Consider the following 115343-nt stretch of genomic DNA (forward strand, 5'->3'; position numbering starts at 1 on the left):
AGATAAGTAAAGGAAAATAGTCCAACGTGCAGATTCGCGTAATCAAGCGCAATGCCGCAAGCGGCAACCAGAATCACGCGTTCAAGGGCAACGGGTCGCCGCAACGCAGTCAACGCCAAGGTCGCAGTGACCACGCCCACCGTCACCCACTCCAATCGCTCCTGCCCCAACACTGCCAGGAGCCAGATGAACTCAAACCACAGTGAAATCAGCAGGAAACGACGCATCATTGGCCTCGCTGCAACGTCATATGAATGGTGCTGATGGTACGCGCGTTGAAGCCACCTTCGCAGTAGCACAAATAGTAGCGCCACATGCGGACAAAGCGCTGATCGTACCCCAACGCTTCAACTCTGTTGATGGCCGCTTCAAAACGCAAGCGCCAATCAGCGAGCGTTTTAGCGTAATCCATCCCGAGATCAAACACATCGCGCACAATAAAATCGGTGTGTCGCGTCGCCATCTGCGTCAGCACAGTAATCGAGGGCAAGAACCCGCCGGGGAAAATATATTTCTGAATGAAATCGACGTTGTTGCTGTAGTAGTCATAACGCTGATCAGCGATGGTGATCGCTTGAATCGCCATCAGGCCACCCGGTTTCAATAAGGATTGGCACTTGGCAATGTAGGATGGCAAATACGCCTTCCCCACCGCTTCAATCATTTCGATCGACACCAATTTATCAAACTGGCCATCCAGCAGGCGATAATCCTGTTTGAGTAACGTAATACGCGCTTCAAGCCCTAAACGGGCCACCTCGGCTTGTGCATACGCATACTGCTCCTCAGAGATGGTGGTCGTGGTCACATGGCAGCCATAGTGCTGCGCCATATAGATCGCCATTGCGCCCCACCCGGTGCCTATTTCAATCACACGGTCGTGTTCGGTGAGCTGCAATTGCTGACACAAACGGTCCATCTTTTGAATCTGCGCCTGCTCCAACGAATCACTGGTATTGAGATATAAAGCACTTGAATAGAGCATGCGTTCATCCAGAAACGTCTGGTACAGATCGTTGCCTAAGTCGTAATGCGCTTCGATGTTTTGCTTGGCACGGACGATGGAGTTGCGTTTGAGCCAATGCCCGACTTTGTTCATGGCTCGGGTCATCCAGCTGCTTTGCGCTTCCAACTGATCCAGCGCGCTCAAGTTACGCGCCATCAGTTCCGTCACAGCAGTCAAATTCGGGCTATCCCACCAGCCATCCATGTACGCTTCAGCAGCGGCAATACTGCCGCCTTTCAGCACTCGGCCATAAAATCCCGGATGCGTGATGCGAATGTGCGCCTGAGGCTGCCCTTCATGGGCGAAACCAAACTGTTCGATGACGCTATCTTGGTCGTCGTAAGCTTCTTCGATGGTTAAGTGCCCGATGTGCAGAAGCTGCAATGATTTGAAGGCCATGGCACGCGCACCCTTCTGCAATGCCGTGAGTGATTTGGGCATCTCTAATGAAGACGAATTTAGCATTGAGAGTTCTCCTTGTTATTGTTCTCTGCCTCATGCTGGCGAGACTTGGGATGCGCATAGGACTTGGGATGCGAATAGAATGGTGCGCCTTTCACCCACAACTTCAGCGCATGCCAATAGATCCCAGTCAACACTTTTACCGTCATGATCGGGGTTCGGATCAACAATCGGATCAGACCTCGTGACGTAAATGGCTGCGCTTTTAACGCCAGCGTGGCATCAAATTCCTTTTGATTGCGATGGCACTCCAGATGCACCATCAACGCATCCGTCAGCGGTTTGAGCTTCCATTGATACACCTGCTCAACCGGGTTAAATGGTGACACATGAAAGGCTTTGTCGTGTGTCCAGTTCAATCCCTGATCACCGCGTTCTGCCGGAATGGCGTAATAATGTCGCTCATTCCAGGGCGTGTTGCTGACCTCCGCAAGCAGGTAGCGCCAAACGCCTTGCTGATCATAAAGATAGTAGAAATTGACCGGACTGAAATAGAGGCCGAGATAACGCAGATGCACCACCGCTTGAACGCGGCCGCGAATGGACTCACCGGTCAGCTCAAAGACTTTGTCTTGCACGGCGGTTTTCAAATCACCTGTGCCGAGATAATCCCCTCGGCGAAAGCGCGCCCAATGCCACCAGCGCTCACCCAAGCCCCACACCCGTGTTTGCAACGCAGGCCAGTCGTCCAAATCAATACACGGCATAAACAAAGGATAGTCGAGCGCATGTGCCACCGGCGTAAAACGGCGATGGCGAACCCGCCCAACCATCAGCGCACTGCCTTCTAACCTTGCGCGCGCGCCCATCATGCCACGCCCTTGTCGACCCGAGCGGCTTTCGACTGCAACTGAGTCACCACATCGAGCGCGCTTTTCACACCGTCTTCATGGAAACCGTTGTGCCAATAAGCGCCACAAAACCAAGTGTGATTCACTCCGCTGATTTCCGCTTTGCGCTGCTGAGCGCGAATCGATTGTTCAGTAAAGACCGGATGGTGATAGACAAAGCGACGGAGAATCTTGTCAGGGTCGATGCTTTCCGTACTGTTGAGCGTCACACAAAACGTTTCCTCACTGTCGATGTGCTGCAAAATATTCATGTTGTAAGTCAACGACGGCAACTTCAGCTCTTCACCGCTTTGGCCGCTCAACCAATAGTTCCACGACGCCCACGCCGCTTTACGTTTAGGCAACACGCGCGTGTCGGTATGTAGCACGACTTCGTTGGCTTGATAAGCCATCGACGACAGCACCGCCGTTTCGCTCTGACTTGGGTCGTCGAGCATGGCCAGCGCTTGGTCGCTATGACAGGCGAAAATGACTTCATCAAATGTTTCAATGCCATGTGGCGTTTCCACATCGACCCCAAACAGCGAACGTGTAACGCGTTTCACTGGCGAGTTGAGACGAATTCGATCGGCATACCCTTGCGTCAATGGTTCGATGTACGACCGCGAACCACCTTCAATCACGTACCATTGCGGCCTGTCCGTGACATCTAGCAAACCGTGGTTGACGAAAAAGCGTAGGAAAAACATCAGCGGAAACGCGCGCATGTCTGCCAAAGACGACGACCAAATCGCCGCGCCCATCGGCAAAATGTAGTTATGGCAAAAATAATCGGAAAACTGATGGTGAGCGAGAAACTGCCCCAAGGTTTGTACGCTGGCTTGCGTGTTGTCGGCTTCCGCCTTGGCGAGTGCATTGAAACGCAGGATCTCGCGAATAAAGCGGTAGAAACTCGGTTTCAATAAATTCCTTTTTTGCGCAAACAACGTGGCCACCGTGTGCCCGTTATATTCCAAACCATTGGCGTCGTTGCGAACGCTAAAACTCATTTGAGACGGAATGCCTTTCACGCCGATCTCGTTCATCATGCGAATGAAGTTGGGATAGGTTCGGTCGTTGTACACGATAAATCCCGTATCGACTGAATACGATTTACCGCCGACCATCACGTCCACCGTCGCGGTGTGTCCACCAATATAATCGTTGGCCTCAAACAACGTGATGTCATGCTGTTGATGTAAATAATGGCCACACGTCAGGCCCGAAATCCCCGTTCCGATAATCGCAATTTTCATGAGTGTTCCTTCTCGTTCTTTGTGCGAAAAAGCCGGCTGACAATGTGGTGTTGCCAAGCGTAGGGCAACATGCCCAACACCCGAATCAACCCAGTAAAACGAGCCGGAAAGTAGAGATTCGCCTTGCCCTGCGCTAGCCCTTGGCGAATCGAACGAGATGCCCGTTCAACGGAAATAATCATCGGCATCTCAAAGGTATTTTTTTGCGTCAGTGGCGTCGCAACAAAACCAGGAAATACGCAACTCACCGCAATGCCCCGGCTGGCCCAATCTAATCGCAACGCACGCGCCAAATACGCCACGGCAGCTTTCGAAGCGCCGTATGCTTCAGCGCGCGGCAACGCCAATTCGCTGGCAATCGAACCGACCAACGCGACCCGATGGCCGTGAGCGAGGTGCGGTTGAATCGCCTCAATGGCGTTGGCCATGCCCACCACGTTAATTGTCATCACCCGCGCCATGAGTGTCGCATCCATCTTGCCGTCATCGATGTACTCACAATCACCAGCATTCAAAATCCACAATGTCGGCGTAAAAGGCAGTGATTCGAGTGACGCCACTGTGGCCTGCAAGTCCGTCAAATCAAATTGCCGTGGCGTAATCGACGCATACAGCGAACTCAATTCACGCAACACGGTTTCATTGCGGCCACAGGCAATCACCTGCCAACCGAGCCGAGCGTAATCTTGCGCCAACTGGCGGCCAATGCCGGAGGTTGCGCCGGTGATAAGCACGCCGTTCATTGCCCGAGCCTCCGCTTAATTGAACGAATCACGCAGCCCAGGAGCGGTAATTGTTCGTACAACATTTCGCCCAAATCAAAATAGTCGCGATGATAAATCACTTTGCCATCGTGAAAGCGTAGATGACTGACACCTTGCACGTTGACCAATTTGCCATTGCCGAGCTTGGGATGCTGCAGATGCATCGTCCAGGTCAGAAAGGCATTGCTCTGATTTTGATGCTGTTCATGAATGGTGAAATCGCATCGGTCGACATTTTGATAGAGGTTGGCAAAGTAGTCAGCCAGAGACGCAAACCCTTCGATACGATGGGCTGCGTCTTCAAACACGATATTCGGATGATAGATCTCCTGCAGCGTTTCAAGATTGTGCTTGTTGAGCTGGGAATAGAACTGCGCAACCGTGTGTACATCCATGTGTTGACCTCATTGTTATTGTACAAAAAATATTTTCGTACAACTTTAATCATAAGATAGTGCACTTTGAAAAGTTGTACAAAATTATTTTTGTACAACTTTGGTAAAAATGGTTTACGCGCGTGACGGGAAAATCGATCAACATCGAAGGAGAGGAAGCAAGAGAGATCGGCACAAAAAAAGCCAGCTCGAAGGCTGGCTTTTCATTTATCGACGAAACTGATGACTGATCAGTTCGGCAACATCATACGTTGGATTAGGCGTTACGCAGGGCTGCGATGCGTTTGTCCAGCGGTGGGTGGCTCATCAGCAGCTCGGTCATGGTACGTTTACCATTGATGCCGAATGCCATCATCGAACCTTCTAGTTGTGGCTCGTAGCTCATTTTCAATCGCTCTAACGCTGCAATCATCTTGTGCTTACCAACCAGTTGCGCTGCACCGGCATCGGCATGGAATTCACGATGACGGCTGTACCACATGGTGATAAAGCTGGCGAGGAAACCAAACACCAGTTCCAGCGCCATCGACACGCCAAAGTAAACCATCATGTTGCTGCCTTCGCCCTCTTCAGAATCACGAGACGCCACCAAGTTGGCGATAAAACGCGACAGGAAGATAACAAACGTGTTCACCACGCCTTGCATCAACGTCATGGTGACCATGTCACCGTTAGCAATGTGGCTCACTTCGTGCGCCAGCACAGCTTCCGCTTCATCACGCGTCATGTTGTGTAGCAGACCCGTCGACACCGCAACCAATGAATCATCGCGCTTCGCACCTGTCGCAAACGCGTTCATGTCCGGTGAGTCATAAATCGCCACTGTGGGCATGCCAATGCCTGCTTGCTGCGCTTGACGGCTCAACGTTTGCAGCAACCAATGTTCCATTTCATTGCGCGGATTTTCAATCACCACACCACCCACAGAGCGCAGTGCCATGCCTTTCGACATCAGAAGCGAAATGAATGAACCGCCGAAACCGAACACCGCCGCCATCACCAGCAGACCAGACAAACTGCCCGGCTGCATCCCTGTCACGGCATACACAATATTCAAAACAACACTCAACACCAGCACAACGGCTAAGTTGGTTGCCAGGAATAAAAATACTCGCTTCATTACCTTTCTCCGATCGGAATCTTTTTTTGTTATCTCGAAGCCTTTAAACGCGACCGTCTATGGCTTCGAAGGTTTTCTAATACATAGTGTCTTAGATTTAATATTCAAGGTTAAGCGGTAAATTGAAACATTTAATGTCTGTTTTGATGTCCTGAAATTCGACAGATCCGATGAGTCTCGTTTTAGACTTTGGTCTTATTGAGGCGACGCGTTAAAGCATCTACATTCCATGGGTCGAAGGAATTCAACGTGCAATGAAAGGAAACCATCATGGCTGAAGCGCATAGCTACCAAATGGCGATTGATTTACTTTGCTGTCACTTAGGTTTGACCGAAGAAGAAGCTAAGAAGCAACTGGGTATCAGTTCGGAACAAGTGATTCAAAAACAGATCGCAGATACTCAGCAATCGCTGATGGGTATTGGCCGAGAGAACTAATCGCAAGAATGAAAAAAGGGCTGCAGAAATGCAGCCCTTTTGCTTGGTTCGAAATAAACAGATCAATTAAGCCGGAACGACTTCCCCAATCAAAGGGGTCACGTCAATGTATTTACCCAGTTCGCGACGTTTCGCGCTTGGCATATACGGAATTTCACCCAACTTCGGCGCGCCAATACGCGCTTCCAACATTTCAATAATATCGGCGTAATGTTCGGTTCCCGGGTTAATGCGGTTCGCCACCCAGCCCACAACATTCAGCCCATCGGCACGAATGCTTTCAACGGTCAGTTGCGCATGGCTGAGGCACCCAAGTTTAATCCCCACCACTAACACCACAGGCAGTTGCTCTTGTTTCACCCATGTTGACAGACAATCATCGTCTGACACAGGGACTCGCCAACCGCCCGCACCTTCAACCAGCACCACGTCTGCATTGGCTTTGAGTTTCGCCAATTTTTCACTCAGGACACTGTATTCAATGGTGACATGTTCATGTTTCGCCGCAATGTGCGGCGACGCTGGCATCTCCAGCGCGTATGGATTGATGTCTTCATAATCCATTTTTTGGGTTGCAGCTTGCAATAAGTGCAGCGCATCCGAGTTACGAAAACCGTGTTCGGTTTTGTCACATCCCGCGGCAACTGGTTTGTAACCAATTGTCGACACATCCTTGGCAGCTAAAGCTTGCAGGATCGCTTTTGAAGCGACCGTTTTGCCCACATCGGTATCCGTACCCGCAATAAAAAAAGCATCTATCATCGATGTATAACCCCTAAACAAACCTGATACGTTGCAGGCAGAAGACCTTGATGGTTGCGAAATAGCTGATACTCCCGCTCAACCTGTGCGAGTATTCGACGGCTGGTAAGCCCTTGCGAGCGACCATTCACATGATTCGCACCAATCCCTTTGAGATCGCGCATTAAAGAGAACGCCGTGTCATACCAGACTGTTATCGTGGGTAAGTCTATGTGATGTTTCCCACAATGAGCTTGCGCTAACGCAATTTTTACCTGTTTGAGTGTGATGAATCGGTTGACGTGTTGATGTGCATCAATTTTCATCCATGCACGCTGCAATTCAAACAAAGAACCATCAAGAAGTGTTGAAAAATAAGCACTTGCACTGGGTTTTAAAACACGACGCATCTCTTTTAGTGGTAACGAGAGGTCATCACACCACTGCAATGCCAAGCTGGAAAACACGCAATCAAACGTTGCATCCGCAAACGGCAGCGCCTCGGCATCCGCTTCGACATAGCGCATGTTGTCGCTTCCGCAGCGCTGTTTGGCTTGCGCTAACATCGCCGGAGACAGGTCAGCGCACGTCACTCGCGCGCCTCGGTGTTGCAGCTCCTGCGAGCAATATCCAGTACCGCAACCCAAATCGAGAATGTGCCAGCCGCTTAAATCGTCCGGCAGTTTCGCCAGCAGACGCTGGGCAACATCGCGTTGAAATGCCGCGTGACGATCATAACTCTGCGCCGCTTTGCCAAAGGCTTGGGCGATCGCGGCTTTGTCACTGACGACTGCGCTCAAGGCTTGCGCCATTTCACTCATGAGATGCCTCCACACATTGCTTTAATGTGTCGGCCATCTGCTGAACTTGTTGCGGTGTGTGATGAGCCGTCAGTGTAATTCGCAGCCGCGCGCTGCCACTTGGCACCGTGGGCGGACGAATCGCCGTCATCCATAACCCCGCTTCACGCATCGCGCTGGCGACATGCAATGCACGCTGCGCCGAACCGAGCACAAACGGTTTGATTGGCGTTTGCGTCGCGACAAATCCCGGCACATCGCACAGCAATTCGTGATAAAGCGCAGACAACTCGGCCAGTTTGTCTCGCCGCCATGCCTCGCTTTGAATCATACCTGCAGCGTGCGTCAACGCATGCGCCTGCGCCGGGGGCATCGCCGTAGAATAGACATGATGACGAGCAAACTGAGTGAGGTAATCCCCCAGTGCGGCATCGCACAAAATGGCTGCACCTGACAAACCAAACGCTTTGCCAAACGTCACCACCAGCACCTGCGGCTTGATTCCGGCCGCCTGACAACTGCCCGCACCGCGCTCACCCAATACGCCCACACCGTGCGCATCATCAACGGCAAGCCAAGCATTGCTGCCCAATGCGGCTTGAATCTCCGCCAGCGGCGCTTGATCGCCATCCATGCTGAACACGCCCTCGGTCACCACCAATGTGGTGACCTGCTCATCGAGCAAACGGGTTAAATGATCGACGTCATTATGCTGAAAGCGCTTCATCTGCGCCGAAGACAACAGGCCCGCTTCCATCAGCGAGGCGTGATTGAGCTTATCTTGTAGCAGCAAATCGCCTTTTTGCAGCAGGGTAAACAGCAGCGCTTGGTTGGCACTGAATCCAGAGCCAAACAGCACCGCGCGTTCAAAACCCAGCCATTCACACAAGGTGCGCTCTAAAGTTTGGTGCGCCTCGCTAAAGCCGGTCACCAAGGGGGACGCGCCGCTGCCGCAACCATACAGGCTGAGCCCTTGCTGCCAAGCGTGAGCCAAGGCCGTATCACTCGCCAGCCCCAAGTAGTCGTTACTGGAAAAATTGATATATCGTTGCCCGCGCTGCGCCAACAGCGTTTGATTGCTGCGCTCCAGCACTTGTAGCGAGCGACGCAGCCCCTGCTGCTCGCGGTCAGCAAGGGCTTGATGAATGCGCGAATTAAAGGCTGGCATCGTAGAACATATCATCCGCTGTTGGACGCGCGGCCACACGTTCTACCACGCGGTCCAGCAGTTCGTTTTCCGTAATCTCGTCAGGCTTTTGCGCCACTTGTTGGCTGTTGATGCCCAGCTTTTTGAACAGCAGCATGTCGCTGTCTTCCGCCGGGTTTGGCGTCGTCAGCAGTTTGCAACCGTAGAAAATAGAGTTCGCACCCGCCATAAAACACAGCGCTTGCATCTGTTCATTCATCTTTTCACGACCCGCAGACAGGCGCACCGCCGACTGCGGCATCATGATGCGTGCAACGGCAATCAGGCGCACAAAATCAAACGGTTCGACATCGTCCACTTGTTCCAGCGGCGTGCCTTTGACTTTCACCAGCATGTTGATCGGCACGCTTTCCGGATGCACAGACAGGTTCGCCAGCTCGACCAACAAGCCAGCGCGGTCATTGGTGCTTTCGCCCATACCGATGATGCCGCCCGAACAGATTTTCATGCCCGCATCACGCACATGGGACAGCGTATCGAGACGATCCTGATACGTCCGCGTGGTGATGATGTTGCCGTAAAACTCCGGCGAGGTATCCAGGTTATGGTTGTAGTAATCGAGGCCAGCATCCGCCAGCTCTTGCGCCTGATCAGAAGTCAACATGCCCAGCGTCATACAAGTTTCCAGCCCCATGCCTTTTACGCCGGAAATCATCTCTTTGAGCAGCGGCATGTCGCGCGCTTTCGGGTTTTTCCACGCCGCGCCCATGCAGAAACGGGTTGAGCCTGAACTTTTGGCTTTTTGCGCAGCATCCAGCACGCGTTCCACTTCCATCAGACGCTCTTTATCGACGTTGGTACGATAGTGCGCGCTCTGCGGGCAGTATTTGCAATCTTCCGGACACGCGCCGGTTTTGATGGAGAGTAATGTGCTCACCTGAACATGGTTGTGCGGATGATGCTGACGGTGGACGAGTTGAGCGTCGAACAGCAGATCCATAAACGGTTTTTCAAGCAGTGCTTTGACTTCAGCCACTGTCCAGTTATGACGAATTTCCACGTGTAATCCTTGTTGGCGTTATTAGTTTTATGCCCAAGTGACCGAGCGTTTCAGGCCAGCGAACCAAGGTCGCCGATGCCTCGCAACGCCCTGTGACATGGGGATTATGCTTGGCTAGTCTACTGACACACGGTAGACTGTCAACAACAAGAACGATCACAAGTTTACACTTGGTTATTTTTTAATCTTATTTTTATCGCGGAATTGTCATGGATTTAGCCTTCGATCGCCAGCACATCTGGCATCCCTACACTTCAACCCTTACACCTCTGACCTGCTATCCGGTCACGCATGCTGATGGTGTTTTCATCTATCTCGAAGATGGAAAAGCACTGGTCGATGGCATGTCCTCTTGGTGGTCCGCCATTCACGGATACAATCATCCCCGTCTGAATGCCGCAGCACATCAGCAGATCGATAAGATGTCTCACGTCATGTTTGGCGGCATCACCCACCAGCCAGCCATTGAGGTGTGCCAGCGCTTACTCTCTCTGGTGCCGAATAATCTTGAACATGTGTTTCTCGCCGACTCCGGTTCCGTGGCGGTGGAAGTGAGTTTGAAAATGGCGCTGCAATACTGGCACGCCAAAGGCGAACAGCGCCCGAAATTCCTCACCCTGCGCCACGGCTATCATGGGGATACCTTTGCTGCGATGTCGGTCACTGATCCGGATAACTCAATGCACACGCTGTACAAAGGATTTCTCCCTGAGCATCTGTTTGCCGAATCGCCCAATACCGGCTTCTGGGAAGCGTGGGATGAGCGCGATATCGAAGATTTTCGCCATCAAATCACCGAGAATCATCGCCAGATCGCCGCCGTCATTCTAGAGCCGATTGTGCAGGGTGCGGGGGGCATGCGCATTTATCACCCGGAGTTTTTGCGTCAGGTACGCGCGCTGTGTGATGAGTTTGGCGTGCTGCTGATCCTCGATGAGATCGCCACGGGTTTTGGTCGCACCGGCAAATTGTTTGCGTGTGAACATGCGAACATTCAGCCGGACATTTTGTGTGTCGGGAAAGCGCTCACCAGCGGCTACATGACCTTATCGGCCGCACTGACCACCAAGGAAGTTGCCGATACGGTCTGCGGCGGCGAAGCGGGTTGTTTTATGCATGGCCCAACCTTTATGGGCAACCCACTGGCGTGTGCGGTCGCCTCGGCCAGCCTAAGCTTGATTGAAGAAGGCCATTGGCAACAACAGGTGAAGCAGATTGAGTTGGGCTTTGCTGAGCGCTTGCCGCTGCTCAATCGCTACCCGCAAGTCAAAGCCACGCGCTGGCTCGGGGCGATTGGGGTGGTTGAGACGCATCAACCGGTCAATATGGAAGTGATTCAGGCGCTGTTTGTGCAGCATGGCGTGTGGATTCGTCCATTTGGTCGCCTGATTTACATGATGCCGCCATTTATCAGTGAGACACAGCATCTGGATCAACTGATTCAAGCGGTGGAAGCGGCGCTCCAATCTCCGGAATGCTTTTTGAGTGATGCCAACTGATTGAGTCAGATTCAATGACGCGTTTGCGCCGTGTTATTGAAAAAAGGTCCCGTCATTCGTAGAGACAACAAAAACCTGGCGGTTGAGGCCAGGTTTTTGAGTGATGTCATTGACGGAGTTAAGCGAGCGCCGTTTCGCTTAGCAGCACGTACACTTGCTCGGCTTCCACCAGCACGCGCCAGGTCTTGAGCGTTACATCTGGCTGTTCAATACATTGCCCCGTTCGTAAGCTGAAATGCTGTTTGTAGAGCGGCGAGGCAACGCACGGTTCTCCTTTTACATCGCCGACGATACCGCGAGCCATCACATACGCCTTGCCAATGGGATCCCAGTGTTGCAGCGCATACACGTGCGGCTCATCACCGGGCAGATAGAATAGCGCCGCTTGTTGATCGCCAACCAACGCGCCACACCCTTGAAATGGCGTCAGCTCACTCAGATGACACAGTCGTTGTTTCATGATGAGACCTCCTCGCTAACCGGAATACGCTGCCCACGCAGGCGCTGATATGGCAAGCTCACGCTGCCCTGTTCGTGATTAATGAACGGACGGAACTTCCGCAGTTTGTCCTCATTTTCAAGCGTGCTTTTCCACTCGCATTGATAGGTATCGACCACACGCTGCATCTGGTTTTCCAGTTGCTCGCCCAGTCCGAGCGAATCGTCCAGTACCACCTGTTTGAGATAATCCAGACCGCCTTCCAGATTGTCGAGCCATACCGATGTGCGTTGCAGCTTATCAGCAGTGCGGACATAGAACATCAACACGCGATCAATCAAGTTGATGAGCTGCGATTTGGTTAAGTCAGCAGCCAGCAGGTCTGCATGACGGGGGCGCATGCCACCATTACCGCACACATACAGGTTCCAACCTTTTTCGGTCGCAATGACACCGATATCTTTGCTCTGCGCTTCAGCACATTCGCGTGTACAACCCGAGACGGCAAACTTGAGTTTGTGCGGCGCGCGCAAGCCTTTGTAGCGATTCTCCAGCTCAATCGCCAGCCCAACCGAGTCATCCACGCCATAGCGGCACCAGGTTGAGCCGACACACGATTTCACCGTTCGCACCGACTTACCGTACGCATGGCCGGTCTCAAAGCCGGCGTTAATCAAGGTGCGCCAGATCTCAGGAAGTTGCTCCATTTGCGCGCCGAACAGGTCGACCCGCTGACCACCGGTGATCTTGGTGTACAGATCGTACTGCTTTGCCACTTCCCCCAGCACGATCAGTTTATCTGGCGTAATTTCGCCGCCCGGCACGCGTGGCACCACTGAATAGGAACCGTCCTTTTGCAGATTCGCCATAAAGGCATCGTTGGAGTCCTGCAGCGCGCTCAGCTTCGGTTCCATAATGTGCTCGTTCCATAAAGAGGCAAAGACCGAAGCCGCGGTCGGTTTACACAAATCACAACCCAAGCCGTGGCCGTGTTTCTCCAGCAAGGTGTCGAAGTCTTTGATTTCTTCTACCTGGCAAATGTGGAACAGCGCCTGACGAGAGTACTCAAAGTGTTCACAAATATGATTGGTCACTTCCACGCCCATGGCCACCAGTTCAGCGTCCAACACCGATTTCACCATGCTGGAACAGCCGCCACAGCCCGTGCCCGCTTTGGTGACGGATTTGAGCTCATTGAGCTCAGTGGCGCCAGCATGAATCGCAGCCACCAGCGCGCCTTTGGTGACGTTGTGGCACGAACAGATCATGGTGTCGTCCGACACTTCGCCGCTCAGCATCGACGTATCAAACAACAGGTGCGCCGGATGATCAGGCAGCACGGTTTGGTTGAGATACGTCTGCAGTAACGCATCGTAGTCGCTGTTGTCACCCACCAAGATGGCGCCGAGTAATTGGGTGCCACTCGCATCGACGATCAGTTTTTTGTAGGTTCCCTGTACCGTATCCTGCAACACCAGTTCCTGCGCACCCGCGGTTTGCATCTGCGCGTCACCAATCGATGCCACATCCACCCCTAACAGTTTGAGTTTGGTACTCATGTCCGCACCCGTGAAACTGCCGCTGTGTCCCATCAACTGGTCAGCCACGGCGCGCGCCATCGCGTAGCCCGGCGCTACCAGGCCAAAAATCCGTTGTTGCCACAGCGCACATTCGCCAATGGCGTAGATGTTCTCGTCGCTGGTTTGGCAACTGTCGGAGATGACAATGCCGCCACGTTCGCCCACAGCTAAACCGGACTGACGCGCCAACGCATCCTGCGGGCGAATGCCGGCAGAAAACACAATCACATCCACTTCCAGCGGCTCTGCATCTTTGAATACCATGCGATGCTTGGCGCTTTCGCCATCAATGATGCGCTCGGTGCCCGTTGAGGTATGCACCGTCAGGCCAAGCTGTTCAATTTTCTGTTTCAGCACACCACCCGCACCATCATCGAGCTGAACCGGCATGAGTCGCGGCGCGAATTCGATCACATGAGTTTCTAATCCCAGCAGGCGCAGCGCGTTGGCCGCTTCTAATCCCAGCAGACCACCACCGATCACTGCCCCCGTGCGAGCATGTTCACACGCATTGCGAATCGCAGACAGGTCGTCCAAAGTACGATAGACAAAGACGTTGTCCCGCTCTGAACCCGGCACGGGTGGCACAAACGGATAAGAACCGGTTGCCAGCACGAGGGAGTCGTAACCCAGCACATCTTCGTCATCCAGAATGATGCTTTTCTGCACTCGGTTAATGGCCGTGACCTGGCTACCCAGGATCAGATTGATCCCGTGTTTTTGATACCACTCTTCGCTGCTCAGCATCAGATCATCATGCGATTTACCGGAGAACAGCGACGACAGTTGTACGCGGTCGTAAGCGATAAAACGCTCTTCGCCAATCACGGTAATGCGTTTTTTGAGGTGGGCTTGTTTTTCCACCAGCTTAGCAACCAGATGGTGACCGACCATTCCGTTGCCGATAATGACAATATGTTCCATCATTTTGCGTTTCCTTATGCAGTTTTGGCGACCGTTGCAGCGGCAGGTTGACGACCTTCAGATTTCGATTGTTTCTCATACAAAAAGCGCAGTACCGACTGACGATATTTCTGATACGTCGGGTCATCCGCCAGTTGAACGCGATTGCGTGGGCGCGGCAGTTCAATATTAAGCACTTCGCCGACCGTCGCAGCCGGACCGTTGGTCATCATGACGATTTTGTCCGACAGCAGCACCGCTTCGTCCACATCATGGGTGATCATGATGACGGTGTTATTCAGCTCGGCCTGAATCTCCATCAGCGCATCCTGCAAGCGAGCACGGGTTAAGGCGTCGAGCGCACCGAACGGTTCATCCATCAGCAGCACTTTCGGTTTCAGTGCCAGCGCGCGGGCAATACCGACGCGCTGCTTCATCCCACCCGAGATCTCATCCGGTTTCTTATCCGAGGCGTGCGCCATTTGGATCAGGTCGAGATAATGTTCAACCTGTTGTTTAATTTGGGCTTTGCTTTGTCCTTTGGCGACCTGTTTCACCGCCAGTTCAACGTTTTGGTACACCGTCAGCCACGGCAGCAGTGAATGGTTCTGAAACACCACCGCGCGCTCTGGCCCAGGGCCATCGACTTCGCGTCCATCCACAATCACCCCGCCGTCGGTGGGCATGTAAAGGCCCGCGACCAGGTTAAGCACGGTTGACTTGCCGCAACCTGAGTGGCCAATCAGTGAGATGAACTCGCCTTTTTGGATCTGCAGGTCGACGTTTTTCAGCGCGACAAACTCACCTTGTGGCGTGGGAAAGCGCATGCCGAGTTGGGTTAAATCTAAAAATGCTTTGGACATATGCCGTTCTCCTTAACGCAGCGCTTGCTGTTTGTTCCAAGACAGATGTTTTTGCAGATGCAGCATGCCGCGATCCAACAGCAACCCGATAAAGCCAATCGCAATCACCGCCACCATAATTCGCCCCAGCGACGCCGAGCTGCCATTCTGGAATTCATCCCACACGAACTTGCCAAGGCCCGGATTCTGCGCCAGCATCTCTGCGGCAATCAGCACCATCCAGGCAATCCCGAGCGACAACCGCAGCCCAGTAAAGATCATCGGAATCGCTGAGGGCAACACGATGGTGCGGATATGTTGCCACCACGACAGGCGCAGTACCTTGCTCACGTTAATCAGGTCTTTATCCACATTGGTGACGCCAACCGCGGTATTGATCAGCGTCGGCCACACGCTACACAGCGCCACAGTCAACAGCGAGTTGACGAACGATTTGGCAAACATCGGATCATCGCTGACGTAAGTCGCACTCACCACCATGGTGACAATCGGTAGCCAAGCCAGTGGCGATACTGGTTTTAGCAGTTGAATGATGGGGTTGACGGCCTGATACAGTCCATGGTTGAGCCCCAGAACAATACCGAGCGGGATTGCAATCAACGACGCCAGCGCAAACCCCGCCGCCACCGTGACCAGACTGGTGCCGATCTGATCAAAGAAGGTCGGTTTACCGGTGTACGGACGAATGCGGACTTCCGCATTGGGGTCTTTGGCCAGTTTGGCAGCGTTGCGCTTCTCTTGGCGTTCCATAAAAGCGTGCGCTTTTTCGCGCTCTTTGACATGTTCATTCACCAAGTTGCTGAACTGGGTGAACGTCTGCACCGGCCCTGGCAGCGTACCGAGTGACGTTTCGACCTGTCTGGCGGCGAGATGCCAGAACATCAGAAAAATAAGGATTCCAATCAGTGGCATCAGCATCACTTTGCTGCGGCTGACCACTTTTTCGCGACTGGGGATCAGTGAAATGACATTGCTCGACATAGCAAACTCCTTGCGCTATTGCGTCTCGTCCCTGTGAAGGCAGGTCTGGTGCAGCCGTGTGGCATTGACCCAAAGCACCAGACCCCGTGTTTTATACTTTGTCGTTACCCTTCAGACCGATAGCGAACTTGTTGAGGTAAGCGTTCGGTTGATGGCCGTCGTAGACGATGTCATCGATGAAGTGTTTCTGTGGCGCACGGAAACCGTCTTCATGGTTGAAATCCGGAAAGTCTTTTGCGCTCATCACACCCTCTTCAATCAGAGATGCCGCCGCCTGCTGATAGATATCCGGACGGTAGACCTCTTTGGCGATATTCATGTACCAGTCGTCCGATTTGGCATCCGCAATCTGCCCCCAGCGGCGCATCTGAGTCAGATACCAAATCGCATCGCTGTAGTACGGATAGGTTGCGTTATGACGGAAGAACACGTTGAAATCCGGCACCTCGCGTTTGTCACCTTTTTCGTACTCAAAGGTGCCTGTCATGGAGTTGGCAATCACCTCTTTATCGGCACCGACATACTGACTTTTCGACAGCATCGCCACGGCTTCGCTGCGGTTGGCGTTGTTGTTTTCATCCAGCCAGTGCGCCGCACGAATCAAGGCTTTCACCACGCGAATGTGCGTATTCGGATATTTCTCCGCCCACGCTTTTGACACGCCAAACACTTTTTCCGGGTTGTTCTTCCAGATCTCGTAATCCGTGACCACCGGAACACCGATGCCTTTAAACACGGCCTGCTGGTTCCACGGTTCCCCCACGCAGTAGCCTTTGATGGTACCCGCTTCCATGGTCGCTGGCATTTGGGGTGGCGGAGTGACGCTGAGCAGGACGTCAGCTTTCAACTGGCCGCTGTTGTCACCCGATTGCGGTGCGTAGTAGCCCGGATTGATGCCGCCAGCAGCCAGCCAGTAACGCAGCTCGTAGTTGTGCGTCGAGACCGGAAACACCATGCCCATGTTGAAAGGTTTGCCCTGATCGCGATATTGCTGCACCACAGGTTTCAGCGCATCCGCTTTAATGGGGTGAACGATTTTGCCGTCGCTCTCTTTGCTCAAAAACGGCTTCATCTGCTCCCAGGTATCATTGGAAACGGTGATGGCGTTGCCGTTCAGATCCATACTGAACGCCGTGATGACTTCTGCTTTGGTGCCGATACCAATCGTCGCACCCAGCGGCTGGCCCGCCAGCATATGCGCACCATCCAGTTCGCCATCAATCACGCGATCAAGCAGCACTTTCCAGTTCGCCTGTGCTTCGAGCGTGACGTACAGTCCTTCGTGTTCAAAAAAGCCTTTTTCATAAGCGACGGCAAGTGGTGCCATATCCGTCAGTTTGATAAAGCCGAACTTCAAATCTTCCAACTCTGGCTCACCCACCTGAGCATCCGCTCCGGCGCTCAGCAGTGAAGCGCTCAACAGTAAGCTGCGCATCCATGGTGTTTTCGATTGCATCGCAATACTCCCTTTCCTTGATTACAAATCCTGTTTGATTCCAAAACGTGCTTGATTCAAAAAGCCACAAAAAAGGCGCTACTGCTTCTCAGAGCAGTAGCGCCTTTGCTATTTCCGTCATCACCGCCGTTGATGATGTGAGTCAGCAGCCTTGCGGCTTATTCCAAATTCTCGGATGTACTTCATTTCCGTGACTGAAGATGACAATCCAAGTTACATGCCAGTTTTTATAGTTATTATTTATCAATAAGTTAAGTTGAAGTTCTGAGATATTTACTGTTTTCGTGCTTTGTTTATGTGCAAAGTGCACCAGTGGCAAGAATTCCGCCTAACCCCAAAGTATTATCAGACGCCCAGACCTTCCATCGTGTGGATCACGTTCTTCGCCACCTGTGCCAGTGACAGGCTCGATTGCATCGCGCTACTGCGCAGTGCGCGATACGCTTTATCTTCATCCAAACCATGCAGACGCATCAGTATCCCTTTGGCCTTTTCAACCCATTTACGCTCTTCGAGTTTTTGCGTCAACGACTCGATTTCCTGCGCCATCGCCATACTGGTTTCACGCACCTGCTTGGCATAATCAATCCAGGGCTTGAGCTCAAACGCCGAGTCAAAAGGCAATAAAACGAAATCGTGATGTTGAGGTAAGCGATTGATATCATTCACCTGAAGCTGTTTAAGAATCACCAAAAGCGGCACCTTGCGCTGGGAACAAAATTCGACAATGAGCCGCAGCTCTGCACTCGGTTGGCGCCACGACACCACCACGGTGGGTGAAAATTCTTTGTCGATCATGCGCTCCAACTGAGCCAGTTGGCAGAGCAGGATCTGGTCGTAGTGCAACGCAAGTTTGGCACTGATCCCGGCCTGATCGCTGACGCTGTCACAGCACACCACAATGGATTGAGAAGAGTGAGAAAGAGACATAGCCATTCCTTGTTGTGTTCAAACGCTATGGAATGAAATTGCAAAGAGCGCGCCATGTTGAAGAAGTGCAATTTAACTTAATAAAAACAATAAGATAAAAATTAATACCTGCGAATTGATAACGCTTTAGGGCTAGATGGGTCGGTGCACCCAAAAGTGCTCACGACCTTCCCGGCGCCCTCTTGTTACAGAGAAGCGCTCAGGAGCAGCGACGCACGTTAACTTCACGATGTGATAGTTGAATGACTTGGTTGCGTCAATCCGCCATTTGATGTGGCAGAGGAGAAAAACGCGGGGGTAAATCAGTGCGTGTCGACATAGGCTTGCCAATAGCGAAAGGCCGTCGCCATCGCGGTATCGCGATCGAGCATCTTCGCAAACAGGACAGCGGTCATGGTCGCAACGACACTGTTCGCCATCTGGACCCACTCTTCTTGCGGTGTCCCCAGTGGGCAAGCGTGAGGCAACGCGATGTCTGAGACAAACTGCTCAGGCCAATAGTAAGAGTGCACGCCATCGGTCTGGCTGAGCCACACCGTCTGGCTCACCTTCGGGTTGTACTCCGACTCACCGGACTGGCCTTTAAATGAGATCACCGCATGGGCGGTTTTGCCAATCACGTGTTCAACTTCAGCGTGCAGTTGTTGAAAACCCGGATGGAAACTGCCTCGCAGACCAATTTCACCGCCGCCAGGATTCAGCGCCCGCACGACCGTGTTGATCGGTGTGCGCAGGCCGTAGCGGTTTTTCCAGCCAATCATCACCTCGGCTTGCGGCGCAAAATGACGCAGCGGCAGATATGCAATGTTGCCTTGTTGCAGCAGTGCTTTGGCCTGCGCTGCATCCTTGGCAAGCGGCACCTCACACGCGGCCAAATAAGCCTCTGCATGCTCACGTGACGCGGGTTTGTCGTTGTAGCCGTGCATCAGTATTTTGTGTCCGTTATCAGCCATGATTTTGGCGGCCAGCAGATGCCAGGGCTGACCCGCCGCGGCACGTTTTCCGGCGTAACACGGCCAGTCAATCTCCGCGCCAATACTCGGCACACGGGACTGAAACGCTTTCACAAATCCGGCGATCTCAGCATTAGTTTCGTTTTGCACTCGGATCAGCATCAGCAGCATCGCCATCTGATCATCGCCCACGTCTCCGTTCAGGTAGTCATCCATCACCTGAAATGCCTGCTCAAAACTGAGCGGTTTGCGGCCGCGTTCACCGCGGCCGACAGTACGAATACAGTCCAGAATTGTGCTCATTGAGTCCTCTTAATCAGCCGGGGCGCATATAGGTTGCGAATGTGACTGGGTCACCGCATGCGCCGTTTGCATCAGTTGCTCCCGAAGTTTTACCACGTCTCCCATAATGATCAATGCCGGACTGAGACCTTTGAGTGCATTTGCTGTTTGCGTGAGCTGATTAAGCGAAAAGGTCACGACCGTTTGCTGCTCAGAACAGCCTTGGCCGACCACAGCCACCGGCGTTGAACCACTGAGACCCGCGGACATTAAACCCTGTTCAATCGCCTCTGCTTTTTCCAGTCCCATGTAGAACACCAGCGTCTGACCGCTGCTCACCAAACCCGCCCAGGCAGGCAATGCCCCCGTGACGACTTGACCGGTGATGAACGTCACGCTGCGCGAGACCTCTCGATGCGTCAGCGGAATCAACGCGCTTGACGCACAACCGATAGCGGCAGTAATGCCCGGCACCACTTGATAAGCAATGTTGTGTTTGACCAGCGCCAGCGCCTCTTCACCACCGCGGCCAAAGATGAACGGGTCGCCGCCTTTCAGACGCACCACCTGTTGACCTTGCTGAGCAAAATCGACCAGCAGCGCGCTGATGGCTTCCTGTTTCATACTCGGCTGTCCGCAACGCTTGCCCACATACACCATCTGCGCATCGGGATTGGCGAGTTCGAGAATATCGCGGCCGACCAAGCGATCATAGACCACCACATCAGCGTGTTGCAGGACTTTCACGGCTTTGACGGTGAGTAAATCCGGATCGCTCGGCCCCGCACCAACCAGAAACACAAAGCCCTTGTGGCTCGCAGGTTGGCTTGGCTTCGGCGCGCTTGGGCTGTGCTGATAGAAGTGGTCATGCACTGTAAAGGCGGTCGCGTCGGAGCGGATGCTGCGTGCAAATCGTGGGGTTGAATCGGTTTTCATGGCTCGACTCCTGAGATTAAGGTTTCGCCATCACCAGCACAGAACGGCTGGCCAGCAATTGGTTGACTTCCGGCAGGCAGGAACCGCAGTTCGTGCCGCACTTCAATTTGCTCTGTAACTGATTGAGCGTCACGCAGCCATCCTGCGCCATCGCGTGTTGAATCTGCTTGTCCGTGACGCGAAAGCAGCTGCACACCAACTGGCTGGTCGCAGTTTCCCCGGCAAGCGCAAGCACTGACCCCAGCTGCAGAGGCTTGCCAATCAGCGCCACCATCGCGGTGTAGTCCTGCTCGACGGGTTGGGCGGAGACCATCAGAATGCCAGTCACTTCCATCGCAGGCGTATCAGCTTTTGCGCGCCCGATGACCATCATCCAGCCTTGCGGCAGATCCCAACGCAGCACCTGCTCGCCGCTGAGCAATTCAAACTGACCTTTGTCCAGCGCCGTCAGTGAGGCAAACCGCGTCACCCCTAGGCGTTCTTCCTGCTGATAGCTGACATAATCACAGTCCGGTAGCGTGCGGGACGCGCCGACATACAGGCCGTAACTTTGCATGGTGACGGGCGCAAGATGCACGTGAGCCGACTTAAACGCAGGCTGACCGGAGATGGGATCGGCCGCGCGCAGCACGGCACGATTCACCTGAGAGTGCGCGCTGTAACGTCCAGCCCAGTGCATGGACATAAACAGCTGCTTTCCTTTCAGCCCCTCATCAAACGCCACGCGCGCGAACACGCATTGAGTTTGGCTATCACTGCGCAGCGCGGCCATTTCCCCTTGTTTGAGGCCAATTGCCTGACCCGCAAGTTTGTTGACGTAGAGCGTCGGTTCGACTTCTCCCGCTGCCAGTTTGGCAATGTGTCCGGTGCGGGTCATGGTGTGCCATTGATCGCGCTGGCGTCCGGTATTGAGCCACCACGCACCGCTTGGCACCTCATGAGGCTCAACGGGGATAAAATTGGCACGTCCGGATGGGGTTGAAAACTGGCCGTCGCGATATGGCGCACTGCGTGTCAGCGGCCATTGCACCGGCGTCCAGCGCTCATACTCATCGTCACTCATCGTGGCAAACATCGACAGATTGAGCAGATAGGGCGTGCCGTGGTTGATGCCCGTCAGCCCCGCGTATTCGCGAAACACATCCGCGACGCTGTGAAACGCAAACCCGTCAGCGATGTTCAGGCGTGAACATAACGCGCTCCCGACTTGGCTCACCGCCCACCAATCCGGTTTGGCTTCTCCGGGAGCGGCAAGAAAGGCGCGCTGACGCGACAAACGGCGCTCGGAGTTGGTGACCATGCCCTGTTTTTCACCCCAACCTGCCGCAGGCAGCAACAAATCCGCATACTCGGCGACATCGCTGCTGGCGGTAATATCCGACACAATCACAAAGTCGCACTGTTTCAAAGCATTGCGAATACGATCGCTGTCTGGCAACGAGACAACCGGGTTGGTGGCCATGATCCACAGCACCTTAATGTGCCCTGCTTCGACGGCATCAAACAGATCCAGCGCTTTCAGACCCGGTTTATCCGCGATGGTTGGCGATTGCCAGAACGTCTGCACTTGCTGGCAGGCGGTGTCATCAAAACCGCGGTGCACGGCGAGTTGATTCGCCAGCCCGCCGACTTCGCGTCCGCCCATCGCATTGGGCTGACCCGTGAGTGAGAATGGCCCGCAGCCTTCGCGCCCGATTTTGCCGCTCGCCAGATGTGCGTTGATGATAGCGTTGCCCTTATCCACCCCCGATACGGACTGGTTCACGCCCTGGCAAAACAGCGTCAATGCCGTCGGGCTGGAAGCAAACCAGCGGTAAAACGTGCGCAGCGCCTCTTCGTCAACATCCAACGCTCGGCTAACGCGACTGAGCTGGTAACGCTCATCGGAAATTGCCGTGAATAACGCCTCAAAACCGTGCGTGTGCTCGTCGATATACGTCTGGTTGAACGTACCGCTGTCTTTCATAAAACGCAGCAGGCCGTTATACAGCAAGACATCACCATCATTTGCGATCGCCAGATGCAAATCGGCCTGCTCAGCGGTGACGGTGCGCCGTGGGTCAATCACCACCAGCTTGAGTCTGGGGTTACGTTCACGGGCCTGCTGAATACGACGAAACAGCACCGGATGCGTCCAGGCCGTGTTGGCGCCTACCAGCACCAGCAGATCGGTTTGCTCGATGTCATCATAATTGACCGGAACCACATCTTCGCCAAAAGCGCGAACATGCGCGGCCACGGCCGACGACATGCACAGACGAGAGTTGGTATCAATATTGGCGCTGCCCACGTAGCCTTTCATCAGCTTGTTGGCGACATAATAATCCTCAGTCAGGATCTGGCCGGAGACATACATCGCCACCGAATCGGGTCCGTGCTGCTCAATTGCCTGATGAATGCGAGTGGCAATCTCGTCAATCGCCGCATCCCACGGGATCTCTTGGCCCCTGAGTTTGGGATACAGCAAACGGCTGGGCATATTGAGGCTTTCAGCTAATGCAGAGCCTTTGACGCACAGCGCCCCCTGGTTCGCCGGGTGTGTCTTGTCCCCAACGATCGTCTCGCGGTTGGCTGACACGCCGCACCCGACACCACAGTATGGACACGTTGTGTGAATATTGGCTTGAGTCATCATCACTTCCTTGTGCTCAAGGCAAATAAAAGGCGCCTTACTTCCGAGAAGTAAGGCGCCTTTGCCTAGGTATTAACAAATATCTTTAATCGATATAGACAGAGCAAACCTCATACCAACTTTTGTGCTTTTATCTTTCAATAAGTTAGCAACATACGTCCGTTTTCGTTGCACCAGTGAAGTGCAGACTGCCCTGAAATTCAACGCCAATTCGAGCAACCAACTAACCACAGGCTTGACAATAACGGACAAAACTTAACCAGCCATTTAGACGTCTAGACGTTGACATTCATCAGCGAGAAGATTAGTCTTCACGCCTTGATTGTTATTAGATTTGTCGTTTACATGTCCGGTTCCCAACACACTACGAAAACAGTTGCACCCTCTGCGGTCGCACTGATCCCCCTGATTATTTTTCTTGCGCTGTTCATCGGCGTGGGAACTTACTTGTCCCTGCAAGGCGTTGAGTTTGCTTTTTACCAACTGCCTGCACCGATTGCGATTCTGCCCGCTATCATCATCGCTTTCCTTTTGAGTAAAGAGAAACTCAATCGCTCCATCGAACATTTTATGCGGGGTGTGGGCCATCAAGACATCATCGCGATGTGCATGATCTATTTGCTGGCCGGTGCCTTTGCTGCTGTAGCGAAAGCATCTGGTGGTGTGGATGCGACCGTCAATCTCGGTTTGTCGGCCATTCCAACCAACATGATTCTGCCTGGCTTATTTCTGATCTCCGCGTTTATTGCGACCTCCATGGGCACATCAATGGGAACCATCGCTGCGGTGGCTCCGGTTGCGCTTGGGATTGCACAATCGGCAGGCATGAGCTTGCCAATGACTGCGGGCGTAGTTTTGAGCGGCGCGATGTTTGGTGACAACCTGTCAATCATCTCGGATACCACGATCGCCGCCACGCGCTCGCAAGGCTGCGAAATGAAAGACAAGTTCAAAGAGAACATTCGCATCGCACTACCTGCAGCGTTGGTCGCGCTGGTTGTATTTGCTTACCACAGCACCGCAACGCAAGTGCCCGACGCAGGCCCGATTGAATGGTTGAAAGTGCTACCGTACATCACGATTTTGGTGTTGGCGGTTTCCGGAATGAACGTGTTTGTGGTGCTAACCATTGGCATTGTGCTTGCCGGTGGCATTGGCTTGGCGTCCGTTGACGGTTACGCGATGACCAATTTTGCACAAGACATCTACGCTGGGTTTGGCAACATGCAGGAAATTTTCCTGCTGTCGATGCTGATTGGCGGATTGAGTGAGCTGATGCGCCGCCAAGGCGGTCTGGCTTTTCTGACGAACTTAGTGAGTCGCCTGATCAATGCCTTCGGATCTCGTCACTCTCAACATGCGAATAGCCGCGCGAGTGAATTAGGCATTGCTGGTTTGGTATCGCTGGTGAACGGCTGTACCGCCAACAACACGGTCGCGATTATTGTCTCAGGTAGCGTGGCGCGTCAGCTCGCCGAAGAGAACGATGTCTCACCTCGCCGCTCTGCCAGCTTGCTGGACATCTTCTCATGCGTGGTGCAAGGCATTCTGCCTTATGGCGCGCAAGTGCTGCTGCTGGGCTCTGTGTTTAAGCTGTCACCCTTCGCCATCGTGGCCAACTCGTACTACTGTTTTGCACTGGCGATTGCGGCCATTGTCGCGGTGTTTCTCAAGCACCAACCACGACAAGCCACTGCTAAATCAGCGCGCTAAAACGCGCGATTTGAGTGCCCGCCCCGATGAATCTTGAGAGATGATCTTGAGATATAGATAATTGAGCATCGCGGGCTTCAAAGCGCCGCGATGTTCACAGCTCAAATAACAAAGCCACGTCATCTGACGTAACGCGCATAAAAAAACGGAGTGTTTGCACACTCCGTTTTTTGTATCGGTTCACTCAGATAGGCTTAGCCGATATGAGTTACACCACCCATGTACTTTTGCAGTACCGCTGGTACTTCGATACGACCATCAGCTTGCTGGTAGTTTTCCAGAATCGCGACCATCGTACGACCCACTGCCAGGCCAGAGCCATTCAGTGTGTGCACCAGTTCAGGTTTCTTCTCGCCTTTACGACGGAAGCGAGCTTGCATACGACGGGCTTGGAAATCCCACATGTTTGAACAAGATGAGATTTCACGGTAAGTTTTTTGAGCCGGAACCCACACTTCCAAGTCGTATGTTTTGCATGAACCAAAGCCCATGTCGCCAGTACACAAAATCACTTTGCGGTATGGCAATTCAAGCAGTTGCAGAACTTTCTCTGCGTGACCCGTTAGTTCTTCCAGTGCCGCCATTGAATCTTCAGGCTTGGTGATCTGAACCAATTCCACTTTGTCAAACTGGTGCATACGAATCAAACCACGCGTATCACGACCGTATGAACCTGCTTCTGAACGGAAACATGGAGTATGCGCGGTCATTTTCAGTGGCAGATCCGCTTCTTCCGTGATGGTGTCACGAACCAAGTTCGTCACTGGCACTTCAGCAGTTGGGATCAAAGACAGACGACGCGGCTCTTCATCGCTGGCTTTTTCTGCCAGAGGCTCGGTGTGGAACAGGTCTTTACCAAATTTTGGCAGTTGGCCTGTACCAAACAGCGTGTCTGAGTTCACGAGGTAAGGCACGTACAGTTCCGTGTAACCGTGTTGCTCGGTGTGCAGATCCAACATGAACTGCGCGATAGCACGGTGTAGACGCGCGAACTGACCTTTCATGATCACAAAACGTGCGCCGGTGATTTTGGTGGCACTCGCAAAGTCCAGGCCGTCACCCATTTCACCCAGATCAACGTGATCTTTCACGTCGAAGTCATACGCTTTTGGCGTGCCCCAGCGAGACACTTCCACGTTGTCGTTTTCGTCTTTACCGTCTGGCACAGCGTCGTCAGGCAGGTTCGGCACGCTTTGAGTGATCGCGTCAAGCTGGCTCATCACTGCATCCAGTTCCACTTTCTTCGCGTCCAAATCGTCACCCAGTGTGCCGATTTGTTTCTTCACTTCTTCCGCGCCGTCTTTGTCGCCTTGCGACATCAGTTGGCCAATTTGCTTGGAGATGGAGTTACGCGTGGATTGTAAATTTTCAACTTCTACTTGAATGGACTTGCGTTGTTCTTCAAGTGTACGAATTGTGTCCACGTCGAGTTTAAAACCGCGACGCGCCAGTTTTGCAGCTGTTTCTTCCAGCTCAGTACGAAGTAATTTAGAATCCAGCATTGCTAATCCTATGCTTTATAAGTTGCGAAAAAACGCGTGTGCTTCCTTTTTAATCAAAGCCACGCGTATAGAAATTTAACCCGTCAACGATAACGAAAAGCCACTAATTTTCATAGCGCTTTTGTGGGCTTTTTGCGTCTAAATCCGCCAGATAATCTAACTTTTCGCCAATCTTGGTTTCTAAGCCCCGATTCGTCGGCTGATAATAGCGAGTTCCGGTCATTTCCGGAGGAAGATAGCGTTCACCCGCCGCATATGCACCGGGTTCATCGTGCGCGTAACGATATTCCGCGCCATAGCCGAGATCTTTCATCAAGCTGGTTGGCGCGTTGCGTAAATGCACTGGCACTTCGTACTCGGGCAAATTCTGCGCATCATCGAGCGCTTGCTTCCAAGCGGTGTATACCGCATTACTCTTTGGCGCGCAGGCAAGATAGACGATTGCTTGCGCGATGGCGCGATTGCCCTCTCCGGGCCCCACGCGGGTAAAACAATCCCACGCCGACATCGCCACTTGCATCGCACGCGGATCGGCATTGCCGACATCTTCCGAGGCAATCGCCAGCAGACGACGAGCGATATAGAGCGGATCGCAGCCTGCAGAAATCATACGCGCCGCCCAGTAGAGCGCACCATCCGGGTTCGAACCTCGAATCGATTTGTGCACCGCCGAGATCAAGTCGTACCAAATGTCGCCTTTGTTATCAAAACGCGCCACTTTTTCGCCTGCCACTTCGGCCAGCAGGCTGAGCGTGATTTGCTTTTCGCCCTGCTCGTTTTCTTCTGCCATGTCATACAGCAGTTCCAGGTAGTTGAGCGACATGCGCGCATCGCCATTGACCAGCTCAGACAAACGATCCAGAACGTTATCGTGAAAATGTGCCGCGTGTTTTCCGAGCCCACGATCTTGGTCAGCAATGGCTTGATCCAACGCCTGACGGATTTCCGTCTGGCTGAGTGACGTCAGTTTGTACACGCGTGCTCGAGACAGCAATGCGTTGTTGAGCTCAAAGGATGGGTTTTCGGTGGTCGCGCCGATGAAGGTCACCGTGCCATCTTCAATGTGCGGCAGAAACGCATCCTGCTGCGACTTGTTGAAGCGATGGACCTCGTCGACAAACAGTATCGTGCGGCGGCCCGCAAGTTTATTCTCACGCGCTTTCTCAATCGCAGCACGAATCTCCTTCACGCCAGAGGTGACCGCCGACACGCGTTCCACTTCTGCATTGGCGTAATTTGCCGCCACTTCGGCCAGTGTGGTTTTGCCGGTGCCCGGTGGCCCCCACAAAATCATTGAATGAATGTGGCCCGCCTCCAGTGCTCGGCGCAGCGGTTTTCCCGGGCCAAGCACATGTTGCTGACCAATGTATTGTTCAACGGTTTGTGGGCGCATTCGCGCAGCGAGGGGACGAAAATCTTCATCCCCGGCAAAATCAAAACTGTAGTTGCTCACGGGACTCACTTACCGGGTGTGTTGAACCCGATTTAATTACGTTGATCGTCGACTTCCACACCGTCAGGAACGTCGAACTTAAAGCGGCTTGCTTGCGGCTTTTGCTGTTTCACATCCGCAAATGTGAACTGGCTACGTTGGCCGTCCTGCTCAATCACGTTGAAGCCTTTCACCACACCGTGTGTGTCGATGGTGATTTGGAATTGGCCTTGGTTCGAATCAACCGCAGTGGGCGTGAGCGTAAACACATCGCCTTTTTCTTCGACTTGATACGCATCCCAGTCGCTGGCGCGGTTACGAGTCAGGAGGACAAACGGCGTTTGCTCTGTCGCTTGCTCTTGGTTGTAAATCGTGACTTGTTCGATAAATGGGCTGTAATACCACAGGGATTGACCATCCGACACCAGCAGGTTTTCATCCGGGGTCAGCGTCTCCCAGCGGAACAGACTCGGGCGAGCAATATCGACCACGCCATTGCCTTCCATGACGACATCGCCATCAGGGCTAATCACTTGCTGCTCAAACTTCGCGCTGAAACCATCGGTCAGCGCCAAACGTTCGCTCAGCGTCTCTTTTGGCGTCGCGAATACGGAAAAACTACAAAAAAACAGTGCGAACCATTTCTTCATTCTGTTACTGCTCCTAGCAATTGGGGTTAAGGAAGTTATAGGCTGTTCACTTCCTAAGTGTGTCAATCCTGTGTGGAAAAAGTTCGATAATTTGGCGCGAAAGTTACTGACCGCAACACTGTTTGAACTTTTTACCGCTGCCACATGGACACGCGTCATTGCGGCCAATGTCTTTAAACGGGTTCACGCTTTGCGCTTTGTTACCCAGCATTGCTTCATCGGCCGCCAGCGCCACTTCTTGCACCATCAGATCCAGTTGGTCAATCATCGCCGCCAGTGTTGGCAGAGCGTCGTATCCAGCCGCTTTCATTTGGGCATGCGTTTGTTCTTCATCAATCGCCAGCATCAACGTCGTGAGCAACGCTTGAAGCATTCGCATCGAGCCATCAGAAAGTGTCACCGACTGCCACTGCGATTCTACCTGCGGCCATACACTCATGAAACCTTCGGCGAAATCGGCCAGCGCGTCTTCGCGCGGCATGGAAGATTCAGCAAGCAGTGCCAGCAACGCATATTCGCTGCGTTTGAGTTGATGATACTGCGCATGGATTTGAGCCACGATCAACGGCTCAAGCGCCGCTGCATGCTCGCCAAACACCTCTGAAATCCACGCTTCGGGTTCCAAAGGTTGGGTCGCCAAGTTGGCGGCATATACCGCACCTTCGATAAACAACGGGGATTCATTGCACTCAATCTGAGCCAAATTCACTAGCGGGTAACTCATGAAATCTCTTTATCAATACGACAGATTAGCCGGCCATTATACCCCAGCCTGTCGATTTGGCGAGTTTGCTGGCAAAAATCATAACTGTGATAGATTTCGCTTTAAAAAACTTATTCACTGGAGCATTATTTCAGCCAAAATTACATCACTACGAATAATCACTATGAAACGTAACTTTGGCTTTACTTTAATCGAGTTAGTTGTCGTCATCGTTATTCTGGGCATTCTCGCCGTTACGGCTGCACCTCGCTTTTTTAATCTTCAACGCGACGCGCATGAAAAGCGTGCTGCCGCGGCATTTGCAAGTTTTCGCTCAGCGGTGACGCTCTACAACACGCGTTGGCTTGTCGATGGCGAACCCGTGATTTCCCAAGCCGTCGGTTATGGTCAAGGAAACATTTATCCGTCGGCGGCAGGTTACCCGATGTCGGTCGATCAAATCCCGTATCAAGACGGCAACGCGATTCGCGGTGAAGACTGCGTGGCGCTGTGGCCAGCCCTTCTCACAACGGACATCACCATTCAATCGCAGATGGATACCGGGTACGTATTGCCTTCCGAGAGCGATATCGTCAGTTGGTACACCAGCAGCAACGAGTGCTATTACTACTACACCGCCGGTTACAGCACCACAGACAAGCTGCCCATCCTCTATTACGCGCCGCTCACCGGTGAGACTCGCGTGACCACGGAAAGCCCGACATTCGCGCAATAAGCCCTCGTGACATCGCGCCGACTTCCATCTACAATCTCGCCTCAATTTTATTTGGCGAAGACAAGAACAGAGTATGCGAGTCATTTTAGGCCCGATGGAGGGCGTGCTGGATCACCTGATGCGTGAGATGCTGACACAGATTAACGATTACGATTTCTGTGTGACAGAGTTTGTCCGTGTGATCAACTTGCCCCTTCCGGACCATGTGTTTTACCGTCTTTGCCCGGAGCTGAAACAAGGCTCGCGCACCAAAGCTGGCGTTCCGGTGAAAGTTCAGTTGCTGGGTCAAGAGCCGCACTGGATGGCGGAGAACGCAGTTCGCGCCGCAGAACTGGGCGCATGCGGTGTCGATCTCAACTTTGGTTGCCCGGCGAAAATGGTGAACCAAAGCAAAGGCGGTGCGGCGCTGCTGCAACATCCTGAGCTGATTTATCAGGTGATCAAAGCGTGTCGCGATGCGGTGCCAGCAGACATTCCGGTCAGCGCCAAAATTCGCTTGGGCTGGGAGAATCCCGACGACTGTTTTGAAATTGTCGATGCCGTGCAGCAAGCTGGTGCCGACGAATTAACAGTCCACGCGCGCACCAAAGCAGGCGGCTACAAAGCCAGTGAAATCAAATGGGACTATATTGATCAAATTCGCCAAAAGACTCACATCCCCCTGATTGCCAATGGCGAGATCTGGAATTATGCCGACGGGCAAGCCTGTATCGAAACCACGGGCATTGACTCGTTGATGGTATGTCGCGGCGCACTGAATGTGCCGAACTTGGGCAACATCGTCAAACACAACCACAGCGCCATGCCTTGGCATGAGGTGGTCGACTTGCTGCTGGAATACTCAGCGTATGAAGTGCGCGGTGACAAAGGCAAATATTACCCGAACCGCGTCAAACAGTGGTTTGCGTATTTACGCCAAGCATACCCACAAGCGGCCGACCTGTTCCGCGAGATTCGCACTATGACCAAGGTCGACCCGATCGTGAGTCATTTTCAGCGCTACCGCGACTCCCTTGCCTAAAGTGAAGTGCTGGTGTTAAAACACCAGCTTATCTTTCCCAGTTGTTTTCGCGAGATACAGTTTTTCATCCGCCAGTTTGAATTGCTTATCAAAGTCCCATTCCTGATGGCTTTCAATCACTTGAATACCGCCAGAAATCGTAAAGCCATTCGGTACCACACGGGTTGAGTCGCGCGTAATGGCCTCTTTGACCCGTTGCATCACCGCTTCGATCTGGAGCGGATCCGGGCTGGTCAAATACACCACGAACTCTTCCCCACCAAAGCGAGCGACGGCATCGGTTTCACGGATGTTGCATTCGATCTGATCGCCCACATAGCAGATCACATCATCCCCGACATCATGCCCGTAGGTGTCATTAATCGACTTGAAGTTATCAATATCCAACACCGCCACCGACAAATAGCGGCTGTGTTGCTTCACTTGCAGAAACTCTTCCATCCCTCGGCGATTGAGCAGGCCCGTCATTGGATCTCGAGACGCGAGGTTTTCGTAATAGGATTTTTCAATGCGAGTGTTGAAGTAGAACATGCCGACCACGGAGACCAGATAAGCCAACACCAAGGCATACACACTGGTTTGCTTCTCTTTGACGAAGCGACTGATTTCAGCGGCCCAATTCCATTGGTAATACAAGTAGTGATCCATTTTGGTATAGCTAATTTCTAGCTTGTGCGGACGGTACACACTGCCGTCTTTCGGTAGCTCTTCTGAACGCACCAGACGAATTTTATCGGTCAGGCGTGACGAATCATCAATCAGGCGATCAACACTAATATCCAGCGCCACCACGCCAATGAAATTCGATTCCATATACACCGGCATCGCCAACGTCATGGTGTTCTTTTGATGCAGGACTTCGCTGAATGCGCTTGGGCCAGTTACGGTAATAATGTCTGGGTTGTCTGCGGCTTTTTGCCAAAACTCTCGCAACTTGACCGTCATCAAGCGTTCTTTGGTGACATCTTTGAGCACCGAATCGGGCGCAGAAATGATATAGCCCGCATTGTCGATGTAGTGCACACCGATAATGTAGTTATCTAAATCATTAAGAAACGAGATGATGGGGGCCAACGACACTTTACGGCGCATCAAGTCATACAGTGGATGCGCTTCATCACACAGGGACTCATCGCCCACCATCATGTAGCTGATGCTGATCGGCGGCGAAGAGCTGGCTTTCTTGTTGGTCAGTAACATCGACTCTTTGGGCACAATGCGACATAGCCCATCTGCCACTGACTTTACAAACCCGGTCGACATGATGGATGGTGATTCAAAGTAATTGGTGAAACCGTAATCGAGTGCAACCACAATCTTGCCGGCACGCATCATCATGGTGTTGGCGTTACGGTACTCATCATCGATATCACTGTTCAAGATCCGCATGTAGGAAGAGATCATCGCGATCAGCAGAATGAGGGCAACAAACAAAGGGGCTAGAAAGACCGTTTTGGTGTTGTAATGCTTTTTCATTAATCAATATCAACGTGAATTAAGGTGACTTTGCGCCTTGTGATATGCAGGCGTATGAGTGTACCAGAAAGATTATGCCAAAAAATCCATAACACAAGCTAATCCTGACTGCGTTATGTACATTAGATTTCGCTAAATCCTAACCAAACCGACGATTTGTTGACATGATATTGATAAAGTCAAAAGCCAAAGACATGAAAAAAACCTCCTGTGGGTTGAATTTCAAACAGGAGGTTTTAGAGCGTTCATGCGGAGTTAACTTAACAAAAGACTGTCGTCGCTTAATTCTTCACCACGCACTTTAGAGAACATTTCCAGCAAGTCTGGCACTTGCATGGTCGCACGCTGCTCACCCGCGACATCAAGAACAATTTGCCCTTGGTGCAACATTACAGTGCGATCGCCACATGCCAGCGCATCTTTCATCGAGTGGGTCACCATCATGACCGTCAAATTGAATTCGTTGACGATCGTTTTGGTGAGGTCAATGATAAACGCGGCCATGCGTGGATCCAGCGCCGCCGTATGTTCATCGAGCAGCAACAGTTTGCTGTCCGATAAGGTCGCCATCACCAAGCTCACAGCCTGACGTTGACCGCCAGATAGCAACCCGATGTTATCGCCCAAACGGTCTTCTAACCCAAGGCCCAGGATGCTGATACGCTCTTGAAACAGTTTACGACGGTTGGAAGAGAGTGCATGCGTCCAACTACGACGTTTGCCGCGCATGTACGCCAGCGCCATATTTTCTTCAATCGTCAATGCACCGCATGTGCCCGCCAGCGGGTCTTGGAATACGCGCGCACACACATTGGCGCGCTGATCGACACTTTGGCGCGTCACGTCGATGTCATCGATCAGCACTTGACCGCCCACCATCGGGGTTTCACCTGTCACCGCGCCCAGCAAAGTCGATTTACCCGCGCCGTTCGAGCCAATCACCGTTAAGAATTGATGCTCCGGCACTTCCAAACAGACGCTTTTCAGCGCTCGGTTTTCCAGAATCGTGCCAGGGTTAAACGTAACTTGAATATCTTCTAAACGGATCATACGGCTTCTCCTGACGACTGACGCTGTTGCTTATCCTTTTTTTCACTCCCCTGCTGAGATACCACTGTTTTCTGAGCAGGTGCATTACCCTTTTTTAACTTTAGGTTCCTTTTCATTTTCGGCATGATCAGCGCCAGTGCCACCAGCACGGCCGTCACGAGGTTGAGATCCGACGCTTGCAGACCAAACATGCCCGTACTGAGCGCAAATGCCACCGCTAAACGGTACAACACTGACCCAACAATCACTGCCGTCACGGCGACCCAAATTTTTCGCCCGGGAATAAGGGTTTGCCCCAAAATCACCGCTGCCAAACCCACCACGATGGTGCCGACACCGGAGGTGACATCCGCAAAGCTGTTGGTTTGTGCGAACAGTGCGCCCGCAAAGCCAACGAAGCCATTTGACAAGGCGAGACAGAAATAGGTGTAAAACGCGGTGCTTGCACCTTGTGCCGCAACCATGCGCGCATTGACACCTGTCGCACGCAGGCCCAAACCAAAATCACTGTTCAGCAGACGAATCACAAACAGCGCAGAGAGTAACACCAGAACCGCAACAACCAGCGGACGAACATACATTGAATCGCCCATCGCTTCGAATGGCGTCAGAATGGTGTCTTCGCCGAGTAGCGCCAAGTTAGGACGCCCCATAATGCGGATATTGATAGAAAACGCCGCAATCATGGTCAAGATCGACGCGAGGAGATGAAGAATACCGCAACGTACCGTCAGAAAGGCCGTCACCCAGCCGGTGGCAGCACCCGCAAGAATGGCCATCCCTGTGGCAACCCATGGATTAATCCCGGCAACAATGGCTGTCGCCGCTACAGCAGCGCCCATGGGGAAACTACCATCAACACTAAGATCGGGGAAATCAAGGACGCGGAATGTCAGGTAAACCCCCAACGCGACCAACCCATAAATGAGACCTACTTCAAGTGCCCCAAAAAACGCAAAAGCAGACATACAAACTCCCTTTCTGCTTAAATACGCCGGCGCGACATCACACCGGCATAATTAATCCTTTATTATTTTACGCTGGTTGCGCGATCCAAAACGGATTGAGGAATCGTCATACCCAGTTTGTCCGCAGCAGTTTCGTTGATAACCAAATCCGACCCTTTCGCGACTTTCACGTCCAAAGAACCCGGTTTGGCCCCATCAAGAATCGCAGCCACGTAATCTGCGGTTTGCACACCAATTTGGTAATAGTCAAAGCCTAAGCTCGCCACTGCACCACGTTCAACGTAAGACGTCGCAGCACCAAACACTGGCGTTTTCGCTTGGTTTGCTGCCACAATCATGCCTTCAATCGCACTGGCAACTGTGTTGTCGATCAGTGCGTAGATGATGTCTGATTTCGCGGCAATCGCTTGAGTCGCCGATTGCACATCCGCACTTTTCAGCGCCGTGGCTTCCACCAACTGCAGGCCATTTTTCTTCGCGGAGACTTTCAGCAGTTCCATCAAGCTCACAGCGTTTGCTTCACCTGGGTTGTACACCACACCGATCGATCTGGCGTTTGGCATCAGCTCTTTGATCAGCTCAACATGTTGCTCAACAGGAGACAGGTCGGACAGGCCTGTGACGTTTTTGCCCGGCTGCTCCATCTTCTTCACCAGCTTGGCGCCGACCGGGTCAGTCACTGCTGTAAAAACGACGGGAATAGATTTGGTCGCAGCAACTAATGCCTGAGCAGTTGGCGTGGCAATGCCAACCAATACGTCTGGGTTTTCACCGACAAATTGACGTGCAATCTGCACTGCAATCGCTGGGTTCCCTTGCGCGGTTTTGAAATCAAACTCAAGGTTTTTACCTTCTTCATAGCCTTTTGCTTTCAAGCCATCCAAAAGTCCCTGACGGGTTGCATCCAACGCAGGGTGTTCAACGATTTGTGACACGGCGACTTTGGCAGTATTTGCCAACACCGTATGGGAAGAGAGTAATGCAGCTCCGGCTAGAACGGCGGTAGCTATAGCTTTGCCTGCTTTCATCTTAACTCCTTGATTTAAAGCATTATTATTTTTGATGTTGTGTGTTGTTTGTTTTTATTGTGCACGGAACGTGCAGCTAACGACATTATTACCAGTAAGTTTGGGGAAAGGGAAGCAAGATTTAACAGGAAAGTAACAAAAAGAGAGATGGGAATATGGTACTTAGCGCAAAATCAAGAGGAGTTCACTATTTACGCTTTTTCACTTGAAGAAAAGGCCGTCTTGAACTACTCAAAACGGCCTTTTTATGCTGTTTAGAACCAGCGCTCCAGCGCGGTTTTGTCGAGTTGACGGAACGCACGGTTAAGCACCATCGCCAGCTCTTTATAGCGAGGCTTGGATTTGATCGGTTCCAAGGCAAATCCAGTCTCGACAATTTTTTGATACAACTCGCGATACCAACTGGCCAATGCTGGCGGCAGTTGTGTGTTGGCGCGGTTGCCTAACCACCAGATACCTTGCAACGGCAAGCTGATGGCGAATAATGCGATGATAATCGTCTGAGGCATCGCTTGCACATTCTGAAATGTCATTTGGGTCAGCACGCTGATTGCGGCAACGGCTGGCATCACTTTGATCCCAAAGCGCGTCGCTTTAATAATGCGCTGTTCCGGGAAAAGAAGGTTCAATTCTTTGCGCATTGGCCATGTATCCATGTATCTCTGGCCATCTTTTAAGCTAAGAACGATTCCGGCTCTATTACTCATACCATTCCCCTCACTCTCTGGCGAACATTCATCCTAAAAAATAGTTGAATGATTCAACAAATGGCGTAAAAATTTGACAAAAGCTAATATTGTTTCAAATTTTTTTTGTTATATTGGCCCATTATCGCTATCCTTTGCGAACTCTCAATCTCATTGTTGCCGTTATTTACAAATTAGGCAACTCCGAGGCGAATGCTGCACGGAATGCACCGACGATTTCACTAACACTGTCACGTCTTACGATACGGAAATTAAAGTTTTATTGACCAAGATTAGTACGCACTCTTTGGCAGTTCGGCTATTCTTGTGGTTGATTTTTATCCTAACCGACTATTACAGGTAGTTACTCATGTCTAAGCTAGTTTTAGTTTTAAACTGCGGTAGTTCTTCACTCAAGTTCGCTATTGTTGATGCACAAAATGGCGACGAATTTCTTTCAGGTCTTGCTGAATGTCTACACCTTCCAGAAGCACGAATCAAGTGGAAACTTGATGGCAAGCACGAAGCACAACTGGGTGAAGGCGCTGCACACGATGAAGCGTTAACTTTTATCGTTGAAACTATTCTTGCTTCTAAGCCAGAACTGGCAGAGCAACTGAAAGCCATCGGTCACCGTGTTGTACACGGCGGTGAGCAGTTCACTCAATCAGCACTGATCGACGAAACCGTTCTGAAAGGTATCGAAGACGCAGCAAGCTTCGCTCCACTGCACAACCCAGCACACATCGTGGGTATTAAAGCAGCACAAAAAGCATTCCCTGCGCTACAGAACGTTGCCGTATTCGACACAGCTTTCCACCAAACTATGCCAGAAGAAGCGTACCTGTACGCACTGCCATACAAACTGTACAAAGAGCACGGTGTTCGTCGCTACGGCGCACACGGTACGTCTCACCTGTTCATCGCGCGCGAAGCCGCTGAACGCCTTGGCAAACCAGCAAACGAACTGAACATCATCAACTGCCACCTAGGCAACGGTGCGTCAGTTTGTGCAATCAAGAACGGTCAATCTGTTGATACATCAATGGGTCTGACGCCGCTTGAAGGTCTGGTGATGGGTACACGTTGTGGTGACATCGATCCTGCTGTCGTATTCCACCTGCACGATACACTGGGTTACTCAGTGGCAGACATCAACAAGATGCTGACCAAAGAGTCTGGTCTTCTGGGTCTGACTGAAGTGACTTCTGACTGCCGTTTCGTTGAAGACAACTACGGTGCTAAAGAAGAAGCAACTCGCGCAATGGACGTGTTCTGTCACCGTCTAGCAAAATATGTTGCAGGTTACACTGCCAGCATGGACGGTCGTCTGGACGCAATCGTGTTCACAGGCGGTATCGGCGAAAACTCTGCACCAATCCGTGAAATGGTGCTGAACCGTCTGTCTATCTTCGGTATCAAAGTCGATAGCGATGCGAACCTGAAAGCACGCTTCGGCGGCGAAGGTGTGATCACTTCAGCAGACAGCAACATTCCTGCGATGGTCATTTCGACCAACGAAGAATTGGTTATCGCTGAAGACACAGCGCGCCTAACCAACATCTAATCAAATTCATCTGGCTAACTGCAAAGTTAGCCAGTGTTTTATAGGGGCTCAACTCCTATTCTTCTCGAATACGCCGTTGGGCTTTGTTCCTTTCAATCTAAACCCCTTAGATTGTATCAATAGTGTTGAGGTACTTTACGAATGTCCCGTACTATTATGCTTATCCCTATCAGTACTGGCGTTGGCTTGACCAGCGTGAGCATGGGTCTTTTACGCGCCATGGAGCGTAAAGGTGTAAGCGTTTCTTTCTATAAGCCAATCGCACAGCCTCGCAGCGGTGGCGACCAACCCGACCTGACTTCAACGATCGTCGGTCACAACAGCGACATGAAAATTGGTGAGCCAATGTCAATGTCGTCTGCTGAAGCGCTGATCGGTGGCGAAAAAATGGACGTTCTGCTGGAAACAGTGGTTGAACGTTACAACCAAATCAACTCATCAGAAGTGACGCTGGTTGAAGGTCTAGTTCCAACTCGTAAACACCCATTCGCCAACCAAGTGAACGCGGAAATCGCAAAAACTTTGGGTGCTGAAATTGTGTTCGTCGCAACGCCTGGCACGCACAACCCTGCGCAGCTGAAAGAGCGTATCGAAGTGGCATGCTCTAACTTCGGCGGTACGAAGAACAAGAACATTTCTGGTGTGATCATCAACAAGCTGAACGCACCGGTTGATGAAGCTGGCCGTACCCGTCCAGACCTGTCTGAAATCTTTGACGATTCTGACAGCGCAAAACAAGCCAACATCGAAGTGATGCAGATCTTCAACTCAAGCCCAATCCGTGTTCTGGGTTGCGTGCCTTGGAATGTTGACCTGATCGCAACACGTGCGATCGACATGGCAAAACACCTGAATGCTGACGTAGTCAACGAAGGCGACATCAACACGCGTCGTATCAAGAGCATCACATTCTGTGCGCGTTCAATCCCGCACATGATTGAGCACTTCCGTCCAGGTTCACTGCTGGTGACTTCAGCAGACCGTCCAGACGTGATCGTTGCAGCGTCTCTTGCTGCGATGAACGGCGTTGAAATCGGTGCTGTACTGCTGACTGGCGGCTACGATATTCCAGAAGAAATCGTGAGCCTGTGTAAACCAGCGTTTGAAACTGGCCTGCCAATCTTCAAAGCACAAGGTAACACATGGCAAACATCGCTGAACCTGCAAAGCTTCAGCCTGGAAGTGCCAGCTGACGATAAAGAGCGTATCGAATTTGTTTGTGACCACGTTGCAAGCCACATCGAAGGCGCTTGGATCGAAACTCTGACTGAAGGTACTCAAGGTACGCGTCGTCTGAGCCCACCAGCATTCCGTTACCAACTGACTGAGTTTGCACGTCGTGCCAACAAACGTATCGTGCTGCCTGAAGGCGACGAACCACGTACAGTTAAAGCGGCAGCCATCTGTGCTGAACGCGGTATCGCGACTTGTGTGCTCCTAGGTAACCCAGATGAAATCCGCCGTGTTGCTGCGCAACAAGGTGTTGAGCTGGGCGCTGGCGTAGAAATCATCGATGCAGATTCAGTTCGTGAGAACTACGTGGCTCGCCTAGTTGAACTACGTGGCGCGAAAGGCATGACTGAAGTTGTGGCGCGTGAAAAACTAGAAGATTCAGTTTTCCTAGGCACCATGATGCTGGAAGCGAACGAAGTGGACGGTCTGGTTTCTGGTGCGGTTCACACCACAGCAAACACCATCGTTCCCCCATTCCAGATCATCAAAACAGCACCGAATGCATCGATCGTATCGTCTGTATTCTTCATGCTGCTGCCTGACCAAGTTCTGGTTTACGGTGACTGTGCAATCAACCCAGATCCAACGGCTGAGCAACTGGCTGAAATCGCAATCCAATCTGCAGATTCTGCAGCGGCATTCGGTATCGACCCACGCGTAGCGATGATCTCATACTCTACCGGTACATCAGGTAAAGGTGCAGACGTTGATAAAGTGCGTGAAGCAACACGTATCGCACAAGAAAAACGTCCTGATCTGATCATCGACGGTCCACTGCAATACGACGCAGCGATCATGGAGAACGTGGCAGCTTCTAAAGCACCTAACTCTCCAGTTGCAGGTAAAGCAACCGTATTCGTATTCCCAGACCTGAACACAGGTAACACCACTTACAAAGCGGTACAACGTTCAGCAGACTTGGTTTCAATCGGTCCAATGCTGCAAGGCATGCGTAAACCTGTGAACGACCTGTCTCGCGGCGCGCTGGTTGACGACATCGTCTACACCATCGCTCTGACTGCGATTCAAGCAGACCAAGAGCAAAAATAATCGCTCTTCGTTCGAGTCAAAAAGCCTTCGGATTCCGAAGGCTTTTTTTATTGGCACCGAATCCTGTTTTATCGCTTGGAAATACAGCTTAAACAGGTGACTGGATTAATGCATCCACCACAGGGTGAACAGGCCCGCGACCACCGACAGCAACATCGCCGGCGCGACGCGAATCCACAGCGCTTTTCCACCAATGCCCATCGCTAAGCCCATTTTGACCAACGTGTTCACCGACGCGGCAATGATGATCCCCATCGCCGCTGTATAAGCATCCAAGGTGTGTGTACTTTGTCGCCCCAACGCCAAAGTGATTGCATCCACATCCGTGATCCCAGAGATCGCCGACAGTACCAAGGTTCCCACCTGGCCGAACCAATCCGACAGCGCATGAGACAGCAACATAATCACTGCCAGAATAACCCCAAACCAGAGCGCCGACTGCAAGGCCAACGGGTTTTTGTGTTTGCCCGTCTGCTCCTCGGTAAAATCGACTTGAGTGGTACGCCAGATAAACCATGCTGGCAGATAGAGCCCAATCATCATCACCCCAATCACCGGCCAAAGAATCGGCGTTAACTCGGTATTAATGAGAGAAGCAACAATCAACAAACGGGGGAACATGGTGCCACAACAGAGTAGAATGCCCGAAGCCAGGAGCGGACTGATCGACGGCTGCTCACGCGACAGATTGGAAAATTGCAGTGTCAGTGCCGTCGAAGAACTGAACCCCGCAAAGACCGAAGTAAACAGCACACCCCGCTTCGCACCGCCAATCTTGATGGCGAAGTAACCCAAAAACGAAATACTGGCAATCAACACCACCATCCACCAAATTTCGTACGGGTTTAATGCCTGCCATGGGCCAAAGCTTTGGTTGGGCAACAAAGGCAGCATCACAATCGAAATCAACATCAGTCGCAGCGCTGCATCCAGCTCGTACTCTTGCAACTTCTGCAAGGCCTGATGAAGCTCTTTCTTGTTATCCAGCACCACGGCGGTGATCACCGCAGACGCAGCCGCCAACACTGGTTCTCCGGCAACCGCCAAACTGCCCATCACAAACGTGACCAACAAACTGACCACGCCGGTAATACTGACGTCCTGACTGTTTCGCTGTTTCATGATGAACGCAATGCTGGCCAGCGCGACCAACGCCAACAAAGCAAAACCAAGGATGAGCGGCGAAAAATGGGTCGCCAGTACCGCAGACAAGCCGCCGTATAAGCCGACCAGCGAGAAAGTGCGAATGCCAGCCACTCGGCTGCCTTCCACATGGTTGCGGTTCACCCAACCGCGCTGCGTGCCAACAATGGCGCCCAACAGCAGCGCCACCAATAGATTCCAGATCACACTCTGGCCGGCCATGATGTCACTGAAATCCATCGCCCTCTCCCATCCACCCCGCTTCATTTCAGTGTATGCAAATTGGCGTATGAATCCGTGAGCAGAGCGAAATTGTGATTATTTTTCAGCGCATTCAATCAGCACACAAAAAAACGCAGCCTCGGGCTGCGCTTTGCAATCAGGTGTCGGTTCAAGCCTTACAGTGAGTCTCGGCCATGCGCAGATTCCAGATCCAGATCTGGGCCAACTGGCACAATTTGTGTTGGGTTAATGGTGGTGTGGCTGAAATAGTAGTGACGTTTAATGTGATAAAAGTCTGTAGTCTCCTTCACGCCCGGTACTTGATACAGCTCTTTCAAATAGCCATTTAAATGCGGGTAATCGGCGATGCGTTTTTTATTGCATTTGAAGTGACCAACATACACAGCGTCAAAACGAATCAAGGTGGTAAACAACCGCCAATCGGCTTCAGTGATCACATTGCCCGCCAAGTATCGATGCGTCGCAAGATGACTTTCCACTTTATCCAATGCCGTGAATAAGGATTCGTAGGCTTCTTCATACGCTTCCTGCGTGGTCGCGAAGCCACAACGGTAAACCCCGTTATTGATATTGGGATAGATGTATTCGTTCCACTCATCAATCAGCGCACGAAGATGCTCAGGATAGTAATCCTCCTCGTTCCCCGTGAGTGCATTAAACGCTGAGTTAAACATGCGAATAATTTCTGACGATTCATTGCTGACTATCGTATTGGTTTTCTTATCCCACAGCACAGGCACCGTCACACGACCAGTGTAATCGGCTTTGGCTTGCGTATACACTTGATGCAATTTCGTATGGCCAAACAGCGGCTCAGGAATACCGAACTGCCAGCCGTCACTCATCATATCCGGGCACACGATGGTGACATCGATGTACGCCTCAAGCTGCTTTAGCGCACGGAAAATCAGGGTGCGGTGCGCCCACGGGCACGCCAACGACACGTAGAGATGATAACGACCCGGCTCAGGCGCAAACTGAGCATCTGTGTCATTGTCGATCCAACCTCGAAAGCCTGCATCTTCGCGCACAAAGCGTCCGCCGCTGCTTTTCGTGTCGTACCAAACGTTTTGCCACACGCCTTCGACCAGTTTACCCATGAATCACCTCGTTTTTATTCAAATCATGCTGTATTTAAGTCCATTATAGATATTGAAAAATTGGATATAACCGGAGAGTTCTGGCTTAGTTATTCGAAAAATTTGAACTAGCCAACATTACTCACTTAAGGCATCTCCGGTTTCTCTAAGCAATTGTGTCCGACCCAAAATTGGGTTTTCATGCCCAGCGCTCTGACATCGACAATCTCATCGAACTGTTGAGGATAATGCGACACACGCTCGTAAATTCGATAGCCACACGCCATGATGGCGCCCAGCGCCAGCATCCACACGACTGCGTGGCTGACAAGGCCAACACGGTATGACCCCACCTCCGAACGCCGTAAAGGGTTTAACGACGCCCAGAAAGCAGCCAGCGACATGATGGCCAGCAGTTGACTCATCGGCGAATCCAACACACCGGAGACCAAGCTGTACAGCAGCCCAGTCAACACACTCGCCCCCAAGACTTGTGTGATTCGAGATCTGGAGATGGCCACCTTGTACAACAGCAGCAAACAAAGCGACACATAACAAAGCACACCGCCCCACCCCCAATGCACCAGCACATTGAGCACCGAGTTATGCGGGCGGCCAAACACCAGCGGCTGACAGACAAACGCGCCACCACCGAGCCCCCAGAAAGAGGAAAGGTCTAGCGCCTGCGCCCATAAAGTCAGGCGGTCGGACGTCGTCGTGCGCAACACGATGGCTTGGCTGTCTATCCCCAAGAGATAAGAAGGCAACGGATTAAACAACGCAAATGAGATCAACGCGCCCAAGCACCCAGTGATCAACAAAGTCGCAAGCCACTGACGCCATAACGTCCTGTCCACCAGCGCCATCAAAATAAAACCGGCGATAAGCGCCAGCGTGACCCCGCGACCATTGAGGGTAAAACCAATTGAAAATGCCATCGCGACGGATATCAGGGGGAGCAGCGCACGCCGGTTTCGCCTGCGAGCGCGCACGACCAAATACGCCATGGGCAGCACCAGCCAAACGTGCACTTGATTGATAAAGCGCGGATTGGCAAATCCAAAAAACGTGGAGTTACTGACCGCCTCACGATGATAAAGCAGCAACCAAAACGCACTGGCGACACTGAAGAAAAGCAGGCCGTTGAGCAGCAGCGCCAAGCCCATAAGGTTCGCGCGTGCCACACGAAAGTAGTCAAAAAAGACGCTGAGGAGCAAAAACAACCCAACGAGGTAAAACCAGTGCGTCAGCGCGCTGATGCGATAGTCACTGAGTAACGTCGCAATGAGACTCAATGCGATGAAACCGAGTGCGAACGTTCGAGTCGGTTGCTCAAGCGATCGATACAGGGCAATGACCGATTGCCGTAATCGTGCCGAACACAGTAACCCGACGGCGAACAGCATGATCAACAAACAGACGACCAGACGTTTGGAATCGTAAATCAGCAGCACCTGATTGCGGGGAATGAACACGTTGAAACTGAAAATGATCAGCGACCACAGTGTCAGCTTGATGATGAGAGTTTGCCACAACGCACTGCGCCGCATCACATCTACCTTTCATGATGATTTTCAATAACCTGAGTATTATTGATATTCAAGAAATGGCAAATGTAAGCTGAGTTAACCCCCAAATGAGGATGAACAGAGACAAAAAAAGCGCGACCCCACGAGAGAGCCGCGCTTAAGCCCGTCACAGGCTGAATTTAGGCACTGACGTGCAGGCAAGAGACCGAGTGGGTATCCGAGCCTTCGATTTGTGGCTTGGTTTGCGCACATTCCGCCGTCGCTTGTGGGCAACGCGTACGGAAAACACAACCGGATGGTGGATTAATCGGTGACGGCAAGTCCCCTTCCAACATCTGAATGGTTTTGTTGCGCTCTAAGTTTGGATCCGGAATCGGCACCGCCGACATCAAGGCTTTGGTGTACGGATGCAGCGGGTTTGCAAACAGTTCGTCTGCTTCGCCCAATTCCACCGCATTGCCCAAATACATCACCAAGACACGATCCGAAATGTGTTTGACCACCGACAAATCGTGCGCAATGAACACGAGGCTCAAGCCCAGCTCTTTTTGCAGCTCTTTGAGCAGGTTAACCACCTGCGCCTGAATCGATACGTCCAGTGCCGAGACCGGTTCGTCACAGATGATCATCTTGGGCTTCAAAATCAGCGCGCGCGCAATACCGATACGCTGACACTGGCCACCAGAGAACTCGTGCGGATAACGGTTGATCACGTTCGGCAACAGACCCACTTTGGCCATCATCTCTTTCACGCGATCTTTGACTTCCTGCTTCGACAGCTCTGGGTAGAAGGTTTGCAGCGGTTCAGCAATAATGTCGCCCACCGTCATACGTGGGTTCAGTGACGCCAAGGGATCTTGGAAAATCATCTGAATTTCTTTGCGCGTATTGCGGCGTTTGACTTCATGCATGCGGGTCAGATCTTGCCCCAGCCACACCACTTCGCCTTCCGTCGATTGCACCAAACCGATGATCGCGCGAGCAAAGGTGGACTTACCACAGCCAGACTCCCCCACCACGCCCAATGTTTCGCCTTCATAAAGACGGACATTGACACCATCAACAGCTTTCAACGTGGACGGTTTTGTCCATGGCCACGCGGATTTCGCTGCGATACTAAAGTGAACCTTGAGGTTTTTGACATCTAACAATACAGGTTTATTGACACTCATTTCGTCCAAGCCTCCCAATCAGAAAAACAAGCACGCTGACGCGCGTCACCAAATGGCGTCAGAATCGGTGCTTCACGCTTACAACGGTCCATCACACGATGGCAGCGCTCTTGATAAGGGCAGCCCACCGGCAGACGCAGTAAGTTGGGCGGGTTGCCCGGGATGGTTGGCAAAATTTCGCCTTCGGTATCCAATCGAGGAATCGCTTTCAGCAGGCCTTCCGCGTAGGGATGACTTGGGTTGTAGAAAATGTCGTTCACGCTGCCGTACTCCATGGTACGACCGGCGTACATCACCAGCACTTTGTCGCACGATCCCGCAACCACGCCCAGATCGTGCGTGATCATGATGATGGCGGTGTTGAATTCACGCTTCAGTTCGTTCAGCAGATCCATGATCTGCGCTTGAACGGTCACATCCAGTGCGGTAGTTGGTTCATCGGCAATCAGCAGTTTCGGACGGCACAACAACGCCATCGCAATCATCACACGCTGACGCATGCCGCCCGAGAACTCGTGCGGATACATGGTGATACGTTTGCGCGCTTCCGGAATTTTCACCGCTTCCAACATGCGAACCGACTCTTCAAAGGCTTGTGCTTTGCCCATGCCTTTGTGCAACATCAATACTTCCATCAACTGATCGCTGACTTTCATGTACGGGTTCAGCGACGTCATGGGGTCTTGGAAGATCATGGCAATCTGCTCAGAACGAACTTTGTTCAGCTCTTTTTCAGGCAGATTCAAAATCTCTTTGCCTTCGAACTTGGCGCTTCCGGAAATGATCCCGTTTTTCGCCAGTAGGCCCATGATTGCGAATACCGTTTGTGATTTACCTGAACCGGATTCACCCACGATACCCAATGTCTCACCTTGATTGAGTGAGAAGTTCAAATCGTTAACTGCGGTGACGGTACCATCTTGCGTGGTAAACTCGACGCGCAGATCTTTGACATCTAATAAGCTCATCATTGCTTCCTTAATCTTATAATTTTCTGATTATCTGTCTTTTGGATCGAGCGCGTCGCGCAGGCCATCACCGACGTAGTTAAAACAGAACAGGGTAATGATCATGAATGCGGCAGGGAACAGAAGCTGCCAAATGGCCACTTCCATCGTGTTTGCACCTTCTTGCAACAGGGCACCCCAGCTCGTCATCGGTTCTTGAACACCCAGACCAAGGAATGAGAGGAAAGATTCAGTCAGAATCATGCTTGGGATCAGCAGCGTGGAGTACACTGCAACGATGCCCAGTACGTTTGGCACGATGTGACGGGTAATGATTCGCCATTTGCTCACACCACAAACGTGGGCAGCTTCAATAAACTCTTTGCTGCGCAAGCTCAGCGTCTGACCACGCACGATACGCGCCATGTCCAGCCACGCAATCGCACCAATGGCAACGAAGATCAGAATGATGTTACGACCGAAGAAAGTCACCAGCACGATCACCAGGAACATAAACGGAATCGCATACAGGATTTCCAATACACGCATCATGATGCGGTCAGTACGGCCGCCGATGAAACCCGATGCCGCGCCATACAGCGTGCCAATCAGCACCGCAACCAGCGCGCCCATGATCCCCACCATCAGCGAGATACGGCCACCGACCAGAGTTCGTACTAACAGGTCACGACCCAAAGCGTCGGTACCAAACCAGTGCTCAGCCGTTGGCGCCGCGTGCATGGCGTACCAGTCCGTGTCTTCATAAGTGTAAGCAGAGAACATCGGCACAAAAATCACGGCCAATGTAATTAATGTCAGAATGAACAAGCTAACCATTGCTGCTTTGTTGCGCATAAAACGAATGCGCGCATCCTGCCATAAGCTGCGACCTTCAATTTCCAAGTTCTCCGTGAACTTTTCGATCGCTTCTAAGTTTTCTTTTTTGGTTAACATAATATCCGTGTCCAATTAGTAGCGAATTTTAGGGTCGATATACGCGAGCAGAATATCCACAACCGCATTGAAGAGAATGAAAAGGAAACCGATAAGAATCGTCACACCCATCACCAGTGAGTAGTCACGGTTAAATGCAGCGTTAACGAACAGCTTACCAATCCCTGGCAGACCAAAAATCGTCTCGATAACCACAGAACCGGTAATGATGCCGACAAACGCAGGGCCCATGTACGATACAACTGGCAGCAGCGCAGGCTTTAACGCATGTCGGATCACGATGTAGCTATAGCTCAAGCCTTTGGCACGAGCGGTACGAATAAAGTTACTGTTCAGGGTTTCAATCATTGAACCACGGGTAATACGCGCAAACGTTGCAACGTACAGCAGTGACATCCCAATCACAGGCAACGCCATGTATTGGAAGGAGCCATCTTGCCACCCACCGGCGGGGAACCAGCCGAGATTGATGGAGAAGATGTAAATCAGTACGGGAGCCAACACAAAGGATGGCATCACCACCCCGAGCATGGCGGTCGACATGATCGTGTAGTCGACCCAGGTATTGTGTTTCAGAGCGGCAATGGTTCCGACCCCGACCCCCATAATGACGGTAAAGACAAACGCAGCAAAACCAACTTTCGCCGACACAGGCAGTGCGCTGGCGATCAGTTCGTTCACTGAATAGTCTTTATATTTGAACGATGGACCAAAATCACCTTGCAGGATGTTGGTCAAATAGGTGAGGTACTGTTCGGACACAGGTTTGTCCAAGCCGTACTTCGCGTTGATGTTGGCCATCACTTCCGGCGGCAAAGGACGCTCAGAAGAAAATGGGTTACCTGGTGCAAAACGCATCAGAAAGAAAGATATTGTGATCAGCACCAACAGGGTTGGAATCGCTTCAAATATCCTTTTTGCAATGAATTTAATCATAAACTCACTCTTTCAGTCTGTGACAATAGGAAATGAAAAGACGCTGTATGTGCGCTGCACATACAGTGTCTATATATTTATAGTTTTATTTGCTCAGGATTTACTGAGCTTTGATGTAAAGATCTTTAGAGAAGATCTTATCTTCTGCGTTGTTCTCTGGGTAACCGCCAAGTGTTGGTGACACCAAACGAGAAGTAACGTATTGATAGATAGGTGCGATTGGCATATCACGCGCCAGCAGTTTCTCTGCTTGAACGTACAACGCTTCACGCTCTTCATCCGTCTTCGCTGTCAACGCTTTCTCCATCACTGCATCGTATTCTGCATTGTGATATTTCTGGTCGTTTGAGCTGTTGTTTGACTGCATCAGTGACAGGAAGCTTGATGCTTCGTTGTAGTCACCACACCAGCCAGCACGCGTGACGTCATAGTTTCCTTGACGACGAGAATCTAGGAAGGTTTTCCACTCTTGGTTTTCAAGCGTAATGTTGACACCCAGTGTTGTTTTCCACATCGATTGAATCGCCGTGGCGATCTTCTTGTGGTTTTCTGAAGTGTTGTACAGCAGCGTGAAGTTCAGCGGGTTTGATTTATCATAGCCCGCTTCCGCCAACAGTTTCTTCGCTTCAGCAACACGCTCTTTCTGAGTCATCTTGCCGTAAGCTGGCATTTCTGGGTGGAAACCTGCGGTGATTTCAGGCGTCATGAAGTACGCAGGTTTCTGACCTTGCGCAAGAATCGCATCGGTGATGATGTTACGGTCAATCGCGTAAGATAGCGCTTTACGAACACGAACATCGTTAAACGGTGCTTTTTGGTTGTTGAAACCGTAGTAGTAGGTACACAAGTTGCCTTTCACGTTCACTGACTCTGGGTACTCTTTTTGCAGACGTTTGAAGTGCTCAAGCGGCAATTCATACGTCATTTGAATTTCACCAGACAGGAAGCGGTTCATTTCCGCAACTTGGTTTTCAATCGGTAGGTAAGTCACTTTGTTGATGACGGTGTGTTCGTTATCCCAGTAGTTCTGGTTACGTTTCAGCTCCAGTCGCTCATTCACTACCCACTTGTCGACAACATAAGCACCGTTGCCCACAAAGTGTTCAGGTTTGGTCCACTGATCGCCCCATTTTTCAACCGTTGCACGGTGAACAGGTTTCACGGTGGTGTGACCCATCATTTTCACAAAGTATGGTACTGGTGTTTCCAGTTTCACTTCTAGCGTGTTCGCATCCAATGCTTTCACACCCAGAGTTTCTTTGTCTTTTTTCCCTGCGATGATGTCTGCTGCATTCACCATCGTGGTCATCTCAAGGTACCAAGAGTACGGAGATGCCGTTGCTGGATCGACTGCACGTTTGAAACTGTAGACGAAATCTTCCGCTGTCACAGGATCGCCGTTCGACCATTTCGCATTTTTACGCAGGTGGAAAATAAATGTTTTGTTGTCTGTCGTTTCCCAACTTTCAGCAACACCAGGAATGGTATTACCATTCGCATCCTGGTTCACCAGACCTTCTAACAGATCACGAATCACGTGAGACTCTGGCACACCTTCGGTTTTGTGTGGATCGATAGACGCCACTTCAGTACCGTTACCACGAACGAATTCCTGTACATCGGCAAGTTTAGTGCCTGCTGGAACGACAGCAGCGAGAGTTGAGAAAGAAGTGGTTGCCACTGCAAGGCTAGCGCCTAGAAGAAGGGCTTGTGTGATCTTATTTTTATACATGCATAAACTCCAAGTTTTCATTTTGCATCCATGACTTCTCTGAAGAGCTTCTAGAACGGAGCGCCTAGCACTTAGGTTGCTTAGTGCAAAAACTAAACTAAAAGAACCTAAACCCATACAGAGAATGCGGCACACATTAGCAATCATCGAAGTAATTTGCCATAAATTTGTAGCAAAAACTGAATATCTTCTGCGCCAACTTCAATAATCAGCGTAATACTTCAACCTTGTTCTATTGGCCAGATTATTAGAACAAAGAACAACTTACGCTTAGACCAAAGTGCCATTTCATCTAACTAAGATTGCATTTATAGAATCTTATGCTAGAAATTACTCAAAAATTTAACATTTAGTGTAATGGGCGTCTAATTGAAAGTGATGATCCACTCGTCAGATGACAGGATTTGTGAAGGCAATCACCTGTTGCACTAGGATGGTCAGCGCTGCACAGTTGCGGCACATTGCCCGCACGGCCAGAGGGAGAAAGGGAAAACAGCAATAGGAAGGAAGTCAGCGCTCACTGACGATGAATGAGCGCTGCGATCGTGAGTTATTGAGCGTCGCGAATCAATTCAGCCAAGCTGCTTAAACGGCGACGAGAATCTTTCACATAAGGGTTTTTGGTGTCCCACGCATAACCAGCCAGAATTGAACAGATCATCTGCTTAATACGGGCGTTGGGTTTGTCGTAATAGATGACCGCTTGCAGCGAACCGTCGTACCACCCTTCCACATAGGTGCGGAACGTGTTCACACCCACCATCAGCGGCTCAGCATAATCTTGCTGCCAATCAACCGCTTCACCGTTCAATTGACGTTGCACGCAGCGCACCGCAAATTGCGCCGATTTCATGGCAATGGTCACGCCAGAAGAAAACACCGGATCCAAAAACTCACCCGCATTCCCCAGCAGTGCATAGTGCGACGTCGCCAAGTGTTTCACGTTTGCCGAATAACCGCGCAGTTCATTGGCAGCATTCGGGTATTCCGCCTGCTTGAGCAACTGTGCAAGTCCTGGTTCTTCATTCACCAAGTGTTGCAGTGCCGTCATTTTGTCTTCTGAATAGCGCTCGAAAAACGCCGGTTCCCCCACCACGCCGAGCGAGCAGGTGCCGTTGGAAAACGGAATCAACCAATACCACACATCACTGTTTTCCGGATGAACAGAAATCAGGATCTTGTTGCGATCGTACGGCAGCGTGTCGGATTGAATGTGATCCACCACGTGGGTAAAAATCGCTTTGCGTGGCGGCAAGCAGGAGGGTTCTTCCAGCGCCAGTAGCTTGGGCAACACTCGTCCAAAACCACTCGCATCAAGGACGTAATCGGCTTCAACCTGATAGGACACTCCGTGTTCGTCGGCGATAGTCAGAGACGATTTGGCGCCTTCAAAGGTCACCGCCAGCACTTCATGTTGATAGCGAATCTCGACGCCCTGCGCTGCAGCGCTGTCGGCCAGCACTTGATCAAAGTTGGCGCGTTGAACTTGAAACGTGGTGCCCGGCCCCGGGGTAAATTTGTCGGTAAAATCGAATTCGGTGTAGACCCCTTGTTTGCGAAAGGCCGCCCCATTTTTGAATTGGAAGCCCGCCGCTTGCACCGCTTCAGCCATGCCCGCTTCTTCGATCACTTCCATACATGCGGGAAGCAGGCTTTCACCGATGGAAAAACGCGGGAAGAGCGATTTTTCCACCACCAGCACATCAATGCCCTGTTTGAGCAACAGCGCAGCAGCCGTCGATCCTGACGGTCCTGCGCCGATAATCACCACTTGGCGCTGTTGAATATCCATTGTTTTTTCTGTCATTCTGACTTTGCTTTGAGTTTTAATAAGGTATGGCCAAGGCCAATGTTGTCGGTGCGCTCTTCCACCATCAACCCTGCGGCATCCACGATTTCGAGAAAATCATCGCTGCGGTAAAAGCGGCTATTGCCGTTGGCAAGGCAAGTAAAATAGAGCGACGTCGCGTTGAGGCTATATGCAGCCGCATCGTATTTTTGTGCGTCCCAGAACAGCTCGAGCACATAAATCACCGAATCGTCGGTCAATTGTGCGCGAACGCGTTGCAGGATACTGAGAATTTCCATCGGAGAAAAGCAATCAAGGAACTGGCTCATCCACCACACGTCGGCATTCTCCGGCAGCGTTTGCGCTTTGTCTAACATGTTGGCCGGATAAGGATGAATGCGTTGCTCAAAGCCGTGATCGGCGGCATTCCGCATCGCCATTTCCAATTGCTGCGGCAGATCCACAATCGTGACATTCACATCCGCATCATGCTGGCAACATTGAATGGCCCATTTTCCCGTGTTTCCGCCAATATCGACCAAATGCTTGGGTTTGTCGGCAAACACGCGTTCCAACAAAACGGGGAATGAACGATCGGAGTAAAAGTGGTCGAACTGGAACCAGCTCTGCTTGGCTTGTTCAGGAAGGCGCGACAACCCTTGGTAAATGGTCTCCCAATCGCCCAGCTCTTTTAACCCCGCCGGTTTGCCTTCTTCGATGGCTTGTGTCAAATGCATCATCGCGGCGTAACAGACGTCAGCGGTAAAATCCATGTTCGCACGCGTCATGCCATCGTGAAGCAAGAAAAAACCGAGATTGGCTAAGCGATAGTTCGGTTTGTTCCACAACACAATATTGGCACTGATCGCCATGTCCAGCAGGACTTTCACCCCGTATTCCGACACGCTCGTTTGTGTATGAATCTCTTGGGCCGAAAGCCCCGCCTCTCCAGCATCATCCAACACTTGAAGAATACCGAGATCACGCAGTGTGCGAGCGGTGTGAAATACGATGGGCGCAAAGGAGAGTTTCTGAGCTTCAGTCTTTGCAGCTAAAGCATTAAAAGGGTCTTGTTGTTCAATCACGGGAAAACCTAGCTTTGGTCGACGAAATTATTGCGCAGCCGCCATTTGAGCGAGCTGTTTCTTGATATCCACGTTCAGGTTGTTCACCCAACGGTTATAATTGCGGTGAATGCTATCACCGTCCGCTTTGAGGTTTTCTGACCTAACGTAAAGAATGGCGTAGTATTTTTCATTGTAAGGAATATGAATTTCAGCAAAGTGACTCCGGACGGTAATTTTGGCGTCCAGCACACCGGGTTCCACTTCACTGATGATCCAACCCCGCTGAATGGCTGCTTGAGTGATCGCTAATTTAACCTGATCGCTTTGAAGATTATACGCAACTGGAGTATTCTCCACGTTCAGGATTGGCTGGACTCGGCCACAAGCAACCAATAAAAATGTTAAGAGAACAGAAAGGGTTAATTTAATCGCGGTCATCGCTAGTCCTTATGCCAAATGAGGTCATCGTGTTGGCCATAGTATTTAACCCCATCGACAACAAATCAATCGTTTATGCCAAATCAATTGCAATTCATGTCGTTCAATATTGACGCTTGGTCCGCCAACGCTGCCGGAATCCATCACCGTGATGAATGGAAAGCGTGGAGTCAGACGGGTGTGTGGCCACAAGGTGTCATTGAGGCGGGGCTGATTCCTGCGATGATGCGTCGCCGCATGAGCCCGCTCAGCAAACTTGCCGTGCAAACAGCCCTCACGTTGATGAATGCGCACCGTGCCGATTATCTGGTGTTTGCCAGCCGTCATGGCGAACTGCATCGCAGTGCCGACCTCATTAAAGATATTCTCAACGGTGAAGAAGCATCCCCGATGAGCTTCTCTCAGTCGGTGCATAACACAGCGGCAGGCTTATCCACCATCGCCAGTCATCAAGCCATTCCCGTGACCTCAATTGTTGCCGGAGAAAACACCTTCCACAGCGCGCTGACCGACGCATGGCTTTATCTGAGCGAGCATCCGGATCACCGCGTGCTATTGGTTGATTTTGACCTCCCCTTACCCGAAGCCTATCAAGCGTTTGAAGACAAATGCTTTCACGGCTACGCCTTTGGTGTGATGCTGACAGCGGGCGACACATGGCGCGTGACGCAACAGCCTGCCACAGGCGAGGTGGATGCCCTGCCCCATGGGCTCAGCGTGCTGAAACACTACCTCAAGCAAGATGCCGAATGGTTGATTCAAGGTGAGCGCCATGCGTGGCGATGGCAGCACGCATGAACCGACTGTTTCAATATTACCGAATTCTGGCGACCGGATTCTGCTTTGGTCTGTTTGGCTTGGGCGGCTTGGTGCTCAGCTTTGTCATCATTCCGCTGATTCGGCTCACCACGCCTGATCAAATCCAGCGTGAATATCGAGTCCAACGCGTCATACAAGCCACGTTCAACTTCTTTTGTAAGCTCATGCGCTGCACGCGCGCGATTGATTATCGAATTGAAGGGGCCGAACGCCTCAAACAAGATAAAAACTGTCTGATTGTCGCTAATCACCCCAGCCTCATTGATTACGTGTTGATTGCGTCGCAATTACCGCAATGCGACTGCTTGGTGAAATCGGCCATTTGGTCCAATCCGTTCATGAAACACATCGTCAAAGCCGCCGGTTACATTCCCAATGAAACGCCGGATGATCTGCTGAGCTTGTGTGAAGATCGGTTTGAACGCGGCAACGTGCTGCTGGTATTTCCCGAAGGTACTCGCACGACTCCGGGTATCGAATCCAAGTTGCAGCGCGGCGCAGCCCAGATCGCCATTCGCACCGGACGCGATTTGCGCGTGGTGCACATCAGCGTGGTTCCGAGCTTTCTCACCAAAGAGAAAAAGTGGTATCAAGTTCCCGACACGCGTCCGTTTTTCCTGATACAAGTTAAGGATAAAGTTGAGGTCGCGCCCTTTATAGAGCAAACTAATAACCCAACTTCGGCGGCTAGGCGATTAAATCGACATTTAGCTGAAGTGATTTTCCCAGTCGATAAATAACAACAAAAGTAGGTCCCAGTGGAAACACTACACAACGAAATTAAACAATTGATCATTGATGCACTGAATCTGGAAGACATCAGCATTGATGATATTGATACAGAAGCGCCCCTTTTTGGAGATGGTTTAGGTCTGGATTCGATTGATGCGCTTGAGCTTGGCTTGGCGATCAAAAAGAAATACAACATTGTGATTGACGCGGACGACACCAACACTCGCCAACATTTTTCATCCGTCGCCAATCTGGCTCAATACATCTCATCTCAAACCAGTAACTAATTGATAGACATCGCTATGACAGACACAAATAAGCAACACGTATTTGATCAGGTAAAAGAGGCTCTGGTAGAGCTGTTTGAGATCGACGCCGACGACATTCAGCCCGACGCGCATCTTTATCAAGACCTGGATCTGGACAGCATTGATGCCGTGGATTTAGTGGTTCATCTGCAAAAAGTGACCGGCAAAAAAATCAAACCGGAAGAGTTCAAAGCCGTACGCACCGTCGATGACGTGGTGGAAGCGGTCAGCGAACTGCTGAAGGACGCCTAATGCGCCAATTGCTGACAGCCCTGTCTGCAATTGTTCTGCTCGCTTATCCGTTCGCGGTCTATTATGGCATCGACAAATTCGGCTTAAGTGTCATTGGGCTGTTACTTGCTGTGATGTTTGCGCTACGCATCATCACAGCGAACCGAACCAAACTAAAAGAATTCAAACAGTTAGCCGCAATGAGTGGTCTGATTGGGATCACATTGATTGTGTTGGGCATGGTGTTTCGCCAAGAAGGGTGGCTGATGTTCTACCCGGTGGCGGTCAACGCCTGCATGTTGGTGTTTTTCGCGGCAAGCCTCAAACAACCCCAAACCCTCATTGAACGTCTGGCCCGTTTACACGAACCGGATTTACCGGAAAGCGGCGTGCGTTACACACGAAAAGTGACACAAGTCTGGTGTCTGTTTTTCCTGTTCAACGCCATCACAGCACTGTATACCTGCTTTCTGCCGATGGAAATTTGGACGCTGTACAACGGTCTAATCAGTTACTGCTTGGCCGGCTCGCTGTTTGCCATTGAATGGCTGGTTCGCCGCGCTGTTCGCCAACACGATTGAGCGCCAAGCGTTCGCCTGATGAACTGTTCGCAAGGACTGAAACACCATGAATCACAGCAACACGCCGTTTTGCTCCCTGTCGCATCTACTACTTGCGCCCCGTGACAATCACGTGGTGGCTTTTCAAGGCGATGAATGCATTCACTGGCCGCAGTTTGTGCAGGATGTGAGTGATTACACACATCACCTCAAACGCCTCCCACAACACAACATTGCACTGTGCGCACGTGACAGTTACTGGTTTGCGGTCGGATTTTTCGCCCTGTGCCACAGCGATAAATCAATCGTACTGCCGGGCAACTATCAACCGCAGGCGTTAGCGGAATTAAGCACCCACTTCGACCTAGTGTTGCACGACCGCGAGCTCGATGCGGTTGCCGATTGTCCCAATCTCGAATTGGGTATAGCGATGCAACCCGCGCCGCAGGTCGACTTTGCGCCACTTGGACTCGAGACCACCAGCGTGACCCTGTTTACATCAGGTTCCAGCGGCGTTCCCAAAGCCATTCGCAAAACCCTGCGCCAACTCGATGTTGAGGTCAGTATTCTGCAATCCTTGTGGGGCGAGGCACTCACAGGCTGTCGCATTGAAGCCACCGTCTCTCATCAGCACATTTATGGCTTGCTGTTTCGCTTGCTGTGGCCGCTGAGCGCCGCGCGTCCGTTTGCGCGCCACAATCTGGAGTTTCCCGAACAAGTGAGCGCTCACGCAGGCGACGATGTGGCACTCATCAGCAGCCCAGCACTCCTCAAACGCTTGTCTGAAGAGCATCAGGCCAAAGCGCTGCGTCTCGCTTTTTCGTCTGGCGGCCCGCTGCCCCACGCTGCCGCCGCGCATGCCAACGACCTATTCGGTTCGCTGCCAGTCGAAGTGTTTGGCAGTACCGAAACTGGCGGCATCGCCCATCGCCAGCAAGTGACGCCACAGACCCCTTGGCAACTCTTCCCCCGTGTGCAAGCCACGCTTAACCAAGAGAACTGCCTGCGCCTGTGTTCCGCTCACGTGGATCCCGAAGGCTGGTATCAAACCGCCGATGAATGCGAATTTGTTGACGAGCGCCGATTTGTACTCAAAGGCCGCACCGATCGCATCATTAAAGTGGAAGAAAAACGCGTTTCACTGGTTGAAGTGGAAAAGCGCGCCGAGCAGCTCAGCGTGATTGAAGAATGCGCGGTGATTCCCGCCACTGAAGGCAATCGCACCGTGTTGTTGGCCGCCATTGTATTGACCAAGCAAGGCAAACAACGGGTTGAAACGCTAGGCAAAGGCAAATTTTGGCTGCAGCTACGCAACGAACTGCGCCAATGGCTCGAGCCGATTGCGGTGCCTCGCCGTTTTCGCATCGTCACGGAAATTCCGCTCAACAGTCAGGGCAAACGCCAAAATACCGAAATCGAACGCCTGTTTCACGCAACGCCAATCAGCGACTAACGAACTCAACACGATCATGATGACCAAAAGAAAACCGACGTTACTGGCCACCGACATTCACCCCTCGCAGGCAACATTATCATTGCGAGTGGACGCCGATATTCTTGATTTTTCAGGGCACTTTCCAAACTTCGCCTTACTGCCCGGCGTCACCCAAATCGATTGGGCGATTTTCTACGCCAATCAATACCTCGCCACGCCCACCCAATTTAAAGGCATGGAAGTGATTAAGTTTCAGGAACCCATTTTACCCGATATGACGGTGGCGCTTGTCCTCAACTGGGACGCTGACAAACAGAAGCTGGCGTTTCAGTACCGTTCCGAGCGCGATGGCAACCCGGTGGTGCATGCCTCTGGCAAAATGAAACTGGGAGAACGCAGTGACTGAACCTTCTCTGACCGCGGCTTATCATCCGTGCTTTTTGATTCCTTGCTACAACCACGGCGCGACTGTGGCGGCCGTGATCGATGCGCTTGCTCCTTTCGATTTCCCGGTGTTGCTGGTCGATGACGGCAGCAACGCGGAAACCAAAGCGGCCCTGCATGACGCCGCGCAGCGCGACAACGTGCATCTGCTGACGCTACCAGTCAATCAAGGCAAAGGCGGCGCGGTGATGGCGGGGATCCGCCAAGCCCACTGGCTTGGCTTTAGCCACGTGATTCAGATTGATGCCGACGGCCAACATGACATCGATGCGCTGCCCAAACTGATTGACGCATCGCAAGCCAACCCACAACACCTCATCTCCGGTCAACCGGTGTATGATGACAGTGTTCCCAAAGCGCGCCTTTATGGCCGCTACGCCACCCATATTTGGGTATGGATAGAGACGCTGTCGTTTGCCATCAAAGACAGCATGTGCGGTTTCCGTGCTTATCCGGTCGCCAAAACGGTCGAGGTACTTAACCGCTTTGACATCGGCAGTCGCATGGATTTCGACATTGAAATTCTGGTGCGCATGTATTGGCAAGGGGTTGAGATTGATTTCGTCGACACCCGGGTGATCTACCCAGAAGGCGGCATTTCCCACTTCGATGCGCTGTGGGACAACGTCAAAATCAGTTGGATGCACACGCGATTGTTCTTTGGCATGCTGCCAAGAATCCCGGCATTACTGATGAGAAAAAGACACCGCCCAACCCGCCGCGATGCGCACTGGTCAAAACGTCAGGAGCGCGGCACGGTGCTGGGCATTCAAACGTTGATGTGGGTTTATCGCCTACTCGGCCGCCGCGCGTTTCAACTGATACTCAAAGTGGTGATGGCCTATTACTACCTCACTGGCAAACAAGCGCGCAGCGCGTCTGAGCACTACCTTGCGCAGCTGACGGACTACGCCACGAGTCAACACATTCCCCTGCCAAGCAAGCTGACCAGCTACCGCCATTTGCTTTCGTTTGGCGAAACCATGCTGGATAAATTGGCCGCGTGGCGGGGCGACTTTAGTGCCGATAACCTGACCATTCATGGTCAGGAGCAGTTTCAATCGATGGTTGAACAAAAACAAGGCGTGCTGTTGCTGGGCTCGCATCTCGGCAACATCGAATTGTGCCGCGCGCTCGGCCGTCGTCACGCTCACATCAAAATCAACGCGTTGGTGTTTACCGAACATGCCGAACGCTTCAATGCAGTGATGAAAGCGGTCAACCCCAAATCAGAGCTCAACCTGATTCAGGTCTCCACACTTGGCCCGGACACTGCGATTTTGTTGCAACAGAAAATCGAACAAGGCGAATGGGTGGTGATTGTGGGCGATCGCACCTCCACCAGCAAAGAGAATCGCGTGGTGTGGGCGGATTTCCTCGGTCAACCGGCGCCCTTTCCACAAGGACCATTCATGCTGGCCTCGGTGTTGAAAGCACCGGTGTATCTGCTGTTTGGTCTGCGTGATGACACGCAAGCCACGCCGCATTTTGACGTTTATTTCGAGCATTTTAGCGATGGCATTGCACTGCCCCGCGCGCAGCGCCAAGCCGCGCTGCAAGGCGTGGTACAACGCTATGCCGATCGCCTGCAACACCACACTTTGAATGCACCGCTACAGTGGTACAATTTTTTCAACTTTTGGACATTAAGCACACAACACCATGACGATGAACAACAACAATAAAATCCGCTTTGGCGCAGAGCGCCTGACCATCGAAGATGTGGTCGCCATCGCCAACGGCGCGCAGGCGACAATGAACGATTCAGAGGCTTATAAAGCACGCATCGATCGCGGTGTCGCGTTTCTTGAGCGACTGCTGAAAGAAGAAGGGATCATTTATGGCGTCACCACTGGCTATGGCGATTCGTGCACCGTGGCGATTCCACCCAGTTTGGTGGACGATTTGCCGCTAAACCTGACACGTTTCCACGGGTGTGGTTTGGGCGACATCTTGACCCACGAGCAGTCACGTGCCGTGCTGGCGACGCGCCTGTGTTCGCTGGCGCAAGGTGTGTCGGGCGTGTCGCACGACGTCCTTAACCAACTGATCAATTTAATTAATTTTGACATCGCACCGCGCATTCCTCAAGAAGGTTCGGTCGGTGCCAGTGGCGATTTAACGCCACTCTCTTACGTCGCTGCCACCCTGATTGGGGAGCGCGAAGTGCTGTACAAAGGGCAACTGCGCGACACGCGCGATGTGTTTGCCGAGCTGGGCATCACGCCCATTCAGCTCAAACCGAAAGAAGGTCTGGCCCTGATGAACGGCACGTCGGTGATGACCGCGCTGGCTTGCTTGGCTTACAAACGTGCCGAGTATCTGGCGCAGCTCTCAACCAAGATCACCGCCTTGGTGTCGGTGGGCATGCACGGCAACGACTTTCACTTTGATGAAGCGCTGTTTGCGGTCAAACCACATCCAGGCCAGCAACAAATCGCGGCATGGCTGCGCGATGATTTGCAAGCCGATTGTCCGCCACGTAACAGCGACCGTTTGCAAGATCGTTACTCGCTGCGCTGCGCACCACACGTGATTGGCACCGTACAAGATGCCCTGCCGTGGCTGCGTCAGTTGATTGAAAATGAACTCAACAGCGCCAACGACAACCCAATTATCGATGGCGATAACGAACGAGTGCTGCATGGCGGTCACTTCTACGGCGGCCACATTGCGATGGCGATGGACACACTGAAAACGGGTGTGGCGAACTTGGCCGATCTGCTCGATCGTCAAATGGCGCAATTGATGGACTACAAGTTCAACAACGGTCTGCCGTTTAACCTCACTGGCGCAGAAGGCGCGCGCAAACCGATTAACCACGGCTTTAAAGCGGTGCAAATTGGTATCTCGGCTTGGACCGCAGAAGCATTGAAGCACACCATGCCAGCCAGCGTGTTCTCCCGCTCCACCGAGTGCCACAACCAAGATAAAGTGAGCATGGGCACCATCGCCGCGCGCGACTGTTTACGTGTGCTGCAATTGACCGAACAGGTGGCAGCGGCTTCACTACTGGCGGCAACCCAAGCGATTGAGCTGCGCAAACGCCACAACGAACTAAATGAACAGCACATGAGCCACAGCTTGAAGCAGATGGTGGATGCGGTGCAAAGTGAGTTCGATTTTGTGGTTGAAGATCGCCCACTGGAAGCGGATCTCCGTTTGTTCATTGAACGCATTCAGGCCCAACACTGGACCTTGTATTAATCGAGAAGGAGAAAGTATGAGTGATGTCACTTTCCCGCTGGAAACTGAGGTGACGTTGGTCACCTCCTTTCAGGACGCGGATCCCATGGGCGTGATCTACCACGGCAACTACTTCCGCTATTTCGAAGAAGCCCGTCGCGAACTGCTCGACAAAATTGCCTATGGTTATTTAGCGATGAACGATTCCGGCTACATGTGGCCGGTGATTGATGCGCACGTCAAGTACGTCAAAGCCATTCCGTTCAATCACTCGATTCGCATTCATGCTCGCTTAACCGAATGGGAAAACCGCTTGCGGATTGATTACGTGATTTTCGATGCCCAAAGCGGCAAGCGCATGTGTAAAGCGCACACCACGCAAGTGGCGGTGGAACGAGACACGCAAGACATGTGTTTTGTTTCACCGACCATTTTCACGGACAAAGTGACGCACTGGCACCAAACCGGAGAATGTCTGCAATGATGACTCGATTCGCGCAACGCCTATGGGCGTTGCTGGCGCTGTGCATCATCAGCGTATGCACGCCTGCCATGGCGCAGGTTACCGATTTGGCGTCGCTACAAACTCAGTTACAACGCTTCGACATCGTGCGCGGCGACTTCACCCAAACTCGAAAAATTGACATGTTTGCCGAGCCGCTGTCGTCGCAAGGGACGTTTCTGCTCGATAAAGCGCACGGTCTGTTGTGGCAACAAACCACGCCGTTTCCGGTCAATTTAGTGCTGACACAAGACAAATTGCGTCAAACCTTTGCCGGTCAAACACCGCATACCATTACCGCGCAGGAAAATCCCATGGCGTTCTATTTCAGCCATATTTTTCTGTCCGTGTTTCACGGCGATACCGAGCAGCTTACCAACGAGTTTGCACTCGATTTCTCCGAGCAAAATGGCCACTGGACGCTGGTGCTCACGCCCAAAGGCGCGCCATTGAACGCGGTGTTTCAACACATTACCTTGCAAGGTCAGGACGATATCGATGTGTTGTCCTTGCAAGAGGTTCGCGGCGACACAACGGAAATTCAGTTCAGCGCTCAAACCCACGAACCATCCACATTAAACCCCGCTGAACAAGCGCAGTTTGAGTTTTAATCATGCCAACCGTGTCCCCTTCTCGTTCGGCTCCTTCATCGCGCCTTGCCTTGTTATGGCTGGCGCTGGTGTTGCTGGCCATGGCGCTGCTCGTCAAGCAATGGGCGTTTTCGACCAGCTCACCGATTGAAACCGACATCATGAAACTGCTGCCACAATCGCGCCAGAACCCACTGGCGCAAGCGGCATTTGATAAAGTCACCGACAGCATGAGCGATAAAGTCGCCTTTGTGCTTACCGGCCCCGATACCACCGCCCTGTTTGATGCAGCACGTACGCTGGAAAGTCACCTGCACCAAACGCGCGAATTTACCCACGTGACCGGCCAAATTGATGCCACTCAACAGCAAGCGTGGGGACGCTATTATTTCCAACACCGCTTTCAGTTTCTGACGGATACACAGCGCGAACGTCTTCGCCATGCCCCTGAACAGCAAGTGCAACACGTGATTCAGGCGCTCTACAACCCGTTTTCAGGCGTTACCGGACAGGAGCTTGCCAGCGACCCGTTTTTGCTATTTCGTGATTATCTGATTCATCTCAATCAGTTGTCGACCCAATTTCAGTTGCAGCAAGGGTTTCTTACCACCCAGAACGCAGGACAAACCTACATTCTGATGACGGCCGCGTTGACCGACTCCCCCTACAGCCTACAAGCGCAACAAGTGGTGAGCCAAATCAACCAATGGCAACAAACGCTCACGCAGCAATTTAATGTCGAGATGGCGTACACTGGCGTGGTGTTTTACGCCGACTTTGGCACCCGCAGCGCCAAATCGGAAATCAGCACCATCGGCAGCGTGTCGTTGCTCGGCATCGTGCTGCTGGTCATGTTGGTGTTTCGCAGCGCTGCGCCACTGTTGCTGGCCTTGTTATCGGTGTCAGTTGGGTTATTGGTTGCGCTGGCCACGACCACGTTGATCTTTGGCAAAGTGCATCTGTTTAGCTTGGTGTTTGGCGCGAGTTTGATTGGTGTGTCTATCGACTACGCGTTCCATTATCTGACCGACCGCTTGGCGGCTGGCCGCCACTGGGACAGCGTCGCGGGGCTCAAACACATTCTTGCCGCAATCACGTTGGGATTAATCACCAGTTTAATCGGCTACTTAGGCTTACTGGTTGCGCCGTTCCCCGGCCTGCAACAACTGGCGCTGTTTTCTGCCATTGGGTTATTGGCAGCCTACGCCACCGTGGTGAGTTGGTATCCGCTGCTGGCACGTGCGCCGACGCCATCTCGTCATCTGCCTGCGCTGGCCTTGCTGAGTCGATGGCTCGATTGGTGGCAACATCGCTCGCTGCGTATCGCGCTGCCATCAACGCTGCTGGTGCTTAGTGCTATTGCGCTGACTCAGGTGCACTACGATGACGACATTCGCCAACTGCAAGCGATGCCGCAAGCGCTCAAACAGCAAGAGGCTTTGGTCAGCCAAGTCACCGGCATGAATTCATCACAGCAGATGTTGGTGGTGTCGGCGGCAGATGACGAAGCCTTGATGCAAAAACTCGAACAACTCGACACCACCCTGCGCGCATGGCAGCAGGATCAAGTGTTGCAAGGCTACCAAAGCCTGCATCACTATGTGGCGTCACAACAGCGCCAGCAAAGTGATTTCGCCTTGGTTGAGCAGCTCTATCAGCATTATGCGCCGCAGTTGACTCAGCGCCTGAAACTGGCGCATCAACCGACGTTGAGCGCCCCATTACAGCCCGTGTCGTTGCACGATTATCTCAACGCCAGTGTGTCCGAGCCAGTGCGGTTTCTCTACTTGGGCCGTGTGGGCGATGCAGTGGCATCAGTGGTGATGCTCAAAGGCGTTGAGCAAGCCGATGTGATTCAGCAATTTGCCAACCAGGATGCGCAGCTCGCCTACCTCGACAAAGCGGCGGAAATTTCTCAACTGTTTGGCGAATACCGCGGTAAAGTCATGGAACTGTTGGCGGCAGCCTTGGCGGGGATTGCACTGCTGTTGGTCTGGCGTTATCGCTGGCAACACGCGCTGCGAATTCTGTTCCCGTGCGTGATTGCGTGCATGGTTGGCCTCGCTGTGACCGTGATGACCGGTTCAGCGCTCAACTTGTTTAACCTGCTGGCTTTGGTGTTGGTGATTGGTATCGGCATCGACTACACACTGTTCTTTGCTGAGCAAGCGCGCAGTCACAGCACGTTACTGGCGATCACCCTCTCGGCCACCACCACGTTGTTGTCGTTTGGCCTGCTGGCTCTGAGCCAGACGCACGCCATTCACAGCTTTGGGGTAACGACGTTAAGTGGTATTTTTGTGGCTTGGTTGCTGTCACCTTTGGCGATTCAACCCTCTCATTTATCGGAGCATGACGCATGAAATGGTTCTTCACCGCGTGCATCAGCCTATGGCTGACGGCTTGCAGTTTGCAGCCTCACACCCGCACCACTGAGGTCGAAATCGGCCCTGACGTCTGGGCGGCGCTGCCAAAGCCGTCGCAACTCGGTCAATCGTTGACGGCCAGCCAACTCATTTCTGCCCGCTGGCAGGATGAACATGGCAACGTGCAAAGCCAACAGTTGCCCGTGCAACTGCAAGTGAGAGATCAGCAGGTACTGCTTGCGGGGTTTTCATCGTGGGGAACGCGTATTCTTTCGCTGGACTACGACGGGGATCAAATCCAAACTCAAGTCCTTTCTGGGTTAGAAAATAGCCTGCCCAAGCCAGAACAGGTACTATTTAACCTGATGATCACGCTCTGGCCGCGAAATGCTTGGGAAGCCCCATTAAATCAGGTAAGGTGGCGAATGATTGATGAGGCGAATCAGCGCCTCGTCATCAATGAACACGGTGAAACCATTCTGGCCATCACCTACGCTGGCGACACACCGCTCAGTGGTGACATTCAGTTTAAAAATCTGCCTCTGAATTACGACATCACGATTCAGACGCTGACGCTTCAATCCACACCAACCGCAGCACAATAGTAGATAAGCCATGATGAATTCGCATGCTTCGTTTCCAATTTTCATTCATGACTGTGGCTTTCACTCCGCAATGGGATGTGAAACCGCACAAATTCACAGCACGCTGGCCAGTGGCCATGGCGCGCACATGCTGCGCGACGACACCATCCTCAACACTGGTACCGCCACTATCATTGGTCGCGTGACCGAATCTCTGCCCGAGATTCCCGCCACATTGGCACGTCACGCGTCGCGCAATAACCAACTGGCGCTGTCAGCGTTACAGCAAATTGAAGCCAGCGTGCGCCAAGCCATTGCACGCTTTGGCGCCGACCGCATTGCCGTGATTGTCGGCACCAGCACCTCAGGGATCTCCGATGGCGAGCACGCCTACGCGCAGAAACTCGACCAAGGCGATTTCCCTGCTGATTATCACTATCGCAAACAAGAACTCGGCAACACCAGCGATTTTATTGCCGATTACTTTGGAATTACCGGCCCGTGTTACGCCATTTCGACCGCGTGTTCCTCCAGCGGCCGCGTGTTTATCAGCGCCAAGCGCATGCTCAAAGCCGGCTTGGTTGACGCGGTGATTGTCGGTGGCGCCGACACCATCTGCAAACTCACGCTCAACGGGTTTAACGGGTTGGAAGCCTTATCGAACACACTCTGCCAGCCCTTCAGCGCGGATCGCAATGGTATCAACATCGGCGAAGCGGCCGCGTTGATGCTGCTCAGCCGCGAGCCCAGCAACATCGCCTTGCTTGGCGTGGGCGACAGCTCCGACGCGCACCATATTTCTGCGCCGCACCCTGAAGGCCTTGGCGCGTATGAGGCGATGCAAAAAGCGCTGACCGATGCCGGTTTAACGCCTGCGGACATTGGTTACATCAACGCCCATGGCACCGCGACACCGCTGAACGACAGCATGGAGAGCAAAGCGATATTCCGTTTGTTTGGCGACGGCGTTCCAGTGAGTTCGACCAAGCCGCTCACCGGCCACACGCTGGGCACAGCCAGCGCAACGGAAGCGGCCATCGCTTGGCACATCTTGCGTTACGATTTACCGCTCCCCAAACAGCGTTGCCAAAACAAAGCGCCAGACATTGCCATCACGTTGGTGGAGTCTGACCAAACGCTGCAAGGAAAAGCCATTTTAAGTAACTCGTTTGCCTTTGGAGGCAACAATATCAGTTTGATTTTTGGATACGTCAATGCGTGAATACCCAGCCATAGAGCAACTGCTTCCCCACGCCAGACCTATGATTCTGGTCGATCGCGCGCTCACCATCGGTGCGGAGTCGATTCATTGTCAGGTCGACATCGGCGATCACCTGATGTTTTTTGATCAGGCGACGCAAACCATTCCAGCTTATGTCGGTATTGAGTTTATGGCTCAATCCATCGCTGCGTGGTCCGGTTTCCATGCCCTTGAAAAAGGAACCGAACCACCGATCGGATTTCTGCTCGGCAGTCGCCGTTACCAAGCAGAGTGCGATCATTTTTCTCAGGGACAAACGTTGGATATTCATGCCGAGCAAGTCATGGAAGATCACGGCATGGCCGTGTTCTCAGCTCGTCTTGAGTATCAGGGTCAGTTAGTGGCACAGTGCCAGCTTAATGTGTACGTGCCATCAGAAGAAAAATTACAAGAAATGAAAATCAGGAGTCACGCATGACCCGACAAGTTCTCGTCACCGGCGCCAGTAAAGGCATCGGCAAGGCCATTGCAATTCAGTTGGCAAAGGATGGCTTTACCATCGTTGTCCATTACATGGGTGATGAAAAAGGCGCACAAGACACGCTCGACACCATTTTTCAAAACGGCGGACAGGGCCGTTTGATCCAATTTGATATCAGTGATCGCGCCATGTGTCGCCACAAAATTGAACACGACATTGAACAACACGGCGCCTACTACGGCGTGGTGAACAATGCCGGCATTACCCGGGACACCGCCTTCCCGGCCATGACCGAAGAAGAGTGGGATGGCGTGATCCACACCAACCTCGACAGCTTCTACAACGTGCTCCACCCGTGCGTGATGCCAATGGTGCAACTGCGCAAAGGGGGTCGCATCGTCACGCTGGCTTCCGTATCCGGCATCATGGGTAACCGCGGTCAAACCAACTACAGCGCTGCAAAAGCGGGCGTCATTGGCGCGACCAAAGCGCTGGCATTGGAACTGGCGAAGCGTAAAATCACCGTCAACTGTGTCGCGCCGGGCCTGATTGATACCGGCATGATCGACGATCACGTCAAAGAGCACGCCCTGCCTCAAGTACCGCTGCGCCGCATGGGTGAACCCGAAGAAGTGGCCGGTTTGGTGAGCTACTTGATGTCGGATATTGCGGGTTACGTCACCCGTCAGGTTATTTCAGTCAATGGAGGTCTGCTATGAGCCGTCGCGTTGTTGTCACCGGGATGTCCGGTATTACTGCTTTCGGAAACGATTGGCACACCATTGAACCCAAGCTGCGTGATTGCCAAAACGCCACGCAGTACATGCCAAGCTACGAACAATATGAAGGGTTGAACACCAAACTGGCCGCGCCAGTGATGGGCTTCGAACTGCCCAAACATTACAAGCGCAAACAGGTACGGGGCATGGGCCGCGTCTCGCAACTGGCCACCGTCGCGACTGAAAACGCGCTGATGCAAGCTGGATTGATTGGTCACGACGTATTAACCAACGGTGAAACCGGCATCGCCTATGGCTCGTCTACCGGCAGCACCGACGCCATTGGCGCCTTTGGGGTGATGCTGAACGAGAAAACCACCAAAGCGATTACCGCCACCACGTACGTGCAAATGATGCCGCACACGGCTGCGGTGAACGTTGGCCTGTTTTTCGGCCTGCGTGGCCGTGTGATTCCCACCAGCAGCGCTTGTACTTCTGGCAGTCAGGCGATTGGTTATGCGTATGAAGCGATCAAACATGGCTACCAAACCGTGATGGTCGCAGGCGGCGGCGAAGAGCTGTGCCCAACCGAATCTGCGGTGTTTGATACCCTGTTTGCCACCAGCCTGCGCAATGATGCCCCCAAAACCACACCGCGCCCATACGACAGCGAGCGCGATGGCTTGGTGATTGGTGAAGGCGCTGGCACCTTGGTGCTGGAAGAGTACGAACACGCCAAAGCGCGCGGCGCAAAAATTTATGCCGAAATCATTGGTTTTGCCAGCAACTGCGATGCAGCGCATGTCACCCAGCCGCAAATGGAAACCATGCAGATCTGCATGGAAATGGCGCTGCGTGATGCGCAATTGGATCCGGCCAAAATCGGTTATGTGTCGGCACACGGCACCGCCACCGACCGCGGTGACATTGCCGAGAGTAATGCCACCGCGAACGCGCTGGGCAAAGTGCCCATCAGCTCATTGAAAAGTTACTTTGGCCACACGTTGGGCGCATGCGGCGCAATTGAAGCATGGTTAAGCCTTGAGATGATGCACACGGGTTGGTTCCACCCCACGCTCAACCTCGACCATCTGGATCCGCAGTGCGGCGATCTGGACTACATCACCGGCAGCGGCCGCGAGATGAACGTCGATTACGTCATGAGCAACAACTTTGCGTTTGGCGGCATCAACACCTCGATCATCTTTAAACGCCACGCTGAGTAACGCCGAGAGCGCACTCGCCAATGGTCAAAAGCCGTCCCTCTGGACGGCTTTTTTGTCTCAATTAGTCGTCAGCAAGACGATATTAAGCCACCACTCGGCTGAGTATTTCTAAAATCTGCGGGCGGAAAATAAAGAACACGGCACCGAGCAAACACAATCCTGCCCAAACAAAGTCCATTCGAAACGGCTCTTTCATGTAAATCAAGGCAAATGGCACAAACACCGACAACGTGATGACTTCTTGTAAAATCTTCAATTGGCCGAGGTTCATGACGGTGTAACCAATGCGGTTGGCTGGCACCTGAAACAGATACTCAAACAGCGCGATGCCCCAACTGAGCAGCGCCGCAACAATCCACGGTTTATGTCCCAATTCACGTAAATGGGCATACCAAGCAAAGGTCATGAAAACGTTACTGATCAGCAGTAGGCCAATGGTGATCAGCATCGGAGGAATAGCGAACATGCAGAGACTCCAAAAAACACGCACGAAAATGCGCGCAGTGTGCGCCGAGTGGCGCAGGTCGTCAATCGGATTCACCAGCATCATTCAAAAGGCGGCCACAACAAAACTGGGAACGATACCGAAAATAAAATTAAATTGCCTCCGGATTGGTTTATTTCTCCTTAATGGATCACAAATCTGAATGACGATAGCAGGCGAAGCGGCTTTGCCACTGGTCATCACGAACGCTTGGATTACACTGAGGCAAATTTTGTGGAGAAATACGATGAGCAAAGTATGGGTCACCGGCGACGCAGTCGTCGACTTAATTCCGGATGGGGACGCACACTACCTGAAATGTCCCGGCGGCGCGCCAGCCAATGTCGCCGTTGCAATTGCACGTCTGGGGGGCAACAGCGCTTTTTTTGGCCGAGTCGGGAACGATCCCCTTGGCCGCTTTATGCAGCACACCCTGAGACAAGAGCACGTGGATTGCCAACACCTGATCTTGGACGACGATCAACGCACGTCGACAGTCATTGTCGATTTAGATGACCGCGGTGAACGCAGCTTTACGTTCATGGTCAAACCCAGCGCTGACCAATTTCTACAACCCACGGATATTCCTGCGTTTCATGCCAGCGACTGGTTACATGTGTGCTCCATTGCGCTCGCCAATGAACCGAGCCGCAGCAGTACGTTTGAGGCCATTCAACGCATCAAACAAGCGGGCGGCTTTTTCAGCTTTGACCCCAATCTACGTGAAGAGGTGTGGGCCAACCCCGAACAACTCACCGATGTGGTGATGCGCGCGGTCGCGTTGGCAGATGTGGTGAAATTTTCCGAAGATGAGTTGATGTTACTGACCGGCACTCAATCGATCGAACTTGGCCTGCAAGCCTTAGCGCCGCTTGCCTTGCCACTGGTGGTCATCACCCAAGGGGCCAAAGGGGCACTGGTGGTGACCTCCAGCAGCCAAACGTTGGTGAGCGGCAAAGTCGTCAAACCGGTGGATACCACAGGCGCAGGCGATGCTTTTGTGGGGGGGTTGCTGTATCAACTCTCCGTCAGTGAACACTGGCAATCAAACGATGCGATCACGCAAGCCATCCATTTGGCCCACGGTTGCGGCGCATTGGCCACCACGCAAAAAGGCGCAATGACCGCCCTGCCCGATTTAGCGGCATTGCAACACTTCCTGAGCGAATCACGCTGAATCTGTCCATCAGGCGAGCCACGTGCTCGCCTTTTTATCGCCCATAGCACGTGACTGAACACATATTGCCAGATCACAAATTCCATTCAGATCGTGAATCAGCTAAAAGTTTTCACACACAATTCGGGATCGTTCCCTAAAAGTTAGATATAGTCCATTTCACACAAAGAGTCCGTTTAAAAGGCTTTATTCGACGTCAACAGTGCAACAAAGCCGAGTAAAGGGATTCAAAATTCCACGCTGCCGCACGATTATTTGGGAACGTTTGCAAACCTCTCGAATTTATCATCCAATGTGGAGAAACAGAATAATGAAAACTAAAGCATTGACGCTGGCCGTTGCCGCTGCCCTCTTCCCTGCCACTGCGGTTTGGGCGAATTCGGATCTGTCTGCGCTGGAAGCGCGTATCAACGATCTGGAATCACGCCTAGCGCAAACGGAACAAACCGCGCAACAAGCGCAAGACACGGCATCCTCGTTTGAATTCCATGGTTACGCTCGCGCCGGCCTATTGGTCAACGACGATCTCAACGGCGCCAACGGCACTGGGCCTTACATGACCGCCGCTGGCGCGCTGGGTGCGCCTGTGGGCCGCCTTGGTTTAGAAGATGACAACTATCTCGAAGCGAACTTGATCCACAATCGCACCATGGACGATGGTTCAAGCGCGCGCTTTCACATCATGCTGGCCGACAGCGTTGAAACCAACAACGAATGGACGGCCGATGACAGCCAACTCAACGTGCGTCAGGTGTATGCTGAGCTGAGCAACTTGAGTTCTTTCTCGGGGCCGTTTGAACACGCGACGCTGTGGGCTGGTAAGCGCTTTGATCGCGATAACTTTGACATCCACTTTTTTGACTCGGACATCGTGTTCCTTTCTGGCACCGGCGCAGGGATTTATGATGTGCAGTTTACCCAACACTGGAAAGCCAACTTTTCTATCTATGGCCGCGACTTTGGCGAAATCGACAGCTCCAGCACCGATGTCGAAAACTACATTGCGACCATGAACAACCGTTTCGGTAACTTCCAAGTGATGGTCAGCGGTATGGCCTCATCCGACAACCAAAATCGCGACACCGACAGCGCCTCACCAACCAAACGCGCAGAAACCGGTGTGCACGCACTGTTTGCCTACCATGGCGAGAGTTTCTATGGCTTGAGTGACGGTTTTTCCAAATCAGGTGTGTTGGTCGGTCAGGGCTTAGGCGCTGAACTCAAAGGCATCGGTTCCAACGGCGACCTGAACGATGATGCTAAAGCTATGCGTGTGTTCAGCTACGGCGTGACCCGCTTTGCGGATCACTGGCGCATCGCCCCTGCCGTGATGGCGGAATACAGCCAAGATCGCATCAAAACCAATGATGAATTCAAATGGGCCTCCGTCAACGTGCGTTTGGCACAAGAGCTGACACAAAACTTTGAAATGGTATACGAAGGCACATACCAATACATGGATTTGGACAACAGCGTCGACCAAGCCAAAGGCAGCTTCTACAAAGCGACGATTGCTCCGACCTTCAAACTGGCAACCTCGGCGGGCTTCTTTGACCGCCCAGAAATCCGCTTTGCCGTGAGCTATGTCGACTGGAGCAGCGCGCTGGATGATTACGCCGTGAGCCTCGACAGCGATGCCAGCACCATGGGCAGTGGCGGCGAAACCGTCTTTGCCTTGCAAATGGAGACTTGGTTCTAGCCAGCGTATGTCACATTGCCTCTATCTACCCGGCCTCGGCCGGGTTTTTTGTGGCGTTCAAAAATGGGGGCAGCCAGTTGCAGAGCCGAAAAGCGCCAACACCGCAAACAATTACAGCCGATTTAAGGCATTGAAACGCTGGCCGAGTATCAATGGCTTAAGGAGGCGGGCGTTGCGCTGATGCAAGGCTATCTGTTTGCCAAACCCGGCTTTGAATGCCTGCCTGCGGTGAATTTTATCCGTTGATCTTGGCGCTGAGCTTGTCCTTAAGCTTGGTCTTGGTCTGGTCTCAATCTTAGTCTTAGCCTGCAACGACAAAAGCCACCCTAAGGGTGGCTTTTGAACAAGCGATGATCACCAACACCCTGTTTAACGCGGGGCAAATGACCATTGCATGGCATTGAGCGGGGCAAATGTTGCGTCAGCAGTCGCATGCTTGAGGGAAATATGGGTTGCATTGGGCGGTGTAAACACGCGCCCAGTCATCACCTGCTCACCATCATTGATGAAGATTTCCAGCGAGGAGTTATCTGCCAGAATGCGCAGCTTCACCTCGCTGGATGTGAGAGGCAACTCGCGAATGGTATCGCCTTGGCGAATTTGGGTGTGGGTGCGGTCAAACCGCAGCACGCCTTGCGCGCGGTCGAGTGTCAGCACCACCGAGTGCGCATCATCGTGCAGCAAGTGCAGTTCACTGTCCCACGGCAACGTCACTTCCAGATCGAAGCTCTTTGTGCCCAGATCTTGCGGCTGCTCATTGAGCGTGATTGCGCACGCTTCGCCACGCAATTGCGCCAGCTCTGCGCTCGGCTGCTGGATGATTTTGCCATTGTGCCAACGCAGTTCACGCAGCGCCGTAAACTGATGAATCCAGCCATTATCGCAACTAGGATGTTCAAGCTCATCCGGCAATCCCATCCAGCCGCACATCACGCGGCGACCATCAGCGGTTTGCATCGACTGCGGCGCATAGAAATCAAACCCCGCGTCCAGCTGCCATCCTTCCAGAAAGTGAAATCCGCCCTGCTCATCTTGATCCACATGGAAAATGCGATTTTGATGCACGATGGTGTGATGTGGATTCTGCGAACGAATCCCCTGCGGGCCAAAGACCACAAATTGCTTGCCCGCCATCTCAAACCAATCCGGGCACTCCCACATGTAACCGTAAGGCGCCAACTCTTCACCGTAGAGCTTGTCAAACTGCCAGTGCTGCAAATCCGTTGAATGGTAAACGGCCAGACGACCTTGCAGATCCTGCGTCTGCGCGCCAAGCAACATGTGCCAGCGCCCTTGGCGGTGCACCACTTTGGGATCACGAATGTGCTCAGTCACGCCCGGCGGTAACGTGCGGATCAGCGGACCTAGTTTTTCAAACTGATTGTGCTCATTAAGCCGCGCGGCACATTGCATCGTCTGGCGCTGGCGGTCGTGGCCAAGACGCGTGTTGCCCGTGTAGAACAACCACAAATCGTCACCGTCACTGACGGCGTGACCGGAAAAGACCCCGTGACTGTCGAACCAATCCGAAGGCGTGAGCGCGATGGATTGCCACGTCCAATTGACCAAGTCTTGGCTTTTCAGGTGCACCCAGTATTTGTCTTTGTGCTCACAGGCAAATGGATACCACTGATAGAAGAGATGGTACGCACCGTTGTGATAAATAAAGCCGTTCGGATCGTTCAGTAACCCTTGTGGTGGAGAGATGTGCCATTGCGGACGATACGGACACGCGGTGGGCTGCAAATACGCCGCAGCAGCTTGACGCTGCGCACTGGCAATAGTGCGGCCAAGCGCGGCAAGGTCGGCATCCGTGATTGCCAAATCGCGCGCCATGCTCAGTTGCCATTCGCCCAGCACCGATTCGCCGCTCACATCGTGCGGCAGGGGTTGCACACGCTCAGCATCACGCACCGCTACCGTCACCCGCCCTACCGGGGCCAAAATTCGTTGAATGTTATCGACCCCGCCCGCGAGATCAATCAGTCGCTGTAGTGACATGAACTTACCTAGAATTATTTTCGGGAACGTTCTCAAAAATATAAAACAAACATCGATTCCGCAAGTTTTTCCGCAATAAAGTGAGGGGCAATCCGGTTGAGTGTGAAGCCGGGCACAGAAACCCGGCCACCATCGAGCGAGAGATGAAGGGAAGATTTAGCAGGTTTCGCGAGCGACATTCTGGAACGTGAGCACCACTTTACTCATTTCCTGACCGCGTCCGGCGATGCGTTCGAGCAACATTTTCGCGGCATTTTCTCCCGCTTTATCAAAAGCATAGTTAAAGGTCGACAGCGATGGCGTGCTGACATAGGCCAGTTCATCATTGCCCACGCCCAGCAATTTCACCTGCTTGCCCACCTGCACACCCGATTCTTGCAGCGCTTTGATCGCCCCAACGGCTAAACGGTCGGTTGCGCAGAACAAGCCGTCCATGTGCGGGTACGCGTTGAGCTGTTCTTTCGCCAAACGGTAGCCCGATTCAATCGAAAAATCGCCGCGCACATGAAACAGCAGCGGTTGATTGTGAAACGCCAACGCCTGTGCCAGCCCTTGTGAACGCAGCACATCCACCGCAATGTCATCACTTTGCACCCCGATAAACCCGATCTGCTTGCAGCCCGCTTGCACCAAGCGATTACCGGCTTCAAAACCGACGCGCGTATCATCGTGCACCACACTCGGAATGTTGTGTAGCGAGCCATCTTGCCCCACCAGCACCACCGGGACCGCCGATTGTTGAATCGCTTTGACGAGCGGCGCGTCCAGATGCGTGGCGTAAAAGACAATCCCTTCCACCCGCTTTTGGTTAAAGATTTGAATGTATTCCAATTCTTTGGCGTGAACTTGATGAGTATTGGCAAGCAGCACGTGCTTTCCGGCTTGTTCGAAAATCGACGTCAGGCCATCCACACCCTGCGCTGTCGCGTGGGACGACACCCGCGGCACAATCACACCAATCAAATTGGTTTTCTGTGATTTAAGGTCTTTCGCCACTTGGTTCACGACGTAACCACATTCAGACACAGCCTTTAACACTTTGATTTTTGTCGACTCTTTGACGCCGTACTCATCATTAATCACCCGAGAGACGGTCGACTTTGACACGCCAGCCAGCCTAGCGACGTCATGCAAACTTGCCATAAAGCATCCTATTCACCTTCATATTGGGATTGATTGCAGAATCTCTGCGATTCAACCGCGGCATAAGCGTGATTTTACCCTTGTTTTGTCGTTTCTCGATCCTGCTTTTGGCGATCACTCTCACAGAATTCACCATGTTGTTTTGACCGAATCGCATTAATTGACAAGAATCGATTTTGCAAACGTTCCCAAAAATACAATCATAAAGCAGTACATCGCTGAACCCAAACGCCATGAAGCGGCCAAACCACGCCACTTTCAGCGGAATGGGTCTACTGACAAGTTACAAGAACCGGGGTGAGTTATGGACTATCCAGTCATAGCAAAACAACTTCTCGAGCACTTGGGTGGCAAAGCCAACATCCAAGCGCTGGCACACTGCGCAACACGACTACGTTTGGCCGTGAAAGATGAAGCGCAAATTGATGAAAGCGCGATTGAAACGCTAGACGGCGTCAAAGGCCAGTTCAAGGTCGCGGGCCAATACCAGATCATTTTTGGCTCAGGCATCGTGAACCAAGTGTATGCCGAAATGGCGAAACTGACCGGCATGGCCGACATGTCGACCAACGATGTCGCCAGTGCGGGCGCACAGAAGCAAAATATCGTGCAGCGCGCAGTCAAAGGTTTATCGGATATTTTCGTGCCCATCATTCCCGCCATCGTTGCGGGCGGCCTGCTCATGGGCTTGTTCAACGTCTTGACAGCGAAAGGCTTGTTCATCGATGGCCAATCGCTGATTGATGCCAATCCGGGTCTGGCGGATTTAGCCAGCATGATCAACACCTTTGCCAACGCCCCATTTGTTTACTTACCGGTTCTACTGGCATTCTCTGCGTCACGCAAATTTGGCGGAAACCCATTCCTTGGCGCAGCGCTGGGGATGCTGATGGTGCACCCGGATCTGCTAAACGGTTGGGGCTTTGGCAGCGCGACCGTGGCTGGCACGGTGCCGACGTGGAACATTCTCGGGCTGGAAATTCAGAAAGTGGGCTATCAAGGCTCGGTGCTGCCGGTGTTGGTTTCCGCGTTTATTCTGGCCAAAGTGGAGCTTGGGCTGCGCAAAGTCATTCCCTCAGTACTCGACAACCTGCTCACCCCGATGCTGGCGATTTTCATCACCGGTTTCCTCACGTTCACCTTAGTCGGCCCCATCACGCGTGATGTTGGCTTTATGCTGGGTGATGGCCTGAACTGGCTGTACGATTCGGCAGGCTTTATCGGCGGCGCACTGTTTGGGTTTATCTACGCGCCCTTCGTGATTACCGGCATGCACCACAGTTTTATCGCCATTGAAACGCAATTGCTGGCCGACATTGTCACCACAGGCGGGACGTTCATTTTCCCGATTGCGGCCATGTCGAACGTGGCGCAAGGTGCTGCGGCGCTGGCGGTCGGTTTTACCACCAAAGACATCAAGCTTAAAGGCATCGCTGTGCCATCGGGCATCACCGCGCTGCTGGGGATCACAGAGCCGGCGATGTTTGGTGTCAACCTGAAACTGCGTTACCCATTCATTGCCGCCATTACCGGCTCTGCGATTGCGAGCGCGTTCATTACGCTGTTTAACGTCAAAGCTCATGCGCTGGGCGCGGCGGGTCTACCGGGCATCATCTCCATCAACCCAGAGAAAATCGGTTACTACGTGGTGGGCATGGTGATTTCGTTTGCAGTTGCGTTTGGCCTGACCCTGATGCTGGCCATGCGTGAAAAAGCAAAACAAGGCGTTCGCGCCACGGCGTAATGCATCCCCCTTGCATTCACGCATTTGCCCACTCCACGGAGTGGGCATTTTTACGTTATTGCCAACGAAAGTTGATGGTCACATCACGGCCATGATCGTGTTCGATGGTGTGATACGGCCATGCGTAGTGACGAATAATACGATTGGTCAGCTCCAGCCCTAAGCCAAAACCGAGTGTATCGTGTGCGTTGGCGCCACAGTGATCATGATTGGCAATGGTGACTTGAGACCCGCGCTGCGTGATGACCACTTTGCCCAGCAGCGTGTGCTGGTACGCATTACGAATGAGGTTACTCAACACGATATGACACAGCGTTTTTGGCAGCAAAAATTGTCCCGCAGAGAGCTGCACGTCTACCGTCACCTCTTTGTCGCGCACCAAATAGTGCAGCTCCTGACAAATCTGCTCGATCAGGGCCTGCAAATTGACTTCACTCAGCGGCGGCTCGCTCTCTTTGCCACGATTGAGCCACAGCAGCGTTTCGGTTAAATCGGTCATGGTGACGCCTGCGCGCACAATCCGCTCCACCACCTGCTTCTGTTTTTCCAAGCTCTCTGGTTTATCCAGTAGCTTTGCCAGTAACTCGGCGTTGCTGCGCACTACCGCGATGGGTGTGCGCAGTTCATGGCTGGCATGCGCCAAGAACTTTTGCTCGCGACGCAGCGAATCTTCAACCGTTGACAAGCTGCTGCGCACCACGTCGGCCAAGCGGTTCAGTTCGTTGTACTGAAAATCTGGCAGCGGTTCATTTAACTGATTCGGCGTGAGGTGTTTCGCCCATTGCCACAACCGTTCAATGGGCCTTGCGACCATTTGCATCAAGAACATCATGCACAGCGCGAAAATGACAATGCCTAGCGCACCGTAGCTCAACAGTTTGATGACATGTGGCCATTTGCCCGCGGGCATGTCCCGTTCAAACTTAGGGTGAGTGAAGTCATCCACCACACGCGAAATGTAGAGTGTTTCGGCACGGTCTTGATCGTAGCGCATCAGAAATAGCGCTCGTTTGGGGGTCGAGAACCAACTCGAACGGTCGATGTGTTTGAGCAGTTCAAGGTGTTCGGTGGGCTTGGCAAACTCAGCGCGAATTTCCGGCTGCACATCTTGCCAGCGACGCGCCACTTGAAACCCGAGCATGCGTTCCGGTTTGCCTTCCAACAGCTCCGCGCGATGGCCAATTTCCAGCATGGTCATACGCATGCCGCCATCGAGCCCTTGCTCAAAGTAATTGGCGGCCAAGGTGGAATAACTCAGCACCGTGATGGTGCCCATCGCCATCACCGAAAAGGCAAAAAAGATTTTGAGGCTACGACGCAGTTTCATCGTTGCCCTGCCGTTGTATCGCAAATCCGTAACCCGGTAACGTATGAATCAAAGGTTCTAGCCCCGCTTTGTCGATTTGTTTGCGTAAGTTGAACATGTGTACTTTCAAGCTGTTGCTGTCGGGTTGATCGTCGCCCCACACATTGAGGACAATTTTCTCCCGTGAAACACCCGACGGGTATTCACGCATCAGCAGTTCGAGAATTTTTATCGCAATCGGTGACAGCTTGATCTCCAGCCCGGCGCGCGTGACTTTGCGCTGCGCCATATCCAGCACCAAATCCGCCACACGCAATTTCGAGACTTGGCCGCTGCGACGTTTCGCCAGCACCTGAACTCGCGCCATCAGCTCTTCCATTGCAAACGGCTTCACCAAGTAATCATCCGCGCCGTGGCTAAAGCCTTGTAGTTTATCGTCCAGCGTATCGCGCGCCGTGAGCATCAGCACCGGCGTTTCAATCCCCCGTTCACGAATGCGCTCGCACACCACCAGCCCTTCAATTTTGGGCAAGTTGAGATCGAGCACAATCACGTCGTAGCGATTTGCCATGATCAGGTTGTAGCCCACTTGTCCGTCGGCCGCAAAATCGCAGTCGATCGCTTCCAACGACATGTAGTCAACCAAAGCGGTGGCCAGATCGAGATCATCTTCCACCAATAACGCCTTTAACATTCCTTTTCACCACCTGTGGTCGCGGAGCCGTGCTGCAACGCATACGGGGCTGCGCACCTGTTCAACGTGACGAACGTCGATGCGCTGCGCGCGGTATGTCGTGCTTGATTCTGTTGTCTATCATAGCGTCATTGGATGATGCCAAACAAAAACACAGATCAAAACCGTCGACTTTTTTCGAGGTGTTCAAGCGTAACGTCAAGCGGGTTAAGGATGGGTTAACCAAATGCAAAACGCCCGGTCGAAACCGGGCGCTTGACGTCTGCGTCAATCAGAATTGATAGCCGAGTTTCAATTCGATGGTGCGCTCTGCACCGTACCAGCAGTTCATGTTGTTGTAACAGGTGTAGTACGTTTGGTCGAACAGGTTGTTGGCGATCACATCCGCACGCGCGCCTTGCAGGCGGTCGCTGATCTGGCCCAAATCGTATCCAAGCGACAGATCAACCACGGTGTAATCCGGCACTTTGCCTTGCGTATTGGTCGCATCCATATACATTTCGCCCACATAACGCGCGCCGCCACTGACGCGACCGCCGCGTAACACCCCGTCATCCACTTGGTACGTGCTCCACAGTGTGGCGCTGTGCTTGGGCACATAAATCGGCGTGGTGCCTTGCAAACCATTGGCGCTGTCTTTGGTCACTTCAACATCCGCGTAAGTGTAGCTTGCCGCGATGTCCCAGTTTGGCGTCAGCCACCAGCGACCCTCGACCTCTACGCCTTGCGAACGCACTTCGCCCACCTGAATATCATCCTGATAGTTGGCCGAACTTGGGTCAGTCACCACCACATTGTTTTTCACAATGTGATACAGCGACACGCTGGCCTGCTTGCTCATGTCCGCCGACTGATACTTCACGCCCACTTCCACTTGCTCGCCGGTTTCCGGCTTGAACGGCTGACCAAACTGACTGTCGGTGCCTGCCACGGGTGAAAAACTGGTGGCGTAGCTAGCAAACGGCGCAATCCCAGAATCAAACTGATACAGCGCGCCGACGCGATACGAGAACTCGGTGTCATCCGCTTTGGTGGCGTAACCCGACACCTCGCTGTTGCTGGTGTAGTGATCAAAGCGGCCGCCTGCAATCAACACCCAACGGTTCCAGCGCAGTTGATCCTGAACATAACCGCCGAGCTGTTTGATTTCGATATCGTAGTCGTACGCATACTGCGCCGACACCGTGCTGCTATCGAGCAAATTGTTGTTGGGGTTGAACAGGTTAAAGCTGCCAAAATCGCTGTCGGTGGTGGTGTAGGTTTGGTACAACGAGTCCCCTTTCAGGCGTTGGTAATCCACGCCAAACAGCAGGTTGTGTTCTACGCTGCCCCAATTGATCACACCGGACAGTTGGTTATCGACCACCAAACCGGTGTAACTTTCATCGGTGCTGTAAATGTTGCGCGTCAGCACACCCGTGGTTTCATCAAAACCACCACTGCTGTGATAGAGGTTTTTCTGGGTCAATGATGCGTCGGTGTAGCGCAGGTTCTGTAAGAACGCCCAGTTGTCGGTGAACTGATGCTGCACTTTATAACCCAGCATCAGAATTTCACGCTCGAATTTGCTCCAGTTGGTGTCACCCGCGTAAGTCGAGGAGGACGTTGACCCGTTGGCGTTAGAGGTCACGGTGCCTGACGCAGGCAAAGCCGAGTTCATGCCCATCGCCGGATCGTTCTGATAATAGAGGTTAAGATTGATCAGCGTTTTGTCGGTGACTTGCCAGTCGAGTGACGGCGCAATCAAATAGCGCTCTTCCTCCGTACCATCAACCTGGCCGTCCTGTTTGCGCGCTTTGGCAATCAAACGGTAAGAGAGTGCATCGCTGAGCGGCCCGGTGGTATCGAGCGTCACTTGCTGCAAATTGCGCGAACCCGTGGAAGCCGACACTTCGGTGCTGCGCTGCTGTTGCGGCGCTTTGGCTATCACGTTCACCATGCCGCCCGGAGGCATCGCGCCATACAACACCGATGTTGGGCCTTTGAAGACCTCCAGTTGCTGCATCGCAATCGGATCAATCTGTGGCTGCAAGTTCCAACCTTTGAGGTATTGCAGCACCAAGCCATCGTAATAGCTTTGGTCAACCTGAAACCCGCGAATGTAGAAGTTGTCGTACATGGTGACGGAACCGCCTTTGGTTTCTGTCATCACGCCGGGTGCGTAGCGTAGCGCTTGACCAACCGATGTCACGCCGCGCTGCTCAAGCAGTTCGCCGTCAATCACGGTGATGCCTTGCGGCGTCTCTTCCGGCGCCAGCGCCGTTTTCGTCGCGGTGTTGCGATAGGTTTGACCCAAAATGGTCACGGTTTCTGTGTCTGCGCTCGTGGACTCATCGGCGGCAACACTGGTGGTGGGCATCAAAAGTGCCAAGATCGCCAACGCGACCGGCGACAATGTGGTATGCGGATTCAAATCCATGATGGTTAACTACCCTGCTTTTCTTATTGTGAGAATAAATATCATTTGTATTCTAAGCAAAGCGCGGCGTGAAAAGTTAACAATTTGGAGCATGTTGCGCCGCTCAGGCGATCTCAATCGGCAACCAATAATCCATCTCGGCATGCACAGCCGTGCCGTCATACCCGGCGGGATAACGTTCCAATTCAAACCCATCCACGCCGCGATAGATCGATTGCGGCAACCAATCGAAAATAAACCAAGCCAACGTTTGTGGCAGCAACGCAATCGGGCCACGATGTTTCACCACCGCGTAAGTTTGCGCAGGTACCGTCACGCATTCTGCGCCCGACACGGGGAGCGTGCTGGTCGCCCAATAGATCAACGCATGGTCATTGTCAGCGGCGGCCGTCACGTCAATCACGCCGGTCAATGGCTGCGGGGTTTGATGCGCCATCAGCGGTGTAAACTGCGCCCACACACTGGGCACCTGCTCAGCAAAATCAGGCGCTGCCGCGAGCAAGCCGCGAATCGGCGTCGCAAGGCCGTAAAAGGTTTCCGATTCCGCCGATTCCACCCGCACTTGCATCAGTTGCGGCGTTTGGCTCACCGGCGGCGTGCGCTGCGCCAGTTGCAGCGGTTTGCGCAGCCCCGTGTGGCGACCAAGCTTGCGATAATCCCGCGGGCTGAGACCAAAATGTTGCCGAAACGCGCGGCTAAAGCTGATTTCAGAACTGAAACCGTTGGCGAGCGCAATATCAATCACCCGCGCCGAACCATGAATCAGGGCTTCAGCGGCTTCGCTCAGTTTGAGTTCACGCACGTAGTTGGCGACCGTCAAGCCAGTCTCACTCTGAAATACCCGCTGTAATTGCCAGCGTGACCAACAGCTTTGCTGCGCCAAATCATCCAGCGACAACGGCTGATCCAGATGCGCATGGATGTAGTCCAGTAGTTTGCAAATGCGATTAAACGATGAAGAAGGACGAGTCATGACAGCAAAACACCTCGAAAATAGAGGGCTTAGTGTCGCACAGATGAGGAGTTAATGAGAAGTGTTATCAATTAAAAACTCAACAACCGTGAGTGAGCCAGCAAACGCAAGACGAAAAAGGGGGCTGAAAGTCAGCGAGAGTCCAATTCCTGACAAACAGCCCCGTGGATTAATTCGTTTCCTGCGGTTTATTGAGTGCGTGTTATTTAGTGCATGTTATTTAGTGCGCCGTGGACGGGTCCACCGCGTGTTTCGGTTTCGGCGCCATCCAGATCATGCACGCGGCCACGGTAAAAATCACCGCGATCACCAAGAACAGTTGGTTGGTCGCGACCATCACACTTTGCCCTTGCAGCATGCCGTCCAGCGCCGAGCGGGTTTGATCCGCGCTCATGCCCGCATTTTGCATCGTTTGCGTCGCCACGCCCGCTTTGTCGGTCAAACCCGCCAATTCAGCATGTACGTAGCGCGACTCGTGCTCCCACGAAGTGTTGATCATCGAGGTGGCAAACGCGCCGGACAAGGTGCGAATGAAGTTCATCAACCCCGCTGCCGATTCCATCTCATGGGGCTTGACACTGCCGAGCGCAATCGCCGTTAGCGGCACGAAGAACAGCGGCATCCCAATCCCCTGCACGAACATCGGCCAACTCACCTGTTCAAAGGTCATGTCGACGGTGTTGAAACTGCGCATAAAGGTCCAGAACCCAAGCCACATCACGCCGACAAACACAAACGGCCGCGGGTCATATTTCGACGACAAGTTGGCGATAATCGGCGCAAGAAACACCGCCAGTATGCCCATGGTCGCCGTCGCATACCCCGAAATGGTTGCGGTGTAGCCCATGAAGTTCTGCAACCAGAGTGGGGTTAACACCGTCGTGGCGAAAAAGGCGCCAAAGGCGAGCGACAACGTGACCATGCTCATCGCATAGCCGCGATGACGGAACACTCTTAATTCCACCACCGGATTGCGCTCGGTCAGCTCCCAAATCAGGAAGGCGACAAAGCCTATCGCGGCAATCACCGCCAACGTCACAATGCGTGACGATTCAAACCAGTCATGGTCTTTGCCTTCGTCCAACATCAGTTGCAAAGCTGCTACCCAGACAATCAGCAACAGCAGGCCGATTTTATCGATCGGCAAACGTTCATTCTTGGTTTCGTATTTTTTCAGGATCTTCCAACCGACGAATGAGGCAAAAATGGCAAATGGAATGTTCACAAAGAAAATAAACGGCCAACTGTATTGGTCACACAAGATACCGCCTAAAATCGGCCCCATGATCGGCGCCACCAAGGTAGTCATCGACCAGATGCCGATCGCCGCGTGACTCTTGTCTTTCGGGAAGATACGAATCATCAGCGTTTGTGACAGCGGCATCAGCGGGCCACCTGCAAAGCCAAGGAATACGCGACACATCACCAACATGTTGAGGCTCGTTGATAAGCCACACAGCAGCGAGAAAAATCCGAAAAAGAAGAAACACGTAACGAAAACGCGAATCGATCCAAAACGCCGCGCAAGCCATCCGGTTAAGGGAACCGAAATCGCTTCCGCCACCGCATAAGACGTAATCACATACGTCCCTTGACTTAAAGACGTGCCCAACCCGCCGGCGATATTCGAGACCGACACGTTGGCAATCGTGGTATCCAAAATGGCAAAGAAGTTTGCCATCGCCAGACAGAGGGCGCCGAGAAACAGCGCCCCACCTGACAAAGGTTTGATGTCATTGTCAGAGGTATGACTCATGGCTTCACCTTAGCCTTGTTCTGACACTTTCGCGGCGCGAAACTGCGCAATCACCTGCTCGTTGCTATCAGCGGAGGTATCGACGGTAACGACCATCGACAGCCCCACTTGCAGCGGATGCGACTGCAAATCGGTCGGGTCAAGTTCAATGCGCACCGGCAGACGCTGCACCACTTTGATCCAGTTCCCCGTGGCGTTTTGCGCCGGAATCATTGAGAACGCCGACCCCGTGCCGCCAGAAAATCCGGCTACCACGCCGCGATACGTGACATCGTCACCGTAAATATCGGCGGTGAGTGTCACCGGCTGCCCCACTTTCACGTTGCGCAGTTCCACCTCTTTGAAGTTGGCATCCACGTAAATGCTGTTGATAGGCACCACAGTCATCAACGGCATCCCAACTTGCACGCGACGGCCCACTTGCACCTGACGTTTGGCAATGATGCCGCTGATCGGCGCGCGAATCACGGTGCGGTCCAAATCCACTTTGGCTTGCTCATAACGCGCTTTCGCCAGTAGCACTTCCGGGTTGTTTTCCACCGTGGTGTTGTCCGTCAACGCGGCGTTGGCTTTTTGTGAACCAATGGTCGACAGCTTGGTCGCTTGCGCTTGTGCCATCGCCGCTTTGGCTGCATTTAAGTTCGCTTGCGCTTGTTGATAGCCGGTTTTGGCGTTGGTCACTTCTTCGCCGGACACCGACCCGCTGCGCACCAGATCTTCACGGCGCGTTAAGTCAATTTTGGCGCGCGCAAAATCTGCCTGCGCGGCTTTGAGTTGCGCTTCGGCGCGTTGCTCGCTCGCTTCCTGCGCTTCGACCATCGCGGTTAAGCCTTCGTCATTGGCGAGGTAACTGCGCACGCGGCGTTCGGCCAGCGCCAAATCTGCGGCCGCCTGCTTGAGCGCCAACCGCGCATCGGTATCGTCGATTTGCACCAGCACGTCGCCTTGGTTGACGTATTGGGTATCGACCACGCTCACGCGGGCAATGATGCCGCCCACCGCTGGGGTCACTTCGGCAATCTCAGCCGCTGCGTAAGCGTTGTCGGTCGACACATAGCGTGAGCCGATGAAATGCCAGTAGGCACCGTAACTGCCACCGGCGAGGATCACGGCCGCCGCCAGTGCGAAAAACCCTTTTTTGCGCGATTGCTTGGCACGCGCGGCATCAAATTCTGCTGGTTCTGATGGGATGTTGTCTGATGAACTCATGGGATAGAAACCTTTTAAACCGAATCAAGACTGTGTTGATTGAAAACCGCCGCCCAAAGCATGGATCAGGGCGAGGTCTAAGCTGAACGCGCGTGACTGCAAGTTCACCAGCGCTCGTTGGTTATTCAATAGCGACTCTTCGGCCACCAGCACGTCCAGATAGGTGGCAAGGCCGCCCTGATACCGGTTGCTGGCAATCTGCAACGCGCGCTGCGCCTGCTCGACCGCTTCCTCTGTTTTGGCGATGCGCTTGTCCAGCGCCTGCGTGCTGGTGACCACATCGGCCACTTCATGCAACGCTTGGGTGAGCGTGGCGTTGTATCCGCCGACCGCTTCCTGATAACTCGCCTGCGCCGAGGTCAATTGGCCGTCCAATCGGCCGCCAGTAAACAGCGGCAAGTAAATCGCCGGGCCAATACCGCCTGCGTCGTTACCACTATTAAACAGGTTATCGAGGCCAAACGCCTGATAGCCGATAAACGCAGACAAGGTCACGTCGGGATAGAATTGCGCTTCCGCAATGCCCACCCGCTGCGCTGCCGCTTCGGCGCGCCAGCGCGCAGCGGTGATGTCGGCGCGATGGCCGAGCAAACCAACGCCTGCATCGGTGGGCAATCCGTAACGCGCATTCAGTGCCACTTGGGGTTCCTGAATCGTCAATGCGCGATCCGGTCCTTGCCCCGCTAAAGCCGCCAGTGCGTTTTTCTGCAATTGAATCGACTCATTCAAGCCGAGTAATTCCGCTTCAACGCTGGCCGCAATTGCTCTGGCCTGACTCACCGACCCCAAGGTTTCCAGCCCGTTGTCATAGCGTTTTTGCAGCAGTTCGACGGTTTTGTTACGCACGCCCAGCGCCGCGTCCACCGTGTGTTGGTTGGCGTACAAACGCGCCAACTCGGCATACGCATTGGCAATCGACGTAGCGAGCATCAGCCGTGCTGACACCCCTTCGGCTTCAGCGGCCGCCAGTTCAGACGATGCGGCAACCACTGCCGCTCGGTTCTTGCCCCAAAAGTCAAAGTCATACTGGAAGTTGAGCGTGAGCGAACCGTAGTCATTCCAACCGTGCGGTGGCATCGCGGCCTGATATTGGTAGCTGACTTTGCTCTCGGTCGCCGAGGCAGACAGTCCGACATTCAGAGAACGCGCCGCACCCGCTTGCTGCGCAAGACCTTGCGCATTTTTCAGGCGTGCCATGGCGATTTGCAGCGTCGGTGATTGTTCGAACGCTTCGTCAATCAGCTGATTGAGCTGCGCATCCTGATAGCGTTCCCACCAATGATCCGATGGCCAGTCCATCGCGGCATGATTGGCAAAAGTTTGTTGCGATTGCAGGTCGTGGGCATCCGCAACCGTGCCCAATTCATCGCTATGATTGGGCGTTGAACAGCCCGCTAAAATCAGCGTGCTGAGTAAAGTCATTGAAAAAAAAGGCGCTGTTTTCTGCAGCATCCCTTGGCGTTTGGCACTGTTTTTCACATTTTGAAACCTTATAACTAAACCGTACCGTACGGTTATACTCTTGACAGAACGGGATCGTCAAGAGAAAATTATCCACAATTTTCCCTGGGAATAGACGATTTCATGCGAGTTAAAAGCGAAGAAAAAAGACAGGCGATTTTGGAAATTGCGAAAAATTCCTTTACACAGCAAGGGTTTGAGCAAACGTCCATGTCCTATATTGCGAAAGAGTTGGGCGGTTCGAAAGCGACGCTGTACAACTACTTCAGCTCAAAAGAAGCCATCTTTATTGCGGTGATGAAATCGTCCGCATCCGAGCAAATTGCGCAATCTTTCCTCGCCCTTGACCCGAAACGAGACATGCAAACCTCGCTTTTAGAATTTGGTTACAATTTTTTAAGCTCGGTGATGACCCCAGATGCCATGGCCATTTATCGCATGGCGATTCATGAAGCCGACCGCTCTTCGGTGGGACGTAAATTCTATGAAAATGGCCCTAAACTCGGTTGGACCCATTTGAGCGACTACATTGACAGTCAGGTCAAAAAAGGCTTATTGAAGCGGTGTGATACGTGGTTTGCGGCCATGCAATTCAAAGCCTTACTGTCGGCGGAACACATTGAGCCTTTCGCATTGGGTGCCATCGATGCGCCCAGCGCCAGCGAACTCAAAGCCGCCACGCAACGCGCGGTTGATACCTTTCTTGTCCTCTACGCCGCCTAATCGTCTCATCTGAAACCGACCTGATGCCACGCTCAGGTCGGACCGTTTTTTTCTCCGATTATTCAATTTACACTAGACATGAGAACCATTCTCATGCTGCAATATTGTTATGTTATAACATTTCAGCATGGAATTATGAAAAAGCTATTGATACTCGCTCTGGTGTTGGGCGTGGGCGCAACTCTATTTTGGAAACCTTCTGCCCCGACGCACAACACGCTCTCTATTTCTGGCCCGTTTGAATTCAACAGTCAGGATCTGTCGAAAGACGGGTTTGTGTTCTCCCGTCTACAAGTGGTGGAATCGCTGGTTGGCATCAACGATGACGCCGAACCTTACCCGCTGTTGGCGCAAAGCTGGCAACAAAGTGATGACGGCCTGAGCTGGACATTCACCCTTCGTCCGAACGTTCATTTCCACGATGGCACACTGCTCAATGCGCAAGCGGCAGCGCAGTCGCTCAATCTCGCGCTCGCCAAACCGGGCGTGATTCGCCAAGTGCCGATTCAGTCGATCAGCGCGCTGAACGATCGCGTGGTTATCACGCTGGATCGCCCTTACCGCGCGCTGCCCTCGGTGCTGGCGCACTACTCCACCGCGATTATCGCGCCAAGCTCCATGGACGCCAGCGGCAAAGTGATTCAATTGCAAGGCACTGGCCCGTATCAGATTGCGAGCTTACAAGCGCCGCACAAGGCCAAAGTGACGCGTTTTGACGCCTATTGGGGCACGCCCGCCCATATCGATACGGTGGAATACCTAGCCGGCCATCGCTCAGAAAGCCGCGCCTTGTTGGCGCAAAGCGGTCAAGCGGATTTGGTCTACACCCTTGATCCCATCAGCATCAGCACACTGCAAGCGGCAAAAAATATCGACCTGCATGTGGAATCGATGCCGCGCACGGTGTTGGTTAAACTCAACAACGCGCACCCGTTTCTGAATGACAAAACCGTGCGACAAGCACTGAGTTTGGCTCTGGATCGCGAAGGCATCGCGCAATCGGTGCTGCGCCTGCCAGGCTCTGAAGCATACCAACTGTTTTCGCCCGCGCTGGGCGCGTGGCACATCGCGCAGCATGATCATCAACCCGATACCGCTCACGTCAACAATCTGCTCGCGGACGATCAACTCGTGGGCAATCAGCATGCAGACAAGCTGCAACAAGCCAAAGCGTTGCTGAGCGCACAAGGGTGGCATGCCAATGCGCAAGGGCTGTTGCAACGCGACGGCCAGGTATTTCGCGTGCAGTTGGTGACTTACGCAGACCGCCCAGAGCTGCCGCTCATCGCCACCGCGCTGCAAGCCCAATGGCGCGAACTGGGCATCGATGTGCAGATCTCGATTGATAACTCCAGTGCCATTCCAGCCAAGCACCACGACAACAGCTTGGAGATGGCGCTCATCGCCCGCAACTTCGGCACGTTGGCCGATCCCCTGCCGCTCCTGATGAACGATTTTGCAACCGAGAAAGGCGCCGACTGGGGGCCGATGCACTGGTCCTCCAACACCTTTAGCGCGTTGCTCGAACAACTCTCCGGCGAAGCCGACCCGGCGCAGTATCGCCAGTTAGCACAGCAAGCCGCCACGGTACTGGCCGACGAAATGCCGCTGATCCCGGTGACCTATTACCGCCAGATCGTCGCGGTCAATCGCCACCTCGACGGGTTCTCATTCGACCCGTTTGAAATCAATTACCGCGTGTCGGAGATGCGTTTCCATGACTAAGATTTTGCTATCTCGTTTGTACCAAGCGCTGTTTGTGGCGTGGTCGGTCGGCACGTTGACCTTCGTGTTGATGCGACTGATTCCGGGTGACATCGCCTACCGCATCGCCGCCGGGCGTTACGGTTATGACTACGTGAACGCCGAAGCCGCGCAAGCGGTGCAGGCAGAATTGGGGCTGGATCGCTCTGGATTTGAGCTGTATTTCAATTGGTTATGGGATCTGCTGCATTTTAATCTCGGGAATTCGCTGGTCAGCGGTGAGCCGGTGATCGCTGCGCTCTCGCACCAGCTGGGGCATTCCTTGCTACTGGCTGCGGCCGCAACAGCGCTGTCGCTGCTGATCGCCATTCCGGTGGGGCTGTATTGCGGTCGCCGCGCCAATCAGTGGAGCGATCACGCGGCGCTGTTTGGGTCTATCATCATCAAGGCGCAGCCAGTGTTTCTGATTGGTTTGTTGTTGGTGTTGGTGTTTGCGCTCCATTTCAACCTGTTCCCCGTTGCCGGGTTTGGCAGCGTCGAATATCTGGTGCTGCCTGCATTGGCGCTGGCGCTGAGCATGGCTGCGATGTCGAGTCGAATGATTCGCAACGCGACACATCAGGTCCTGAACTCGCCTTATTTTCAATTCGCGCGCTTAAAAGGGCTGAACCATCAGCAAGCGTTTACCCGTCACGCGCAGCTCAATATTACGCTGCCAGTGATGGCGTTTGTCGGCATTCAGGCCGTTAGTTTAGTCGAAGGCATTGTGATGATTGAATCGCTGTTCTCTTGGCCGGGCATCGGCCACGCGTTGTCACACGCGATTTTTCGTCGTGACATTCCCATGATTCAAGGGGCGGCGCTGTTGATGGGGCTGCTGTTTGTGGCCATCAACACGCTGGTCGATATCGCGCAGTACTGGCTCGATCCACGTCAGCGTTTGGCGACCAAGGCGGTGATGGCATGAAACAGTTCTCGCGCAGTCAATGGGTCGGCATGAGCATTCTCGCCGCGTTGGTGGTCTTTGCTCTCTTTGAAGCCCTGATTTACCGCGGCGATCCCGCGCAGCAATCCTTGGCGCAAGCCTTTGCCTCGCCCTCATGGCAGGAGCCGCTGGGGCGCGATCATTATGGCCGCAGCAACTACGCCCGCTTAGCAAGCGCCGTGAGTACCTCCCTGCTGATGGCGGTGGTGAGTGTGGTCACCTCGGCCGCTTTGGGTTTGCTAGCCGGCGTGACCGCCGCGTGGAAAGGCGGCTGGTGGGATAAGTCGCTCTCGTGGTTGGTCAATATGTTACTCGCCATGCCGGGGCTGATTCTGGTGCTGCTGTTTGGCGCCATGGTGCCGGGCTCGTTTTTGATCCTCTATCTCGCTATCTCGTTGATGTTATGGGTGGAATATTTCCGCGTCGTGCGCAGCCGCACCTTGAGCTTGTTGCGTTCGCCCGAAATCGAAGCCTCGCGTTTGTACGGTTTTGGCGTTTGTTATCAATTCAAACGCCACCTGTGGCCGGAGCTGCGCACTGACCTGTTTACCCTCGGCTGCTTTGGTGCTGGCAACGCCATTCTGGCACTGGCCTCCATTGGCTTTTTGTACGTTGGCCTTAAGCCGCCTGCGGCCGAACTCGGTTTGATGATGGTCGAGCTGTTCCGCTATTACCAACAGGCGCCGTGGGTGCTGGTTCAACCGATTGTGGTGGTGTTTTTGTTAGTGATGAGTTTTCACCTGTTGGCGCGAGGAAAGCAGGCATGAGTGTGTTATTGAACGTCGAACAGTTGTCGATTCAAGCTGGTGAGCAAACCTTGGTTGAACCGCTGTCATTTGAGCTTCGTCGCGGTGAAGCGGTCACGATTTTGGGCGAAACCGGTTCGGGCAAAAGCCTGATGGCCAACGCCATTATCGGCACCTTGCCGGAAACGCTGACCATGCAGGGCGACGTGACGCTATTTGGCGACGCGCAGCGCGATCTTAGCCACGACGCGCGCCAACAGCTGTGGGGAAAAAAGCTGGCCGTTTTGCCACAAGAGCCGTGGTACGCGCTAAGCCCGTTGATGGCGGTGGGCGAACAGGTGCGCGAAGTGCACGAGGTGGTCAATGGCGATCCCGTGCAAGCGCACACCCATACCCAAGCGGCATTTGAGGGCGTTGAACTGGGTGACGACATGGCGAAATTCCCGCATCAGTTATCCGGCGGAATGGCGCAGCGCGTGGCCTATTTGTGCGCGACCCAAGCCGGTGGCGAATTGCTGATTGCCGATGAGCCAACCAAAGGCTTGGACGTCAGCCGCCGCGACCAAATCATCGCGCAGTTGCTCAGCCATAAACAGCGCGGTGCGGTGCTGACCATCACGCACGACATTGAAGTCGCGCAGCAATTGGGCGGCGAAATCATCGTGATGAAAAAAGGCGTGGTGCAAGAGCGAGGGCCTGCGCAACAAGTGCTGAGCGCGCCGCAATCGGACTACGCCAAAGCGCTGATCGCCGCCGACCCGCGTTTCTGGCCAAGCGCATCACTACCGACCGTTGGTCAGCCGGTGCTGCACGTAGAAAATCTGAGTATGCATTACGGCGATCGCACGCTGTTTGAACAGCTTAATTTTTCCATCGCACAGGGCGAAATTCTGGGCATCAGCGGAGACAGCGGGTGTGGCAAATCCACATTGGCGGACATTCTGGTCGGCCTCAAACGTGCCACCGGCGGCACGTTGCGGCACACCACACCGTTTGCGACAGGCGATGTGCTCAAGCTGTATCAAGATCCACCAAGTGCGCTGCCGAAAAGTGCAACGCTGCACACACTGCTGAGCGATTTATGTCAGCGTCACACCATCGACCCAACTCGTATTGAGCCGCTGATGGCCAAGCTCAAATTGTCGATGCAACTGCTCGGGCGCAAAGTGACTCAAGTGTCCGGGGGCGAGCTGCAACGCTTTGCAATTTTGCGCGCATTGTTGATGAAACCCAAACTCTTGATTGCCGATGAACCCACTTCGCGCCTCGACCCCGTGACGGCCGCCAGCACGTTGCAGCTCATGACGGCGCTGACGCAGGAAATGGGCTGCGCGCTGGTGTTGATCAGTCACGACAAAGTGGCGCTGAGTAAAAGCTGTCATCAGATCATTCGCCTCTAACCTGCCCGTTGCCGCTGACTCCTGCTCGTTCAGCTTCCTGCATGTTCAGCGGCAACATCACGCGAGCCTAGCTCCGCGCGCCACACATCTGCTATCATCGACGCTGATAGTCGGGGAGCCCACTTGGGCTGAGATTGCCACCCACTGCCCTTGCGGCAGCGATGCAAGACCCGTAGAACCTGATTCAGTTCGCACTGACGTAGGGAACTATGTACGCTTCGCGATGTGATGCGCCCCAATGATGTGAGCGCCTCGTACAGCGTATGGCTTTAGCCGCCCAGCACTCGAATCCTTCCCTCGTGTTGTGGCGCTAAACCGGTTCCTGACCGTCGAAGACTAGGAGCCCCAATGCCTCATTCAAACCTGCAATGTCACACCTCAACGGTTCTCACGCTGGCCGGTTCTGCCAGCGACAACGATGCGTACAACGATCCACTCAAAACCACGGAGGCGACCGCATGATGCCCTACACCCTCTACTTGGTCACTGATGATCAGCAAGACCTCAACACCCTATGCCGTGTCGTTAAACAAGCCATCGCTGGCGGCGTTTCACTGGTGCAAGTGCGCGAAAAACAGGGCGACGTACGGACTTTTATCGAACGTGCGGCGGCAGTGAAAGCGGTGCTAAGCGGCAGCGGTGTGCCCTTGATCATCAATGATCGCGTTGACGTGGCCTTGGCCGTGGATGCCGATGGCGTGCACTTGGGGCAAAGCGACATGCCCGCCACGCTGGCGCGCCAACTGCTTGGCCCGGATAAACTGATTGGGTTGTCGGTTGAGAACGAGCAACAATTTGAACAAGCGCAGTCGCTTCCGGTCGATTATCTCGGCCTCAGTGCGATTTTCGCCACGCCGACCAAAACCAATACCGTTAAACATTGGGGGCTGGATGGCCTGAACTGGGCGATGGCGCGCAGCCGTTTACCCATGGTGGCGATCGGTGGCTTGAACACCAGCAATATCGCGGCGGTCGCCCAAACAGGCGTGCACGGTATCGCGCTGGTATCGGCGATTAGCCATGCGCCTGACCCACAACAAGCCGCTCGCGAGCTGCGTTTGCTAATCGAACAAAATCGCACGAATTCGCTTGTTCGAAATTATTGAACGACCACAACAAGTTGCACGGCTGTTGACGCCTGCTCGAAAGCACTAGACTGAGTATCAAGCCTGAGGGAGTGAAGCATTCCCTCCCCCAACACCAAATACGATTTGGTCCGCCAAGTCGAAGGAGCAGAGCATGATCGAAGTAAGAAAAGCAGAACAACGCGGCCGCGCAAACTTTGGCTGGTTGGATAGCAAACACACCTTTTCATTTGGTAGCTACTACGACCCGAAACACATGGGATTTTCGGAACTGCGCGTGATCAACGACGATAAAGTCACCCCCAGCGCCGGTTTTGAAACCCACGGTCACCGCGACATGGAGATCATCAGCTATGTGCTCAGCGGCACCATTGCGCACAAAGACAGCGCGGGCAACATCAAAACCCTGCCTGCAGGTGAGTTCCAGTTGATGTCTGCCGGTCGCGGCATTTACCACAGCGAGTTCAACGCCTCCGATAGCGAGTCACTAAGCTTTCTGCAAATCTGGATTCAGCCAAACAGCTTTGGCGGCGAACCGGGTTACCAGCAAAAAGACTTTGGTCAAGCGCCGGGCCTCACCACCATCGCCACCCCAACGGGTGAAGATGGCACGCTGCACATCAAACAAGATGCGCGCCTATTGCAACTGATTTTGGCGCCTCATAGCGCACTGACTTACGATGTGCCACAAGGTCGCCGCGTTTACGTGCACCAAATCGACAGCACACTGGCCATCAACGACGTGACGCTGAATCCGGGCGATGGCGCGAAAATCGCCAAAGAGAGTCAACTTGAACTGCGCAACGACAGTGACTTGCCAGTGAAAGCCTTGGTGTTCGATTTGCCCTAAACGCGCACCAGCCACGCAACGCGTGAGCAACGTCACCCCATACGCCGCGGACTTTGAGTTCGCGGCGTTTTTATGTCTCTACCTCAAAATGGAACCGGTTACAGAAACCGGTTCCATTTTTACATTTCCTGATCTAGAATGCGTTTAAATTGACGAGTTTTGAATCAGATTGACGCACCGTGAAGGGTGAACGCATGATGCCAGCGACAGACTTTCATCTGTCGCCACGCATTGACCTTTCGGCGCAACACAAAGGGGTAACGACATGTCACAACAAGGTTTTCCAAGCGATTTTCTGTGGGGCGGCGCAGTTGCGGCGCATCAGGTCGAAGGCGGCTGGAACAAAGGCGGAAAAGGCGTCAGCATCGTTGACGTGCTGACCAAAGGCGCCCACGAAGTACCACGCGTGATCACCGACACCGTGGAAGCGGACCAATTTTATCCAAACCACGAAGCGGTGGATTTCTACGGTCACTACAAAGGCGATGTGGCGCTGTTTGCCGAGATGGGCTTTAAGTGCTTTCGAACCTCGATTGCCTGGACGCGCATCTTCCCGAACGGCGATGAAGACACGCCGAATGAAGCGGGCCTGCAATTCTACGATGACCTGTTCGATGAACTGCTGAAATACGGCATCGAGCCGGTGATCACCCTGTCGCACTTTGAAATGCCCAACCATTTGGTCAAGCAATACGGCAGTTGGCAAAACCGTCAGGTGATGGATTTCTTCGTCAAGTTCAGCCAAACCGTGATGCAGCGTTACCAGCACAAAGTGAAGTACTGGATCACCTTCAATGAGATCAACAACCAGCGAAACTGGAAACTGCCGATTTGGGGCTACTGCAACTCGGGCATGATCTACGCCGACCACGAACACCCAGAACAAGTGATGTACCAAGTGCTGCATCACCAATTTCTGGCCAGCGCCAAAGTGGTCAAACTGGGCCATGAGATCAACCCGGACTTTAAGATCGGCAGCATGATCCACATGATGCCGCTCTACCCGGCGACCTGTCGTCCGGAAGACATGCTGCTGGCGCAAGCGTTGATGCGCGAGAAATACCTGTTCAGCGATGTGCAAGTGCGCGGTTACTACCCCAGCTACCTGCTGAAAGAGTGGCAACGCAAAGGCATTCAGGTAGAGATGCAAGACGGCGATGATCAGATACTGCGGGACGGCTGCGCCGATTATCTGGCCATCAGTTACTACATGACCAACATCGTATCCGCGCAAAAAGATGAAGACGGTGAAACCACCTCGCTGTTTGAAGGTAGCCGTTTGAACCCGTACCTGCCGGCGTCGGACTGGGGTTGGCAAATTGACCCGGATGGCCTGCGCTTTGCGTTGTCCGAGCTATACGAGCGTTATCAAAAACCGATCTTCATCGTCGAAAATGGCCTTGGCGCGGTCGATCAGGTGGAGTCCGATGGCGCCATCAACGATGACTATCGCATCAACTACTTAGGCGCGCACATTCAAGCGGTGAAGCAAGCGATCTGCGAAGATGGGGTCGAGGTGATGGGCTACACGCCTTGGGGCTGTATCGACTGTGTCTCGTTCACCACCGGTGAATACAAGAAACGTTACGGGTTCATTTATGTGAACCGCCATGATGATGGCAGCGGCGACATGAGCCGTTCGAAGAAGAAAAGTTTCTACTGGTATCAGAACGTCATCGCCACCAATGGTGACAGCCTATAACGAGCCGCCCAGCAGATAACTGTTTCAATCTGCTGACGAAGTTCGCTACACTCGCCATCCGGCCTGAGCACTCGCTCGCGCCGGATGATGGGATGAAGGAGCAACGATGGCCACAATCAACGATGTCTGCAAAGCTGCAGGCGTGTCAAAAGCGACAGTGTCACGTGTGATCAACGGCAGCGGACAGGTCAAAGAGGCCACCCGCCAAGCCGTGATGAACGCGATGGCCGATTTGGGCTATCAACCCAATGCGCTGGCCCAAGCACTGGCCACCAATACCTCCCACGCCCTGGGGCTTATCCTGCCGCAATTCCAAAGCAGCTATTTCGGCAGCGTACTACATCACGCTGAACAAGGCGCGCAGCAAGCGGGCAAAAAACTGTTGGTAGTCAACAGCAAAGATACCGCAGACGGCGAACGCGACGCAGTCATCACGCTGACCAACCAACGCTGCGATGCCATCATGCTCTACAGCCGTCATCTGTCACAAGCGGATCTCGATCAACTACAACGGACAATAGCGGTGCCATTGGTGGTGATTAACCGTGAACTCACCCTCGACGCCGTGCCCAGTTTTGGCTTCGATCAAGGCCAGTTGGCGACCATCGCCATGCAGCATTTAGTCGAATTGGGCCACCAGCGCATCGCGTGTATCACCTCGCCACTGCATAGCGAAACAGGCCGACTACGTTTTGATGTTTATCAAGCCATGCTCAAGCAACATCACCTTGAATCACGCCCTGAATGGGTAGCCGAAGGCAACAATACACTCGAGCGCGGGTATCAGGCAGCGCAAGAGCTCTTGGCGCAGGGCCACACGTTTAGCGCTATTTTTGCCTGTAATGACGACATGGCGATCGGTGCCATTCGCGCACTGCACGATGCGGGCCTGTCGGTGCCACACGATGTGTCCGTGATTGGGATTGATAACGAACCGGCGTCGGCGTACGCCATTCCTAGCTTGTCGACCGTGTCGTTACCCATCACCACCTTGACGCAAGATGCGGTCGCGCTGACAATTGCCCTCGCTAACAAACACAGCAAAGCGCCGCAGCATCAAACCTACTGCGGCGAATTGGTTCAGCGCGAATCCACCCGCGCATTGAAGTGATTGCTTGAGCCATCCGTGATGAACCATGAATGACGAATGATGAACGTTAGAAAATAAAAGATGAATGAATCGAAGCGAGCGCCCTGCTCGCTTTTTTGTGTCCGTCAAGCGAACGCGTGGCATTGCGCCAACGTGATGACGCACTGTTCATCCCAGCGATAATGCACCTCAAACACCCACGTCTTGCCCGCCAGTTCTGCCGCGCGCTGCACCAATTGCAGCGTCAATCGTCCATTCGCTTCATCCCATGCCAGCAAGCGCGAATCGTGAAACTCAAGGTATTGCTCCACGCGCGGATACAGCGCTTTGAACAAGCTCTCTTTGGCCGAAAACAGCGTGGTAATACGCTGTGCCGCAGGCAGCGACAGCCCCGCAAGCATGGCCGCTTCCTGCGCCGTCGCAATCGTGGTTTGAATGGCGAGCTGTGAATGCTCGTCAATCCGGCTTTCTACATCCACGCCAAGTAGCAGCGCTTCTGCGCCACGCTCGACCCGCTGCACTACGGCCAGCGCAAGGTGTTCATTGTGTGAAATTGAACCCACCACGCCTTGCGGCCAACGCGGCGCGCGATGCTCGCCCACCGCCAGCATCTGCGGCGTCACGCCCGCCGCCTGCAGCGCATCACACGCAGCCACCCGGCCTGCGAGAAACTCCGCTTGACGCTTGGCGACCGCGCGCTGTAAATCCGCCGGCAGCGTTAACCCATACGGCATGCGCTCATGCGATGCCGACGGCGGCGCGATATAACGCGCCACCTCAAACCGACGGGCATGGAGGGTGTATCCGCCCAATGCCAGTTGCATTGGCGCGCTGAGAAAAGACTCAGTCACGACGCGCGCCCCCGTGGAATCACCAACGGCGTGTGGCTGACCGGATCTTCAATGATCACGCTTTCCAAACCAAACACCTCACGCACCAAATCCGCGCTGATCAGTTCGCTCGGATTGCCTTCTGCGATGATCTTGCCATGCGCCATCGCAATCATGTGGTCGGCATAACGGCACGCCTGATTGAGGTCGTGCAGCACCGCGATCAGCGTGTGACCGCTGGTAAGGTTGAGATCGCGAAATAGCTCCAACAGCTCAATTTGATGGGCGATGTCGAGATAGGTCGTTGGCTCATCGAGCAACAGCAGCGGTGTTTGCTGCGCAAGTACCATGGCAATCCACACCCGCTGACGCTGACCACCCGAAAGTTCATCCACTTGGCGCTCGGCCAGCGCATCAATACCCGTCACCTGCATGGCCGCGCGCACCGCGCGTTCATCGTCGAGGCTCCATTGACGAAACAGTTCCTGATGCGGATACCGCCCGCGCGCCACCAAATCAACCACGCGAATGCCATCGGGCGCCGTGGCGCTTTGCGGCAACAGCCCTAACTGACGCGCCAGCGCTTTGGTCGGCAGCTCATGAATATCGTGCCCATCGAGGCAGACCTGCCCGGCTTTAGGTTTGAGCAAGCGGCATAAGGTGCGCAGCAAGGTCGATTTTCCGCAGCCATTGGGGCCGACGATGACGGTAAATTTGCCATCGGGAATGCGCACATCAATGCCATCAAACACGGTGTGCCCTTCATAACCTAAACGCAAGTTGCGGCCCGTCAGGCGCGCTTCAACGTCGCTATTCATGTCGGTTTCTTTGTACTCCATTCAGTTGTGTTCCTTGATGAGTTCGCTCAAAGCGGTGTGTTCGGCATTTGGCTCAGCAAAACGTGCCAACATACGTTGCGTAGCCTCGGTCAGGGTGTTCACCTGCGCGTCGCCATATTGATCGCTGCGATAACTCATCAACACGCGCACTCGGTCTTCACCGCCCACGCGCTCTTCCATCACCTCAAATTGCAGCCCGAGCGCCGACTCACTTTTTTCCGGGTCGACCTGCTCAAAACGCACCGCCTGCTGCGCGCTCACCAACTCACCATGCAGTTTGTTTTTGGCATGTAGTTGAATCATCACCTCAAACAGATGATGTTTGTCAGTTCGCTCGCCAAGCAGCGCATCTTCAACCCAATCAATCGGCACATCAGAATAATCCAACGATTCGTTGATGGTGTTTTTCACCTGCGCGATGAGCTCTGCCACCGATTCGGCGCGATCAAAATGCACCACATGCATTGCCAGCGTGGTGAAATAGCCCACGGTGTCGAAAAACGCCGCATCCAATCGCCCGGAGGCCGGCGTGCCGACAATCAGTTTGTTTGGCGCGCCCAGTTGTTTCAGTGCCAGCGAAATCGCGGCGTACACCACGTTAAACAGTGACGCGCCCTGCTGACGAGCAAGCTGATTAAGCCCCTGAGCCACACCGGGTTCGAGTTTAAATTCGACCCAACCACCAGCATCGGACGGTTCAGCATCCGGCTGATTTTGCAATGCGGGCAGCAGCGGCGCATCCAACGGCACGCCCTCAAACTGCTTCAGCCAATAGGCTAAATGCGACGCATCAAAGCCCTGCTCATGCTGGCGAGCGGCGTATTCACTAAACGGCAACGGCTGCGCGCGCCACTGTGGCGAGGTGCCTGATGCGCGAGCTTGATACGCTTCACGCAAATCATCCATCAGCACGTTCACCGACCACTCATCCAGCACCACGTGATGGAACAGGAATGACAGATATTGCTGCCCCGAGCTTACATCGCGCACGAAACGCAGTCTAACGGGCAGCTCACGGCTGAGATCAAAGACATGAGATGCTGCTTGATTCAGCGCAGTTTGTCGCTCCACTGGCCCGGTCTCTTCCGAGCGCCAGAACCAGCGATATTGATTGAGTTCCGCTTCCGGCACCACGTGTTGCTCAACGATGTCGCCCTCGGTGACAAAGCGTGTTCGCAGCACTGAATGGCGGCGCATCACATCTTCAAACGCCAAACCAAACAGCGTTTCATCCACCGGATCTAAAAAGCGCAGCGCAAACGGAATGTTAAACAGTTCGTTGTAACCAAAGGCCGCGTAAGCCTTCCACAACGAGGCCTGCGCAAACGAGAGCGGCGCGCGATGGCGCATCGGTTGCGTTTCCTGTTTCACCGGAACAGGATGCTCGTTGCTGTGCGAAATCGCATGTTCGGCCAAGCCCCACGCCGTCGGTTGACTGAACAGATCGTTGATGTGCACTTCAACCTGATGTTCAGTTTTGAGTTGACCAATCACACGCGTGGCAATCAGAGAGTGGCCACCAAAATCAAAGAAATCATCATGGATCGAAAAATCAGCGTGGTTGAGTGCGGCGCCAAATGCGTCGGCGATCAACGTCGCCATGCGTTCACGTTCGCCGCGCGGTGGATAGGCGTCATCCGCCACGGATATCACGGGCGCTTCAATGGATGGCGCCCCAGAGAACGGCATCATCCGCTCATCGCCGAGCGAGGCGGTGAATTGTTCCAACAACCAACCCGCGATGTATGGCGACACGCGCTCGCCGGTGGTCAATTCCAGCAGCAACTTGTTGTCGCAACTAATCCCTAGCGCCAATATCAGATCAAAATCGCTGTGCAGCGGCGCGAAACGGACGGTCTCCGCCTGCACTTGATGCAAGCGCAGATGCACCGCCGGGTCGACACTCCAGGTCACCAAAATCGCCAAATCATCGGGGTTGGAGAGGCTGCTCGCGTGCGAATCTGCGCGTCGCCATTGCTGGGTTACCTCATCCAACAAGGCCGCCTGATGCGGATGATCCGCATTGATGGCCAAGCGCAATAAACCGCTTTGCACTGCGCTACCGTTGAGTTCGTGATGACGCTGCACCACCTGCTGGGGCGCAAACACCGTTTGCTGAGCTTGCCCACTCAGGCGCGCGATAAAACGCGCAAACTCGGTGACCGCGGCGCACAGCATCACGCCGTGATCCAAACTCGCCTGCGCGCCCTGATGCGCCGTCAGTTGCGCCAACACCTGCACCGGCAGCGACACGCGGACTTTCTCAGCGCGGCGCTCGATGGTGTTAACGCGCTCGCTTCCCAACCACTCGATGCGGCTGCGGGCCGAACACGCGCCCGCGGCCAGCCAGTGATAGGCGGCGTTCAACGGCTGTTCGCGCGAATAGAGCGGATGTGCCAACGGCAACTCGGCTTGAAGGGGCGCCGTCCATTCGTCGATGTGGATCTCGCCCTGATGACGGTCACCCTGATAAAAATGGCTCAGCGCGCTCAATAGCGTTTGCCAATTGATGCTACGCGCCAGAATGCGATGGTGACGCACGGCTAAAATCAGTTCATCGCCCAGCAATAGACGACATTGCATCGGCGGCTCGGATGCCAGATCCATGCGTTCGTTTTGCCAATGGAGTAGCATTTGCTGAGCTTCAGATCGTGAGGCCACTTGCACCAGCTTTACCCGCTGACGCAACGAGCCGTGCTGGGATTTGACCAGTTCAAACTCATCATTGAGCTGATAGCGCGCATCGAGGTTCGGCATAGATTGCAGCAGCGCATGCAGCGCGTCCAAGAGCGCGGCGAGATTCACATCGCCATCATGGCCATCATGGCCATCACCGTGATTGGCATTCAGTCGGAGCCGAAATGCGCTCAGTCCTTGATGTGTGCTGTCGCCGCACTGTTCGTGATGCAGCCAAACTTGCTGTTCAAATTCGCTGACAGGATGAGACGTGCCAGCCTCTGCTGGCGGCGTGGCAAAAGCGTTGTGTTCATTCATGAACGAATTCCTTGTGGCGAGATGCGCGTGGGTTGAGCGGGCGCATGCGGATCAGATGAGATGTTCTGCGCGTGTTGAACCAATGAAATCCACTCGTTCAACGTCGGCTGTGATGCCAGTGGCAAGTAGCCAATATAATGGCCGCACGCCGTGCTGAAGCGCTCGCTCAAGCGCAGAATCAACAGCGAATGCAGACCGATTTCGTACAGATTGGTGTCAAAATTGAAGTCGTGAGAAGGCAGCGCGAGCGCTTGAGTCACTTCGTTGATCACCAGTTGCTTGGCATCGACCATTGGGTACTCCATGGGGGTTAGCGAAAAGCCTCGAATCAGCCATGAACCCATTCTTCATCAACCAAGGCGTCGTGAATCAAGGCGGTGTAAACGAATTCGTAGTGAACCCATTCGTTGTAAACCTATTCGTCGTGAATCAAGGCATCGAGGATTATTCAAGGGAAAATAGCGGTGCCCGTTGCCGGGCACCGGGGACATCAAAAGTCCAGTTGCAGAGACACACCCACCAAACGTGGCTGTTGCGTCACCGCGGTGTAGACGTCGTTGTCAGTGATCATGGTCGGTTGCGTAGAATCAAACAGGTTGGTCGCAAACAGCGTTGCGCGGCCCATGCTGAAGTTGTACGCCAACTGAACATTGGTGATCCAATCTGCATCAATCTTACCCATCTCATCGTTGTCGTAGTATGAGTAGTAATTGTCGGTGTAATTGACCGTGGTGCTAAACACGAAGTCGTTGAAGAAGGTGTAGTCCGCACCAAAGTTCATGCTGTAAGACGGCGCACGAGGCAGTTCATTGCCTTCGTATTCGCTGCCGCTGAACTTGTTGATCTTGGTTTTCAACAAGCCCACCGCTGCCGACAGTTCTAGATCTGAGATAGGCAACCAACGTGTGCTGAATTCCGCACCATATGTTTGCGCTTTCTCAGCGTTGATGATTTTGGTGGTACGCGCACTGATGTAGAACGGCAATTGCAGATCATCGTAATCGTTGTAGAAGAAGTTGGATGTCAGCTCGACTTTGCCATCCGCCAAACGGTGGCGCGTGTACATCTCATAACTCCAGACATACTCTTCGTCATAGGTGTACGCCGTGTAAGGGGCATCGAAAGTCATCCCCGCGCCGCCTGCGTTGTAACCTTTGGCAACCATCACACCGACCGTATGGTCGCGATTCAGTTTCCACGCCACATCCGCTTTTGGCAGGAACACGTTGTAGGTTTCATCAAAGTCGACTTCCACCGTTGAACTGCCGCCCTTACGGGTGCGGTGTTCGCTTTCCAAACGACCCGCCAGCGTCAAATCAACCGCTGGCAAGACCGCGTAAGTGACTTCGGCAAACGCAGAACCGGTTTCGGTTTTGTCATCAAACGTGCTGCCGCCAAACAGGTAAACATACTCGTCTTGCGAGGAGTGGTAGTAACGCAAGCCCGCTAAACCGCGCCATTGCTCATCGTTGGTAGCAAAGTGCAGCACGGGTTCAACATGGAATTCTGCACCGTCAATATTGGCGTAAGGCAACGTGGTGGCTGTGCGGCGATTGATGGTGAAATCGGTGTAGGCAATTTGGTTTTCAAAGCGTAAATTGCCTGCCGTTTGATACTCCAAATCCCAAATACCGCTGGTATTTTTGGTTTCAAACACCGGGCGACGCTCATCGTAACGCGCACTTTGATGTTCAGCCGACGGGATCAACGCTTCGTTTTGCGGCGCTTTGCTGTCGAAATGGTTCAGAGTCAGCTTGGTAGACAGTCCAGGAATGGCGGACGGTTCATACAGCAGTTTACCGCGTGCGGTGATGGTTTCGATTTCACGCGGGTCACCGACCGGATCGTACGATGGCATATCAACGAAGCTTTCACGGGTCTGGCGGTCAATCGAAAGGCGGAACGCCAGTTCGTTGTCGATGATCGGGCCAGACACGACAGCCGCGGTTTGAGAGTAACCCTGCTCACCGTACGAGCCGCGTACTGAACTTTCCCATTGATAGGTTGGATCTTTCGATTGCAGCACCACAGCGCCTGCCATGGCGTTACGGCCCTGAATATAACTTTGCGGACCGCGATACACTTCAACCTGTTGCAAATCCCACAGCGATTGCGGGCCAAATGCCAGTTCATTGTAAGTCAGCGAGCGGCCATCGAGTGACACGTTCAAACGTGGACGCGTACCGTTGAGGAAAGCGTTCGCGCCGCGCGCCGCGCCAGAACCGTCAATACCGCGAATCGCGGGCACATCGTTGCCGACACCCACATCGACAATGTTTGGTGTGTTTTGCAGCAGGTCGGTCACGTCGGTGGCATTGGGCATCGAGTCGATTTTGCTGTCATCATACACTTCGACGCTGGCACTGGTTTCCTGCATCGAGCGGGCCACTTTTTCGCCGTAAACGGTGATGGTCGATACCGCAGAAGTTTGAGTCGATTCGGTGTTGTCAGCCAGCGCCAAAGGGGCGTGGCAAAGGCTCATGATCATGCCCGACAAAATGCAAACCTTTGTATTGAGAGTTGTGGTCGGTTTGTTTTGTTGGACAAGGTGTGATGCTGTCATTTCTTTCTCCTTTCGTCAGCATAAACGTCACACACTCACGTCGCGGTTACAGATCCCATTTAAGCCCACTGCGAGGAGAAAACGCCTGCAAACCCACAACGTGGATTGGTCTGTTTGACTACATTCCAAATCAAACAGGGGGCCTACTGTAGAACCGACAAATACAAATGTAAAGAATTCTCATTTACATTTGATAATAATTTTCATTATTTTGTTACTCGCATCAATGTATCAGTATGGAAACTTTTAAATAACTCAATTATCAATAACTTAAGACTGTTATGCCGTAACACACTCCCCCGATAGCCACGCCTCGAAGCCATGCGGATCGCAGAGCGACCGCTACAATTTGGGCGAACGTGTGAGCAGCCAGATCAGATACAACCCCCCGACAATGCCGGTCATGCGACCAATCGGCAGTGTCAGATTGAGCGGTTGCAGTTGCGTGATGAGATCCGCCACCACCATCAGCAGCGCGCCCATCACCGCCGAGCCATACACCGGCAATTGTGAAGTACGTAACAAGCGGCTGATCAACTGCGGCGCGGCCAAGGCGATAAATGCAATCGGCCCTGCCGACCCCGTCGCAATCGCCGCCAAAATCACCGCCGCCAACAACATCACCAAGCGCACGCGCTCAACACGAATGCCCAACTGCGTCGCCAGATCGTCGCCCATTTCCATCAGGGAAAGCTGCCTTGCCAGCAGCATGATCAACGGCACCAACACGATGACGCCGACCATAACCGGAATGGCGTGCGACCACGTACGCGCGTGCAGCGATCCCGCCAGCCAGAGATTGGCGGTCACGGCGTTGTCGATGTTGCCTTTAACCAACATCAACCCATTGAGCGCACTGAGCACCGCGCCAATGCCGATCCCGGTCAGGATCAAACGATAACCGCCGACCACGCCAGCTTTGCGCGACAGCAAATACACCATCACCGCGGTGACAATCCCACCGAGGATCGCCGCCAATGCCACCTGCACCGGCCCTTGCTCAAACAGCACAATCTGCGCAATCGCGCCAGTCGCCGCGCCAGTGGTAAAACCAATCACATCTGGCGACCCCAGCGCATTGCGCGATACCGATTGAAAAATGCCGCCTGAAACGCCAAGCGCCGCCCCCACAAACACCGCGGTGACAATGCGCGGCAGACGAATATTCCAAACGATCCGCTCCTGCACCGCACTGCCCTGCCCGCTGAGTACTTGCCATAAGTCCGGCATCGAGATGGTGTAGCGACCAATCGTGAGTGCGTAGGCAGCAAGGCCTATCACCAGCACCGTCAGCAGCAATAACCATCCCATCGACACCGCCGAATAACGCAGCGACCAGCCACCACGACGCCAGACTTGATACACCGGTTGAGAACAACGATTCATAACTGCGCGATCTTCCATTTTCGAACCAACACCACAAAGAATGGCCCACCAATCAGCGCCACCATAATGCCCACACTGATTTCATCCGGATAACCGATCACACGGCCAAGTATATCCGCTACCACGGTGAGTAACGCTGCGATCAGCATTGAATATGGCAGCAACCAACGGTGATCCGGGCCAACCCAAAAACGCGCCAAATGCGGCGCCGTTAAGCCCACGAAACTGAGCGGCCCAGCGGCCGACGTCGCCGCGCCTGAAAGCACCACGATCACACTGGAAGCCAGAAGCCACACTCGCTGCGGATTGGCACCCAGCGCTTCCCCCAAATCTTGCCCCAATGAAACGGTATTCAGCGCTTGGCGCAGCGCCATGGACAGCGCCAATCCGAGCGCCACCAACAGAGTGACCGGCCACAACACGTCGTACCCACGACCTTGCAATGACCCAACCGCCCAATGACGAAACTGGTTAAACACCTCTTGGTCGCTGTTGACGGTGATGATGTGCGTGAGTGCGAGTAGCACCACCGATAGCGCTGAACCAGCGAGCACCACGCGCACCGGATTGATGCCACGGCGCAGTCCCGCCAGTAAATACACTGCGCCACCAGCAATGGTGGCCCCAATCAAACCAAACCACATGTAACCAAACACATCGGTGATGCCAAATAGCGCAATCGCACTGACGATCGCCACCGTCGCACCCGCGTTCACCCCAAGAATGCCCGGGTCCGCTAATGGGTTGCGCGTCAGTGCCTGCATCATCGCCCCCGCCACACCCAGCGCGCCGCCCACCACCATCGCCAGCAGCGTGCGGGGCACACGTAAATAGTGCACGAGTAGATGCTCGCTCTGGGTCGGGTCAAAGGCGGTGAGCGCTTGCCAAGTCACTGCTGGCGCCACAAAGCGCGTGCCGATAAACACGCTCAGGCAGGCGCAGCCAAGCAACGCCAGCAGCAGCCCCACAATGCCCCAGATTTTGGCTCGGTCGCGGCGGCGAAGGTTCATTCGATCAGCAGCACAAGAGGTCATGGTGCAACAGGCGCTCCAAAGCGCGCGCGAATGCCGTCCACAATTTCGTGCGCGCTGAAATAATCAATGCGAAACGAATTCGCCCCCAAGCCATACACTTGACCGGTTTTTACTGATGGCAAGTTGGCGAGCACTGGATCGTTTAAAAACTGCGGCACTTTGGCATCGGTGGCGTTAAACAAGAATGTGGTCGGCGCGGTCAATTCAGTCAGGTGTTCGTAGTGAGCGCGGACAAAATCGTTGAGTCGGCTCGGCCCAGTTTGCCAAGCGGGATTAGGGCCTTCAATATCAAAGCCGAGTGATTTCAGCAGCATGCCGTGTGAACCGTGTGGCGTCGCGATGGGGTTGGTCACCCCAGGGCCGTTGTAACTGATGATGTTCGCTTGCCCTTTCGGCAGCGTCAGCGCGGCGCGAGTTTGCGCGATATAATCATCAAACTGAGCAATTTTAGTCGCCACTTGCTGCTCAATCCCCACCACTTCGCCAATTTTCTCTGCGAGTTGCTGCCAGTTTTGGCCGCCGTAATCGAGCACCACCGTCGGGGCGATTTGGCGCAGCTCATTCAACTGACCAAGTGCAGAATCCGCGCCGCCTAGCGACACGATGATCAAATCCGGTTCAAACGCATACGCCATTTCCAGATCCACACTCCCCGCAGGCCAAAGGCGCTCAACCCCGCGCTGCTCAGCGACCGCGCGCCACTGCGCAAAGTAGTCGCCATTGGTCGTGGTGGCACTGGCAATCACCGGCGCATCGACCGCCAATAGCGTGCCGGTAATGGACACGGAGGTAGAAAGAATACGTTTCGCGGGCGCGTTCAAGGTGGTGGTGGAACCGTCAGCATTGAGGAACGTGCGCGGCCAACCTTGTGCCTGTACGGCACTACTGACGAGGAGCGTGAACAAAAATAATTTTTTAATGATATTTATTATCATTGTGATTCTCATTACATTAATAGGCTACAATATCGCGTAAAAAGACGTTTATACCTGAAATTTATGGGAATTTTCACAGAGCGAGGTGATGGCTCTGACTAAGGGAATCTTTCACACGAGACCGACATACGCGTGCGCAATTCGGTTCCGACACACATGAGTGAGCCTTCATGCTACACACAAGTTCCCCATAAGTTCAAGAAGTGAGCGTGAAAAACGCCACGCATGATCCGTGGCATCACACTGAGTGGTGCTGGATTGAGCAATCTGGCCCCAGCGCGATCCATTCGCAATAACAGCCCAATTTAGAAGGACCCGTGATGAGTTCCCCCCAACCTTTGTGCATCGGCATGGCCTTGGCCATCAGTTGGCTCACCAAGAACGGCTGGCGCCGCGACGACAGCGGTGTCGAGCGCATGTATGACACCGATGTATACGTCGAGCTGGCCCAACGCGCCGAACGCGCCAAGCTCGATTTCCTGTTTCGCCCCGACACCCTGTTTCTTGCGACGCACGCTGTCGCCACTGAACCCGGTTTTAGCAGCTTAGACCCCATGGTTCTGCTGGCCACATTGGCACGTGAAACCACCCACATCGGTTTGGTGTCAACCGCCTCCACCACCTTCAATCCACCGTATGTGGTGGCGCGTCAGTTGCAGTCGCTCAACTGGGTGACCCAAGGACGCGCCGGGTGGAATATCGTCACTGCGATTGACGGCCAGCAGAACTTTGGCCAGCAGACCATGCTGCCGTCCGAAGCACGCTACCAGAAAGCGCGCGAGTTTACCGACGTGGTGCTTCAGCTGTGGAACAGCTACCCCAGCAGCGCGATTAAAGCCGATAAACAAAGTGGCCAGTACGCGGACATTGACCAGATTCAACCCATTGCCCATCACGGTGACTACTTCGACGTACAAGGGCCGCTCAACGTGCCCAAGCGTCCCGGCGGCGACATACCGCTGTTTCAAGCGGGTGCGTCTGAATCCGGGCGCCAATTTGCCGCCAGTATCGCCGATGCGATTTTTGCCGCCACGCCCGATATCGATGCTGGCGTTGAGCTGCGCAACGATCTGCGTCGCCGCGCGTTGGCGCACGGTCGCCCAGCCAATGCGGTGAAAGTGCTGCCGGGGTTGTCTCTCTATCTGGCCGACACGCGGGAAGAAGCGCAGGCGCTGCACCGCGAGACGCACGCCAATATCGATAACACACGCAAGTTTGCCTACGTCAAAGAAGCGCTCGGTCTTGACCTCAGCCAGTTCGCCCTTGAGCAGCGCATCACGGCCGATATGCTACCCCACCCCGAATATCAAGTGCGCAGCCAAACTCATTCTAACTTGTTACGTCGTTTGATTGAGCGCGAATCACCCACCGTGGCCACGCTGCTCGAGCGCCCAGAAGTGATTGGTTCTGCCCACTGGATTGTGATTGGCACGGTTGATGATGCGTTTAACGCCATCGTAGAACGCGTGAACGCGGGCGCGGCGGATGGCTTTATTGCCGTTCCCGGCGGTTCATGGCAATCGGTCGATCTGTTCTTTGATCAACTGATGCCAAGATTATCGCAAGCCGGACTGTTTCGTTCTGACTACCAAGGGCGCACACTACGCGACCACTTAGGACTTTGATAGGGTCAAATTTTGACATTGATGCAAATGATAATAATTGCCATTATCAAATTTGACGCTAAACTAATTTGCGTGAGTGGTTGTTCTTTCGCCTCCCTAGAATCCTGAAGGAACAGGCGCTCACGCAAACTCCTCTTGAAAAGGCACAAGCTTCGCGGCTTGCGCCTTTTTCTTATCACAACAATAATTCAAGGCTTTTTACATGTCAGTTACTGGTTCGGCTCTTCATTGGATGCCCCTTACTCTGCCCCAGCTCGATTTTTGGGAAGAATTTTCCCTTCACCCAGATGAGCCCCTCTCGACCGTCGCTCACTACATTGAACTCAAAGGCACGGTGAATAAAGCGGCGCTGTGCCGCGCCATTGCGCAAACCGCGCAAGAAACAGATGTGCTGGCGCTGCGTTTTCGACTCGATGACGACGGCAAAACGCCGTTGCAAGCCCATGATCCGGCGCGCATACCGCAGGTGGAGATCAAAGATCTGCGCAGCAGTTCGCAGCCACTAGTAGATGCCAAGGCACTCATGGATGGCGATGTCCATGCGCGCCTCAATTTGCTGCGCGATCCGCTGTCCGCGCAATGGCTGATCAAACTGAGCGACGATCATTACCTCTGGTACATTCGCGCGCATCACATTGTGATGGATGGCTTTGGCATGACGCTGTTTGAGCAGCGCTGCGCCACACTGTATCAGCACTATTTGGAGCGCACCGATGCGGGTAAACCGTTTAACGCGTTCGTCAGTTTCTTGGATGAAGAGCAGAGCTATCAAGCCAGCGCGCGCTATCAGCAAGACAAAGCGTTCTGGCGCGATTACCTGTCGAACCCAGCACAACTGACCGTCCTCAACAAGGAGGATGATTACGGCGAGGAAACGCTGCACGTTGCCCATGAACTGACGCCTGCAATGAGCCACGATATTCGCCAGTTGGCGCACCAAGTCACCATGGGTTGGCCGGATTTATTGGTGACGTTGTCAGGCCTCTACATGCATCGCTATTTGGCCGACGCATACTTGGGCCAAGGCAACGCCATGCCGTTGTGGATTCCGTTCATGAGCCGTTGGGGCAGCGTGGGCGCCTACATGCCTGCCCTGCTGGTCAACATTCTGCCGCTGTATGTGCAGGTGGCGGAGAACACATCGCTGCGTGATTACCTGACCCAGACCGGCAAAACGCTGCGCCAACTCTACGCGCGCGGCCGCTATCGCGTGGAGCAGATTGCCCGCGATCAAGGCGTGACGGAAAACAGCCGTTACTTCTTCTCACCTTTTGTGAATGTGCTGCCATTCGATCCGCCGCAATTTGCTGGCTGCCAGGTCAAACATCATGTCATCACCAGCGAACCGGCCGACGGGTTTAACCTCACCTTCCGCGGTCAAACCAATGCCGATGGCTTGGTGTTGAGCTTGGATGCCGATTCTGCCGCGCACCCGCATGACGAGTTTGATCAGCACGCGCAGCGCGTGATGACCTTTATGCAGCAGGTGTTAGACGAGCGCTACCTCGACCAGCCGATTTCCGCGTTGTATGACGCGATTGATCAGGCCTAAGCCCTAAGCTGCTAAGAGCCTTAGCGCCTAAGCTCTTAAGCAAAAAGATTCGCGAACACGTTCAGCAAAACATCGTCAAAAAAAGCCGCTTCAATGAGCGGCTTTGTTATTTCGACAGGGCGAAGTCATGACGTTGAATTACCGAACAGCACGTCAACTCAGTTCGAGCAGTTTCGACACCTGGCCGGCGTTCTTGCAGCTCAGGAGCTGGCGAGGCTGCACCGATTTGCCAAAGGTTAGACTGAGTTTCTCCGCCACGGCTTTCACGTGGGATGGCATTAAGCCAGCCTGAATGAACTCAGCATGCTCCGTCAATGACGCAGCGCGCTCCCCTAACACCTGCTGATAGACATCAACGATGGATTGCCAAGGCGCCGTTTTTTCTGGCGTCAGCGAAGGGGTTTGCGGCTCGCGGGAAGACCCGAATGGTGCCGCTACGCTAGCTGCCACAGTGCGCGGTGATTCAGTCGCTACCGTGAGCATGGCCAAGAGCGCGCGTTTGTCTTTCTTCCCATTGGCAGTGAGCGGAAAGCGCTCCAATGGCACAAAACGCTGCGGCAGGTGCGATGCAGGCAGCCGCTGCCCCACAATATCACGCCACTGCGCCGCATTTTTCACAGCGCCGTCGACCGGGACATAAAACAGCGCCAAACCAACATCGCCAGTGATCGGGTCGTTAAAATCGATCATGGCTAAATCTTGCACGTTCGCGACATTCATCAGCACTTTCTCCACATCAGGCAGCGAGATGCGTACGCCGCGCACTTTGACGTAACCGTTAATGCGCCCAGCGAAGATGAGTCGCCCATCATCGCGATAGTAGCCCAGATCACCGGTTTTAAACGCGCGTACACGCTCACCGTGTGGCGTCTCGATGGTCATGAAATCGGTTTGAACCACTTCGCCATCCACCAAATACCCTAGCGACAGGTTCACGCCCGCCGTGACGATGCGCCCCACCACACCTTGCGGGCAATGTTGGTGCAGCTCATTCACCACGTAATATTGCGTGCCCGGCAGCGGCGCGCCGTAAGGAATCACCGCGCCATCCTCGGGTTCAAGCTCATGCCAGATGCTCCAGATGGTGGTTTCTGTCGGCCCGCCGAGCGAGAACAAGCGCGCGTCGGGCAGACGTTCGCGCAGCGTCTGAATGGTCTGCGGTTTGATGTAATCGCCGCCCTGCGCGATCAAGCGCAGCGATTGCCCTTGCGAGGTCGACTGGCAGGCCAGCAGCATCTCCAAAATGGCGGGCACGGAACACCACAGCGTGACGCCGTGCCGTTCGACCAAGGTGTTCCAGTGCAGCGCATCTTTTTCGGCTTCAGGTTCCGGAATAACCAAGGCTGCACCCGCACACAACGACCCCAGCAGATCAAACACCGACATGTCGTGATGCAGTGGCGTCACCGAGAGCATGACGTCACGCTCATTCACCTGCCACGCCGCTAGCGTGTGATGCAGCACGTTGGCGGTCGCGCGGTTGTTGAGCACCACACACTTGGGCTGCCCCGTCGTACCAGAGGTATAGAGGTAATAGGCAGGCGCTTCACTGTGACTGCGCGCGCGCAGCACCTCTTGGCTTGGCAAGCGCGCCGCTTTCAGCGCTGGCTGCAGCAACTCACGCATCGCGACACAATGCGGGTGTTCAGCATTTTCCACATCGTCGCTGGTCACGATCACCAGCGCCGGTTGGCAGTGCGACAGCAGATACGCTTTACGCTCTGGCGGGCTGGCGGCATCAATCGGTACCCAAATGACGCCCGACAGCGCGCAGCTCAGTGTTGCGATGACATGTGCTGCGCTGCGAGGCAGACAAATCGCCACCACATCGCCAGCTTTCACGCCGCGCGCCTGCAGATGCGCCACCATGTTCGTGACTTGCTCTCCCAGTTGCTGATAGCTCCAGCGCTGCTCACCACAGAAAAGCGCAGTGCGCTGACTCGGCGTGTCCCACAGGCGCTCCGCCAGCGTGGCCAAAAACGGCGCCGTCCTGTCATCCGTGTCAACGGTGTTGCGGTGGTCGACGGCGTTGCGATGCGAGTTACGGTGCGAATTACGATGATAGTGGCTTAAATCCAGCGCTTCGCGGCTCACCCATTGCAAAATCTGGCGTTCGATCATGCTCTGCGCCGCTCGCTTGCAACTGCTCAGCCACGCAGCCACCTGCGCCTGACTCAGCGCTTGTGTGACGTAATCGGCGCTGATGACCAGATTTTTATCTGCGTCGTAAGCGAGGCGAATATCGAGCGCAATCTGCGGTGTTTGGGTCAGCCCATCATGCTGCTGCAACGTATTGTCGGCTCGGAGCGTTTCCCATCCCAATCCATTGGTGATCACCACGGGCAGTGGCATGGTGCGCGCCGGTAACTGGCTCATCAATTGACGGTTGAGTTCAATGCCCGAAAATGCCAGATGCGCCATGCCTTCGGCCACATCGCGCTGCACACGCCGCGCTTGCGTAGCGAAGTCCGCTTCATCCAGCGCGTAGGTCAGCGCAATAAAGCTGGAGCGATTGGTCAACTCTCCGGCCTGCGGGGGCGGCGCAACCGGCAAACCGATGCACAAAGGCGTGCCCGGACACCAGTTCGCCAGCGTGTGCATGACCAGCGTTGTCAGCACGCTATTTGGAAACAGCCGTTCACTTGCCGCTAGTTTCAACAGTGCGCGCGTTTCGTCGCAGCTCAGCGTGATGCTTTCTCGCGTGTAACGCGGTTGGTAGAGGGTATCAAGCGGCGCTTGCCACGGCAGCGCCATCGGTTCGGTCACACTGGCCAGCTTCTCGCGCCAGTAGGTTTGCGCCATTTCGCGCGCGTTGGTTTCTTGCTTCGGAGTGATGTTTTGTTGAGAAAGAGGCTTCGCTGGCACCTCGCTCGTGGCACCCAATGCAGGCGGCGCGGCGACCGGCTTGGGGTGATTTTCCAGCAAGCGAGCCAATAGATAAGCGATGGAATGGCCATCGGAAATCAGCGCATCAAAACTGGTGAGTACGATATGGTGAAAAGCGTCAGCGGCCAGCGTGTCCGCTTCGGCTTCAGGTAGCGACACTAACCAGACTTTCCACGGTGAGCGCGATAAATCGTGCCGACTGTGCGAGGCCTGCTCGATCAGTGCCTCCGCTTGGCTTAATGCCTGCGGCCGACTCCGATCACGCAGGTCGCAATGCTGCCAGTTGACGATTCGCTCATCGCTCACCCATTGCGTGAGCGTGGTGTCGTCGATGTGAGTGCGCAGTACGGGCAGTGTATCCACCAATTCCACCAAACGCGCGTGCAACTGATCAGCGTCGACGGTCCCGCGATAGATACGAAAATCCTGCATCGCCACCCCACCCAAAGGTAAGTGCTCACTGCGCCCAACCAGATACGCCTGTTGCAATCCGTTCAGTGGCGTTTGGTGAGTGCGCTGCGCGCTGCTGGACGCACTTGTCGTCTCCACACTTGTCCCATCAATACTTGTCACTTCAATACTTGGCACTTCAACGATGCCGGGTTGCAACACACGCTCAGGATGCTCAGCCAACTCACTCAATAGCGCCACATAACGGGTGAACAGCGATTGATAGAATTCGCGCGGCACACTGTCCGTGCGCACATCCCAGTTGATCAGAACGCCGCGCTTGTAAGGCACAATCTGCGCGTCCAGCAGCACATGGGCGCCCTGAGAACAGGCCCATACCATGTCGCCGAGCGTGTCGTGTACCCGCTGAGCATAGAGATCGCCGCCGATGTCCCAGCCCGAGGTGAACACCACTGGCGAAGTTTGCAGGGCGCCCTGCTGACGCGACAGATCACGCATGACATTGACGCCGCTGTAATGACGATGCTCCAAGCACGTCATCAACTGATGTTGGGTTTGCTCAAACAGCGTTAAAAGTGGCACGTTCAGCGCACTATGGGCGCTAAATAGCGTCAAATTAGCAAAATCTCCCACCGTATTGTCAAAGCCTTGCGGGCGATAAAACATCGGCACGTTAATACGAAACGCTGGCTGCTTGAGGGCATCGGCCAACAGCACATTGAACGCGCCGAGCGACACAGCGCTCAGGCTGAGGTGATGTTGGGCGGCCAGCGCTTCGAGTTGCGCGCGCTGCTGAGCCGTCAGCTCAAACGCCAAGCGCTCAGTATGCACCGCAGCCGTATCTGAATGAACTGGCTCACGCTCGGGTAACTTGGGGGCGGGCGCAATTGTACTTTGCAGAGCCTGCCAGTAACGGCGATCGCGCGCCACTAAGGCCTGCTGTGCAGCCGTCGCCATTTGACGTTGAAACGCAATAAATGGCGCGCTACGAGCGTCACTCAGTTCACCATGATAAGCCGCGACCAGCGCGTCTATCATCAGGCGAAAACTTTGCGCATCGGCGGCGATCATGTCGACATCCACATGCAAACGAAAGCGATCGTCAGATAACCGAGTCAAAACAAACTCTGCGCCTTGCCCTTGATTGAGTGCCAGCTTTTGATGGGTTTTCTGCTCGCGCATGACGCGAAGTTTTTCATCGCAATCGGCAGCGTCGAGCGCGCGCCAATCCAGCAC

Annotated in this window: 97 protein-coding genes, 1 pseudogene and 1 riboswitch (2 of these 99 running past the window's edge); of the genes and pseudogenes, 39 read left to right on the forward strand and 59 right to left on the reverse strand. The window is 53.5% G+C overall.

Annotated features, from left to right (window positions below):
* The 7 genes from ACS18Q_RS08755 to htpX form a co-directional block, all read right to left on the reverse strand.
* Positions 1–230, reverse strand: partial view of a DUF2878 domain-containing protein gene (locus tag ACS18Q_RS08755; protein ID WP_238825969.1) — the 5' portion only. The gene continues 316 nt to the left of window position 1, outside the view; only the first 230 of its 546 coding nucleotides appear in the window; it begins with the start codon at positions 228–230; its stop codon lies off the left edge, out of view.
* Positions 227–1471 (reverse strand): SAM-dependent methyltransferase, encoded by a 1245-nt coding sequence (locus ACS18Q_RS08760; protein WP_206980340.1) that lies wholly within the window; start codon positions 1469–1471, stop codon positions 227–229. Before ACS18Q_RS08760 ends, ACS18Q_RS08755 begins: the two co-directional genes overlap by 4 nt.
* Positions 1465–2280 (reverse strand): DUF1365 domain-containing protein, encoded by an 816-nt coding sequence (locus ACS18Q_RS08765; protein WP_441256937.1) that lies wholly within the window; start codon positions 2278–2280, stop codon positions 1465–1467. The genes ACS18Q_RS08760 and ACS18Q_RS08765 overlap by 7 nt, the downstream gene beginning before the upstream one ends.
* Complete coding sequence (locus ACS18Q_RS08770) at positions 2277–3554, reverse strand: NAD(P)/FAD-dependent oxidoreductase (protein ID WP_441256938.1); 1278 nt, start codon at positions 3552–3554, stop codon at positions 2277–2279. Before ACS18Q_RS08770 ends, ACS18Q_RS08765 begins: the two co-directional genes overlap by 4 nt.
* A complete protein-coding gene (locus ACS18Q_RS08775; protein WP_004725354.1) occupies positions 3551–4297 on the reverse strand; it encodes an SDR family oxidoreductase in 747 nt (248 codons plus the stop codon). The genes ACS18Q_RS08770 and ACS18Q_RS08775 overlap by 4 nt, the downstream gene beginning before the upstream one ends.
* Entirely contained in the window at positions 4294–4713 is a 420-nt protein-coding gene (locus ACS18Q_RS08780) for a nuclear transport factor 2 family protein (RefSeq protein WP_441256939.1), read from the reverse strand. The genes ACS18Q_RS08775 and ACS18Q_RS08780 overlap by 4 nt, the downstream gene beginning before the upstream one ends.
* 256 nt (positions 4714–4969) lie before the next feature.
* Positions 4970–5833, reverse strand: a complete 864-nt coding sequence (gene htpX / locus ACS18Q_RS08785; protein WP_441256940.1) for a protease HtpX — start codon at positions 5831–5833, stop codon at positions 4970–4972.
* A gap of 270 nt (positions 5834–6103) precedes the next feature.
* Between htpX and ACS18Q_RS08790 the strand changes: the two genes are divergently transcribed.
* Positions 6104–6271: a hypothetical protein gene (locus tag ACS18Q_RS08790; protein WP_004725348.1), complete on the forward strand. Its 168-nt coding sequence runs from the start codon at positions 6104–6106 to the stop codon at positions 6269–6271.
* 66 nt (positions 6272–6337) lie between these two features.
* Here ACS18Q_RS08790 and bioD read toward each other — a convergent pair whose 3' ends face one another.
* Genes bioD through bioB form a run of 4 tightly spaced genes read right to left on the reverse strand, consistent with a single transcriptional unit; the run spans position 6338 to position 10019 of the window.
* Positions 6338–7033 (reverse strand): dethiobiotin synthase, encoded by a 696-nt coding sequence (gene bioD, locus ACS18Q_RS08795; RefSeq protein WP_004725346.1) that lies wholly within the window; start codon positions 7031–7033, stop codon positions 6338–6340.
* The gene (gene bioC / locus ACS18Q_RS08800) at positions 7030–7833 is read right to left on the reverse strand and encodes a malonyl-ACP O-methyltransferase BioC (RefSeq protein ID WP_441256941.1); all 804 of its coding nucleotides are present in this window, start codon (positions 7831–7833) and stop codon (positions 7030–7032) included. Before bioC ends, bioD begins: the two co-directional genes overlap by 4 nt.
* Positions 7826–8980 (reverse strand): 8-amino-7-oxononanoate synthase, encoded by a 1155-nt coding sequence (gene bioF, locus ACS18Q_RS08805; RefSeq protein WP_441256942.1) that lies wholly within the window; start codon positions 8978–8980, stop codon positions 7826–7828. The genes bioC and bioF overlap by 8 nt, the downstream gene beginning before the upstream one ends.
* The gene (bioB, locus tag ACS18Q_RS08810) at positions 8967–10019 is read right to left on the reverse strand and encodes a biotin synthase BioB (RefSeq protein WP_441256943.1); all 1053 of its coding nucleotides are present in this window, start codon (positions 10017–10019) and stop codon (positions 8967–8969) included. Before bioB ends, bioF begins: the two co-directional genes overlap by 14 nt.
* 209 nt (positions 10020–10228) lie before the next feature.
* Here bioB and bioA point away from each other — a divergent pair, with 209 nt between their 5' ends.
* Complete coding sequence (gene bioA, locus ACS18Q_RS08815; RefSeq protein ID WP_441256944.1) at positions 10229–11518, forward strand: adenosylmethionine--8-amino-7-oxononanoate transaminase; 1290 nt, start codon at positions 10229–10231, stop codon at positions 11516–11518.
* A 118-nt stretch (positions 11519–11636) separates the two neighbouring features.
* Here bioA and nirD read toward each other — a convergent pair whose 3' ends face one another.
* From nirD to ACS18Q_RS08860, 9 genes are all read right to left on the reverse strand, one after another.
* Positions 11637–11978, reverse strand: a complete 342-nt coding sequence (gene nirD / locus ACS18Q_RS08820; protein WP_286279282.1) for a nitrite reductase small subunit NirD — start codon at positions 11976–11978, stop codon at positions 11637–11639.
* Positions 11975–14461 (reverse strand): nitrite reductase large subunit NirB, encoded by a 2487-nt coding sequence (nirB, locus tag ACS18Q_RS08825; protein ID WP_441257632.1) that lies wholly within the window; start codon positions 14459–14461, stop codon positions 11975–11977. Before nirB ends, nirD begins: the two co-directional genes overlap by 4 nt.
* A 14-nt stretch (positions 14462–14475) precedes the next feature.
* Positions 14476–15303, reverse strand: a complete 828-nt coding sequence (locus ACS18Q_RS08830; RefSeq protein WP_222732208.1) for an ABC transporter ATP-binding protein — start codon at positions 15301–15303, stop codon at positions 14476–14478.
* A 12-nt stretch (positions 15304–15315) separates the two neighbouring features.
* Positions 15316–16284 (reverse strand): ABC transporter permease, encoded by a 969-nt coding sequence (locus ACS18Q_RS08835; protein WP_441256945.1) that lies wholly within the window; start codon positions 16282–16284, stop codon positions 15316–15318.
* A 91-nt stretch (positions 16285–16375) separates the two neighbouring features.
* Positions 16376–17719, reverse strand: a complete 1344-nt coding sequence (locus tag ACS18Q_RS08840) for a CmpA/NrtA family ABC transporter substrate-binding protein (protein WP_441257633.1) — start codon at positions 17717–17719, stop codon at positions 16376–16378.
* Positions 17720–18085: 366 nt separating this feature from the next.
* A complete protein-coding gene (locus ACS18Q_RS08845) occupies positions 18086–18670 on the reverse strand; it encodes an ANTAR domain-containing response regulator (protein ID WP_441256946.1) in 585 nt (194 codons plus the stop codon).
* A gap of 302 nt (positions 18671–18972) precedes the next feature.
* Positions 18973–19926, reverse strand: coding sequence for a glycosyl transferase family protein (locus ACS18Q_RS08850; protein WP_441256947.1), 954 nt, complete (start codon positions 19924–19926; stop codon positions 18973–18975).
* Positions 19927–19935: 9 nt separating this feature from the next.
* Positions 19936–20841 carry a uroporphyrinogen-III C-methyltransferase gene (cobA, locus tag ACS18Q_RS08855; RefSeq protein ID WP_441256948.1) on the reverse strand — a complete coding sequence of 302 codons (906 nt, stop codon included), beginning with the start codon at positions 20839–20841 and terminating at the stop codon, positions 19936–19938.
* A 16-nt stretch (positions 20842–20857) separates the two neighbouring features.
* Complete coding sequence (locus ACS18Q_RS08860) at positions 20858–23473, reverse strand: nitrate reductase (RefSeq protein ID WP_441257634.1); 2616 nt, start codon at positions 23471–23473, stop codon at positions 20858–20860.
* Between the two features lie 345 nt (positions 23474–23818).
* Between ACS18Q_RS08860 and ACS18Q_RS08865 the strand changes: the two genes are divergently transcribed.
* Entirely contained in the window at positions 23819–25186 is a 1368-nt protein-coding gene (locus ACS18Q_RS08865; protein WP_041942525.1) for a Na+/H+ antiporter NhaC family protein, read from the forward strand.
* Positions 25187–25380: 194 nt separating this feature from the next.
* Here the strand turns inward: ACS18Q_RS08865 and serS are convergent, their stop codons facing one another.
* The 4 genes from serS to ACS18Q_RS08885 all read right to left on the reverse strand — a co-directional run bounded on the left by serS (position 25381) and on the right by ACS18Q_RS08885 (position 29494).
* Positions 25381–26688: a serine--tRNA ligase gene (serS, locus tag ACS18Q_RS08870; protein ID WP_014204859.1), complete on the reverse strand. Its 1308-nt coding sequence runs from the start codon at positions 26686–26688 to the stop codon at positions 25381–25383.
* 103 nt (positions 26689–26791) lie between these two features.
* Positions 26792–28141 (reverse strand): replication-associated recombination protein A, encoded by a 1350-nt coding sequence (locus ACS18Q_RS08875; protein ID WP_158107482.1) that lies wholly within the window; start codon positions 28139–28141, stop codon positions 26792–26794.
* Between the two features lie 32 nt (positions 28142–28173).
* Positions 28174–28770, reverse strand: coding sequence for an outer membrane lipoprotein chaperone LolA (gene lolA, locus ACS18Q_RS08880; RefSeq protein ID WP_412497865.1), 597 nt, complete (start codon positions 28768–28770; stop codon positions 28174–28176).
* Between the two features lie 103 nt (positions 28771–28873).
* Positions 28874–29494, reverse strand: coding sequence for a YecA/YgfB family protein (locus ACS18Q_RS08885; RefSeq protein ID WP_004725310.1), 621 nt, complete (start codon positions 29492–29494; stop codon positions 28874–28876).
* 163 nt (positions 29495–29657) lie between these two features.
* Here ACS18Q_RS08885 and ACS18Q_RS08890 point away from each other — a divergent pair, with 163 nt between their 5' ends.
* Positions 29658–30209: a type II secretion system protein gene (locus ACS18Q_RS08890; RefSeq protein WP_206980354.1), complete on the forward strand. Its 552-nt coding sequence runs from the start codon at positions 29658–29660 to the stop codon at positions 30207–30209.
* A gap of 73 nt (positions 30210–30282) precedes the next feature.
* Positions 30283–31230, forward strand: a complete 948-nt coding sequence (gene dusC, locus ACS18Q_RS08895) for a tRNA dihydrouridine(16) synthase DusC (RefSeq protein ID WP_441256949.1) — start codon at positions 30283–30285, stop codon at positions 31228–31230.
* Positions 31231–31245: 15 nt separating this feature from the next.
* Here the strand turns inward: dusC and ACS18Q_RS08900 are convergent, their stop codons facing one another.
* The 5 genes from ACS18Q_RS08900 to yfbV form a co-directional block, all read right to left on the reverse strand.
* The gene (locus ACS18Q_RS08900) at positions 31246–32706 is read right to left on the reverse strand and encodes a sensor domain-containing diguanylate cyclase (RefSeq protein WP_143678848.1); all 1461 of its coding nucleotides are present in this window, start codon (positions 32704–32706) and stop codon (positions 31246–31248) included.
* 255 nt (positions 32707–32961) lie between these two features.
* Positions 32962–33756: an ABC transporter ATP-binding protein gene (locus tag ACS18Q_RS08905; RefSeq protein ID WP_014204854.1), complete on the reverse strand. Its 795-nt coding sequence runs from the start codon at positions 33754–33756 to the stop codon at positions 32962–32964.
* Entirely contained in the window at positions 33753–34724 is a 972-nt protein-coding gene (locus tag ACS18Q_RS08910; RefSeq protein WP_143678847.1) for an ABC transporter permease, read from the reverse strand. Before ACS18Q_RS08910 ends, ACS18Q_RS08905 begins: the two co-directional genes overlap by 4 nt.
* Before the next feature lie 62 nt (positions 34725–34786).
* On the reverse strand, positions 34787–35752 hold the full coding sequence (locus ACS18Q_RS08915; RefSeq protein WP_441256950.1) for an ABC transporter substrate-binding protein: 966 nt from the start codon (positions 35750–35752) through the stop codon (positions 34787–34789).
* 254 nt (positions 35753–36006) lie between these two features.
* Positions 36007–36459, reverse strand: coding sequence for a terminus macrodomain insulation protein YfbV (gene yfbV, locus ACS18Q_RS08920; RefSeq protein WP_038150998.1), 453 nt, complete (start codon positions 36457–36459; stop codon positions 36007–36009).
* 349 nt (positions 36460–36808) lie between these two features.
* Here yfbV and ACS18Q_RS08925 point away from each other — a divergent pair, with 349 nt between their 5' ends.
* Positions 36809–38005 (forward strand): acetate kinase, encoded by a 1197-nt coding sequence (locus ACS18Q_RS08925; protein WP_014204852.1) that lies wholly within the window; start codon positions 36809–36811, stop codon positions 38003–38005.
* Between the two features lie 141 nt (positions 38006–38146).
* A complete protein-coding gene (gene pta, locus ACS18Q_RS08930) occupies positions 38147–40288 on the forward strand; it encodes a phosphate acetyltransferase (protein ID WP_038150995.1) in 2142 nt (713 codons plus the stop codon).
* Positions 40289–40393: 105 nt separating this feature from the next.
* Here pta and ACS18Q_RS08935 read toward each other — a convergent pair whose 3' ends face one another.
* The 11 genes from ACS18Q_RS08935 to ACS18Q_RS08985 form a co-directional block, all read right to left on the reverse strand.
* A complete protein-coding gene (locus ACS18Q_RS08935; RefSeq protein ID WP_208549982.1) occupies positions 40394–41671 on the reverse strand; it encodes an MgtC/SapB family protein in 1278 nt (425 codons plus the stop codon).
* A 158-nt stretch (positions 41672–41829) separates the two neighbouring features.
* Complete coding sequence (locus ACS18Q_RS08940) at positions 41830–42774, reverse strand: glutathione S-transferase family protein (RefSeq protein WP_441256951.1); 945 nt, start codon at positions 42772–42774, stop codon at positions 41830–41832.
* 125 nt (positions 42775–42899) lie between these two features.
* Positions 42900–44303, reverse strand: coding sequence for an O-antigen ligase family protein (locus ACS18Q_RS08945; protein WP_441256952.1), 1404 nt, complete (start codon positions 44301–44303; stop codon positions 42900–42902).
* A 158-nt stretch (positions 44304–44461) separates the two neighbouring features.
* Positions 44462–45454 (reverse strand): murein tripeptide/oligopeptide ABC transporter ATP binding protein OppF, encoded by a 993-nt coding sequence (gene oppF / locus ACS18Q_RS08950; RefSeq protein WP_055466144.1) that lies wholly within the window; start codon positions 45452–45454, stop codon positions 44462–44464.
* Positions 45451–46422: an ABC transporter ATP-binding protein gene (locus tag ACS18Q_RS08955; protein ID WP_004725277.1), complete on the reverse strand. Its 972-nt coding sequence runs from the start codon at positions 46420–46422 to the stop codon at positions 45451–45453. Before ACS18Q_RS08955 ends, oppF begins: the two co-directional genes overlap by 4 nt.
* A 30-nt stretch (positions 46423–46452) precedes the next feature.
* A complete protein-coding gene (gene oppC / locus ACS18Q_RS08960; protein ID WP_004725273.1) occupies positions 46453–47355 on the reverse strand; it encodes an oligopeptide ABC transporter permease OppC in 903 nt (300 codons plus the stop codon).
* A 15-nt stretch (positions 47356–47370) separates the two neighbouring features.
* Positions 47371–48291, reverse strand: coding sequence for an oligopeptide ABC transporter permease OppB (gene oppB / locus ACS18Q_RS08965; RefSeq protein ID WP_004725271.1), 921 nt, complete (start codon positions 48289–48291; stop codon positions 47371–47373).
* Between the two features lie 100 nt (positions 48292–48391).
* Complete coding sequence (locus ACS18Q_RS08970) at positions 48392–50023, reverse strand: ABC transporter substrate-binding protein (RefSeq protein ID WP_014204847.1); 1632 nt, start codon at positions 50021–50023, stop codon at positions 48392–48394.
* 550 nt (positions 50024–50573) lie between these two features.
* Positions 50574–51815: an NAD(P)/FAD-dependent oxidoreductase gene (locus ACS18Q_RS08975; protein WP_395212284.1), complete on the reverse strand. Its 1242-nt coding sequence runs from the start codon at positions 51813–51815 to the stop codon at positions 50574–50576.
* An 11-nt stretch (positions 51816–51826) separates the two neighbouring features.
* Positions 51827–52897: a methyltransferase gene (locus ACS18Q_RS08980; protein ID WP_004725265.1), complete on the reverse strand. Its 1071-nt coding sequence runs from the start codon at positions 52895–52897 to the stop codon at positions 51827–51829.
* Positions 52898–52924: 27 nt separating this feature from the next.
* Positions 52925–53317 carry a hypothetical protein gene (locus ACS18Q_RS08985; protein WP_041942523.1) on the reverse strand — a complete coding sequence of 131 codons (393 nt, stop codon included), beginning with the start codon at positions 53315–53317 and terminating at the stop codon, positions 52925–52927.
* Positions 53318–53392: 75 nt separating this feature from the next.
* Here ACS18Q_RS08985 and ACS18Q_RS08990 point away from each other — a divergent pair, with 75 nt between their 5' ends.
* Genes ACS18Q_RS08990 through ACS18Q_RS09070 form a run of 17 tightly spaced genes read left to right on the forward strand, consistent with a single transcriptional unit; the run spans position 53393 to position 68701 of the window.
* Positions 53393–54115, forward strand: coding sequence for a beta-ketoacyl synthase chain length factor (locus tag ACS18Q_RS08990; protein ID WP_441256953.1), 723 nt, complete (start codon positions 53393–53395; stop codon positions 54113–54115).
* A complete protein-coding gene (locus ACS18Q_RS08995; RefSeq protein WP_041942678.1) occupies positions 54112–54876 on the forward strand; it encodes a lysophospholipid acyltransferase family protein in 765 nt (254 codons plus the stop codon). Before ACS18Q_RS08990 ends, ACS18Q_RS08995 begins: the two co-directional genes overlap by 4 nt.
* Positions 54877–54894: 18 nt before the next feature.
* Positions 54895–55155 carry a phosphopantetheine-binding protein gene (locus tag ACS18Q_RS09000; protein WP_004725258.1) on the forward strand — a complete coding sequence of 87 codons (261 nt, stop codon included), beginning with the start codon at positions 54895–54897 and terminating at the stop codon, positions 55153–55155.
* 15 nt (positions 55156–55170) lie between these two features.
* On the forward strand, positions 55171–55428 hold the full coding sequence (locus ACS18Q_RS09005; RefSeq protein WP_004725256.1) for an acyl carrier protein: 258 nt from the start codon (positions 55171–55173) through the stop codon (positions 55426–55428).
* Positions 55428–55988: a hypothetical protein gene (locus tag ACS18Q_RS09010; RefSeq protein ID WP_172561477.1), complete on the forward strand. Its 561-nt coding sequence runs from the start codon at positions 55428–55430 to the stop codon at positions 55986–55988. The genes ACS18Q_RS09005 and ACS18Q_RS09010 overlap by 1 nt, the downstream gene beginning before the upstream one ends.
* 46 nt (positions 55989–56034) lie before the next feature.
* Complete coding sequence (locus ACS18Q_RS09015; protein ID WP_441256954.1) at positions 56035–57420, forward strand: AMP-binding protein; 1386 nt, start codon at positions 56035–56037, stop codon at positions 57418–57420.
* 19 nt (positions 57421–57439) lie between these two features.
* Complete coding sequence (locus ACS18Q_RS09020) at positions 57440–57808, forward strand: ApeI family dehydratase (RefSeq protein ID WP_172562298.1); 369 nt, start codon at positions 57440–57442, stop codon at positions 57806–57808.
* Complete coding sequence (locus ACS18Q_RS09025) at positions 57801–59531, forward strand: glycosyltransferase family 2 protein (RefSeq protein ID WP_441256955.1); 1731 nt, start codon at positions 57801–57803, stop codon at positions 59529–59531. Before ACS18Q_RS09020 ends, ACS18Q_RS09025 begins: the two co-directional genes overlap by 8 nt.
* Entirely contained in the window at positions 59509–61053 is a 1545-nt protein-coding gene (locus ACS18Q_RS09030) for an HAL/PAL/TAL family ammonia-lyase (RefSeq protein WP_441256956.1), read from the forward strand. Before ACS18Q_RS09025 ends, ACS18Q_RS09030 begins: the two co-directional genes overlap by 23 nt.
* Positions 61054–61069: 16 nt before the next feature.
* Positions 61070–61516, forward strand: coding sequence for an acyl-CoA thioesterase (locus tag ACS18Q_RS09035; RefSeq protein ID WP_004725244.1), 447 nt, complete (start codon positions 61070–61072; stop codon positions 61514–61516).
* Positions 61513–62145 (forward strand): outer membrane lipoprotein carrier protein LolA, encoded by a 633-nt coding sequence (locus tag ACS18Q_RS09040; protein ID WP_441256957.1) that lies wholly within the window; start codon positions 61513–61515, stop codon positions 62143–62145. The genes ACS18Q_RS09035 and ACS18Q_RS09040 overlap by 4 nt, the downstream gene beginning before the upstream one ends.
* A 2-nt stretch (positions 62146–62147) precedes the next feature.
* The gene (locus tag ACS18Q_RS09045) at positions 62148–64487 is read left to right on the forward strand and encodes an MMPL family transporter (RefSeq protein ID WP_441256958.1); all 2340 of its coding nucleotides are present in this window, start codon (positions 62148–62150) and stop codon (positions 64485–64487) included.
* Positions 64484–65095, forward strand: a complete 612-nt coding sequence (locus tag ACS18Q_RS09050) for a DUF3261 domain-containing protein (RefSeq protein WP_441256959.1) — start codon at positions 64484–64486, stop codon at positions 65093–65095. The genes ACS18Q_RS09045 and ACS18Q_RS09050 overlap by 4 nt, the downstream gene beginning before the upstream one ends.
* A gap of 13 nt (positions 65096–65108) precedes the next feature.
* Positions 65109–66296: a beta-ketoacyl-[acyl-carrier-protein] synthase family protein gene (locus tag ACS18Q_RS09055; RefSeq protein WP_441257635.1), complete on the forward strand. Its 1188-nt coding sequence runs from the start codon at positions 65109–65111 to the stop codon at positions 66294–66296.
* Positions 66289–66753 carry a hotdog family protein gene (locus ACS18Q_RS09060; protein WP_004725234.1) on the forward strand — a complete coding sequence of 155 codons (465 nt, stop codon included), beginning with the start codon at positions 66289–66291 and terminating at the stop codon, positions 66751–66753. The genes ACS18Q_RS09055 and ACS18Q_RS09060 overlap by 8 nt, the downstream gene beginning before the upstream one ends.
* Entirely contained in the window at positions 66750–67475 is a 726-nt protein-coding gene (locus ACS18Q_RS09065) for a 3-ketoacyl-ACP reductase FabG2 (RefSeq protein ID WP_014204831.1), read from the forward strand. Before ACS18Q_RS09060 ends, ACS18Q_RS09065 begins: the two co-directional genes overlap by 4 nt.
* A complete protein-coding gene (locus tag ACS18Q_RS09070) occupies positions 67472–68701 on the forward strand; it encodes a beta-ketoacyl-ACP synthase (protein WP_004725229.1) in 1230 nt (409 codons plus the stop codon). The genes ACS18Q_RS09065 and ACS18Q_RS09070 overlap by 4 nt, the downstream gene beginning before the upstream one ends.
* Before the next feature lie 82 nt (positions 68702–68783).
* On the opposite strand, the gene ACS18Q_RS09075 is transcribed toward ACS18Q_RS09070, so the two are convergent.
* A complete protein-coding gene (locus ACS18Q_RS09075; protein ID WP_441257636.1) occupies positions 68784–69158 on the reverse strand; it encodes a DMT family protein in 375 nt (124 codons plus the stop codon).
* Between the two features lie 274 nt (positions 69159–69432).
* Between ACS18Q_RS09075 and ACS18Q_RS09080 the strand changes: the two genes are divergently transcribed.
* The 3 genes and pseudogenes from ACS18Q_RS09080 to ACS18Q_RS09090 form a co-directional block, all read left to right on the forward strand.
* Entirely contained in the window at positions 69433–70362 is a 930-nt protein-coding gene (locus ACS18Q_RS09080; RefSeq protein ID WP_441256960.1) for an aminoimidazole riboside kinase, read from the forward strand.
* 310 nt (positions 70363–70672) lie between these two features.
* Positions 70673–72061 (forward strand): carbohydrate porin, encoded by a 1389-nt coding sequence (locus ACS18Q_RS09085; RefSeq protein WP_014204828.1) that lies wholly within the window; start codon positions 70673–70675, stop codon positions 72059–72061.
* Positions 72062–72187: 126 nt separating this feature from the next.
* A pseudogene (locus tag ACS18Q_RS09090) lies at positions 72188–72307 on the forward strand (EAL domain-containing protein); the annotation flags it as partial.
* Positions 72308–72430: 123 nt separating this feature from the next.
* On the opposite strand, the gene ACS18Q_RS09095 reads toward ACS18Q_RS09090, so the two are convergent.
* Positions 72431–74062: a glycoside hydrolase family 32 protein gene (locus ACS18Q_RS09095; protein WP_441256961.1), complete on the reverse strand. Its 1632-nt coding sequence runs from the start codon at positions 74060–74062 to the stop codon at positions 72431–72433.
* A gap of 156 nt (positions 74063–74218) precedes the next feature.
* Positions 74219–75205, reverse strand: a complete 987-nt coding sequence (locus ACS18Q_RS09100) for a LacI family DNA-binding transcriptional regulator (protein ID WP_041942521.1) — start codon at positions 75203–75205, stop codon at positions 74219–74221.
* 304 nt (positions 75206–75509) lie between these two features.
* Here ACS18Q_RS09100 and ACS18Q_RS09105 point away from each other — a divergent pair, with 304 nt between their 5' ends.
* Positions 75510–76949: a sucrose-specific PTS transporter subunit IIBC gene (locus ACS18Q_RS09105; protein WP_004725212.1), complete on the forward strand. Its 1440-nt coding sequence runs from the start codon at positions 75510–75512 to the stop codon at positions 76947–76949.
* 55 nt (positions 76950–77004) lie between these two features.
* Here the strand turns inward: ACS18Q_RS09105 and ACS18Q_RS09110 are convergent, their stop codons facing one another.
* The 7 genes from ACS18Q_RS09110 to ACS18Q_RS09140 form a co-directional block, all read right to left on the reverse strand.
* Complete coding sequence (locus tag ACS18Q_RS09110) at positions 77005–78276, reverse strand: HAMP domain-containing sensor histidine kinase (protein WP_441256962.1); 1272 nt, start codon at positions 78274–78276, stop codon at positions 77005–77007.
* Positions 78260–78949, reverse strand: a complete 690-nt coding sequence (locus ACS18Q_RS09115) for a response regulator transcription factor (protein ID WP_158107506.1) — start codon at positions 78947–78949, stop codon at positions 78260–78262. Before ACS18Q_RS09115 ends, ACS18Q_RS09110 begins: the two co-directional genes overlap by 17 nt.
* A gap of 271 nt (positions 78950–79220) precedes the next feature.
* Entirely contained in the window at positions 79221–81362 is a 2142-nt protein-coding gene (locus ACS18Q_RS09120) for a TonB-dependent siderophore receptor (RefSeq protein ID WP_441257637.1), read from the reverse strand.
* Positions 81363–81471: 109 nt separating this feature from the next.
* Complete coding sequence (locus ACS18Q_RS09125) at positions 81472–82341, reverse strand: AraC family transcriptional regulator (protein ID WP_158165409.1); 870 nt, start codon at positions 82339–82341, stop codon at positions 81472–81474.
* Between the two features lie 220 nt (positions 82342–82561).
* The gene (locus ACS18Q_RS09130) at positions 82562–84097 is read right to left on the reverse strand and encodes a DHA2 family efflux MFS transporter permease subunit (protein ID WP_441256963.1); all 1536 of its coding nucleotides are present in this window, start codon (positions 84095–84097) and stop codon (positions 82562–82564) included.
* Positions 84098–84106: 9 nt separating this feature from the next.
* Positions 84107–85306: an HlyD family secretion protein gene (locus ACS18Q_RS09135; RefSeq protein ID WP_172561492.1), complete on the reverse strand. Its 1200-nt coding sequence runs from the start codon at positions 85304–85306 to the stop codon at positions 84107–84109.
* A 24-nt stretch (positions 85307–85330) separates the two neighbouring features.
* On the reverse strand, positions 85331–86785 hold the full coding sequence (locus ACS18Q_RS09140) for an AdeC/AdeK/OprM family multidrug efflux complex outer membrane factor (protein ID WP_143678827.1): 1455 nt from the start codon (positions 86783–86785) through the stop codon (positions 85331–85333).
* Positions 86786–86890: 105 nt separating this feature from the next.
* Between ACS18Q_RS09140 and ACS18Q_RS09145 the strand changes: the two genes are divergently transcribed.
* The 9 genes from ACS18Q_RS09145 to ACS18Q_RS09185 all read left to right on the forward strand — a co-directional run bounded on the left by ACS18Q_RS09145 (position 86891) and on the right by ACS18Q_RS09185 (position 97073).
* Positions 86891–87490 (forward strand): TetR/AcrR family transcriptional regulator, encoded by a 600-nt coding sequence (locus tag ACS18Q_RS09145; protein WP_004725204.1) that lies wholly within the window; start codon positions 86891–86893, stop codon positions 87488–87490.
* 135 nt (positions 87491–87625) lie between these two features.
* The gene (locus ACS18Q_RS09150; protein ID WP_441256964.1) at positions 87626–89215 is read left to right on the forward strand and encodes an ABC transporter substrate-binding protein; all 1590 of its coding nucleotides are present in this window, start codon (positions 87626–87628) and stop codon (positions 89213–89215) included.
* A complete protein-coding gene (locus tag ACS18Q_RS09155) occupies positions 89208–90161 on the forward strand; it encodes an ABC transporter permease (protein ID WP_441256965.1) in 954 nt (317 codons plus the stop codon). Before ACS18Q_RS09150 ends, ACS18Q_RS09155 begins: the two co-directional genes overlap by 8 nt.
* Positions 90158–90946, forward strand: a complete 789-nt coding sequence (locus ACS18Q_RS09160; protein WP_441256966.1) for an ABC transporter permease — start codon at positions 90158–90160, stop codon at positions 90944–90946. The genes ACS18Q_RS09155 and ACS18Q_RS09160 overlap by 4 nt, the downstream gene beginning before the upstream one ends.
* On the forward strand, positions 90943–92325 hold the full coding sequence (locus ACS18Q_RS09165) for an ABC transporter ATP-binding protein (RefSeq protein WP_441256967.1): 1383 nt from the start codon (positions 90943–90945) through the stop codon (positions 92323–92325). Before ACS18Q_RS09160 ends, ACS18Q_RS09165 begins: the two co-directional genes overlap by 4 nt.
* A gap of 101 nt (positions 92326–92426) precedes the next feature.
* Positions 92427–92548: riboswitch (TPP riboswitch) on the forward strand.
* 235 nt (positions 92549–92783) lie between these two features.
* Positions 92784–93431 (forward strand): thiamine phosphate synthase, encoded by a 648-nt coding sequence (gene thiE, locus ACS18Q_RS09170; RefSeq protein ID WP_441256968.1) that lies wholly within the window; start codon positions 92784–92786, stop codon positions 93429–93431.
* 133 nt (positions 93432–93564) lie between these two features.
* A complete protein-coding gene (locus ACS18Q_RS09175) occupies positions 93565–94260 on the forward strand; it encodes a pirin family protein (RefSeq protein ID WP_055466119.1) in 696 nt (231 codons plus the stop codon).
* A 265-nt stretch (positions 94261–94525) separates the two neighbouring features.
* Positions 94526–95962 carry a 6-phospho-beta-glucosidase gene (locus ACS18Q_RS09180; protein ID WP_441256969.1) on the forward strand — a complete coding sequence of 479 codons (1437 nt, stop codon included), beginning with the start codon at positions 94526–94528 and terminating at the stop codon, positions 95960–95962.
* A 106-nt stretch (positions 95963–96068) separates the two neighbouring features.
* On the forward strand, positions 96069–97073 hold the full coding sequence (locus ACS18Q_RS09185) for a LacI family DNA-binding transcriptional regulator (protein ID WP_441256970.1): 1005 nt from the start codon (positions 96069–96071) through the stop codon (positions 97071–97073).
* Between the two features lie 104 nt (positions 97074–97177).
* Here the strand turns inward: ACS18Q_RS09185 and ACS18Q_RS09190 are convergent, their stop codons facing one another.
* The 8 genes from ACS18Q_RS09190 to fepB all read right to left on the reverse strand — a co-directional run bounded on the left by ACS18Q_RS09190 (position 97178) and on the right by fepB (position 107633).
* Positions 97178–97903 (reverse strand): 4'-phosphopantetheinyl transferase family protein, encoded by a 726-nt coding sequence (locus ACS18Q_RS09190; protein WP_441256971.1) that lies wholly within the window; start codon positions 97901–97903, stop codon positions 97178–97180.
* Positions 97900–98721: an ABC transporter ATP-binding protein gene (locus ACS18Q_RS09195; RefSeq protein WP_004725193.1), complete on the reverse strand. Its 822-nt coding sequence runs from the start codon at positions 98719–98721 to the stop codon at positions 97900–97902. Before ACS18Q_RS09195 ends, ACS18Q_RS09190 begins: the two co-directional genes overlap by 4 nt.
* On the reverse strand, positions 98722–101715 hold the full coding sequence (locus ACS18Q_RS09200) for a condensation domain-containing protein (protein WP_441256972.1): 2994 nt from the start codon (positions 101713–101715) through the stop codon (positions 98722–98724).
* On the reverse strand, positions 101712–102059 hold the full coding sequence (locus ACS18Q_RS09205) for an acyl carrier protein (RefSeq protein ID WP_238787734.1): 348 nt from the start codon (positions 102057–102059) through the stop codon (positions 101712–101714). The genes ACS18Q_RS09200 and ACS18Q_RS09205 overlap by 4 nt, the downstream gene beginning before the upstream one ends.
* Positions 102060–102205: 146 nt before the next feature.
* Entirely contained in the window at positions 102206–104278 is a 2073-nt protein-coding gene (locus ACS18Q_RS09210) for a TonB-dependent receptor (protein WP_441256973.1), read from the reverse strand.
* Positions 104279–104620: 342 nt separating this feature from the next.
* Positions 104621–105664 (reverse strand): FecCD family ABC transporter permease, encoded by a 1044-nt coding sequence (locus ACS18Q_RS09215; protein ID WP_238809081.1) that lies wholly within the window; start codon positions 105662–105664, stop codon positions 104621–104623.
* Positions 105661–106698, reverse strand: a complete 1038-nt coding sequence (locus ACS18Q_RS09220; protein WP_441256974.1) for a FecCD family ABC transporter permease — start codon at positions 106696–106698, stop codon at positions 105661–105663. The genes ACS18Q_RS09215 and ACS18Q_RS09220 overlap by 4 nt, the downstream gene beginning before the upstream one ends.
* Entirely contained in the window at positions 106695–107633 is a 939-nt protein-coding gene (fepB, locus tag ACS18Q_RS09225) for a Fe2+-enterobactin ABC transporter substrate-binding protein (protein WP_441256975.1), read from the reverse strand. Before fepB ends, ACS18Q_RS09220 begins: the two co-directional genes overlap by 4 nt.
* Before the next feature lie 320 nt (positions 107634–107953).
* On the opposite strand from fepB, the gene ACS18Q_RS09230 reads away from it, so the two are divergent.
* The gene (locus ACS18Q_RS09230) at positions 107954–109258 is read left to right on the forward strand and encodes an NtaA/DmoA family FMN-dependent monooxygenase (protein ID WP_441256976.1); all 1305 of its coding nucleotides are present in this window, start codon (positions 107954–107956) and stop codon (positions 109256–109258) included.
* 202 nt (positions 109259–109460) lie between these two features.
* The gene (locus ACS18Q_RS09235) at positions 109461–110810 is read left to right on the forward strand and encodes a condensation domain-containing protein (RefSeq protein WP_441256977.1); all 1350 of its coding nucleotides are present in this window, start codon (positions 109461–109463) and stop codon (positions 110808–110810) included.
* 153 nt (positions 110811–110963) lie between these two features.
* On the opposite strand, the gene ACS18Q_RS09240 is transcribed toward ACS18Q_RS09235, so the two are convergent.
* Positions 110964–115343, reverse strand: partial view of an amino acid adenylation domain-containing protein gene (locus ACS18Q_RS09240; protein ID WP_441256978.1) — the 3' portion only. It continues 234 nt past the right edge of the window; 4380 of the gene's 4614 nt are visible here — the last part of the coding sequence; its start codon lies beyond the right edge, outside the window; its stop codon occupies positions 110964–110966.

It is taken from the genome of Vibrio sp. Vf1514 (assembly GCF_052076135.1).
Lineage (GTDB): Bacteria > Pseudomonadota > Gammaproteobacteria > Enterobacterales > Vibrionaceae > Vibrio > Vibrio furnissii.

Coding starts and splice junctions, on each gene's coding strand:
- ACS18Q_RS08760 (WP_206980340.1), bottom strand. CDS start 1,471: ATGCTAAATTCGTCTTCATTAGAGATGCCCAAATCACTCACGGCATTG.
- ACS18Q_RS08765 (WP_441256937.1), bottom strand. CDS start 2,280: ATGATGGGCGCGCGCGCAAGGTTAGAAGGCAGTGCGCTGATGGTTGGG.
- ACS18Q_RS08770 (WP_441256938.1), bottom strand. CDS start 3,554: ATGAAAATTGCGATTATCGGAACGGGGATTTCGGGCCTGACGTGTGGC.
- ACS18Q_RS08775 (WP_004725354.1), bottom strand. CDS start 4,297: ATGAACGGCGTGCTTATCACCGGCGCAACCTCCGGCATTGGCCGCCAG.
- ACS18Q_RS08780 (WP_441256939.1), bottom strand. CDS start 4,713: ATGGATGTACACACGGTTGCGCAGTTCTATTCCCAGCTCAACAAGCAC.
- htpX (WP_441256940.1), bottom strand. CDS start 5,833: ATGAAGCGAGTATTTTTATTCCTGGCAACCAACTTAGCCGTTGTGCTG.
- ACS18Q_RS08790 (WP_004725348.1), top strand. CDS start 6,104: ATGGCTGAAGCGCATAGCTACCAAATGGCGATTGATTTACTTTGCTGT.
- bioD (WP_004725346.1), bottom strand. CDS start 7,033: ATGATAGATGCTTTTTTTATTGCGGGTACGGATACCGATGTGGGCAAA.
- bioC (WP_441256941.1), bottom strand. CDS start 7,833: ATGAGTGAAATGGCGCAAGCCTTGAGCGCAGTCGTCAGTGACAAAGCC.
- bioF (WP_441256942.1), bottom strand. CDS start 8,980: ATGCCAGCCTTTAATTCGCGCATTCATCAAGCCCTTGCTGACCGCGAG.
- bioA (WP_441256944.1), top strand. CDS start 10,229: ATGGATTTAGCCTTCGATCGCCAGCACATCTGGCATCCCTACACTTCA.
- nirD (WP_286279282.1), bottom strand. CDS start 11,978: ATGAAACAACGACTGTGTCATCTGAGTGAGCTGACGCCATTTCAAGGG.
- nirB (WP_441257632.1), bottom strand. CDS start 14,461: ATGGAACATATTGTCATTATCGGCAACGGAATGGTCGGTCACCATCTG.
- ACS18Q_RS08830 (WP_222732208.1), bottom strand. CDS start 15,303: ATGTCCAAAGCATTTTTAGATTTAACCCAACTCGGCATGCGCTTTCCC.
- ACS18Q_RS08835 (WP_441256945.1), bottom strand. CDS start 16,284: ATGTCGAGCAATGTCATTTCACTGATCCCCAGTCGCGAAAAAGTGGTC.
- ACS18Q_RS08840 (WP_441257633.1), bottom strand. CDS start 17,719: ATGCGCAGCTTACTGTTGAGCGCTTCACTGCTGAGCGCCGGAGCGGAT.
- ACS18Q_RS08845 (WP_441256946.1), bottom strand. CDS start 18,670: ATGTCTCTTTCTCACTCTTCTCAATCCATTGTGGTGTGCTGTGACAGC.
- ACS18Q_RS08850 (WP_441256947.1), bottom strand. CDS start 19,926: ATGAGCACAATTCTGGACTGTATTCGTACTGTCGGCCGCGGTGAACGC.
- cobA (WP_441256948.1), bottom strand. CDS start 20,841: ATGAAAACCGATTCAACCCCACGATTTGCACGCAGCATCCGCTCCGAC.
- ACS18Q_RS08860 (WP_441257634.1), bottom strand. CDS start 23,473: ATGACTCAAGCCAATATTCACACAACGTGTCCATACTGTGGTGTCGGG.
- ACS18Q_RS08865 (WP_041942525.1), top strand. CDS start 23,819: ATGTCCGGTTCCCAACACACTACGAAAACAGTTGCACCCTCTGCGGTC.
- serS (WP_014204859.1), bottom strand. CDS start 26,688: ATGCTGGATTCTAAATTACTTCGTACTGAGCTGGAAGAAACAGCTGCA.
- lolA (WP_412497865.1), bottom strand. CDS start 28,770: ATGAAGAAATGGTTCGCACTGTTTTTTTGTAGTTTTTCCGTATTCGCG.
- ACS18Q_RS08885 (WP_004725310.1), bottom strand. CDS start 29,494: ATGAGTTACCCGCTAGTGAATTTGGCTCAGATTGAGTGCAATGAATCC.
- ACS18Q_RS08890 (WP_206980354.1), top strand. CDS start 29,658: ATGAAACGTAACTTTGGCTTTACTTTAATCGAGTTAGTTGTCGTCATC.
- dusC (WP_441256949.1), top strand. CDS start 30,283: ATGCGAGTCATTTTAGGCCCGATGGAGGGCGTGCTGGATCACCTGATG.
- ACS18Q_RS08900 (WP_143678848.1), bottom strand. CDS start 32,706: ATGAAAAAGCATTACAACACCAAAACGGTCTTTCTAGCCCCTTTGTTT.
- ACS18Q_RS08905 (WP_014204854.1), bottom strand. CDS start 33,756: ATGATCCGTTTAGAAGATATTCAAGTTACGTTTAACCCTGGCACGATT.
- ACS18Q_RS08910 (WP_143678847.1), bottom strand. CDS start 34,724: ATGTCTGCTTTTGCGTTTTTTGGGGCACTTGAAGTAGGTCTCATTTAT.
- ACS18Q_RS08915 (WP_441256950.1), bottom strand. CDS start 35,752: ATGAAAGCAGGCAAAGCTATAGCTACCGCCGTTCTAGCCGGAGCTGCA.
- yfbV (WP_038150998.1), bottom strand. CDS start 36,459: ATGAGTAATAGAGCCGGAATCGTTCTTAGCTTAAAAGATGGCCAGAGA.
- ACS18Q_RS08925 (WP_014204852.1), top strand. CDS start 36,809: ATGTCTAAGCTAGTTTTAGTTTTAAACTGCGGTAGTTCTTCACTCAAG.
- pta (WP_038150995.1), top strand. CDS start 38,147: ATGTCCCGTACTATTATGCTTATCCCTATCAGTACTGGCGTTGGCTTG.
- ACS18Q_RS08935 (WP_208549982.1), bottom strand. CDS start 41,671: ATGGATTTCAGTGACATCATGGCCGGCCAGAGTGTGATCTGGAATCTA.
- ACS18Q_RS08940 (WP_441256951.1), bottom strand. CDS start 42,774: ATGGGTAAACTGGTCGAAGGCGTGTGGCAAAACGTTTGGTACGACACG.
- ACS18Q_RS08945 (WP_441256952.1), bottom strand. CDS start 44,303: ATGCGGCGCAGTGCGTTGTGGCAAACTCTCATCATCAAGCTGACACTG.
- oppF (WP_055466144.1), bottom strand. CDS start 45,454: ATGAGTGTCAATAAACCTGTATTGTTAGATGTCAAAAACCTCAAGGTT.
- ACS18Q_RS08955 (WP_004725277.1), bottom strand. CDS start 46,422: ATGAGCTTATTAGATGTCAAAGATCTGCGCGTCGAGTTTACCACGCAA.
- oppC (WP_004725273.1), bottom strand. CDS start 47,355: ATGTTAACCAAAAAAGAAAACTTAGAAGCGATCGAAAAGTTCACGGAG.
- oppB (WP_004725271.1), bottom strand. CDS start 48,291: ATGATTAAATTCATTGCAAAAAGGATATTTGAAGCGATTCCAACCCTG.
- ACS18Q_RS08970 (WP_014204847.1), bottom strand. CDS start 50,023: ATGTATAAAAATAAGATCACACAAGCCCTTCTTCTAGGCGCTAGCCTT.
- ACS18Q_RS08975 (WP_395212284.1), bottom strand. CDS start 51,815: ATGGATATTCAACAGCGCCAAGTGGTGATTATCGGCGCAGGACCGTCA.
- ACS18Q_RS08985 (WP_041942523.1), bottom strand. CDS start 53,317: ATGACCGCGATTAAATTAACCCTTTCTGTTCTCTTAACATTTTTATTG.
- ACS18Q_RS08990 (WP_441256953.1), top strand. CDS start 53,393: ATGCCAAATCAATTGCAATTCATGTCGTTCAATATTGACGCTTGGTCC.
- ACS18Q_RS08995 (WP_041942678.1), top strand. CDS start 54,112: ATGAACCGACTGTTTCAATATTACCGAATTCTGGCGACCGGATTCTGC.
- ACS18Q_RS09005 (WP_004725256.1), top strand. CDS start 55,171: ATGACAGACACAAATAAGCAACACGTATTTGATCAGGTAAAAGAGGCT.
- ACS18Q_RS09010 (WP_172561477.1), top strand. CDS start 55,428: ATGCGCCAATTGCTGACAGCCCTGTCTGCAATTGTTCTGCTCGCTTAT.
- ACS18Q_RS09015 (WP_441256954.1), top strand. CDS start 56,035: ATGAATCACAGCAACACGCCGTTTTGCTCCCTGTCGCATCTACTACTT.
- ACS18Q_RS09020 (WP_172562298.1), top strand. CDS start 57,440: ATGACCAAAAGAAAACCGACGTTACTGGCCACCGACATTCACCCCTCG.
- ACS18Q_RS09030 (WP_441256956.1), top strand. CDS start 59,509: ATGACGATGAACAACAACAATAAAATCCGCTTTGGCGCAGAGCGCCTG.
- ACS18Q_RS09035 (WP_004725244.1), top strand. CDS start 61,070: ATGAGTGATGTCACTTTCCCGCTGGAAACTGAGGTGACGTTGGTCACC.
- ACS18Q_RS09040 (WP_441256957.1), top strand. CDS start 61,513: ATGATGACTCGATTCGCGCAACGCCTATGGGCGTTGCTGGCGCTGTGC.
- ACS18Q_RS09045 (WP_441256958.1), top strand. CDS start 62,148: ATGCCAACCGTGTCCCCTTCTCGTTCGGCTCCTTCATCGCGCCTTGCC.
- ACS18Q_RS09050 (WP_441256959.1), top strand. CDS start 64,484: ATGAAATGGTTCTTCACCGCGTGCATCAGCCTATGGCTGACGGCTTGC.
- ACS18Q_RS09055 (WP_441257635.1), top strand. CDS start 65,109: ATGAATTCGCATGCTTCGTTTCCAATTTTCATTCATGACTGTGGCTTT.
- ACS18Q_RS09060 (WP_004725234.1), top strand. CDS start 66,289: ATGCGTGAATACCCAGCCATAGAGCAACTGCTTCCCCACGCCAGACCT.
- ACS18Q_RS09065 (WP_014204831.1), top strand. CDS start 66,750: ATGACCCGACAAGTTCTCGTCACCGGCGCCAGTAAAGGCATCGGCAAG.
- ACS18Q_RS09070 (WP_004725229.1), top strand. CDS start 67,472: ATGAGCCGTCGCGTTGTTGTCACCGGGATGTCCGGTATTACTGCTTTC.
- ACS18Q_RS09080 (WP_441256960.1), top strand. CDS start 69,433: ATGAGCAAAGTATGGGTCACCGGCGACGCAGTCGTCGACTTAATTCCG.
- ACS18Q_RS09085 (WP_014204828.1), top strand. CDS start 70,673: ATGAAAACTAAAGCATTGACGCTGGCCGTTGCCGCTGCCCTCTTCCCT.
- ACS18Q_RS09095 (WP_441256961.1), bottom strand. CDS start 74,062: ATGTCACTACAGCGACTGATTGATCTCGCGGGCGGGGTCGATAACATT.
- ACS18Q_RS09100 (WP_041942521.1), bottom strand. CDS start 75,205: ATGGCAAGTTTGCATGACGTCGCTAGGCTGGCTGGCGTGTCAAAGTCG.
- ACS18Q_RS09105 (WP_004725212.1), top strand. CDS start 75,510: ATGGACTATCCAGTCATAGCAAAACAACTTCTCGAGCACTTGGGTGGC.
- ACS18Q_RS09110 (WP_441256962.1), bottom strand. CDS start 78,276: ATGAAACTGCGTCGTAGCCTCAAAATCTTTTTTGCCTTTTCGGTGATG.
- ACS18Q_RS09115 (WP_158107506.1), bottom strand. CDS start 78,949: ATGTTAAAGGCGTTATTGGTGGAAGATGATCTCGATCTGGCCACCGCT.
- ACS18Q_RS09125 (WP_158165409.1), bottom strand. CDS start 82,341: ATGACTCGTCCTTCTTCATCGTTTAATCGCATTTGCAAACTACTGGAC.
- ACS18Q_RS09130 (WP_441256963.1), bottom strand. CDS start 84,097: ATGAGTCATACCTCTGACAATGACATCAAACCTTTGTCAGGTGGGGCG.
- ACS18Q_RS09135 (WP_172561492.1), bottom strand. CDS start 85,306: ATGAGTTCATCAGACAACATCCCATCAGAACCAGCAGAATTTGATGCC.
- ACS18Q_RS09145 (WP_004725204.1), top strand. CDS start 86,891: ATGCGAGTTAAAAGCGAAGAAAAAAGACAGGCGATTTTGGAAATTGCG.
- ACS18Q_RS09150 (WP_441256964.1), top strand. CDS start 87,626: ATGAAAAAGCTATTGATACTCGCTCTGGTGTTGGGCGTGGGCGCAACT.
- ACS18Q_RS09155 (WP_441256965.1), top strand. CDS start 89,208: ATGACTAAGATTTTGCTATCTCGTTTGTACCAAGCGCTGTTTGTGGCG.
- ACS18Q_RS09160 (WP_441256966.1), top strand. CDS start 90,158: ATGAAACAGTTCTCGCGCAGTCAATGGGTCGGCATGAGCATTCTCGCC.
- ACS18Q_RS09165 (WP_441256967.1), top strand. CDS start 90,943: ATGAGTGTGTTATTGAACGTCGAACAGTTGTCGATTCAAGCTGGTGAG.
- thiE (WP_441256968.1), top strand. CDS start 92,784: ATGATGCCCTACACCCTCTACTTGGTCACTGATGATCAGCAAGACCTC.
- ACS18Q_RS09175 (WP_055466119.1), top strand. CDS start 93,565: ATGATCGAAGTAAGAAAAGCAGAACAACGCGGCCGCGCAAACTTTGGC.
- ACS18Q_RS09180 (WP_441256969.1), top strand. CDS start 94,526: ATGTCACAACAAGGTTTTCCAAGCGATTTTCTGTGGGGCGGCGCAGTT.
- ACS18Q_RS09185 (WP_441256970.1), top strand. CDS start 96,069: ATGGCCACAATCAACGATGTCTGCAAAGCTGCAGGCGTGTCAAAAGCG.
- ACS18Q_RS09195 (WP_004725193.1), bottom strand. CDS start 98,721: ATGGAGTACAAAGAAACCGACATGAATAGCGACGTTGAAGCGCGCCTG.
- ACS18Q_RS09200 (WP_441256972.1), bottom strand. CDS start 101,715: ATGAATGAACACAACGCTTTTGCCACGCCGCCAGCAGAGGCTGGCACG.
- ACS18Q_RS09205 (WP_238787734.1), bottom strand. CDS start 102,059: ATGGGTTCATGGCTGATTCGAGGCTTTTCGCTAACCCCCATGGAGTAC.
- ACS18Q_RS09210 (WP_441256973.1), bottom strand. CDS start 104,278: ATGACAGCATCACACCTTGTCCAACAAAACAAACCGACCACAACTCTC.
- ACS18Q_RS09215 (WP_238809081.1), bottom strand. CDS start 105,664: ATGAATCGTTGTTCTCAACCGGTGTATCAAGTCTGGCGTCGTGGTGGC.
- ACS18Q_RS09220 (WP_441256974.1), bottom strand. CDS start 106,698: ATGACCTCTTGTGCTGCTGATCGAATGAACCTTCGCCGCCGCGACCGA.
- fepB (WP_441256975.1), bottom strand. CDS start 107,633: ATGATAATAAATATCATTAAAAAATTATTTTTGTTCACGCTCCTCGTC.
- ACS18Q_RS09230 (WP_441256976.1), top strand. CDS start 107,954: ATGAGTTCCCCCCAACCTTTGTGCATCGGCATGGCCTTGGCCATCAGT.
- ACS18Q_RS09235 (WP_441256977.1), top strand. CDS start 109,461: ATGTCAGTTACTGGTTCGGCTCTTCATTGGATGCCCCTTACTCTGCCC.